Source organism: Streptomyces sp. NPDC001568 (assembly GCF_042893755.1).
In the GTDB taxonomy this organism is placed as follows: Bacteria; Actinomycetota; Actinomycetes; order Streptomycetales; family Streptomycetaceae; genus Streptomyces.
In genome coordinates, this window is record NZ_JBIAVF010000007.1 from 181,163 (window position 1) to 293,320 (window position 112,158).

101 protein-coding genes, 3 tRNA genes and 1 pseudogene (2 of these 105 only partly in view) are annotated in these 112,158 nt (G+C 72.3%); 51 read left to right on the plus strand and 54 right to left on the minus strand.

The window, feature by feature from the left end; translation table 11 throughout:
* Positions 1-65: the 5' end (the start) of an MFS transporter gene (locus tag ACFY0I_RS15100; RefSeq protein WP_388894822.1), read on the minus strand. Its footprint begins 1,252 nt before the window's first position; the window shows 65 of its 1,317 coding nt (coding positions 1-65); the start codon lies at positions 63-65; the stop codon falls past the left edge of the window.
* A gap of 71 nt (positions 66-136) precedes the next feature.
* Here ACFY0I_RS15100 and ACFY0I_RS15105 point away from each other — a divergent pair, with 71 nt between their 5' ends.
* From ACFY0I_RS15105 to era, 3 genes are all read left to right on the plus strand, one after another.
* Complete coding sequence (locus ACFY0I_RS15105; protein WP_388894825.1) at positions 137-1,237, plus strand: GlxA family transcriptional regulator; 1,101 nt, start codon at positions 137-139, stop codon at positions 1,235-1,237.
* Between the two features lie 63 nt (positions 1,238-1,300).
* Positions 1,301-2,647 carry a beta-xylosidase gene (locus ACFY0I_RS15110; RefSeq protein ID WP_388894828.1) on the plus strand — a complete coding sequence of 449 codons (1,347 nt, stop codon included), beginning with the start codon at positions 1,301-1,303 and terminating at the stop codon, positions 2,645-2,647.
* Between the two features lie 941 nt (positions 2,648-3,588).
* Positions 3,589-4,539, plus strand: coding sequence for a GTPase Era (gene era, locus ACFY0I_RS15115; RefSeq protein ID WP_281205950.1), 951 nt, complete (start codon positions 3,589-3,591; stop codon positions 4,537-4,539).
* Between the two features lie 165 nt (positions 4,540-4,704).
* Here era and ACFY0I_RS15120 read toward each other — a convergent pair whose 3' ends face one another.
* Genes ACFY0I_RS15120 through ACFY0I_RS15130 form a run of 3 tightly spaced genes read right to left on the minus strand, consistent with a single transcriptional unit; the run spans position 4,705 to position 6,922 of the window.
* On the minus strand, positions 4,705-5,511 hold the full coding sequence (locus ACFY0I_RS15120; RefSeq protein ID WP_388894840.1) for a GNAT family N-acetyltransferase: 807 nt from the start codon (positions 5,509-5,511) through the stop codon (positions 4,705-4,707).
* Positions 5,512-5,553: 42 nt separating this feature from the next.
* Entirely contained in the window at positions 5,554-5,826 is a 273-nt protein-coding gene (locus ACFY0I_RS15125; protein ID WP_388894843.1) for a protealysin inhibitor emfourin, read from the minus strand.
* A gap of 10 nt (positions 5,827-5,836) precedes the next feature.
* Entirely contained in the window at positions 5,837-6,922 is a 1,086-nt protein-coding gene (locus tag ACFY0I_RS15130; protein ID WP_388894846.1) for a M4 family metallopeptidase, read from the minus strand.
* A 375-nt stretch (positions 6,923-7,297) separates the two neighbouring features.
* On the opposite strand from ACFY0I_RS15130, the gene leuA reads away from it, so the two are divergent.
* From leuA to ACFY0I_RS15160, 6 genes are all read left to right on the plus strand, one after another.
* Entirely contained in the window at positions 7,298-9,076 is a 1,779-nt protein-coding gene (gene leuA / locus ACFY0I_RS15135; protein WP_388894849.1) for a 2-isopropylmalate synthase, read from the plus strand.
* A 256-nt stretch (positions 9,077-9,332) separates the two neighbouring features.
* On the plus strand, positions 9,333-10,028 hold the full coding sequence (locus tag ACFY0I_RS15140) for a TerB family tellurite resistance protein (protein ID WP_388894852.1): 696 nt from the start codon (positions 9,333-9,335) through the stop codon (positions 10,026-10,028).
* 617 nt (positions 10,029-10,645) lie between these two features.
* On the plus strand, positions 10,646-12,196 hold the full coding sequence (locus ACFY0I_RS15145; RefSeq protein WP_388894855.1) for a nucleobase:cation symporter-2 family protein: 1,551 nt from the start codon (positions 10,646-10,648) through the stop codon (positions 12,194-12,196).
* Positions 12,197-12,306: 110 nt separating this feature from the next.
* On the plus strand, positions 12,307-13,053 hold the full coding sequence (gene recO, locus ACFY0I_RS15150; RefSeq protein WP_362878349.1) for a DNA repair protein RecO: 747 nt from the start codon (positions 12,307-12,309) through the stop codon (positions 13,051-13,053).
* Positions 13,054-13,064: 11 nt separating this feature from the next.
* On the plus strand, positions 13,065-13,886 hold the full coding sequence (locus tag ACFY0I_RS15155) for an isoprenyl transferase (protein WP_388894858.1): 822 nt from the start codon (positions 13,065-13,067) through the stop codon (positions 13,884-13,886).
* Between the two features lie 23 nt (positions 13,887-13,909).
* The gene (locus ACFY0I_RS15160; protein ID WP_388894861.1) at positions 13,910-14,440 is read left to right on the plus strand and encodes a YcxB family protein; all 531 of its coding nucleotides are present in this window, start codon (positions 13,910-13,912) and stop codon (positions 14,438-14,440) included.
* A gap of 21 nt (positions 14,441-14,461) precedes the next feature.
* Here the strand turns inward: ACFY0I_RS15160 and ACFY0I_RS15165 are convergent, their stop codons facing one another.
* The 4 genes from ACFY0I_RS15165 to ACFY0I_RS15180 are packed head-to-tail and all read right to left on the minus strand — an operon-like array spanning position 14,462 to position 17,639.
* The gene (locus ACFY0I_RS15165) at positions 14,462-14,890 is read right to left on the minus strand and encodes a Fur family transcriptional regulator (protein WP_150519707.1); all 429 of its coding nucleotides are present in this window, start codon (positions 14,888-14,890) and stop codon (positions 14,462-14,464) included.
* Positions 14,891-14,941: 51 nt separating this feature from the next.
* Positions 14,942-15,808 carry a metal ABC transporter permease gene (locus ACFY0I_RS15170; RefSeq protein WP_388894864.1) on the minus strand — a complete coding sequence of 289 codons (867 nt, stop codon included), beginning with the start codon at positions 15,806-15,808 and terminating at the stop codon, positions 14,942-14,944.
* Positions 15,808-16,599: a metal ABC transporter ATP-binding protein gene (locus ACFY0I_RS15175; protein WP_388894866.1), complete on the minus strand. Its 792-nt coding sequence runs from the start codon at positions 16,597-16,599 to the stop codon at positions 15,808-15,810. Before ACFY0I_RS15175 ends, ACFY0I_RS15170 begins: the two co-directional genes overlap by 1 nt.
* A 29-nt stretch (positions 16,600-16,628) precedes the next feature.
* Positions 16,629-17,639, minus strand: coding sequence for a metal ABC transporter substrate-binding protein (locus tag ACFY0I_RS15180; RefSeq protein ID WP_388894869.1), 1,011 nt, complete (start codon positions 17,637-17,639; stop codon positions 16,629-16,631).
* 155 nt (positions 17,640-17,794) lie between these two features.
* Here ACFY0I_RS15180 and ACFY0I_RS15185 point away from each other — a divergent pair, with 155 nt between their 5' ends.
* Positions 17,795-19,177: a glycine--tRNA ligase gene (locus ACFY0I_RS15185; RefSeq protein WP_388894871.1), complete on the plus strand. Its 1,383-nt coding sequence runs from the start codon at positions 17,795-17,797 to the stop codon at positions 19,175-19,177.
* A 92-nt stretch (positions 19,178-19,269) separates the two neighbouring features.
* Here the strand turns inward: ACFY0I_RS15185 and ACFY0I_RS15190 are convergent, their stop codons facing one another.
* The 4 genes from ACFY0I_RS15190 to ACFY0I_RS15205 form a co-directional block, all read right to left on the minus strand.
* Positions 19,270-20,046, minus strand: a complete 777-nt coding sequence (locus tag ACFY0I_RS15190) for a VC0807 family protein (protein WP_388894874.1) — start codon at positions 20,044-20,046, stop codon at positions 19,270-19,272.
* Between the two features lie 267 nt (positions 20,047-20,313).
* On the minus strand, positions 20,314-20,907 hold the full coding sequence (locus tag ACFY0I_RS15195; protein WP_388894877.1) for a TetR family transcriptional regulator: 594 nt from the start codon (positions 20,905-20,907) through the stop codon (positions 20,314-20,316).
* Between the two features lie 21 nt (positions 20,908-20,928).
* Positions 20,929-21,987 carry an aldo/keto reductase gene (locus tag ACFY0I_RS15200; protein ID WP_388894880.1) on the minus strand — a complete coding sequence of 353 codons (1,059 nt, stop codon included), beginning with the start codon at positions 21,985-21,987 and terminating at the stop codon, positions 20,929-20,931.
* Between the two features lie 96 nt (positions 21,988-22,083).
* On the minus strand, positions 22,084-23,535 hold the full coding sequence (locus tag ACFY0I_RS15205) for an MFS transporter (protein WP_388894882.1): 1,452 nt from the start codon (positions 23,533-23,535) through the stop codon (positions 22,084-22,086).
* Between the two features lie 34 nt (positions 23,536-23,569).
* On the opposite strand from ACFY0I_RS15205, the gene dusB reads away from it, so the two are divergent.
* The 3 genes from dusB to ACFY0I_RS15220 all read left to right on the plus strand — a co-directional run bounded on the left by dusB (position 23,570) and on the right by ACFY0I_RS15220 (position 29,244).
* Positions 23,570-24,730 carry a tRNA dihydrouridine synthase DusB gene (dusB, locus tag ACFY0I_RS15210; protein WP_388894885.1) on the plus strand — a complete coding sequence of 387 codons (1,161 nt, stop codon included), beginning with the start codon at positions 23,570-23,572 and terminating at the stop codon, positions 24,728-24,730.
* A gap of 366 nt (positions 24,731-25,096) precedes the next feature.
* Positions 25,097-27,817: a pyruvate, phosphate dikinase gene (ppdK, locus tag ACFY0I_RS15215; RefSeq protein ID WP_388894888.1), complete on the plus strand. Its 2,721-nt coding sequence runs from the start codon at positions 25,097-25,099 to the stop codon at positions 27,815-27,817.
* Positions 27,818-28,218: 401 nt separating this feature from the next.
* Complete coding sequence (locus ACFY0I_RS15220; RefSeq protein WP_388894891.1) at positions 28,219-29,244, plus strand: ArsR/SmtB family transcription factor; 1,026 nt, start codon at positions 28,219-28,221, stop codon at positions 29,242-29,244.
* Between the two features lie 78 nt (positions 29,245-29,322).
* Here the strand turns inward: ACFY0I_RS15220 and ACFY0I_RS15225 are convergent, their stop codons facing one another.
* Positions 29,323-30,483: an alkaline phosphatase PhoX gene (locus tag ACFY0I_RS15225; protein ID WP_388894894.1), complete on the minus strand. Its 1,161-nt coding sequence runs from the start codon at positions 30,481-30,483 to the stop codon at positions 29,323-29,325.
* Positions 30,484-30,909: 426 nt separating this feature from the next.
* Between ACFY0I_RS15225 and ACFY0I_RS15230 the strand changes: the two genes are divergently transcribed.
* On the plus strand, positions 30,910-31,317 hold the full coding sequence (locus tag ACFY0I_RS15230; RefSeq protein ID WP_388894897.1) for a VOC family protein: 408 nt from the start codon (positions 30,910-30,912) through the stop codon (positions 31,315-31,317).
* Between the two features lie 39 nt (positions 31,318-31,356).
* Here ACFY0I_RS15230 and nirD read toward each other — a convergent pair whose 3' ends face one another.
* The 3 genes from nirD to ACFY0I_RS15245 are packed head-to-tail and all read right to left on the minus strand — an operon-like array spanning position 31,357 to position 35,604.
* Complete coding sequence (gene nirD / locus ACFY0I_RS15235) at positions 31,357-31,689, minus strand: nitrite reductase small subunit NirD (RefSeq protein ID WP_388894899.1); 333 nt, start codon at positions 31,687-31,689, stop codon at positions 31,357-31,359.
* A complete protein-coding gene (gene nirB, locus ACFY0I_RS15240) occupies positions 31,686-34,211 on the minus strand; it encodes a nitrite reductase large subunit NirB (protein WP_388894902.1) in 2,526 nt (841 codons plus the stop codon). Before nirB ends, nirD begins: the two co-directional genes overlap by 4 nt.
* Before the next feature lies 1 nt (position 34,212).
* Positions 34,213-35,604: an NAD(P)/FAD-dependent oxidoreductase gene (locus tag ACFY0I_RS15245; protein ID WP_388894905.1), complete on the minus strand. Its 1,392-nt coding sequence runs from the start codon at positions 35,602-35,604 to the stop codon at positions 34,213-34,215.
* A 168-nt stretch (positions 35,605-35,772) separates the two neighbouring features.
* On the opposite strand from ACFY0I_RS15245, the gene ACFY0I_RS15250 reads away from it, so the two are divergent.
* From ACFY0I_RS15250 to ACFY0I_RS15260, 3 genes are all read left to right on the plus strand, one after another.
* The gene (locus tag ACFY0I_RS15250; protein ID WP_388894908.1) at positions 35,773-37,068 is read left to right on the plus strand and encodes a ferric reductase-like transmembrane domain-containing protein; all 1,296 of its coding nucleotides are present in this window, start codon (positions 35,773-35,775) and stop codon (positions 37,066-37,068) included.
* A 71-nt stretch (positions 37,069-37,139) separates the two neighbouring features.
* Positions 37,140-37,421, plus strand: coding sequence for a hypothetical protein (locus tag ACFY0I_RS15255; RefSeq protein WP_388894911.1), 282 nt, complete (start codon positions 37,140-37,142; stop codon positions 37,419-37,421).
* Positions 37,422-37,457: 36 nt separating this feature from the next.
* A complete protein-coding gene (locus ACFY0I_RS15260) occupies positions 37,458-38,234 on the plus strand; it encodes a sulfite exporter TauE/SafE family protein (RefSeq protein WP_388894914.1) in 777 nt (258 codons plus the stop codon).
* Between the two features lie 13 nt (positions 38,235-38,247).
* Here ACFY0I_RS15260 and ACFY0I_RS15265 read toward each other — a convergent pair whose 3' ends face one another.
* The 4 genes from ACFY0I_RS15265 to ACFY0I_RS15280 all read right to left on the minus strand — a co-directional run bounded on the left by ACFY0I_RS15265 (position 38,248) and on the right by ACFY0I_RS15280 (position 41,744).
* Positions 38,248-38,874 carry a class F sortase gene (locus tag ACFY0I_RS15265; RefSeq protein ID WP_388894916.1) on the minus strand — a complete coding sequence of 209 codons (627 nt, stop codon included), beginning with the start codon at positions 38,872-38,874 and terminating at the stop codon, positions 38,248-38,250.
* 129 nt (positions 38,875-39,003) lie between these two features.
* Positions 39,004-39,546, minus strand: coding sequence for a hypothetical protein (locus tag ACFY0I_RS15270; protein ID WP_388894919.1), 543 nt, complete (start codon positions 39,544-39,546; stop codon positions 39,004-39,006).
* Positions 39,547-39,768: 222 nt separating this feature from the next.
* Positions 39,769-41,049 (minus strand): sensor histidine kinase, encoded by a 1,281-nt coding sequence (locus ACFY0I_RS15275; RefSeq protein WP_388894922.1) that lies wholly within the window; start codon positions 41,047-41,049, stop codon positions 39,769-39,771.
* The gene (locus tag ACFY0I_RS15280; protein WP_388894926.1) at positions 41,046-41,744 is read right to left on the minus strand and encodes a hypothetical protein; all 699 of its coding nucleotides are present in this window, start codon (positions 41,742-41,744) and stop codon (positions 41,046-41,048) included. Before ACFY0I_RS15280 ends, ACFY0I_RS15275 begins: the two co-directional genes overlap by 4 nt.
* Positions 41,745-41,850: 106 nt before the next feature.
* On the opposite strand from ACFY0I_RS15280, the gene ACFY0I_RS15285 reads away from it, so the two are divergent.
* On the plus strand, positions 41,851-42,312 hold the full coding sequence (locus ACFY0I_RS15285) for a gamma-glutamylcyclotransferase family protein (RefSeq protein ID WP_388894929.1): 462 nt from the start codon (positions 41,851-41,853) through the stop codon (positions 42,310-42,312).
* On the opposite strand, the gene dnaG is transcribed toward ACFY0I_RS15285, so the two are convergent.
* From dnaG to ACFY0I_RS15305, 4 genes are all read right to left on the minus strand, one after another.
* Positions 42,309-44,213 carry a DNA primase gene (dnaG, locus tag ACFY0I_RS15290; protein ID WP_388894931.1) on the minus strand — a complete coding sequence of 635 codons (1,905 nt, stop codon included), beginning with the start codon at positions 44,211-44,213 and terminating at the stop codon, positions 42,309-42,311. The genes ACFY0I_RS15285 and dnaG overlap by 4 nt on opposite strands.
* 34 nt (positions 44,214-44,247) lie before the next feature.
* Entirely contained in the window at positions 44,248-45,522 is a 1,275-nt protein-coding gene (locus ACFY0I_RS15295; RefSeq protein ID WP_388894933.1) for an NAD(P)/FAD-dependent oxidoreductase, read from the minus strand.
* A 93-nt stretch (positions 45,523-45,615) separates the two neighbouring features.
* On the minus strand, positions 45,616-46,932 hold the full coding sequence (locus tag ACFY0I_RS15300) for a deoxyguanosinetriphosphate triphosphohydrolase (RefSeq protein ID WP_388894936.1): 1,317 nt from the start codon (positions 46,930-46,932) through the stop codon (positions 45,616-45,618).
* A 56-nt stretch (positions 46,933-46,988) separates the two neighbouring features.
* On the minus strand, positions 46,989-47,705 hold the full coding sequence (locus ACFY0I_RS15305; RefSeq protein WP_388894938.1) for a sirohydrochlorin chelatase: 717 nt from the start codon (positions 47,703-47,705) through the stop codon (positions 46,989-46,991).
* 390 nt (positions 47,706-48,095) lie between these two features.
* On the opposite strand from ACFY0I_RS15305, the gene ACFY0I_RS15310 reads away from it, so the two are divergent.
* The 3 genes from ACFY0I_RS15310 to ACFY0I_RS15320 all read left to right on the plus strand — a co-directional run bounded on the left by ACFY0I_RS15310 (position 48,096) and on the right by ACFY0I_RS15320 (position 52,003).
* The gene (locus tag ACFY0I_RS15310; RefSeq protein WP_388894940.1) at positions 48,096-48,806 is read left to right on the plus strand and encodes a vancomycin high temperature exclusion protein; all 711 of its coding nucleotides are present in this window, start codon (positions 48,096-48,098) and stop codon (positions 48,804-48,806) included.
* A gap of 61 nt (positions 48,807-48,867) precedes the next feature.
* The gene (locus tag ACFY0I_RS15315; protein ID WP_388894943.1) at positions 48,868-49,638 is read left to right on the plus strand and encodes a glucose 1-dehydrogenase; all 771 of its coding nucleotides are present in this window, start codon (positions 48,868-48,870) and stop codon (positions 49,636-49,638) included.
* Positions 49,639-49,753: 115 nt separating this feature from the next.
* Positions 49,754-52,003, plus strand: coding sequence for a molybdopterin oxidoreductase family protein (locus tag ACFY0I_RS15320; protein WP_388894946.1), 2,250 nt, complete (start codon positions 49,754-49,756; stop codon positions 52,001-52,003).
* Here ACFY0I_RS15320 and ACFY0I_RS15325 read toward each other — a convergent pair.
* Positions 51,942-52,286 (minus strand): annotated as a pseudogene (locus tag ACFY0I_RS15325) (nucleotidyl transferase AbiEii/AbiGii toxin family protein); the annotation flags it as partial. The gene ACFY0I_RS15320 and the pseudogene ACFY0I_RS15325 sit on opposite strands and share 62 nt — an antisense overlap.
* 240 nt (positions 52,287-52,526) lie before the next feature.
* Positions 52,527-53,126: a hypothetical protein gene (locus tag ACFY0I_RS15330; RefSeq protein ID WP_388894950.1), complete on the minus strand. Its 600-nt coding sequence runs from the start codon at positions 53,124-53,126 to the stop codon at positions 52,527-52,529.
* Between the two features lie 175 nt (positions 53,127-53,301).
* On the opposite strand from ACFY0I_RS15330, the gene ACFY0I_RS15335 reads away from it, so the two are divergent.
* The gene (locus ACFY0I_RS15335) at positions 53,302-54,441 is read left to right on the plus strand and encodes an RNA polymerase sigma factor (protein WP_388894952.1); all 1,140 of its coding nucleotides are present in this window, start codon (positions 53,302-53,304) and stop codon (positions 54,439-54,441) included.
* A 52-nt stretch (positions 54,442-54,493) separates the two neighbouring features.
* Here ACFY0I_RS15335 and ACFY0I_RS15340 read toward each other — a convergent pair whose 3' ends face one another.
* The 4 genes from ACFY0I_RS15340 to ACFY0I_RS15355 all read right to left on the minus strand — a co-directional run bounded on the left by ACFY0I_RS15340 (position 54,494) and on the right by ACFY0I_RS15355 (position 60,214).
* Positions 54,494-56,416 carry an ABC transporter ATP-binding protein gene (locus ACFY0I_RS15340; protein ID WP_388894955.1) on the minus strand — a complete coding sequence of 641 codons (1,923 nt, stop codon included), beginning with the start codon at positions 56,414-56,416 and terminating at the stop codon, positions 54,494-54,496.
* The gene (locus tag ACFY0I_RS15345; RefSeq protein WP_388894958.1) at positions 56,413-58,146 is read right to left on the minus strand and encodes an ABC transporter ATP-binding protein; all 1,734 of its coding nucleotides are present in this window, start codon (positions 58,144-58,146) and stop codon (positions 56,413-56,415) included. Before ACFY0I_RS15345 ends, ACFY0I_RS15340 begins: the two co-directional genes overlap by 4 nt.
* Before the next feature lie 142 nt (positions 58,147-58,288).
* On the minus strand, positions 58,289-59,734 hold the full coding sequence (locus ACFY0I_RS15350; RefSeq protein WP_388894961.1) for an FGGY family carbohydrate kinase: 1,446 nt from the start codon (positions 59,732-59,734) through the stop codon (positions 58,289-58,291).
* A gap of 171 nt (positions 59,735-59,905) precedes the next feature.
* The gene (locus tag ACFY0I_RS15355; RefSeq protein ID WP_388894963.1) at positions 59,906-60,214 is read right to left on the minus strand and encodes a YtxH domain-containing protein; all 309 of its coding nucleotides are present in this window, start codon (positions 60,212-60,214) and stop codon (positions 59,906-59,908) included.
* A gap of 146 nt (positions 60,215-60,360) precedes the next feature.
* Between ACFY0I_RS15355 and ACFY0I_RS15360 the strand changes: the two genes are divergently transcribed.
* From ACFY0I_RS15360 to ACFY0I_RS15370, 3 genes are all read left to right on the plus strand, one after another.
* A tRNA-Asn gene (locus ACFY0I_RS15360) sits at positions 60,361-60,433 on the plus strand.
* A gap of 5 nt (positions 60,434-60,438) precedes the next feature.
* Positions 60,439-60,511, plus strand: a tRNA-Asn gene (locus ACFY0I_RS15365).
* 180 nt (positions 60,512-60,691) lie between these two features.
* Positions 60,692-60,765 (plus strand) — tRNA-Ile (locus ACFY0I_RS15370).
* A gap of 150 nt (positions 60,766-60,915) precedes the next feature.
* Here the strand turns inward: ACFY0I_RS15370 and ACFY0I_RS15375 are convergent.
* Positions 60,916-62,094 (minus strand): glutamate--cysteine ligase, encoded by a 1,179-nt coding sequence (locus ACFY0I_RS15375; protein WP_388894966.1) that lies wholly within the window; start codon positions 62,092-62,094, stop codon positions 60,916-60,918.
* Positions 62,095-62,249: 155 nt separating this feature from the next.
* Between ACFY0I_RS15375 and ACFY0I_RS15380 the strand changes: the two genes are divergently transcribed.
* Positions 62,250-63,563, plus strand: a complete 1,314-nt coding sequence (locus ACFY0I_RS15380; protein WP_388894969.1) for an MFS transporter — start codon at positions 62,250-62,252, stop codon at positions 63,561-63,563.
* A 17-nt stretch (positions 63,564-63,580) separates the two neighbouring features.
* On the opposite strand, the gene ACFY0I_RS15385 is transcribed toward ACFY0I_RS15380, so the two are convergent.
* The gene (locus tag ACFY0I_RS15385; RefSeq protein ID WP_388894971.1) at positions 63,581-63,943 is read right to left on the minus strand and encodes a cupin domain-containing protein; all 363 of its coding nucleotides are present in this window, start codon (positions 63,941-63,943) and stop codon (positions 63,581-63,583) included.
* A 48-nt stretch (positions 63,944-63,991) separates the two neighbouring features.
* Between ACFY0I_RS15385 and ACFY0I_RS15390 the strand changes: the two genes are divergently transcribed.
* Both ACFY0I_RS15390 and ACFY0I_RS15395 read left to right on the plus strand, forming a co-directional pair.
* Positions 63,992-64,804 (plus strand): helix-turn-helix domain-containing protein, encoded by an 813-nt coding sequence (locus tag ACFY0I_RS15390; protein WP_388894974.1) that lies wholly within the window; start codon positions 63,992-63,994, stop codon positions 64,802-64,804.
* A 139-nt stretch (positions 64,805-64,943) separates the two neighbouring features.
* Complete coding sequence (locus tag ACFY0I_RS15395) at positions 64,944-66,011, plus strand: esterase-like activity of phytase family protein (RefSeq protein ID WP_388894977.1); 1,068 nt, start codon at positions 64,944-64,946, stop codon at positions 66,009-66,011.
* 8 nt (positions 66,012-66,019) lie between these two features.
* On the opposite strand, the gene ACFY0I_RS15400 is transcribed toward ACFY0I_RS15395, so the two are convergent.
* From ACFY0I_RS15400 to ACFY0I_RS15410, 3 genes are all read right to left on the minus strand, one after another.
* Complete coding sequence (locus ACFY0I_RS15400) at positions 66,020-67,357, minus strand: carboxyl transferase domain-containing protein (RefSeq protein WP_388894980.1); 1,338 nt, start codon at positions 67,355-67,357, stop codon at positions 66,020-66,022.
* A 689-nt stretch (positions 67,358-68,046) separates the two neighbouring features.
* Complete coding sequence (locus ACFY0I_RS15405) at positions 68,047-69,609, minus strand: GAF domain-containing protein (RefSeq protein ID WP_388894982.1); 1,563 nt, start codon at positions 69,607-69,609, stop codon at positions 68,047-68,049.
* Positions 69,606-70,643 (minus strand): rod shape-determining protein, encoded by a 1,038-nt coding sequence (locus ACFY0I_RS15410; protein WP_388894985.1) that lies wholly within the window; start codon positions 70,641-70,643, stop codon positions 69,606-69,608. Before ACFY0I_RS15410 ends, ACFY0I_RS15405 begins: the two co-directional genes overlap by 4 nt.
* Positions 70,644-70,862: 219 nt before the next feature.
* Between ACFY0I_RS15410 and ACFY0I_RS15415 the strand changes: the two genes are divergently transcribed.
* Positions 70,863-71,570, plus strand: coding sequence for an esterase/lipase family protein (locus tag ACFY0I_RS15415; protein WP_388894988.1), 708 nt, complete (start codon positions 70,863-70,865; stop codon positions 71,568-71,570).
* Positions 71,571-71,588: 18 nt separating this feature from the next.
* Here ACFY0I_RS15415 and ACFY0I_RS15420 read toward each other — a convergent pair whose 3' ends face one another.
* Positions 71,589-72,191, minus strand: coding sequence for a hypothetical protein (locus ACFY0I_RS15420; protein ID WP_388894991.1), 603 nt, complete (start codon positions 72,189-72,191; stop codon positions 71,589-71,591).
* Between the two features lie 78 nt (positions 72,192-72,269).
* Between ACFY0I_RS15420 and ACFY0I_RS15425 the strand changes: the two genes are divergently transcribed.
* The gene (locus ACFY0I_RS15425) at positions 72,270-73,004 is read left to right on the plus strand and encodes a hypothetical protein (protein ID WP_388894994.1); all 735 of its coding nucleotides are present in this window, start codon (positions 72,270-72,272) and stop codon (positions 73,002-73,004) included.
* Positions 73,005-73,016: 12 nt separating this feature from the next.
* Here the strand turns inward: ACFY0I_RS15425 and ACFY0I_RS15430 are convergent, their stop codons facing one another.
* Entirely contained in the window at positions 73,017-73,439 is a 423-nt protein-coding gene (locus ACFY0I_RS15430) for a MarR family winged helix-turn-helix transcriptional regulator (protein ID WP_385572288.1), read from the minus strand.
* Positions 73,440-73,556: 117 nt separating this feature from the next.
* On the opposite strand from ACFY0I_RS15430, the gene ACFY0I_RS15435 reads away from it, so the two are divergent.
* The 3 genes from ACFY0I_RS15435 to ACFY0I_RS15445 all read left to right on the plus strand — a co-directional run bounded on the left by ACFY0I_RS15435 (position 73,557) and on the right by ACFY0I_RS15445 (position 75,981).
* Entirely contained in the window at positions 73,557-74,579 is a 1,023-nt protein-coding gene (locus ACFY0I_RS15435; RefSeq protein ID WP_388894997.1) for an NADP-dependent oxidoreductase, read from the plus strand.
* Positions 74,580-74,644: 65 nt separating this feature from the next.
* Positions 74,645-75,067, plus strand: a complete 423-nt coding sequence (locus ACFY0I_RS15440; protein WP_383999646.1) for an organic hydroperoxide resistance protein — start codon at positions 74,645-74,647, stop codon at positions 75,065-75,067.
* Between the two features lie 68 nt (positions 75,068-75,135).
* Positions 75,136-75,981, plus strand: coding sequence for an EI24 domain-containing protein (locus ACFY0I_RS15445; protein ID WP_388894999.1), 846 nt, complete (start codon positions 75,136-75,138; stop codon positions 75,979-75,981).
* Positions 75,982-76,038: 57 nt separating this feature from the next.
* On the opposite strand, the gene ACFY0I_RS15450 is transcribed toward ACFY0I_RS15445, so the two are convergent.
* Positions 76,039-76,938, minus strand: a complete 900-nt coding sequence (locus ACFY0I_RS15450; protein ID WP_388895001.1) for an NAD(P)-dependent oxidoreductase — start codon at positions 76,936-76,938, stop codon at positions 76,039-76,041.
* 97 nt (positions 76,939-77,035) lie between these two features.
* On the opposite strand from ACFY0I_RS15450, the gene ACFY0I_RS15455 reads away from it, so the two are divergent.
* Positions 77,036-77,419, plus strand: a complete 384-nt coding sequence (locus ACFY0I_RS15455) for a winged helix-turn-helix transcriptional regulator (RefSeq protein WP_388895003.1) — start codon at positions 77,036-77,038, stop codon at positions 77,417-77,419.
* A 55-nt stretch (positions 77,420-77,474) separates the two neighbouring features.
* Here ACFY0I_RS15455 and ACFY0I_RS15460 read toward each other — a convergent pair whose 3' ends face one another.
* The 3 genes from ACFY0I_RS15460 to ACFY0I_RS15470 all read right to left on the minus strand — a co-directional run bounded on the left by ACFY0I_RS15460 (position 77,475) and on the right by ACFY0I_RS15470 (position 79,787).
* Positions 77,475-78,212, minus strand: coding sequence for a carbon-nitrogen hydrolase family protein (locus ACFY0I_RS15460; RefSeq protein WP_388895004.1), 738 nt, complete (start codon positions 78,210-78,212; stop codon positions 77,475-77,477).
* On the minus strand, positions 78,209-79,144 hold the full coding sequence (locus ACFY0I_RS15465) for an endonuclease/exonuclease/phosphatase family protein (protein ID WP_388895006.1): 936 nt from the start codon (positions 79,142-79,144) through the stop codon (positions 78,209-78,211). The genes ACFY0I_RS15460 and ACFY0I_RS15465 overlap by 4 nt, the downstream gene beginning before the upstream one ends.
* A 61-nt stretch (positions 79,145-79,205) precedes the next feature.
* Positions 79,206-79,787: a TetR/AcrR family transcriptional regulator gene (locus ACFY0I_RS15470; RefSeq protein ID WP_388895008.1), complete on the minus strand. Its 582-nt coding sequence runs from the start codon at positions 79,785-79,787 to the stop codon at positions 79,206-79,208.
* Between the two features lie 102 nt (positions 79,788-79,889).
* Between ACFY0I_RS15470 and ACFY0I_RS15475 the strand changes: the two genes are divergently transcribed.
* Positions 79,890-82,451, plus strand: coding sequence for a beta-glucosidase (locus tag ACFY0I_RS15475; protein ID WP_388895010.1), 2,562 nt, complete (start codon positions 79,890-79,892; stop codon positions 82,449-82,451).
* 225 nt (positions 82,452-82,676) lie between these two features.
* Here ACFY0I_RS15475 and ACFY0I_RS15480 read toward each other — a convergent pair whose 3' ends face one another.
* A complete protein-coding gene (locus tag ACFY0I_RS15480; RefSeq protein WP_388895012.1) occupies positions 82,677-83,573 on the minus strand; it encodes an SGNH/GDSL hydrolase family protein in 897 nt (298 codons plus the stop codon).
* A gap of 248 nt (positions 83,574-83,821) precedes the next feature.
* On the opposite strand from ACFY0I_RS15480, the gene ACFY0I_RS15485 reads away from it, so the two are divergent.
* Entirely contained in the window at positions 83,822-84,316 is a 495-nt protein-coding gene (locus ACFY0I_RS15485) for a DUF3145 domain-containing protein (RefSeq protein ID WP_388895014.1), read from the plus strand.
* 83 nt (positions 84,317-84,399) lie between these two features.
* On the opposite strand, the gene fabF is transcribed toward ACFY0I_RS15485, so the two are convergent.
* The 5 genes from fabF to ACFY0I_RS15510 form a co-directional block, all read right to left on the minus strand.
* On the minus strand, positions 84,400-85,665 hold the full coding sequence (gene fabF / locus ACFY0I_RS15490) for a beta-ketoacyl-ACP synthase II (protein WP_281206280.1): 1,266 nt from the start codon (positions 85,663-85,665) through the stop codon (positions 84,400-84,402).
* Positions 85,666-85,745: 80 nt separating this feature from the next.
* The gene (locus ACFY0I_RS15495; protein ID WP_281206279.1) at positions 85,746-85,994 is read right to left on the minus strand and encodes an acyl carrier protein; all 249 of its coding nucleotides are present in this window, start codon (positions 85,992-85,994) and stop codon (positions 85,746-85,748) included.
* Positions 85,995-86,049: 55 nt separating this feature from the next.
* Entirely contained in the window at positions 86,050-87,054 is a 1,005-nt protein-coding gene (locus ACFY0I_RS15500; protein WP_388895017.1) for a ketoacyl-ACP synthase III, read from the minus strand.
* 19 nt (positions 87,055-87,073) lie between these two features.
* Positions 87,074-87,991: an ACP S-malonyltransferase gene (locus ACFY0I_RS15505; protein ID WP_383999671.1), complete on the minus strand. Its 918-nt coding sequence runs from the start codon at positions 87,989-87,991 to the stop codon at positions 87,074-87,076.
* Between the two features lie 89 nt (positions 87,992-88,080).
* On the minus strand, positions 88,081-89,292 hold the full coding sequence (locus ACFY0I_RS15510; protein ID WP_362878239.1) for a helix-turn-helix domain-containing protein: 1,212 nt from the start codon (positions 89,290-89,292) through the stop codon (positions 88,081-88,083).
* Positions 89,293-89,373: 81 nt separating this feature from the next.
* Here ACFY0I_RS15510 and ACFY0I_RS15515 point away from each other — a divergent pair, with 81 nt between their 5' ends.
* On the plus strand, positions 89,374-90,033 hold the full coding sequence (locus tag ACFY0I_RS15515) for a pirin family protein (protein WP_388895020.1): 660 nt from the start codon (positions 89,374-89,376) through the stop codon (positions 90,031-90,033).
* A gap of 30 nt (positions 90,034-90,063) precedes the next feature.
* On the opposite strand, the gene ACFY0I_RS15520 is transcribed toward ACFY0I_RS15515, so the two are convergent.
* The gene (locus ACFY0I_RS15520; RefSeq protein WP_388895022.1) at positions 90,064-90,879 is read right to left on the minus strand and encodes a serine hydrolase domain-containing protein; all 816 of its coding nucleotides are present in this window, start codon (positions 90,877-90,879) and stop codon (positions 90,064-90,066) included.
* Between the two features lie 105 nt (positions 90,880-90,984).
* On the opposite strand from ACFY0I_RS15520, the gene ACFY0I_RS15525 reads away from it, so the two are divergent.
* Both ACFY0I_RS15525 and ACFY0I_RS15530 read left to right on the plus strand, forming a co-directional pair.
* The gene (locus ACFY0I_RS15525; protein ID WP_388895024.1) at positions 90,985-91,377 is read left to right on the plus strand and encodes a MerR family transcriptional regulator; all 393 of its coding nucleotides are present in this window, start codon (positions 90,985-90,987) and stop codon (positions 91,375-91,377) included.
* A complete protein-coding gene (locus ACFY0I_RS15530) occupies positions 91,374-92,420 on the plus strand; it encodes an aldo/keto reductase (RefSeq protein ID WP_388895025.1) in 1,047 nt (348 codons plus the stop codon). The genes ACFY0I_RS15525 and ACFY0I_RS15530 overlap by 4 nt, the downstream gene beginning before the upstream one ends.
* A gap of 25 nt (positions 92,421-92,445) precedes the next feature.
* Here the strand turns inward: ACFY0I_RS15530 and ACFY0I_RS15535 are convergent, their stop codons facing one another.
* The 3 genes from ACFY0I_RS15535 to ACFY0I_RS15545 form a co-directional block, all read right to left on the minus strand.
* Positions 92,446-93,291: a DUF4429 domain-containing protein gene (locus ACFY0I_RS15535; RefSeq protein ID WP_388895027.1), complete on the minus strand. Its 846-nt coding sequence runs from the start codon at positions 93,289-93,291 to the stop codon at positions 92,446-92,448.
* Positions 93,292-93,388: 97 nt separating this feature from the next.
* Complete coding sequence (locus ACFY0I_RS15540) at positions 93,389-94,528, minus strand: alpha/beta hydrolase (protein WP_388895338.1); 1,140 nt, start codon at positions 94,526-94,528, stop codon at positions 93,389-93,391.
* Between the two features lie 295 nt (positions 94,529-94,823).
* Positions 94,824-95,501, minus strand: coding sequence for a TetR/AcrR family transcriptional regulator (locus tag ACFY0I_RS15545; protein WP_388895030.1), 678 nt, complete (start codon positions 95,499-95,501; stop codon positions 94,824-94,826).
* Positions 95,502-95,619: 118 nt separating this feature from the next.
* On the opposite strand from ACFY0I_RS15545, the gene ACFY0I_RS15550 reads away from it, so the two are divergent.
* Both ACFY0I_RS15550 and ACFY0I_RS15555 read left to right on the plus strand, forming a co-directional pair.
* Positions 95,620-97,227, plus strand: coding sequence for an MFS transporter (locus ACFY0I_RS15550; RefSeq protein ID WP_388895033.1), 1,608 nt, complete (start codon positions 95,620-95,622; stop codon positions 97,225-97,227).
* 200 nt (positions 97,228-97,427) lie between these two features.
* Positions 97,428-97,820, plus strand: coding sequence for a peptidase inhibitor family I36 protein (locus tag ACFY0I_RS15555; RefSeq protein ID WP_388895035.1), 393 nt, complete (start codon positions 97,428-97,430; stop codon positions 97,818-97,820).
* Positions 97,821-97,838: 18 nt separating this feature from the next.
* Here the strand turns inward: ACFY0I_RS15555 and ACFY0I_RS15560 are convergent, their stop codons facing one another.
* Together ACFY0I_RS15560 and aceE are read right to left on the minus strand one after the other, a co-directional pair.
* On the minus strand, positions 97,839-98,681 hold the full coding sequence (locus ACFY0I_RS15560; RefSeq protein ID WP_388895038.1) for a potassium channel family protein: 843 nt from the start codon (positions 98,679-98,681) through the stop codon (positions 97,839-97,841).
* A gap of 86 nt (positions 98,682-98,767) precedes the next feature.
* Positions 98,768-101,515 (minus strand): pyruvate dehydrogenase (acetyl-transferring), homodimeric type, encoded by a 2,748-nt coding sequence (aceE, locus tag ACFY0I_RS15565; protein ID WP_388895041.1) that lies wholly within the window; start codon positions 101,513-101,515, stop codon positions 98,768-98,770.
* 426 nt (positions 101,516-101,941) lie between these two features.
* On the opposite strand from aceE, the gene ACFY0I_RS15570 reads away from it, so the two are divergent.
* From ACFY0I_RS15570 to ACFY0I_RS15595, 6 genes are all read left to right on the plus strand, one after another.
* Positions 101,942-102,367: a DUF3052 domain-containing protein gene (locus tag ACFY0I_RS15570; RefSeq protein ID WP_281206266.1), complete on the plus strand. Its 426-nt coding sequence runs from the start codon at positions 101,942-101,944 to the stop codon at positions 102,365-102,367.
* Positions 102,368-102,573: 206 nt separating this feature from the next.
* On the plus strand, positions 102,574-103,032 hold the full coding sequence (locus ACFY0I_RS15575) for a peroxiredoxin (protein WP_281206265.1): 459 nt from the start codon (positions 102,574-102,576) through the stop codon (positions 103,030-103,032).
* Between the two features lie 126 nt (positions 103,033-103,158).
* Positions 103,159-103,734, plus strand: coding sequence for a TerD family protein (locus tag ACFY0I_RS15580; protein ID WP_281206264.1), 576 nt, complete (start codon positions 103,159-103,161; stop codon positions 103,732-103,734).
* A gap of 95 nt (positions 103,735-103,829) precedes the next feature.
* Positions 103,830-104,405 carry a TerD family protein gene (locus tag ACFY0I_RS15585; RefSeq protein WP_362878215.1) on the plus strand — a complete coding sequence of 192 codons (576 nt, stop codon included), beginning with the start codon at positions 103,830-103,832 and terminating at the stop codon, positions 104,403-104,405.
* A 25-nt stretch (positions 104,406-104,430) separates the two neighbouring features.
* Complete coding sequence (locus ACFY0I_RS15590) at positions 104,431-105,549, plus strand: DUF475 domain-containing protein (RefSeq protein ID WP_388895045.1); 1,119 nt, start codon at positions 104,431-104,433, stop codon at positions 105,547-105,549.
* 125 nt (positions 105,550-105,674) lie between these two features.
* Positions 105,675-106,415 carry a Tellurium resistance gene (locus ACFY0I_RS15595; RefSeq protein ID WP_388895048.1) on the plus strand — a complete coding sequence of 247 codons (741 nt, stop codon included), beginning with the start codon at positions 105,675-105,677 and terminating at the stop codon, positions 106,413-106,415.
* 105 nt (positions 106,416-106,520) lie between these two features.
* Here the strand turns inward: ACFY0I_RS15595 and ACFY0I_RS15600 are convergent, their stop codons facing one another.
* Positions 106,521-107,303 carry a TerD family protein gene (locus tag ACFY0I_RS15600; protein WP_388895050.1) on the minus strand — a complete coding sequence of 261 codons (783 nt, stop codon included), beginning with the start codon at positions 107,301-107,303 and terminating at the stop codon, positions 106,521-106,523.
* A gap of 194 nt (positions 107,304-107,497) precedes the next feature.
* On the opposite strand from ACFY0I_RS15600, the gene ACFY0I_RS15605 reads away from it, so the two are divergent.
* The 4 genes from ACFY0I_RS15605 to ACFY0I_RS15620 form a co-directional block, all read left to right on the plus strand.
* Complete coding sequence (locus tag ACFY0I_RS15605; RefSeq protein WP_388895053.1) at positions 107,498-108,673, plus strand: HpcH/HpaI aldolase/citrate lyase family protein; 1,176 nt, start codon at positions 107,498-107,500, stop codon at positions 108,671-108,673.
* 104 nt (positions 108,674-108,777) lie between these two features.
* Complete coding sequence (locus ACFY0I_RS15610) at positions 108,778-111,303, plus strand: phosphoribosyltransferase (protein ID WP_388895341.1); 2,526 nt, start codon at positions 108,778-108,780, stop codon at positions 111,301-111,303.
* A complete protein-coding gene (locus tag ACFY0I_RS15615; RefSeq protein ID WP_388895055.1) occupies positions 111,300-112,121 on the plus strand; it encodes an HAD family hydrolase in 822 nt (273 codons plus the stop codon). Before ACFY0I_RS15610 ends, ACFY0I_RS15615 begins: the two co-directional genes overlap by 4 nt.
* Positions 112,118-112,158 carry the 5' portion of an O-methyltransferase gene (locus tag ACFY0I_RS15620; protein WP_388895058.1) on the plus strand. The gene runs 619 nt beyond the window's last position, so the window shows 41 of its 660 coding nt (coding positions 1-41); the start codon lies at positions 112,118-112,120; its stop codon lies off the right edge, out of view. The genes ACFY0I_RS15615 and ACFY0I_RS15620 overlap by 4 nt, the downstream gene beginning before the upstream one ends.

Consider the following 112,158-nt stretch of genomic DNA (forward strand, 5'->3'; position numbering starts at 1 on the left):
GCCCGGCGCGGGGCCCGCGGATCGCCCGCGGGGGAGGAGGTGGAGGTGGGTGCTGTCTGCGTCACCCCGACAGCTTCCGGCCGGGCCCGCGTCCGCCGACAGTGGCCTGACTGTCACCCTTCGCTACGATCGGGCCATGGAGCCGAATCCGCGGGCCCACCGCGTCGTCGTCCTCGCCCTCGCCGGGCTGTTGCCCTTCGAGCTCGGGATCCCGCACCGGATCTTCGGCCGGGCCAAGGATCCGGCCGGGCGGCCGCTGTACGAGATCCTCACCTGCGGTCTGGCCCCCGGCCCGGTGTCCACCGACGCCGACTTCGCCGTGCACGTCGAGCACGGCCCGGAACTGCTGGCCACGGCCGACACCGTGGTGGTGCCCGCCTCGTACGAGCTGGGTTCGGTGCACGAGGTCGGGGTGCTGACCGATGAGCTCAAGGCCGCCCTCGCGCACATCCGACCCGGCACCCGGCTCGTCTCGATCTGCACGGGCGGCTACGTCCTGGCCGCCGCCGGGTACCTGGACGGCCGGCCCGCCACCACCCACTGGGCCTCCGCCGAGCACTTCCAGCGGCTCTTCCCCGCCGTCCGCGTCGACCCGGGCGTGCTCTACACCGACGACGGGGACGTGCTCACTTCCGCCGGCGTGGCCGCCGGCATCGACCTGTGCCTGCACATCGTGCGCCGCGACCACGGCGTGGCCGTCGCCAACGACGTGGCCCGGCGGACCGTCGTACCGCCCCACCGGGAGGGCGGTCAGGCGCAGTTCGTCGACCGGCCGCTGCCCGAGCCGCGGCAGGCGTCCACCACCGCGGCCCGCGCCCGGCTGCTGGACCGGCTGCACGAGCCGCTGCGCCTGAGCGACCTGGCCCGCCAGGAGGCCGTGTCCGTACGGACCTTCACGCGCCGGTTCCGGGAGGAATCCGGGGTGAGCCCGGGGGAGTGGATCACCGGCCGGCGGGTCGAGCGGGCCCGGCGACTGCTGGAGCGGACGGAGCTGTCGATGGAGCAGATCGCCCGGGAGGCGGGCTTCGGCACGGCCCAGTCACTGCGCAAGCACGTCCAGGCGGCCCTGGGGGTGAGCCCGACGGCCTACCGGCGCACCTTTCGCCCGGTCGAGGGCGTCGCGGAGGCCGCCGACGCCACCATTGCCATCGGCGCCGGCCGCGCCGAGCACGCCGCGCGTCCCGTCATCCTGCCGGCTTCTGATGGCCCATCAGACACTGCCGGACCCGTGCATTGACTTCTCCCGCCGCCCGCTCGTGAATGGCCCCCTGTCGGGGCGACGGAACGCAGGGGGCGGGCAGTGCGAACAGGCGCGCGCAGCAGGAGACGGACCGCGGCCGTCGGCTTGGCGGTACTCGCGGCGGTGACCGGGGGAGCGCTGGGCGCACCGGCCGCCGCGGTGGGGGAAACGCCCCCCGGGCAGGTGGAGTTCCCCACGCACTGCCTGCCCCCGCAGGAAGCCGGGCTGCCACCGGCGGACGGACCCACCACGGCCCGGATCACCGTCGACGACCCGGCGCCGCGCGTCGGTGACACGGTCACGGTGACCTACCGGGTGGCCGCCGCCCCGGCCGTGAACCCGCTTCCCTCCGCACTGCCCGCAGACGTGCTCACCCCCACCGGACGGGTCCTGCTGGGCGGTGCGCAGAGCGGCGAGGTCACCGTCACCGGCGCCCGGCGCAACGAACCGGTGCCTCCCGGCGGAGCCCTCCCCGCCGTGACCATGACCGGCACCTTCACCGTCACCGCGCCCGGCGCGATCACCCTCACCCCTGGCCCCTACACCCTGCGCACCGGCCACCTGTTGGACCTGGCCACGGTCTGCACCGCCGGACCGGGCACCCCGGTGTCCGAGCGCCTCACCGCGACCCCGCTGCCCACCGCCAACCTGCGCCGCCTCAGCCTCGAGGCCGCCTACGGAACCCCGGGCGCCCGCGTCGAGGTCACCGGCGCGGGCTTCGCCCCCGGCGCCGCCGTGACCGTGGCCGGCCGGGCGGGCGCCGCCGAGACGGCCGACCGGGTCGCCGCCACCGCCGACGAGCGGGGTGAGGTCGTCGCGGAGCTGCCCCTGACGGACCGGGCGACCACGGGGGTGGTCGCGTACGAGGGCACGGCCTGGTCGGCGCTGCGGGGCACCGCCCCGGCCGCCTACACCGTGGTCGAGCCCGCCGCGCCGCCGGCGCCGGCGCCCGCACCGCTGACCCGACAGGTGACGGCGACCGTCGAGCCGGGCACCCTCGCCATGAGCCAGGCGGGCGAGTCGGTGACCCTGGGCGCGGTCCCGTACGGGGACGGCGGCGCGGCCCCCGGCCGGATCGGCACCGTCACCGTCAAGGACGCCCGGGGCGGGCCCGCCGGTTGGTCGCTGGTCGGGAAGGTCACCGACTTCGCCGGCTCCGGCGGCGTCCGCATCCCCGGCGCCTCGCTGTCCTGGACCCCGTCCTGCACGGCCGCCGAGGGCAGCCCCGGAGCGTGCGTCGCGGGCAGCGCGGGCGTGGTCGGCCCGGAGGGGGCGGTGCTGGCCTCCACGGCCGACGCCCCGGAGGCCGGCGGCACCTTCACGGTGGACGCCGGCGTCACCCTCCAGGTGCCGCCCTACACCCCGCCGGGCGCGTACACGGCGGTCCTGACGCTGACCCTGTCGTGATCCCGGACCGCCGGGCGGGACGGGCGGCCCGGGCCGTACGGGCGGTGTCGGCCGGCGCCGCCCTCGTCCTGCTCGGGTGCGTCGCCGTCGCCGGACCGGCCGGCGCCGCGGACAACGGGCGGTGGTCCGTCCTGCCGGCCACCACGACCGTCGGACAACGCCCCCACTTCTACCTGTCCGCCGCACCCGGAGCGGAAGTGCGGGACACCGTCACCGTCGCGAACCGCACCGACCGGCCCCGCACCTTCCTGCTGTACGCCGCCGACGCCCACCACACCGCCCGCGACGGCGGCTTCGCCCTGCGCGGCCCCGACGAGCCGCGGCTGGGCGCCGCCGCCTGGACCCGGCTCGCGCGGGAACGGATCACCGTACCCGCGGGGGGCACCGCGGACGTGCCCTTCACCGTCGCCGTCCCCGAACGGGCCGAACCGGGGGACCACCCCGGCGCCGTCGTCGCCGTCGAGGACGGGCCCGCCGCCCCCACCGGCGGGGGGATCGGCGTACGGCAGGCCGTCGCCGCCCGCCTCTACCTGAGGGTGACGGGACCCACCGCCCCCGCCCTCGCCGTCCAGGACGTCCGGGTCACGGGCGGCGGCTCCGGAGCGGTGGTCACGTACACCCTGCACAACCTCGGCAACGTGACGTTGCGCCCCCGAGCCACCCTCACCGCCTCCGGTTTCCTCGGCCGGAACCTGTTCCGGCGCGAGCTCACCGCCCTGCCCGCCGAACTGCTCCCCGGGACGCGGGTCACCCTCACCGCGCGCTGGGACGACCCGCCCGACCTGGAGTGGAGCCGGCTGACGGTGCGCGCCGAGGGCGGGGGAGCGAGCGCCCGGGGCGTCGCCGACCACGCCGCGCACCCCCGGCTGACGCTCGCTCTGGCCCTCGCTTCGGCCCTCGCGGCGGTGGCCTGGTCGGCGCTGGGAGCCGCATCGGGGAGAATGGCCCGTATGAGCGATCGTTCCCCCGAGCCCACCGCCCCGCACCGCGCGGGCTTCGCATGCTTCGTCGGCCGCCCCAACGCGGGCAAGTCGACCCTGACCAACGCGCTCGTGGGCACCAAGGTCGCGATCACCTCCAACCGGCCGCAGACCACGCGCCACACCGTCCGCGGCATCGTGCACCGCCCCGACGCGCAGCTCGTCCTGGTCGACACGCCCGGCCTGCACAAGCCGCGCACCCTGCTCGGCGAGCGCCTCAACGACGTCGTACGGGCCACCTGGTCCGAGGTCGACGTCATCGGCTTCTGCCTGCCCGCCGACCAGAAGCTCGGCCCCGGCGACAAGTTCATCGCCAAGGAGCTCGCGGGGATCAAGAAGACCCCCAAGATCGCCATCATCACCAAGACCGACCTGGTCGAGTCCAAGGCGCTGGCCGAACAGCTCCTCGCCGTGCACCAGCTCGGCGCCGAGCTCGGTTTCGAGTGGGCCGAGATCGTGCCCGTCTCGGCCGTCGGCGACAGCCAGGTCCAGCTGCTGGCCGACCTGATCGCACCGCTGCTGCCGGAGAGCCCGCCGCTGTACCCGGAGGGCGACCTCACCGACGAGCCCGAGATGGTGATGGTCGCCGAGCTCATCCGCGAGGCCGCGCTGGAAGGCGTGCGCGACGAGCTGCCGCACTCCATCGCCGTGGTGGTCGAGGAGATGATCCCCCGGGAGAACCGCCCGGCCGACCGTCCGCTGCTCGACATCCACGCCAACGTCTACATCGAGCGTCCGAGCCAGAAGGGCATCATCATCGGCCCGAAGGGCTCGCGCCTGAAGGAGGTCGGCATGAAGTCGCGCAAGCACATCGAGGCGCTGCTCGGCACGCCGGTCTTCCTGGACCTGCACGTGAAGGTCGCCAAGGACTGGCAGCGCGACCCCAAGCAGCTGCGCAAGCTCGGCTTCTGACCCCGGAGCCTCGCGGCACGCCCCACCGTCCGCGGCGACGCGTCCTCCTCCGTCCGGGTCCGGACCGGCCTGCGGGCCGGGTCCGGGCCCGTTCGCGTACCGGCCCGCATCCCGCCCTTCGTACGTCGGGCCCGTCACGCGCCCGGCCGCGTGCCCGGCGTCGCGCTACGCCGGAGGTTCCGCGATCATGGCCGTGCCCACCCGGCGGAACCCGGCGCGGCCGTAGATCCGGGCCACGTCCTCGTCACCGGCCGACAGGAACACCGTCCCCGCGCCGCGCTCGCGGGCCTGCGCCACCAGGGCTGCCGTCACCCCGAGGGCCAGGCCCTGCCGGCGGGCGGCGGGCAGCGTGCCCACCCCCACGATCTCGGCGACCTCGCCGACCGGGTTGAACTGGCCCGAGCACAGCACCACGTCGTCCCGGACGGCCGCCGCCATTCCGGTACGGCCGCTCGCGAGCATCTGCGCGACGAAGGCGCGGCGCCGTTCCACGCCCGGATCCGCCAGCGCGCCGGCCAGTTCGGCGGGGCCCGCTTCGCCGAGCGCCGTGCCCGGCGCGGAGAAGGCCAGTGCGGGCACCGTCACCGCCGCCGCGAGCAGCGGGTCGTCCGCGCCGAGTGCCCGTACGTCCGGATGCGGCGCGGGAGGCGTCGCGTCGGCTTCCAGGACCATGAGCGGGTGCGCGTGGACGCGCAGGCCCGCCGCCTCCACCGCGGCCCGTAGAGCGGGGTTGTTCTCGGCCACCCATTCGAAGGCCTCGGGCACCTTCAGTTCCCGCTGTCGCGCCCTCACCCGCTGTACGTCCGCCGCGCCGGCGTCCGGGGCGCCGGGCGTGGGGCGCGCGTAGTACTGCCAGCCCTCACCCTCCTGCACGAAGAGGGTCAGCGGTCCGAAGTCCTCGCCGCGGGCCCCGCCCCGGCGGGGGACGCCGTCGTAGTACCGCTCCAGCGCTGACAAGATCATGTCGGTCATCCGGACATCCAAGCGCACGGGGCCGGGCCGGGCACCCGGGTTTCAGGCGCCCTCCTTCAGCACCCGCGAGATCAGGTTCCGTTGGGCCTCCGACAGGTGGGGGTCCTGGCAGGACACCGTCCGCCCGTCCACCGTGATCCGGTACGAGAACCCGTCCCGGACGCCGCTCGCGTCCTGTCGCCCCGCCGGGTCCGGCCGCAGGGCGAGCAGGGCCAGCGCCCGCCACTCGTCCTCGTCGGACCGGCCCGAGGTGTCCACCTCGGCCCGGCGCTCGATGCCCGCGAAACCGCCCGTCCTGACCACCTGGATGCGCATGGGGAGCGTCCTACCCCGCCGCCGGGACGCCTACCGTCGCCCAGGCCTTCTGCAGCGCCCGGTGTTCGGCGCCGCCGTCCCCGAAGCGGGTGACCGCCGCCGCCACCGACAGCCGGGCGAAGTCGGCGAAGGAGGCCCGCTCCGTCAGCTCCCCGCCGGTCAGGGTGTCGTACCAGATCTGTCCGGCCCGCTCCCAGGCGCGGCCGCCCAGTTCCGTCGCCGCGATGCAGAAGGCGTGGTTGGGGATGCCGGAGTTGATGTGGACGCCCCCGTTGTCGCGCGAGGTGACCACGTAGTCGTCCATCGTCGCCGGCTGCGGGTCCTTGCCGAGTTCGTCGTCGTCGTACGCCGTCCCCGGTGCCCGCATCGAGCGCAGGGCGACGCCGGTGACGTTGGGGCCCAGGAGGCCGGCGCCGATCAGCCAGTCGGCCTCGTCGGCGTTCTGGCCGAGGGAGTACTGCTTGATCAGGGAGCCGAAGACGTCCGACATGGACTCGTTCAGCGCGCCCGACTGGCCGTGGTAGTCGAGGTTGGCCGTGTACTGGGTGACGCCGTGGGCGAGCTCGTGCCCGATGACGTCCACTGCGACGGTGAAGTCGAGGAACAGGTCGCCGTCCCCGTCGCCGAAGACCATCTGGCGGCCGTCCCAGAACGCGTTGTTGTAGTCCTCGCCGTAGTGCACGGTCGCGTCGAGCGGGAGCCCGGAGTCGTCGATGGAACGGCGGCCGAAGCCCTGGAGGAACAGGTCGAACGTGGCCCCGAGGCCCGCGTAGGCCCGGTTCACGGTGGCGTCACGACCGGGCTCGTCGCCCTCCCCGCGCACCTTGGTCCCGGGCAGGCGGGTGCGGTGACGGGCGTCGTACACGGTCCGCTGCGGGGTGTCGGAGCCGGGGACGGCGGCCGCGGGGACGATGCCCCGGACGGTGCTGATGCGGCGCCGGGTGCGCAGGAAGGCGTCCTGCTCCAGGGTGCGCTGGGCGGCGTCGGCCCTGCCGGCGTCGGCCGAGCGGGCGGCCTTGTCGAGCAGGTGCGGGGGCACGACGGTGCAGAAGACGGGGTGGTGGTGGGCGTGGCCTGGGGAAAGGGGGGCGTCCATGACCGCAATGTGGCAGTGCGTGATGCCCCTGTCACTAGCTGCAACCATGATTCATTCTCTTGTCTGAAAGAGGCCGCGCCGCGTTGACGGATCGCCCGGACATCGAGCCCCGAAGGCCTCCGGATAAGAGAAATACCTCACGAAGGGTACAAATCGGACCCATGGGTCTTGCATACTGAACAGGTCCTCGCGATACGGCGCGGCTCGGATAGGCTCGGTCCATCATGCGTTTCGGGCTGCTTCTCCTTAGCTGCCGCGGCGAGGGTCTGTAGTCGTAGGCCGGCCCCCTCCCCGCGGAGTTTGGTGTTGCGGTTTTTACGACCGCCGTCGGCCGTCCCAGCGAACTACACGCGGACACGCGAGGAGCCCAACGCCATGAGCCAGCAGCCTTTTGTCGGTCGCCCCACGCCCATCACGAACGCGACCCACACCCAGAAGCCCTCCGGCATGCCGATCCACAAGTACGGCTTCTACGAGCAGGTCGAGATCCCGGACCGCACGTGGCCGAACGCCCGCGTCACCAAGGCTCCGCGCTGGCTGTCCACCGACCTGCGCGACGGCAACCAGTCGCTGATCGACCCGATGACCCCCGCCCGCAAGCGCGAGATGTTCGACCTGCTGGTGCGCATGGGCTACAAGGAGATCGAGGTCGGGTTCCCCTCCTCGGGCGACACCGACTTCGCCTTCGTGCGCTCGATCATCGAAGAGGGCGCGATCCCGGACGACGTCACCATCTCCGTACTGACCCAGGCCCGCGAGGACCTGATCGAGCGGACCGTGGAGTCCCTGGTCGGCGCCCACCGGGCCACCGTCCACCTGTACAACGCGACCGCCCCGACCTTCCGGCGGGTCGTCTTCCGCGGCTCCAAGGAGCAGATCAAGCAGATCGCCGTCGACGGCACCCGCCTGGTCATGGAGTACGCCGAGAAACTGCTGGGTCCCGAGACGACCTTCGGTTACCAGTACAGCCCGGAGATCTTCACCGACACCGAGCTGGACTTCGCCCTGGACGTCTGCGAGGCCGTCTGTGACGTCTGGCAGCCGGCCGAGGGCCGCGAGATCATCCTGAACCTGCCCGCCACCGTGGAGCGTTCGACGCCCTCCACGCACGCGGACCGCTTCGAGTGGATGGCCCGCAACCTGACCCGCCGCGAGCACGTCTGCATCTCCGTGCACCCGCACAACGACCGCGGCACCGCCGTCGCCGCCGCCGAGCTGGCCCTGATGGCCGGCGCCGACCGCGTCGAGGGCTGCCTGTTCGGGCAGGGCGAGCGCACCGGCAACGTCGACCTGATCACGCTGGGCATGAACCTGTTCTCGCAGGGCATCGACCCGCAGATCGACTTCTCGCAGATCGACGAGATCCGTCGCACGAGCGAGTACTGCAACCAGATGGAAGTGCACCCGCGCCACCCCTACGCGGGCGATCTGGTCTACACGGCCTTCTCCGGCTCCCACCAGGACGCCATCAAGAAGGGCTTCGACGCGATGGAGGCCGACGCGGCCGCCGCCGGACCCGGCGTCACCGTCGACGACCTGGAGTGGGCGGTCCCGTACCTGCCCATCGACCCCAAGGACGTCGGCCGCTCCTACGAGGCCGTCATCCGGGTCAACTCGCAGTCCGGCAAGGGCGGCATCGCGTACGTCCTGAAGAACGACCACAAGCTGGACCTGCCGCGCCGCATGCAGATCGAGTTCTCCCGGATCATCCAGGCCAAGACCGACGCCGAGGGCGGCGAGGTCACCCCGAAGGCCATCTGGGACGTCTTCTCGGACGAGTACCTGCCCAACCCCGAAGACGCCGCGTCACGATGGGGTCGCATCCAGCTGCGCTCCGGTTCGACCGCCACCGACAAGGACGGCACGGACACGCTGACCGTCGAGGCCGTCGTCGACGGCGTCGACGCCGTGCTGAACGGCACCGGCAACGGTCCGATCTCGGCCTTCTTCGACGCGCTGGCCGGCATCGGGATCGACGCCCGACTGCTGGACTACACCGAGCACACGATGAGCGAGGGCGCCTCCGCCGTGGCCGCCTCGTACATCGAGTGCGCGATCGACGGCCGCGTCCTGTGGGGCATCGGCATCGACGCCAACACCACCCGCGCCTCCCTGAAGGCGGTCATCTCCGCCGTCAACCGCGCGGGTCGCTGACCCACCCGCCGGAGCCCCGTCCCCGCGCCCGTCCGGGCAGGGGCGGGGCTCCGGCGTTTCCGCGGTCCTCGCGGGCCGGCCGGCCGCCGTTCACCGGCAGGACGCCGCCCGCCGCGCCCGCGCGGGGAGGGGCGCAGACCGGCCAAGTACGCCCCCCTGCGCGAGGTTGTCCGGTCACACGGCTGACGCATGCTCACCGATGTGGCTAACATCACGCCAACCCGGCGATGTTGCCGGAAGGTTACGGAGGTGCGACGTGCTGCCAGTTCGGGGTGGGGACGGCCGGAAGCTGACGGCCTGGGGCATCCGTACCACCTGGAGCACCGTGGGCGACGGGGAGTTCTTCTGCCCCGGCTGCGGCGGTGACCGCAATTACCGTCGGCGCACGGGCCGGCGCCGGTTCACCGTGCTCGGCGTCCCGCTGCTGCCGCGGGGCCAGGCCGGGCCCGTCGTCGAATGCCACGGCTGCCGGGAGCGCTACGACACCGAGGTCCTCGACCACCTCACCACCACCCGCTTCTCGGCCCTGCTCCGCGACGCCGTGCACACCGTCACGCTGGCCGTCCTCGCCGCGGGCGGCGCCACCTCCCGCAGCGCCCTGGAGGCCGCCGTGTCGGCCGTACGGGCCGCCGGGTTCCAGGACTGCACCGAGGAGCAGTTGGAGTCCCTGGTGGAGGCGCTGGCCACCGACGAGGGCCGGCTGGGGCTGTACGACGGCCCCGAGTGCTGCGGGGCCGCGCTGTCGATAGAGCTCCACGAGGCGCTGGAGCCCCTCGCCCCGCACCTGGCCGGCCCGGGCCGGGAGTCGATCCTGCTCCAGGGCGCGCGGATCGCCCTCGCGGACGGCCCGTACATCCCCGCCGAGCGCGAGGTGCTGGCCACCGTGGGCGCGGCCCTGCGCATGGACGCGGACGAGGTGGCGCGGCTGCTGTCGGCGGTCCGCGCCCCGTAGCGCCGGCCCGAGCGGGACGCGCCGCGTACGGGGCTCCGGGCCCGGCGGGTCACCCGCCGGGCCCGGCCGCGTGTGCGGGCGGCCCCGCAGGGTGACGCGAACGTCCGAAACGAGCCCGCCGGGGGTAACGATCCGGCCTCGCGGGGGGTGAACCGGCCTCCCCGGCCGTCCGTGCGGAGGGGTGGAGGCTCCACCTCCGCCCGGGACCGTCCACCCCTTGGACGGCCGGAACCCGGCGTTCGGACGGGCCCGCCCCGGCGCCCGGGAAACCGTGTCCGCGCAGGTCCGGGCATGTGGTCGGCGTCGAAGCGCGCGATCGCGACGGGCGATTCGCCGACCGTCGGGCATACGCCCGCGCAGAGGTCCGCGCCACTGGCGGAACCTACAGATCGCGCGCGGTGGGACTTCCACAGTTTGTAGAAGTCGACGATATCTGTGAGCCCTCCCACAGGCGTTCAATTCCGGTCACACGACGAGACGCCGCCGGAAACACAGCGGGGCTTCGATTCACGTGTTCTCACCGACGGCCCCCGGCGGATCAACGGGTTAGCGACCCACTCCGACCAGGGACAACCAGACTCCTCTCGTTACCTACCTCATTGAAGGGCAAGGCAGAGATGGCACGTGTCGCCGCCCGGCTTTCCGCCAACGGAGAGCAGAGCACGCACCCGGTCGACGAGGTGCTCCCCCTCCCCAAGCTCGCGCTGTACGGCTTCCAGCACGTACTCGCCTTCTACGCCGGCGCGGTGATCGTCCCGATCATCGTCGGCAACGCGCTGAAGCTGAGCCCTGAACAGCTCGTCTACCTGATCAACGCCGACCTGTTCACCTGCGGCATCGCCTCGATCATCCAGGCCTGGGGCATCGGCCGGGTCGGCGCGCGCCTCCCGCTGATCCAGGGCGTCACCTTCACGGCCGTCTCCCCGATGATCGCCATCGGCCTCGGCGCCGGCGGGGGGACCGCCGCGCTGCTGGTCATCTACGGCGCGGTGATCACCGCCGGCATAGCGACCTTCGCCTTCGCCTGGCTGCCCGCCAAGGCCTTCCGCACGGTCATGAGGCTGTTCCCGCCGGTCGTCACCGGCACCGTCATCACCGTGCTCGGCATCGTCCTGATCCCGGTCGGCCTCAACGACGCGGCCGGCGGCCTCGGCAGCCCCGACTTCGGCGACCCGAAGAACTTCGCCTACGCCGGCGGCACGATGCTCTTCATCCTGATCCTGATGAAGATCGGCAAGCCGTTCCTCTCCAGCATCTCCATCCTCCTCGGCCTGGTCGGCGGCACCGCGGTCGCCTTCCTGCTCGGCGACGCGAAGTTCGGCGACGTCGGCAACTCCGGCTGGATCGGCGTCACCACCCCCTTCCACTTCGGCGCCCCGAAGTTCGAGTGGTTCCCGATCGTCCTGATGCTCATCGTCATGCTGATCACCATGGTCGAGACGACCGGCGACACCTACGCCGTCGGCGAGATCGTCGACAAGGACATCGACAGCGAGACCGTGGCCCGCGCCCTGCGCGCCGACGGCGCCGCGACCGCGCTGGGCGGCGTCCTCAACTCCTTCCCGTACGTGGCCTTCGCCGAGAACGTCGGCCTCGTGCGGATGACGAAGGTCAAGAGTCGGTTCGTGGTCGTCGCCGCCGGCGTCTTCATGATCATCCTGGGTCTGCTGCCGAAGGCCGCGGCCATCGTCGCCGCCGTCCCGCACGGAGTCCTCGGCGGCGCCGCGACCGTGATGTTCGGCATGGTCGCCCTCGCCGGCATCCAGACCCTCGGCAAGGTCGACCTCAAGGAGGAGAAGAACGCCCTGATCGTCGGCGTCTCCCTCGCCTTCGCGCTGCTCCCCGCCACCGTCCCGGTCTTCTTCACCAAGCACATGGACCCGGACCTGTCCTCGCTCCTCAACAGCGGCGTCACCCTCGGTGCCACGGCCGCCATCGTCCTCAACCTGCTCTTCAACGGCCTGGCCAAGGACAAGGCGCCGACCCCGCTCGCCCCGGTCGGACTGCCCGTCCAGGCGGCGGCGGCCCCGGCGGGCGCCGAGAAGGCCTCGGTGTCCACGGCCCCGGTGTCCACGGCCCCGGTGTCCACCGAGAAGGCCCCGACCGACGGCGAGAAGGCCCCGGTGAGCGGCGAGCGGGCCGACGAGGCGGGGACCCCCGCCGGCTGATCCTCCCAAGGGGTGCCGACCCCTCGCCCGGACCCCAGGTCCGGACGGGGGGTCCGCGCCGTCCGCGCAGGCGTTCCCGTACGGGTTCCCGCGCAGGGGACAATGGGCGCATGAGCCTGTTCCGCGACGACGGCATCGTGCTGCGCACCCAGAAGCTGGGTGAGGCGGACCGCATCATCACGCTGCTCACCCGCGGCCACGGCCGCGTCCGGGCCGTCGCCCGCGGAGTGCGGCGCACCAAATCCAAGTTCGGCGCCCGGCTGGAACCTTTCTCCCACGCCGACGTCCAGTTCTTCGCCCGCGGCGCCGACCTCATCGGCCGCAGCCTGCCGCTGTGCACCCAGACCGAGATCATCGCCCCGTACGGCAACGGCATCGTCACCGACTACGCCCGCTACACCGCCGGCACCGCGATGCTGGAGACCGCCGAGCGCTTCGCCGAGAACGAGGGCGAGCCCGCCGTGCAGCAGTACCTGCTGCTCGTCGGAGCCCTGCGCACCCTCTCCCGCGGCGAACACGAACCCCACCTGATCCTCGACGCCTTCCTGCTGCGCTCCCTCGCCGTCAACGGCTACGCGCCCAGCTTCGACGACTGCGCGAAGTGCGGCATCCACGGCCCCAACCGGCACTTCTCCGTCGCCGCGGGCGGGGTGATATGCGGGGACTGCCGCGTCCCCGGCTCCGTCGTACCCTCGTCGGAGGCCATCGCTCTGCTCAGCGCCCTGCTGACGGGCGACTGGCGTCACGCGGACGCCTGCGAGGCGCGTCACGTGCGGGAGGGCAGCGGGCTGGTCTCGGCCTATTTGCACTGGCATCTGGAGCGCGGGCTACGCTCCCTGCGATACGTCGAGAAATAGGAGCTGGGCACATGGCACGACGCGGGATTCTGGGACGCTCTCGCCGCGAGTACAAGGTTCCCGAGCCGCACCCGTCCGGTGCGCGCCCCCCGAAGATCCCCGGCGAGCTGGTCCCGAACCACGTGGCCATCGTCATGGACGGCAACGGCCGCTGGGCCAAGGACCGCGGGCTCCCGCGCACCGAGGGCCACAAGGTCGGCGAGGGCGTCGTCCTCGACGTGCTCAAGGGCTGCCTGGAGATGGGCGTCAAGAACCTGTCCCTGTACGCCTTCTCGACGGAGAACTGGAAGCGCTCGCCCGACGAGGTCCGCTTCCTGATGAACTTCAACCGCGACGTGATCCGCCGCCGCCGCGACGAGATGAACGAACTCGGCATCCGCATCCGCTGGGTCGGCCGCATGCCGAAGATGTGGAAGTCGGTCGTCCAGGAGCTCCAGGTCGCCCAGGAGCAGACCGTCGACAACGACGCGATGACCCTGTACTTCTGCGTCAACTACGGAGGCCGCGCCGAGATCGCCGACGCCGCGCAGGCCATCGCCCGCGACGTCGCGTCCGGCCGGCTCGACCCGTCGAAGGTCAACGAGAAGACCTTCGCGAAGTACATGTACTACCCGGACATGCCGGACGTGGACCTCTTCCTGCGTCCGAGCGGCGAGCAGCGCACCTCGAACTACCTGCTCTGGCAGAGCGCGTACGCCGAGATGGTCTTCCAGGACGTGCTGTGGCCGGACTTCGACCGCCGCAACCTGTGGGCGGCGTGCCTGGAGTACGCCCAGCGCGACCGTCGCTTCGGCGGCGCCGTCCCGAACCAGGCCGAGGGTTCGACCGGCTGACCCCACCGGTACGCTCTGCCGGCATGGACACGACTGACCAAGCCGTCGGGCTGTACTACGGCACGGCGCGCTCCGACGTGCGCCAGGTCCAACGCTGGTGCCTGCGCAGGCGCCCCCAGGACCGGCGGGGACTGCCGTCGCGGCTGCTCTCGGTGCCGGTGCTCGTGGTGGCGGCGGTCTGGGTCACCAACGGGGGCCGGGTGCCGCAGCCGGCCGTCGCCGTCGCCGTGGGGCTGCTCATGGGCCTGCTGTGGTGCCTGACCGACCTCGCGGCGCACTGCCGCCGCTGGTACGCCTGGGCCGCGGAGTACCCGGAGTACCACTGCGTGGTCTCGGAGTCGGGGATGTCCAACCACCGCCCGGACGGGACGGTGGTCGATTACCGGTGGGCGCAGTACAGCGGCTGGGGCGAGACCCGGCACCTGTTCGTCGTGGTCTTCACGACGGGCGACGTCGGCTGGCTGCCCAAGAGGGCCGCGACGAGCCCGCGGGACATCGACCGGATCCGATCGATCTTCGACCGGAACCTGACCCGGATCGGCCGTACCGGCTAGGTCGCTTCCTCGCCGGACGGCTCAGCCGGCGGCCGCGCAGTCCGCGCAGGTGCCGAAGATCTCGACGGTGTGGGCCACGTTCACGTAGCCGTGTTCGGCGGCGATGGACTCGGCCCACTTCTCCACGGCCGGCCCCTCCACCTCGACGGCCTTGCCGCACTTGCGGCAGACCAGGTGGTGGTGGTGGTCGCCGGTGGAGCAGCGCCGGTACACGGACTCGCCGTCGCTGGTCCGCAGGACGTCGACCTCGCCGGCGTCGGCGAGGGACTGGAGCGTGCGGTAGACGGTGGTCAGGCCCACGGAGTCACCGCGGTGCTTGAGCATGTCGTGCAGCTCCTGGGCGCTGCGGAACTCGTCCACCTCGTCCAGCGCCGCCGCGACGGCGGCCCGCTGCCGGGTGGACCGTCCTCGTACTGGCGCGGTATTCGTCTCGCCAGGCGCAGTCGCCACCGGTTCCTCCTCGTTTCGGCCTGCCGCCATTGTGCCAGGCGACCGCCCGCCCTAGACCTTGACGTCGTCGCGGGTGCAGACCTCTTCCCCGGCGGCCCGGGCCGCTTTCGCCCGACGCCTGGCCAGCGGCGCGGAAACCGCCGTCATGACGACGAAGACGGCGATGGCGAGCAGCACGATCGCCGCGCCGGACGGGGCGTCGAGGTAGTACGTCGTGGTCACGCCGGTCAGCGACACCAGCACGCCGATCGCCATGGCCAGCGACAGGGTCGCGGTGAACCCGCGGGTGACCCGCTGGGCGGCCGCGACCGGGATCACCATCATGGCGCTGACCAGCAGTAGACCCACGATCCGCATCGCGACGGTGACGGTGAGCGCGGCGGTGACGGCCATCAGGAGGTTCAGCGCGCGCACCGGCAGTCCGGTGACCCGCGCGAACTCCTCGTCCTGGCTGATCGCGAACAGCTGGCGGCGCAGTCCGACGGTGACGGCGAGGACGAACACGGCGAGGATCGCCGCGGCCGTGACGTCCTCCGGCGCGACCGAGGTGATGCCGCCGAAGAGGTAGCTGCTCAGGCTGGCGGTGGACCCGCCGGCCACGTTGATGATCATGACGCCGCCGGCCAGGCCGCCGTAGAAGAGCATCGCGAGCGCGATGTCGCCGCTGGTCCTGCCTCGGGAGCGGATCAGCTCCATGCCGACCGCGCCGACGACGGCGACGATGCTGGCCATCCACACCGGGTTGGTGTTGAGCAGGAAGCCGAGCGCGACGCCGGTCATCGCCACGTGCCCGATGCCGTCGCCCATGACGGCCTGCCGGCGCTGGACGAGGTACGTGCCGATCGCGGGCGCCGTCAGGCCCACCAGTACGGCCGCGAGCAGCGCCCGCTGCATGAAGGCGTAGTTCAGGAGGTCCATCAGCTCAGCAGTCCCGTCCGCAGGGGCTCGGCGTCGTGCGCCGCGTGGGGGTGTACGTGGTCGTGGCCGGGCAGGGCGTGCTGTCCGACGGCCTCCGGCGGCGGGCCGTCGTGGACGACGCAGCCGTCGCGCAGCACGACGGCCCGGTCGATCAGCGGCTCCAGCGGGCCCAGCTCGTGCAGGACCAGCAGGACGGTGGAACCCGCGGAGACCTGCTCGCGGAGGGCGTTCGCGAGGACCTCCTGGTTGGCGAGGTCGACGCCCGCCATGGGCTCGTCCATGATCAGCAGCTCGGGCTCGACGGCGAGGGCCCGGGCGATGAGCACGCGCTGGTGCTGGCCGCCGGAGAGGGCGTTCACCGAGGCGTCGCCGTACGACTCCATGTCGACGAGGGCCAAGGCGCGGGTCACGGCGTCCTTGTCGGCCCGGCGCAGCATCCCGAAGCGGGAGCGGGCCAGCCGGCCGGAGGAGACGACCTCGCGGACGGTGGCCGGGACGCCGCTGGCGGCGGTGGTGCGCTGAGGGACGTACCCGATCCGCGACCACTGCCGGAAGCGCTGGAACTCGGTGCCGAAGAGGGACAGCGTGCCGTCGGTCAGCGGGACCTGGCCGACCACGGCGCGCACGGCCGTGGACTTGCCGGAGCCGTTGGCGCCGAGGAGCGCGACGACCTCGCCGCGGTGGACGGTGAGGTCGACGCCGCGCAGTACGGGGCGCGAGCCGAGCGAGGCCGTGGCCCCGCGCAGGGATATGACGGGCTGGTCCTCTGCCGTGCGGGGCGTGGACTGCATGGCTCGCACCTCCGTGACTGCTGGTGTCATTACTTGGCTCCGAGTGCCTTCTGGAGGTTCTTCAGGTTGGACCGCATGACGTCGAAGTAGTCAGCGCCCTGGGACTTGTCGGTGATTCCCTCGAGCGGGTCGAGGACGTCGGTGGTCAGGCCCGTGTCCTTGGCGAGGGTCTTGGCCGTCTTGTCGCTGGCCAGCGCCTCGAAGAACACCGTGGTGACGTTGTCCTTCTTGGCCAGCGCCTGGAGGTCCTTCATGCGGGCCGGGCTGGGCTCGGCCTCGGGGTCGACGCCGGAGATGCCCTCCTGGTCGAGCCCGTAGCGCTCGGCGAGGTAGCCGAAGGCGGAGTGGGTGGTGATGAACGTCCTGGTGGCCGTGTTCTTCAGGCCGTCCTCGAACTCGGTGTCCAGGGCCTGCAGTTTGCCGACGAGCTCGGAGGTGTTCTTGCGGTAGTCCGCGGCGTGGGCGGGGTCCGCCTTCTCCATGGCCGCGCCGAACCCGGTCGCGATCTCCGCGTACTTGGTGGGGTCGAGCCAGACGTGCGGGTCCTCGCCGGCCTCGCCGTGGTCGTGGCCGTCGCCCTCGGAGTGGCCGCCGGCGTGTTCGTCGCCGTCGGTGTGCTCGTGGCCCTCCTCGCCGTGGCCCGGCTTGCCGTGCGCCTCCAGCTTGGTGAGGGCGGTGGCGTCGACGGCGTGCTCCAGGCCGGAGTGGGCGACGGCCTGGCCGACGGCCTTGTCGACGGCGGGCTGGAGGGTCCGCAGGTAGAGGACCACGTCGGCCTCGGCGAGCTGCGCGGTCTGCTTCGGCGTGATCTCCAGGTCGTGCGGTTCGACGCCCGGCTTGGTCAGGGTGTCGACCTTCACGTGGTCCCGGCCGATCTGCTCGGCTATGAACTGCATCGGGTAGAACGACGCCAGCACGCTGACCTTGCCGTCCTTGTTCCCGGCCGCGTCGGCGGCTCCGGAGCACGCGGTGAGGGCCGTGGCCGCGAGGGCGACGGCACCGGCGAGGGCGGCGCTGGGTATGAGGCGTCGTACGTTCATGACATCCATTTTCATCAAAGATGGAAACGATTGTCAAAAACCCAGGTGGGGGGCCCGGGCGGTATGCGTAGAAGGGGATCCCGATTTGAAGAGGGGGGTGTGGGCGCCGGTAACCTGAAGCCTTCGCCGTTCGTCCTCGTAATGAAGAGAGCACCGTGGCCGCCGACAAGATCGAAACCATCGTCAGCCTGAGCAAGCGCCGTGGCTTCGTTTTCCCGTGCAGTGAGATCTACGGCGGTTCCAGGGCTGCCTGGGATTACGGCCCGCTCGGTGTCGAGCTCAAGGAGAACATCAAGCGTCAGTGGTGGAAGGCCATGGTCACCGGACGTGAGGACATCGTCGGTCTCGACTCCTCCGTGATCCTGGCCCCCGAGGTCTGGGTGGCCTCCGGTCACGTCGGCACCTTCTCGGACCCGCTGACCGAGTGCACCTCCTGTCACAAGCGTCACCGCGCGGACCACCTTGAGGAGGCGTACGAGGCCAAGCACGGCCGCGTGCCCGCCAATGGACTTGCCGACATCAACTGCCCCAACTGCGGCGTGAAGGGCCAGTTCACCGAGCCGAAGCAGTTCTCCGGCATGCTGGAGACCCACCTCGGCCCGACCCAGGACACCGGCTCCAAGGCGTACCTGCGGCCCGAGACGGCCCAGGGCATCTTCACCAACTACGCCCACGTGCAGACCACTTCGCGCAAGAAGCCCCCCTTCGGCATCGCGCAGATGGGCAAGTCCTTCCGCAACGAGATCACGCCCGGCAACTTCATCTTCCGCACGCGCGAGTTCGAGCAGATGGAGATGGAGTTCTTCGTCAAGCCGGGCGAGGACGAGCAGTGGCAGGAGTACTGGATGCAGGAGCGGTGGAACTGGTACCGCGACCTCGGCATCCGCGAGGAGAACATCCGCTGGTACGACCACCCGAAGGAGAAGCTCTCCCACTACTCGAAGCGCACCGCCGACATCGAGTACCGCTTCAACTTCGGTGGCAACGAGTTCTCCGAGCTCGAAGGCGTGGCCAACCGCACCGACTTCGACCTCAAGGCCCACTCGGCGGCCTCGGGTCAGGAGCTCGTCTACTTCGACCAGGAGACGAAGGAGCGTTACACCCCGTACGTCATCGAGCCCGCGGCCGGTGTGAACCGCGCGATGCTCGCCTTCATGCTCGACGCGTTCAACGAGGACGAGGCCCCGAACGCCAAGGGCGTCATGGAGAAGCGCACCGTCATGCGCTTCGACCCGCGCCTGGCCCCGGTCAAGGTCGCCGTCCTGCCGCTGTCCCGCAACGCGCAGCTGACGCCGAAGGCCAAGGGCCTCGCCGCGGACCTGCGCAAGTTCTGGAACATCGAGTTCGACGACGCGGGCGCCATCGGCCGCCGCTACCGCCGCCAGGACGAGATCGGTACGCCGTTCTGCGTCACCGTCGACTTCGACACCCTGGACGACAACGCGGTGACCGTGCGCGAGCGCGACACCATGAAGCAGGAGCGCGTCTCCCTGGACCAGATCCAGAGCTACCTCGGCAGCCGTCTGCTCGGCTGCTAGTGGCACCCCGGGCCCTCCTCGAAGAGGCCTGAAACGACCGGTGGCCCGGTGCGCGATCCGCGCACCGGGCCACCGTCGTCCGCCCTCGCGTCCTACGCGGGTGCGCCGCCGCGACCGGCCTCGGCCGGCTCGCCCCGGTCCTCGCGCGCGGCCCCGGGCGCGGCCTGTGCCGTGGCCTGTGCCTTGGCCTTTGCCTCGGCCTCGCGGCGCTCGCCCTCGGCCTGGGAGCGCTTGCCGTAGAGGGCCGTCCAGACGCCGAGGGCGGCCAGCACGGCGTAGACCATGATCGGGCTGATGACCACCATGGTCTTGGTGTTCACGCTGTACGAGAGGACGACGCGCACCAGCGCCTCGATCACGTAGGCCACGCCCCAGACCAGGGTCATGCGGCGCATCGTGGTGCGGAAGCCCTCGTACTGCCACAGGCCGTTCCACCAGGCGGTGCTCCGGGCGGTGCCGTCGGTGGCGAACTTGCGGCCGAAGTAGAACATCAGGGGGCGCTTGGCGAGCAGGGTGGCCAGGCACAGCACACCGAACAGCCCCGTCACGACGGAGTCCTTGACCAGCAGGGTCCTGGCCGAGTGGTCACCGACGAGGCCCACCACGGCGGTGATGACCAGGAACACCATGGTGACCACGGCGAACTCGTCGACCTTGCGGCGCCAGATCACGTGGATCACGGTGTCGAGGACGGGCCAGGCACCGCTCAGCAGGAGGGCCGGGAACTCCTCCCAGCCCCGGCTGTCGGTCAGGAAGTTGTAGGTGACGATCGGCGCGACCACGTTGAGCCCGATGGTCAGGAGCCAGCCGAGTGCGGTGGCGACGCCCGATCGGGCGGGTGCGGCGGGACGAGCGACCTGGGTGGACATGCTTCCCCTTGGTGTGCCGTGTGCGTGCGGTACTGGGGACCGTAGGCAGCAAGATGGCATGGACAAGCCATCGGCTGCCCAAAATGATCGTCAAGACACCCGGACCATCGAATTCCGGACATCGCGGCGAACGGTCCCGCGGCGAGCGCGTCACAGGGGGCGGGGGAGCGTACAGGGGGCCCGGGAGGGGCGCATCGCGGTCCGTGAAGTCGGCCAGGACGCGGGCGGCGGCCCGGGCGGTGACCCGGCCCGTGACCCGGTCGGGACTCAGACGCGCAGGCCCCGGATCACGAGCGCGGTGACCGCCTCGAACTCCGTGAGGATCGACGGCGAGAGCCAGTCCGCCGCGTACTGGGGGTCGTGGAACCGCCCGGTGGCGTGGAAGACCGCGCGGGCGGCTCCCCGGACGTCGGGTGCGGACAGGGTGCCGGCCTCGACGCCCTCGGCGATGATCCCGGCCAATTGGTCGATCAGCTCGGTGAGGTGGGCGTCGACCGTGCCGCTGTTTTCGGCGAGCAGCACCGTGTACGTGGCGAACAGTTCGGGGTCGTCACCGGCCTTGTGGCGCTTGGCCTCGAAGAGGGCCTCCAGCCAGGCCTCCAGCTTGGACGGGGCGGGCTCCGCCGGAGCCGAGGCGATCTTCTCCAGCATGACCACGCTCTTGGCCAGCCACCGGTCCGTGACCGCCTCGCGCAGCGCCGCCTTCGAGGGGAAGTGCCGGTACACGCTGCCGTGGCTAACGCCCAGGGCGCGCGCCACGTCCACCACGGTCGCCTTGGTCGGGCCGAAGCGGCGCAGTACCTCCTCGGTGGTTTCGAGGATGCGCTCGGGGGTCAGGGGCGCGGCAGCAGCGGGGGGCATGAGTACGACCGTACAGCCGCGTCAGTGCTCGCTGTCGAGGTGGGCCATCTGCGCCGCCGGGTAGCGCTCGCCGGCCGCGGCTCCGGCCGGTACGGCTTCCTCGACGGCCGCCAGGTCCGCCGCGGTCAGCTCCACCCGCATGGCACCGAGTGCCTCGGTGAGCCGATCGCGGCGCCGGGCACCCACCAGCGGCACGATGTCCTCGCCCCGCGCGAGCACCCAGGCGATGGCTATCCGGGCGACGCTCACGCCCTTCTCCTCGGCGACCTTGCGCAGGGCCTCGACCAGGTCGAGGTTGCGGTCGAGGTTGCTGCCCTGGAAGCGGGGGCTCATGCCCCGGAAGTCGCCCGGTGCCAGCTCCCGTTCCCGCGAGAAGTGCCCGCTGATCAGGCCTCGGGACAGCACGCCGTACGCCGTGACGCCGATGCCGAGCTCGCGGGCGGTCGGCAGGATCTCCGCCTCGATGTTCCGGGAGATCAGGGAGTACTCGATCTGGAGGTCCGATATGGGGGCGACGGCCGCGGCCCGGCGCAAGGTGTCCGCGCCGACCTCGGACAGGCCGATGTGTCGGACGTGTCCGGCCTGGACGGCCTCGGCGATGGCCCCGACCGTCTCCTCGATCGGCACGTCCGGGTCCACGCGGGCGATCCGGTAGACGTCGATGTGGTCCCGGCCGAGCCGCTGGAGCGAGTAGGCGAGGAAGTTGCGGACGGCGTCCGGCCGGCCGTCATACCCGGCGAAGCCGCCTTCGACCGTCCGCAGGGCGCCGAACTTCACGCTCGTCAGGGCCCGCTCGCGGGCCGCCGCCGGAGCGGTGCGCAGGGCCTCGGCGATCAGCAGTTCGTTGTGGCCCATCCCGTAGAAGTCGCCGGTGTCGAGGAGGGCGTTCGTGCCCTCCGGGACGGCTTCGAGGAAGGCGTGGAGGGTGGCGATGGACTCGCCCCGGTCGGCCTCGCCGTACAGGGCGGACATGCCCATGCAGCCCAGGCCCAGCGGGAAGACGGAGGGGCCGGTCGCACCGAGCGTGCGGTGGGCCTTCGGTGCGTCCTGCGCCGTACGGGTGTTCTGGTTCGTGGTCATGGAACGAGAATGACATGACGAGTGACAGATTTCAATATCTGTCACTCGTCAGTGGTGTGGGGTCCCGTCGCGGCGGGGGAGGGGTGGGCGGGACCGCTACCGCTCCGCCCCGACCGGGGCGGGGCCCTGCCCGGGCGGACCGGGCTCCAGCGCCGCGGCGGTGCGCACGGCCGTCTCGCGGGCCCAGCGGCCGTTCGTGGCCGCGCCGACCAGCAGCACGAGCAGTCCGCAGACGGTGATGATCCAGTAGGCGGGCTTCGCGGCCGCCGTGAACTCACCGCCGCCGGCCGTCCCGGCGGCCAGCACGGCCCCGATCACCGCGACCCCCAGCGTCCCGCCGGTCTGCCGGCTGGTCGCGGCCACGGCGGCCGCCACCCCGGCCTGGGAACGCGGCATCCCGGAGACGGCCGTATTGGTGATCGGGGCGTTGACCATGCCGAAGCCCAGGCCGAAGAGCATGAACCCGGCGAACATCAGGGGCGTGGAGGTCTCCGCCGAGAAGGCCGCGAACAGCAGCCCGCTCGACCCCATCGCCCCGCCCGCGATCAGCAGCGGCAGCCGAGGCCCGCGACTGCCGGTCAGCCGCCCCGACAGGGGCGCGAACAGCAGGGTCAGCCCCGCCATCGGCACCATGTACAGCCCGGCGTGCAGCGCGCTGAGCCCCCGTACGTCCTGGAGGTACAGGGTGTTCAGGAAGAGGAACCCGGACAGCGCGGCGAAGGCGCTGACGGCGCACACGGTCGCCCCGCTGAACGGGGCGCTGCGGAAGAACCGCAGGTCGATCAGGGGTTCCTTGCGCCGGGGCTCGTAGAGCAGCAGCCCCACGAGCGAGGCGACGGCGATCACGGCGCAGCCCAGGATCAGCGGGGAGCCCAGGCCGGCGGCCGGGGCCTCGATGATCCCGTACGTCAAGGAGCCCAGCAGCCCCATGATCAGCAGCTGTCCCACCGGGTCGGGCCGGCGCGCGTGCGCGGCCCGGGAGTCGGGGACGTGCCGCAGGGTCAGCCACAGGGCCACCAGCCCGATCGGCAGGTTCACCCAGAAGATGGACCGCCATCCCACCGAGTCCACCAGCACGCCGCCGATCACCGGACCCGCCGCCATCGAGAGACCGGCGACGGCCCCCCAGATGCCGATGGCCCGGGCCCGTTCGGCGGGATCGGTGAAGGTGTTGGTGATGATCGAGATGGCGACCGGGTTCAGCATCGCCGCGCCGACGGCCTGGACCATCCGGAAGGTGATGAGCCAGCCCAGTCCGGGGGCGAGGGAGCAGAGCAGGGAGCCCAGGGTGAAGAGGATCAGACCGGTGACGAACACCTTGCGGCGGCCGATCCGGTCGGCCGTGGAACCCGCGAGCATCAACAGCGAGGCCATGACCAGGGTGTAGGCGTCGATGGTCCACTGCATGCCCGCGACCGAGGCGCCCAGGTCCTCGCGCATCGAGGGCAGCGCCACGTTGAGGACGGTGTTGTCGAGGCTGACGATGAGCAGGCTGATGCAGCAGATCGCCAGGATGAGCGTGCGTTGCCGGTGACTCGGCTCGATCATGGGGCCGATCGTACGTCCGCACCCGCGACCCGGCATGCGGGACAATGGGCGGATGACCACGCTTCCCCCGCCCCTCGCGATCGGCCCGCACACCGTGCAGCCCCCGGTGGTGCTCGCGCCGATGGCCGGGATCACCAATGCCCCCTTCCGCACGCTCTGCCGCGAGTTCTCGGGCGGCAAGGGGCTGTTCGTGAGCGAAATGATCACGACCCGCGCCCTGGTCGAGCGCAACGACAAGACCATGCAGCTGATCCACTTCGACGAGACCGAGAAGCCCCGGTCGATCCAGCTGTACGGGGTGGACCCGGCGACCGTCGGCAAGGCGGTCCGGATGATCGTCGACGAGGACCGCGCGGACCACATCGACCTGAACTTCGGCTGCCCCGTCCCCAAGGTCACCCGCAAGGGCGGCGGCTCGGCCCTCCCGTACAAGCGCAACCTGCTGCGCGCGATCCTGCGCGAGGCCGTCGCGGGTGCCGGGGACCTGCCGGTCACCATGAAGATGCGCAAGGGCATCAACGACGAGCACCTCACCTACCTCGACGCGGGCCGGATCGCCGTCGAGGAGGGCGTCACCGCCATAGCCCTGCACGGCCGCACCACAGCCCAGCACTACGGCGGCACCGCCGACTGGGAGGCCATCGCGCGCCTCAAGGAGCACGTGCCGGAGATCCCCGTCCTCGGAAACGGCGACATCTGGTGCGCCGAGGACGCGCTGCGCATGGTCCGCGAGACCGGCTGCGACGGCGTCGTGGTCGGGCGCGGCTGCCTGGGCCGGCCGTGGCTGTTCAACGACCTGGTCGCGGCCTTCGAGGGCCGGCCCGAGGACTTCCACAAGCCGAACCTGCGCGAGGTCGCGGCCACCATGCACCGGCACGCCGAGCTGTTGGGGCAGTGGATCGGTGACGAGGCGCGCGGGGTGATCGACTTCCGTAAGCACGTGGCCTGGTACCTGAAGGGCTTCGCCGTCGGATCCGAGATGCGCCAGAAGCTTGCGGTCACCTCCTCCCTGGCCGAGCTGGACGCTCATCTGAGCGAGCTTGATTTGGATCAGTCGTGGCCCGAGAGTGCGGACGGCCCGCGGGGCCGGACGTCCGGAAACAACCGAGTTGTCCTGCCTGAGGGCTGGCTGAAGGATCCGTACGACTGCGCAGGTGTGAGCGAGGACGCGGAGCTGGACACGTCCGGAGGCTGACAAATCGCCCTCCGTGTCGCGTGATATACGCCACGCATGGGAGAGGTTTCGCTCAGATGAGCAGAAAGGTCACGGGTAAGACTTTCAAAGGGTGGCACTGGGTGCCACCCTTTGTGCGTTCAAGACTTGAACGCAAATGTATCGATGATCGCTCATCCGAGCGTGATCAGGCCTCTGTGGGCCCCTCTCCCTTCGGGAGGTGAACGCTCTTCGTACCTTCCGATTACCCGTGAGTTACTTTCGATCTGCTGGCGCACGGGTGGTTACAGCCGTATGACGACCAAGTGGACGTACCCATAAGCCTTCGATCTGGGTATGTTCCTGGCCGTCAGGGCAGCCACCCGAGTCCTCGAGGAGTCGAGACCCGTGTCGGAAAACAAAGATCAGAAGTTCGTCTACGACTTCACCGAGGGAAACCGGGACCTCAAGGACCTTCTCGGCGGCAAGGGAGCCAACCTCGCCGAGATGACCAACCTGGGTCTCCCCGTCCCTCCCGGCTTCACCATCACCACCGAGGCCTGCAAGGTCTACCTCGAAAGCGGCGAGGCTCCGGCCGAGCTGCGCGACGAGGTCAGCGCACACCTTGCCGCCCTCGAGGCGCAGATGGGCAAGAAGCTCGGCCAGTCGGACGACCCGCTGCTGGTCTCCGTGCGTTCCGGCGCCAAGTTCTCGATGCCCGGCATGATGGACACGGTCCTCAACATCGGCCTCTCCGACGAGTCCGTCGTCGGCCTCGCCGCGCAGTCCGGTGACGAGCGCTTCGCGTGGGACTCCTACCGCCGCCTCATCCAGATGTTCGGCAAGACCGTCCTCGGCGTCGAGGGCGAGCTCTTCGAGGACGCCCTCGACGAGGCCAAGGCCGCCAAGAAGGTCACCGTCGACACCGACCTCGACGCCGCCGACCTCAAGAAGCTGGTCAAGCACTTCAAGAAGATCGTCGCGAAGGAGGCCGGCCGCGACTTCCCGCAGGACGCCCGCGCGCAGATGGACCTCGCCGTCGAGGCCGTCTTCAACTCCTGGAACACCGACCGCGCCAAGCTCTACCGCCGCCAGGAGCGCATCCCCGGCGACCTGGGCACCGCCGTCAACATCTGCTCCATGGTCTTCGGCAACCTCGGCCCCGACTCCGGCACCGGCGTCGCCTTCACCCGCGACCCCGCCAGCGGCCACCAGGGCGTCTACGGCGACTACCTCCAGAACGCCCAGGGCGAGGACGTCGTCGCGGGCATCCGCAACACCGTGCCGCTCGCGGACCTGGAGGGCATCGACAAGACCTCCTACGACCAGCTCATGACGATCATGACGACGCTGGAGACCCACTACAAGGACCTCTGCGACATCGAGTTCACCATCGAGCGCGGACAGCTGTGGATGCTCCAGACCCGGGTCGGCAAGCGCACCGCCGGCGCCGCCTTCCGCATCGCCACGCAGCTCGTCGACCAGGGCCTGATCGACGAGGCCGAGGCCCTCCAGCGCGTCAACGGCCACCAGCTCGCGCAGCTGATGTTCCCGCGCTTCGACGACACCGCCCAGGGCAGTGAGGGGCCGACCCTGCTGGGCCGCGGCATCGCCGCCTCCCCGGGCGCGGCGGTCGGCAAGGCCGTCTTCGACTCGTACACGGCCGTCAAGTGGTCGCGCTCCGGCGAGAAGGTCATCCTGATCCGCCGCGAGACCAACCCCGACGACCTGGACGGCATGATCGCCTCCGAGGGCATCCTGACCTCGCGCGGCGGCAAGACCTCGCACGCGGCCGTCGTCGCCCGCGGCATGGGCAAGACCTGCGTCTGCGGCGCCGAGGAACTCGACGTCGACACCAAGCGCCGCCGCATGACGGTCGGCGAGACCGTCATCGAAGAGGGCGACGTCGTCTCCATCGACGGTTCCACCGGCAAGGTCTACCTCGGTGAGGTACCCGTCGTACCCTCCCCGGTCGTCGAGTACTTCGAGGGCCGCATGCACGCCGGAGCCGACGACGCCGACGAGCTCGTCGCCGCCGTGCACCGGATCATGGCGTACGCGGACCGCGTCCGGCGGCTGCGGGTGCGCGCCAACGCCGACAACGCCGAGGACGCGCTGCGCGCCCGCCGCTTCGGCGCCCAGGGCATCGGCCTGTGCCGCACGGAGCACATGTTCCTCGGCGAGCGCCGCGAACTGGTGGAGCGACTGATCCTCGCGGACACCGACAGCGAGCGCGAAGAGGCGCTCAACGCCCTGCTGCCGCTCCAGAAGAAGGACTTCGTCGAGCTGTTCGAGGCGATGGACGGCCTGCCCGTCACCGTGCGCCTGCTGGACCCGCCGCTGCACGAGTTCCTGCCCGACATCACCGAGCTGTCGGTCCGCGTCGCCCTCGCCGAGTCCCGCAAGGACGCCAACGAGAACGACCTGCGCCTGCTCCAGGCCGTGCACAAGCTGCACGAGCAGAACCCGATGCTGGGTCTGCGCGGCGTCCGTCTGGGCCTGGTCATCCCCGGTCTGTTCAAGATGCAGGTCCGGGCGATCGCCGAGGCCGCGGCCGAGCGCAAGAACGCCAAGGGCGACCCGCGCGCCGAGATCATGGTCCCGCTCGTCGGCACCGTCCAGGAACTGGAGATCGTCCGCGACGAGGCCGACCAGGTCATCGCCGAGGTCGAGGCCGCCACCGGCACCAGCCTCAAGCTGAGCATCGGCACGATGATCGAGCTGCCGCGCGCCGCGCTGACCGCCGGGCAGATCGCCGAGGCCGCGCAGTTCTTCTCCTTCGGTACGAACGACCTGACCCAGACGGTGTGGGGCTTCTCCCGCGACGACGTCGAGGCCAGCTTCTTCACCGCGTACCTGGAGAAGGGCATCTTCGGGGTCTCGCCCTTCGAGACCATCGACAAGGACGGCGTGGGCGCCCTCGTGCGCAGCGCCGTCCAGGCCGGCCGGGCCACCCGCCCGGACCTCAAGCTCGGCATCTGCGGCGAGCACGGCGGCGACCCCGAGTCGGTGCACTTCTTCCACGAGGTCGGCCTCGACTACGTCTCCTGCTCGCCCTTCCGGATCCCGGTGGCGCGCCTGGAGGCCGGCCGCGCCGCCGCCGAGTCGAAGGGCTCCGACAGCCGCTGACCGTAGAGCGTCACCGGCTCCCTGACCGCGCCCGCCCCGGGTTCCCTGACTGCCCCGGGCGGGCGTCGACGTCTTTTCGTAGGTCGCGTTCCGCAAAGTATTCAACAAAGTTTTACGGCGTCAGGCGGTGGACGGATCCCCACCCGTCCACCGCCTGACGCCTATCCGCCAGGCACGTCGGCGCTTCCCTGTGCGACCGACCGCCAGGCCCCGCAAAGCCCCCCACGGCCTTCACGGAGCGTTTCGGTCGCACCGGAGTGTGCCTGGCGGACTACAGGATTTCGCTTGTCACGTCCCTGCCGAAAGGGGTTTCAACTGTGGCCGAAAGGGCGTGGTGACCACGTGTGACGGCATGCATACTCATGGGGCGGGGGGATTGCGGTTGCACAGCTGGGGGTTCGGTGCTTCGTATCCATTTCACTGGAGTGGACCTGGCACGCGTAAGGATGGCAGGGCGTCCCGATGCGTTGTGGGAAACGATTCTTAGTTTTCACCGCTTAAGAGACCGGCGCGATGCCCGGCTGTTCGGTGAATGGCGTACGGAAACCCGGAGCCGGTTGAATAGTGAAACAAGACTGCTCGGTGCCTTGATACCGGCGCGCGGCTATTTCCCGGATTTCCTGACCCCCACCGAGGGGCAGTACGGCTGGGACGTGGCCCTCGACGCGCTGCGCGGGCTCCGCCCCGAACGGCTGCGGCGCGAGCTGTCCCTCGTCGGCGCGGGCGCCGGCGCGGGCTTCGGCGCGGCCTTCGGAACTCCGACGCCGAACCGGCTGCGCGAGTTCATGGACGGCGGCACCAAACACCTGCCCCGACTGCTGGGCGAACTGCGCGGGTACCACCGGGCGGCGGTGGAGCCGTACTGGACCCACATACAGGCGCAGATAGAGGCCGAGCGGGCCGCGCGCGGCCGGGCCCTGCTCGACGGCGGCGCGGACGAACTGCTGGCCTCGCTGCCGCCGATGCTGCGCTGGCGGGCGCCCGTCCTGGAATGCGAGTACCCCGTGGACCGGGACGTACGGCTGCGGGGGCGCGGGCTGCTGCTCCAGCCGTCCTTCTTCTGCCGGCGCACCGCGGTGACCCTGCACGATCCGGAGCTGCCGCCGGTGCTGGTCTACCCGGCCGCGGCGCAGTTGGCCTCCGCGTCGGCCGGGGGCGAGTCCGGCCGGCCGGAGGAACTGCGCCAACGCACGCTGGGCAAGCTGGTCGGGCACACCCGCTCGGTGGTCCTGCGCGCCATCGGGGACGGGGCCACCACCAGCGAGCTCGCCCGCCGGGCCGGGGTCTCCCTGGCCTCGGCGAGCCAGCACGCCTGCGTCATGCGCGAAGCGGGCCTGGTCACCACCCTGCGCCACGGCAACGCCGTCCTGCACACGGTGACCCCGCTGGGCGCGGCCCTGCTCAAGGGCGGCGCCGTCGTCTCGTGAGGGGGCCCGTACGGGTGCTCCCGTACGCGGTCCCGCGCGGCCCGGGGTCGCCGTGGCCGCGCGGGGGCGTCAGGGGCGTCAGGTGCGGAACGGGCCGGTCACCTCGTAGGTGATGCCGCCGGAGGAGCTGCCCGTGGTGCCGCGCTGGCTGCTGAAGTACAGGCGGTTGCCCGCGGGGGAGAACGCCGGGCCGGTGATCTCCGAGGAGGACTGGCCGGTGACCCGCAGGAACGGGGCCACCACGTCGTCCGGGGTGATCACGCAGATCTCCAGGTTGCCGCCGTCCTCGGCGACGTACAGGTCCCCGTACGAGGACCCGGTCACGTTGTCGACGCCGGTCAGCGGGGCCGCGCCGCCGGGGACCAGGGAGTCGTCGTAGGCCAGCTCGTAGGTGCTGGTGGCGAGGTTGAGCTGCCAGACGCGGTTGTCGCCCTTGGTGGTGAACCAGACGGTGTCGTTGGCGTAGTGGCAGCCCTCGCCACCGTTGAACTTCTTCGACCCCGAGACCTGGCTGCGGGTGACCGTCGGCGAGCCGTCCGGGTCGGGCACGTTGGCCCAGGTGAAGGAGCCCGAGGTGGCCGTGCCCGCCTTGAGGACCTGGAGGGTGCCGGAGGACAGGTTGCCCCAGGTCGTGGGGATGAAGCGGTAGAAGCAGCCGCTCGTCTCGTCCTCGGTCAGGTAGATCACCTTGCGCACCGGGTCCGCCGCCGCGGCCTCGTGCTTGAAGCGGCCCATCGCGGGGCGCTGCACCGACGCGTTGATGCCGTACGGGTCGGCCTCGTAGACGAAGCCGCGGTCGACCTCCTCGCACGACAGCCAGGTGTTCCACGGCGTCTTGCCGCCCGCACAGTTCTGGCGGGTGTTGGAGAGGATCCGGTAGGCGCCGGTGACGGTGCCGGACGAGTTGAACCTGACGGCGCTCGCGCCGCCGGAGGGGTTGATCTCCGAGTTGGAGACGTAGATCCAACCGGAGCCGTCCGTGTAGCAGGCGCCGCCGTCGGGGGCGCTGTGCCAGGTGTACGAGGTGCCGGGCACGCTCTGGCCGGAGCGGGCGATGACCCGGCTGGTGAACCCGGCGGGCAGCATGATGCCGTTCGCGTCGGCCGCGCCGAGCGCCCCGTAGGGGCCGGCGCCGGGCTGGGCGGGTGCCGCGTAGGCGGCTCCCCGCATCAACGTGCCCCCGAAGGCGGCGGCGGACGAGCCGATGACAGCACCGCGCAGGAAGGTACGACGTTCCACGGTCACTCCTGTGGGAGGAAGGCCCCGCGTCCGGTCGGGCGCGAGGTCGCATGCGTCGAGGAACCTAGAGGCGTCGAATTGACGTGACGTCAATTCCTCATGACGCACGAGCGACCGGCTCGGGGTCAATCCTTCGGCGGTGACTTCCGTACACCCGGACGTTCCCCGCGGGACGCTTCGGCGGCTGTCGGGCCCCGGGGGGCCGGGCGCGGGACGTCGGGACGGCGGGGCGCGGCGCGTCGGGGCGGCCGTCGGCCCGGGATCCGAACAGGAGCCGGCTCACGCCGCCGACCTGCGTCTTCTTCGCGGTGCGCGGATTCTCGAAAAAACTTGGCCGGACAGCGATGAGTTTCGTCGGCGGCCCCCGTCTACCCCTCGAACAGCACGGAACGGCGCAGCGCCGCACACGAGAGAAGAGGGACCGAGATGTCCGCCACCATGATCTTCGTCAACCTGCCGGTCAAGGACCTGGACGCCGCCAAGGGCTTCTGGAGCAAGCTCGGTTACTCCTTCAACGCCCAGTTCTCCGACGAGAACTGCACCTCCGTGGTGATCAGCGACACGATCGTCGCCATGCTGCTGACCGAGGCCCGCTACAAGGACTTCACCCACAAGGAGATCGCCGACGCCACCCGCACCTCCGAGGTGCTCCTGTGTCTGAGCGCCGAGAGCCGCACCGCGGTCGACGAGCTCGTCGACGCGGCCGTGGCGGCCGGCGGCACCGAGCCCCGGCCGGCCCAGGACCACGGCTTCATGTACGGGCGGGCCTTCGACGACCTGGACGGCCACACCTGGGAGATCATGTGGATGGACCCGGCCGCCCTCCAGGGCTGATCCCGCGGCGGGCCGGCGCCGCCCGGTCCGCCGCGCGGCTCACGAGGTCGCGGCGGTCCGCACCGGGTAGGTCCGGACCGTCACCCCCTCGTCGTCCAGGCATTGCCCCGACTCCAGGTCGAAGCGCTGCTTGAGCAGCGGCGAGGCCACGAAGGGCCGCCCCGCCGCGCGGCCCACCAGCCCGCGCGACAGCACGTGCGCGCCGGTGAAGGGGTCCTGGTTGCCGATGGCGTACGGACGCCCCGAGCGGTCCAGGAACACCGCGGCCTGGCTCCCGTCGGGGAGCAGCGCGGCGACCCCCCGGCCGGGCACGAGCGAGGACAGCTCGCACACCGTGAGCCAGCCTTCGGCGACCCGCAGTTCGATGGTCATCGGACAGCTCCTCCTATGGTCAGCACGGCCAGGTCGGGCTTGACCTGGTCGCGTTCGGCGACGAACCTCACGGTCGGGTCCGGGGCTCCGGGCGCGTTGACGAAGGACACGAACCGGCGCAGCCGCTCCGGGTCCTGGAGGGTTTCGGCCCATTCGTCCCGGTAGTGCGCCACGTGCTCGGCCATCAGCGACTCCAGTTCGGCGCACAGGCCGAGCGAGTCGTGCACGATCACGTCCCGCAGGTGGGACAGCCCGCCCTCCAGCCGGTCCAGCCAGGTGGAGGTGCGCTCCAACCGGTCGGCGGTGCGGATGTAGAACATCAGGAAGCGGTCGATCAACCGGACCAGTTCGGCGTCCGACAGGTCCTGGGCGAGGAGGTCGGCGTGGCGCGGGGTGGCCCCGCCGTTGCCGCCGACGTAGAGGTTCCAGCCGGTCGCCGTCGCGATGACCCCGAAGTCCTTGCTCTGCGCCTCCGCGCACTCGCGGGCGCAGCCCGACACCGCCGACTTCAGCTTGTGCGGGGCGCGCAGGCCGCGGTAGCGCAGCTCCAGGTCGATGGCCATCCGTACGCTGTCCTGGACCCCGTAGCGGCACCAGGTCTGCCCCACGCAGGACTTCACCGTCCGCAGGGCCTTCCCGTACGCGTGCCCGGACTCGAATCCGGCGTCGACGAGACGGGCCCAGATCCGCGGCAGCTGGTCGACGCTCGCGCCGAACAGGTCGATGCGCTGCCCGCCGGTGATCTTCGTGTAGAGGCCGAAGTCGCGGGCCACCTCGCCGATCACGATGAGTTTGTCGGGGGTGATCTCGCCGCCGGGGATGCGGGGGACGACCGAGTACGAGCCGTTGCGCTGGAGGTTCGCGAGGAAGTGGTCGTTGGTGTCCTGGAGGGCGGCCTGCTCGCCGTCCAGGACGTAGCCGCTGGCGCCGAGTACGGGGGCGAGCGAGGCGATGATCGAACCGACGGTGGGCTTGCAGACCTCGCAGCCGTCGCCGCCGCGGGCCTCCGGCCGGCCGTGGCCGTCGAGGATCTCCTCGTACGAGGCCAGCCGGCGGGTCCGGACGATCTCGTACAGCTCGGCCCGGGTGTACGGGAAACAGCCGCACAGCCCCTGGTCGGCGGCGGCCGGCAGCAGCTGCCCGATCACCTTGACGCAACTGCCGCAGCCGGTACCCGCCTTGGTGCACCTCTTGACCTCGGGCAGGGTGGCGCAGGCGACGATGGCCTTCTTGGTGACGTTGTGGCAGGAGCAGATCACCGCGCTGTCGGGGAGCGCCGACGGGCCGAGCTGAGCGGCGGGACCGAGCCCCGCCGGCAGCACCAACTGCTCGGGCGATACGGGCGGGACGCTGCCGGTGAGCGGGCGCAGCAGTCCGTACGCGTCGGCGTCGCCGACGAGGACCCCGCCGAGCAGGACCCCGTCGGGGGAGACGACCAGCTTCTTGTAGACGCCGGAGCGGGAGTCGGACCAGACGACGTCGAGGCTGCCGGGGGCGGCGCCGTGGGCGTCGCCGAAGGAGGCCACGTCCACGCCGAGCAGCTTGAGCTTCGTGGAGAGGTCGGCGCCCGTGAACTCCTTGTCGCGGCCCAACAGGTCCTCGGCGGCCGTCTCCGCCATTTCGTACCCGGGGGCGACCAGGCCGTAGACGCGACCGTCGCTCGCCAACGCGCACTCGCCGATGGCGTAGACGCGCGGGTCGGAGGTGCGGCAGCGGGAGTCGACGGCGATGCCGCCGCGTTCGCCGACGTCGAGGAGGGCCTCGCGGGCGAGCTGGTCGCGCGGGCGGACGCCGGCGGAGAAGACGACCAGGTCGGTGTCGACGGTCGAGCCGTCGGAGAGCCGCATCCCGCTGACGGCGCCGTCCTCGCCGGTGAGCACCTCCTGGGTGCCGACCCCGGTGTGCACGGTCAGGCCCATCGACTCGATGGTGCGCAGCAGCGCGGCGCCGCCGCCCTCGTCGACCTGCACGGGCATCAGGCGGGGCGCGAACTCCACGACGCGGGTGAGGAGCCCCAGCCCCTTCAGGGCGCCGGCCGCCTCCAGGCCGAGCAGGCCGCCGCCCACGACCGCGCCGCTGGTGCGGGTCTTCGCGTACTCCTCGATCGCGAGGAGGTCCTCGATGGTGCGGTAGACGAAGCAGCCGGGGGCGTCCTTGCCGGGGACGGGCGGTACGAACGGATAGCTGCCGGTCGCCAGGACGAGCACGTCGTACGGGAACACCCGCCCGGATCGGGAGGTCACCGTGCGGGCGTCGCGGTCGATGCTCTCGGCGGGGTCGTCGAGATGCAGGTCGATGCCGTTGTCCCGGAGGAAGCCGGCCGGGGTCAGCGAGAGGTCCTCGGGGGTGGAACCGGAGAAGTACGAGGTCAGGTGCACGCGGTCGTACGCGGGCCGGGGCTCCTCGCACAGCACGGTGACGCGGTGCGTGGCGGTGGCGCCGCGCTCGGCGAGCGCCTCCAGGTAGCGCTGGCCGACCATGCCGTGCCCGATGAGCACGATTGCGGGCAAGGGCTCGGTCATGTCAGTGGCCTCCGTCGTCGGTGAGCAGGTGGAACAGGTCATGCAGCGACTCGTCGTCCTCCCAGGTGCGGGCCAGGGCCCCCACCGTGGAGAGCTCGCCGAGCAGGACCCCGCCGACGAGCCGGTCGCCGCGGACGACGACCTTGCGGTAGGTGCGGCGGGTGGCGTCGGCGAGGCGGACCACGTCGTCGCCGGGCAGCGGGGTCGGCTCGCCGAAGGCGGCCAGGTCGAAGTGGCCGTCGCCGCTGCCCGTGCGGCCGAGGGTGAGTCGGGTGAGGGCGCGGGTCCCGGCGTACGACGGGGCGGCAGCGGGGGCCGTCGCCGCGCCGCCCGTCAGCAGCGCGGCGAGGGTCTCGGCCTGCTCCAGCGCGGGGCCGGCCAGGCCGTACACCCGGCCCGCGTGCTCGGCGCAGTCGCCGATGGCGTGGATGCGGGGATCGCTCGTGCGGAGCCGGTCGTCGACCACGACGCCCTTGCGGACGTCGAGCCCGGCCGCCCGGGCCAGCCCGGTACGGGGGCGCACGCCACAGGCCAGTACGACGAGATCGGCGTCGAGCCGATACCCGTCGGCGAGCTCGACCCCGGTGACCCGCCGCCGCTCAGGGCGGGCGGGGGCGCGTGCGGTGACCGTGGCCACGGCGGGGGCCCCGCCGGGGCCGGGCCCCTGGGCGCCGGTCGTGGCGGAACCCGAGGCGCCGGTCGTGGCGGAACCCGCGCCGCCGCCCGCGCCGGCCACCGGGCCGCCGGTCGTGGTGAGGCCGCGGACCCGGCAGTGCGTGTGGATCTCCACGCCGAGCGCCGTCAGGTGCCCGTGCAGCAGCGCCGACGCGTCCGCGTCCAGTTGACGCTCCATCAGGCGCTCCGCCTGCTGAGCGAGCACCACCTGGGCGCCCCGCGCGGCCAGCGCGCGTGCCGCGGACACCCCCAGCAGACCGCCGCCGATCACCACCGCCCGCACGCCGGGCCGTACCGCCGCGTCCAGCGCCAGGCAGTCGTCCATGGTGCGGAACGCGTGCACCCCGTCGGGGAGTTCCCGACCGTCGGGCGGGAACAGCCCGCGCAGTGGCGGCAGCACCGGGTTCGAGCCGGTGGCCAGGACCAGTGCGTCGTACTCCGGCGCCGTGCCGTCGTCGCAGTGCACGCGCCGCTGTGCCCGGTCGATCCGGACCGCCCGCACGCCCCGGCGCAGCACCGGGCCGGGCGCGGGCAGCGCCGTCACCCCGGGCGGGTACCGGCCGGCGAGGACCTCGGCGAGCAGGACCCGGTTGTACGGCGCGTGCGTCTCCTCCCCGAGGACGGTCACCGTCGGACCCCGCTCCGCGCCGAGCCGCTGCGCGAGCCGCAGGCCCGCCAGCCCTCCGCCGATCACCACCACACGCTGCTCCGAGGTCATGGCACGAGCGTGCGCGGCCGCTGTTTCCCCTCGGCATCGGCCCTGTTACCCGGACGGAACGCCGACCTCAGCGCCGGGATTAAGGGCCGGTGAGGCGTCCCTCAAGGCCGCCTTAAGGATCACTCCGGGAGTCCGGAGGGGCCCCGGAGGCCGCCTAGCGTGAGCGGCATGCGAGATGCGGCGGTACGGGTCAAGGGCGGGATGCTGGGCGGAGCGGGGCTGGTGACCCTGCTCTGGGCGGCTCAGGTGCGCCCCTCCGCCCGGCTCGACGCCCTCTTCGCGACCGCCGCGCACCTGACCGGCCTCCTCGCCGGGTACGGGGTGCTCGTCATGCTGTTCCTCATGGCCCGGGTGCCCGCCGTCGAGCACGGCGTCGGCGCCGACCGGCTCGCCCGCTGGCACGCCCTCGGGGGCCGCCACGTGCTCCTCCTGTGCTTCGGCCACGGCCTGTTCGCCCTGCTCGGCTACGCCGTGCACGAGGGCGTCGACGTGCTCTCCGCCGCCCGGGAGCTGCTCGGCTACCCCGCGCTCGCCGCCGCCGCGGCCGGGACCGTCCTGCTGGCCGCGGTCGGCGTGACCTCGGCCCGCGCCGTACGCCGCCGCATCCCCCACGAAACCTGGCGCGGGGTCCACCTGCTCGTCCACCTCGCCGTCGCCCTGGGCTTCGTCCACCAGCTCGCCGGACCCGACCTCGCCGCCGTCGCCTGGTTCTGGGCGCTCGCCCACGCCGTCGTCGCCGTCCTGCTGGTCTGGTACCGGGTCGTGGTCCCCGTACGCCAGGCCCTGCGGCACGCGCTGCGGGTCGCCGAGGTGCGGGTCGAGGGGCCCGGGGTGGTGTCCGTCGTCATGTACGGGCAGCACCTCGCCGAACTGCGCGCCGAACCGGGGCAGTTCCTGCGCTGGCGGTTCCTCCAGCGGCGGCTCTGGTACACCGCCCTGCCGTTCTCCCTCTCCGCGCCCGTCGACGGGGGGCGGTTGCGGATCACCGTCAAGGCGCTCGGTGGCCACTCCCGCCGGATCCGCCGGCTGCGCCCGGGCACGCGCGTCCTGGCCACCGGGCCGTTCGGGGCGCTCACGGCCGCCCGGCGGACCCGGACCAAGGTGCTGCTGATCGCCGGCGGGGTCGGGATCACCCCGATGCGGGCCCTGTTCGAGACCCTGCCCGGCGGGCCGGGGGAGATCACCCTGCTCTACCGGGCCGGCGCCGAGGAGCACCTCGTGCTGAGGGCCGAGCTGGAGGCCATAGCCGCCGAACGGCAGGCGGGGCTCCACTACCTGCTCGGGCCGTCGGGGGCCGCGTACGACCCGCTCGCCCCGCAGGCGCTGACCGCGCTGGTGCCGGACCTCGCGGAGCACGACGTGTACCTGTGCGGCCCGCCCGGGATGACGGAGGCGACCCTGGCCGCCCTGCTGCGGGCCGGGGTCCCGGCGGAGCGCGTGCACAGCGAGTGCTTCAGCTTCTGAAACCCGGCGCCCGCAGCCCCCGTTCGCCCGATCCCCGCACCCGAACGTCCCGCCGAGAGGTCATCGCGCCCATGCGCCACCCCCTGCACGTCACCCTGCCGTTGTCCGCGACCGCCCCCGCCGTCCCGGTGGGTGGCCGGCACCGCAAGCCGCGCCGGGAGTCCCTCGTACGGGCCGGGCTGGGCGCGGCGGCCCGCGTACCGGCGCCGCGCCGGCTGGCGGCGGGGCTCGGGCTGGCCGGGGCGCTGATCGCGACCGCGCTGACGGCCGTGGTGGAACCGGCCGCTCCGGTGGCCCCGGACCGGGTGCCGGCCAGGCAAAGCTCAACCTTTGCGCAAGTTTCCGGCGATTGATGGTCGCTGCACCGATCCGCTCCATAGGGTCGTCGGGTGCCTGACATATCGACGACGATGATCATCGTGCTGTGCGTGGCCGCCGCGGCGGCCGGCTGGATCGACGCCGTGGTGGGCGGCGGCGGACTGCTCCTGCTGCCCGCCCTGCTGCTCGGCCTGCCCAACGCCCACCCGGCGACCGTGCTCGGGACCAACAAGGCGGTGGCGATCGTCGGCACGGCCGGCGCGGCCGTCACCTACGCCCGCAAGGCCCCGGTGGACGTGAGGATCGCCGTCCGGATCGGTCTGGCCGCGCTCGCCGGGTCGATGGGCGGGGCCACGCTCGCGGGCGGCATCAGCAAGGACGCGCTGCGTCCGCTGATCATGGTCGTCCTGGTGGTGGTCGCCGCGGTGGTGATCTTCAAGCCGGGGTTCGGCGCGGCGCCCTCCACCTCGCCGGTCTCGCGCGGTCGGATCCTGTTGACCATCGCCCTGGCGGGCCTCGGCATCGGCTTCTACGACGGCCTCATCGGGCCGGGCACCGGCACCTTCCTCGTGCTGGCCCTCACCGCCCTGCTCCACCTCGACCTGGTCACCGCCTCCGCCACCGCGAAGATCGTCAACACCTGCACGAACGCCGGCGCACTCGCGATGTTCGCCTACCAGGGCATGGTCCTCTGGCAGCTGGCCGCCCTGATGGCGGTCTTCAACCTCGCCGGCGGCATGATCGGCGCCCGCATGGCGCTCAAGAAGGGCAGCGGCTTCGTCCGCGGCGTGCTGCTGACGGTCGTGGGTGCGCTCGTCGTCAAGCTCGGCTTCGAACAGTGGGGCTAGCGGACCCGGCGGGTCAGTACGTTCCCGTGAGGTGGGCGAAGACGACGACGTTGCCCTGGTAGCCGGTCCGCGGCGAGAAACCGCCGCCGCAGGTGATCACGCGCAGCTCCGCGCGCGGGGACGGCCCGTACACCCGCTTGTCGGGGAACGCGTCGGCGTCGTGCACCTCGACGGCGTGGACGGTGAACACGGCCGTACGCCCGTCCTCGCGGGCGACCTCGATCGCCGCTCCCCGGCGCACCGCGCCCAGGTGGTAGAAGACGGCCGGGCCCCGGGCATGGTCCACGTGACCCGCGACGACGGCGGTCCCCGTGGCCCCCGGGGTGGTTCCCTCGCGGTACCAGCCCGCGAGGTTGACGCGGGTCGGCGGCGGCACTTCGAGGCTGCCGGCGCGGTCCAGGCCCAGGCCGGTCAGCGGCGCGTCCACCCGGATCGAGGGGATCCGGATCCGGCTGGGCGGGGAGCCGGGCAGCGGGTCGATGCTCCCGGGGTACGCGGCCTGCGCGCTCAGCGCCTCACCGGGGGAGGGCAGCGGGGGCCCGACGGTCTCGCCGGAACCGCTGCTCACGAGCCATACGCCGACGCAGGCGGCGAGGGCGACGAGCCCTCCGCGCCCGGAGGTCCGCCCGGAGGTCCCCATGGCTGCCCCCTCGTCTCGCCGTTCCTGTGACTGGCCGTCGCCCGACCCCGCGAACGGGGGGGACCTCGCGGGGTCGGGCGACGGGGACGGTACCGGTCGGACCGCGGCCGGAGCCGCGGTGGGCGTCCGTCAGCTCCGCGTGCCGCTCGCCCGGCGACGCAGGAGCCAGGTACCGCCGACGGCGGCGACGGCCAGTGCGGCCACCCCCGCCGCGATCTTGGCGGGGTCGGAGGTGGTGGTCGTCCCACCACCCACCCCGGTGCGCACGTGGCCCTGCGGGCCGCGTTCGGTGATGGCGAGGTCGCCGGTCGCGAATTTGCCGTTCGCGCAGGTCACCCCGATGCCGTAGGTGCCGGACCGGGTGCCGTGGGCGATCTGGAACTGACCCACGACGACCTCCTTGTGCGTGCCCGGGGCGAGCTTGAAGCGCCCGCCGCCGACGGTGCTCGCATCGCCCTCGGCGTGGCCGCCCTTGCCGCACGCCGTGGTGTTCACGGTGACGGTGGCGCCCGCCGGGGCCGACTTCGGCCAGACCTCCAGCACCGCGAAGTCCCCGGGGGCGAAGGCGGTCATGCCGAGGTCCGCGGCGGCGACCGCTCCGGCGACCGGACCGACGAAGGCGACGGCGGTCAGCGCGGTGGCGGTGAGCACGTGGGCGGTGCTGCGGCGCATGGAAACTCCTGAGGACACGGGGTCGTGTCTCGAGGTAAACCGGCGTGCCCGCCCCGCGCCTGCTGAGCCCCCGTCAGATCGCCGGGGCGCCGCCCGCCGCGGCGGCATCCGCGCACGTCAGAGCCCGTGCGACGGCATCCGTGTCCCCCCACCCCGTCCGGGTGAACCCACCCCCGCGAAACCGGCGGGGGCCGCCGCCCGGCGGGCCCCGCGCCCGCCCGCTCACGCCGCGGGCAGCGTCACCGTCGCCGCCGCCCCCGCCGGGGCCGGGTTGGTCAGGGTCACCCCGGCGCCGATCACCTGGGCCTGCCCGAAGGCGATGGTCAGCCCGAGCCCGGTGCCCTGGCCGCGCTCGGCCGTGCCCGTCATGAACCGCCGCGGCCCCTCCCGCAGCAGCGTCGCGGGGAAGCCCGGGCCCCGGTCCCGGACGGTGACCGAGGTCCCCGACACCGACACCGTCACCGGACCGGCCCCGTGCCGGCGGGCGTTCACCAGCAGGTTCGTCAGGATCCGTTCCAGCCGCCGCACGTCGGTCCGCACCCACGCCCCGCCCTCGCCGTCCAGCCCCTCCACCACGGCCGCCACCCCCGACCGCCGGGTGATCGAGGCGACCAGCGGACCCAGCCGGTGCGCCTCCAGCCGCGGCTCCTCCCGGTCCGCGTCCAGCCGGGCCACCTCCAACAGGTCCTCCGTCAGCGTCCGCAGCACCGCCACCCGGTCGCGCACCAGTTCCGTCGGCCGCCCGGCGGGCAGCAGCTCGGCCGCCGTGTGCAGCCCGGTCAGCGGGGTCCGCAGCTCGTGCGCCACGTCCGCCGTGAACCGCTGCTCCGCCTCCAGCCGCCGTTGCAGGCTCGCGGCCATCGTGTCGACCGCCGAGGCCAGTTCGGTCACCTCGTTGCGCGTCCCGGGCACCTCGGACGGCCCGATCCGGGCGTCCAGGTCACCCGCGCTGATCCGGCGCGCCGTCTCCGCCGCCGTCCGCAGGTCCTTGCTCAGCCGGCTCGCCAGTAGCGCCCCGCCGCCCGCCGCCAGGGCCACCACGCCCGTTCCGGAGGCGAGCAGCACCCCGTCCAGCTCCGCCAGCTCGGCCTGTTCCGCGGCCAGCGGGAGCCGGACCGTCAGGACGTGGGAGCCACCGATGGGGCGCGCCGCCCACACGGCAGGCTCCGGCCCGGTCAGGTCCAGGTAGGTGGTGCGCAGGCCGTCCCGGGCCGCCGCCCGCAGCGCCGGGGGCGTGGTGGGGCAGTCGATCCGGGCGTCCGCCCCGCCGACCTTGTCGAAGTCGAGCCTGCCGGTGAGCTCGTACACCTGCCGTACGCGGACCAACTGCTCGACCGCGCTCCGCCGGGCGGCGTCGGCCACCTGGCACGCCCGCGCCTCGTGGATCAGCACGCCGATGGTGACCGCGACCAGCGCGCAGCCCACCGCCAACAGGATGGAGATCTTCCAACGCAGCCCCAGGGACCGGACGGCCCGCCGGGCGCGCCGCAGCGGTGCTCTCACCGGGGGTCCCGCCCGGTCCCGGCGGAAGGCTTGGGTCCGATGGTCGGCGGGGACCTGTCGAAGCGTCGCTCGTCGCTGACCACCGTCATCCGCTCGCCGTCCCAGCGGTAGCGCACGGCCTGCTCGGAGTCGTCGTCGGCGGCGGTGCGGACCAGCAGGTCCGGTCCGAGGGACTCGGCCGTCATCCGCCGCCCGACGGTGAACAGGATGGGCACGATCCGGTTGTCCCGCGCGGTGTACACGCTCAGCGCCGTGCGGCCGCTCTCGGTGTCGGCGGCGATGACGAGTTCGTCCTCGCCGTCCCCGGTCAGGTCCGCGTGGACGACGGGCCGCAGGCCGGCGCGCCCCGGCTCCCGGATGCTCCCCTTGCCCAGGAACGGGCGCATCCGCCTGTCGGCCCGTACGACGTCCCTCGCGTTCACCGCCGCGAGGCCCCCGGGGCCCACCTCCGGCCCGCCCGGCAGCGGCGTCGGCGCCGGCATCGGGGCGGCGGAGCCGGCCCCCGGCGTCCGGGACGAGGTCCCGGCCCAGGCCGGCCACAGGGGCTGTGGTCGAGGCTGGGCCGACACGGCGGGCGCGGGTTCGCCCTCGCCGAGCCCGCCGGGTGCGGCGCAGCCACCGGCGGCCGACGCGGCGGCCAGCAGGACGGTGCAGATCAGCGGGGAGGCGCAGGAGCGGCGGGGTGATCGCGTCATGGGAAGAAGAAGCCGTCGGGTTCGGGGGGTTCGGGGGTCCGCGGGGGTCGCGCGGGCGGGGTGCGTACGGTGTGGGTCGAGTCAGTCTGCGTCGAGGGAGGACCCCGTGGCATCGGTCGATCGGCCGGAATCCGGCACGCTGCCGTTCTTCGTGTACGGGACGCTGCGACCGGGCGAGGTCAACCACGACCTGTTCCTGCGGGGCCGCACCGCCGCAGAGGAACCGGCCGTGCTGCCCGACGCGGCCCTGTACGAGGGCCCCGGCTACCCGTACGCCGTGGACCGCCCCGGCTCCGCGACAACCGGCGAGCTGATCACCGCGCTGCCGGAGGCGTACGGGGAACTGCTGGCCGCGCTGGACCTGCTGGAGGAGTACGCGGGCCCGGGCCATCCGGGGAACCTCTACGACCGGGTCGCCCGCGAGGCGGTCCGATCCGACGGCGTCCGCGTCCGCGCCTGGGTCTACCTGGCGGCCGGACCGCTGGCCCGCCGCCTGACCGGCTCGGGCACGCGGATCCCGGGCGGCGACTGGCACGGCCGCCGACGGACCGGGGGCCAGGCCCTCTAGAGCCCTTCCGCGCCCCGGTTGCGCAGCCGGCGGCCGTACTGCTGGAGCACCCACAGCTCTTCCTGGACCGCCGCGTGCTGCTCGGGCGGGGCCTGCGGGCCGAGCCGCGACATGGTGCCCTGGACCTCGTGGACCCGGCGGTCCACGGCGCGCAGCCGGACCTGCACCAGCTGGACCCCGGCGTACACCTCGTCCACCGTCTTGGCATGGATGGCCTCGACGGCCAGCTCCGTCACCAGGGCGCGGACGGTGTCGTTGGGCGCCGCCGCGCGGACCCGGATCAGGTAGTCGTCGGTGTCCTGCGCGGCGCCGCCGGCGTCCTGGATGGCCTGACGGACCGCCGCGTAGGGCGGGGCGGTGAACTCGTCGATGCCGTACGCGTCGAAGGCGGGGGAGACGAGGGCCGGCCGCTGGAGCGCCAGCTTGAGCAGCTCGCGCTCGGTGCGGTGGGCGGGGCTGCGCAGGTTCAGCGCGGGCCCGCCGGGCGTCACGGCCGCAGTCGCGGGCGCCGACTCGGGGGACCGGCCGCCGCCCCGGCCCTGCTGCTGCGGCTGGTTGCCGCGCTCGCGGGCCCAGCGGGCGAGCTGCGCCACCCGCTTGACGACGAACTGCTCGTCACGGATGCCGAGCATGCCGGCCAGCTGGACGGCCGACTCGTGCTGGATCGCGATGTTCTTGATGTTGGCGACGACCGGAGCGGCCTCGTCCAGCGCCGCCGCCCGGCCCGCCGGGTTCTCCAGGTTGTGCCGGGACACGATGTGCCGCAGCGCGAACTCGAACAGCGGGGTGCGCGACTCGACCAGCCCCGACACGGCCGCGTCGCCCTGCGCGAGACGCAGGTCGCAGGGGTCCATTCCGTTCGGGGCGATGGTGATGGAGGTCTCGGCCGCGAACTTCTGGTCGTCCTCGAAGGCCCGCAGCGCGGCCTTCTGGCCCGCGGCGTCCCCGTCGAACGTGAAGATCACCTCGGCGGTCGCGTTGTCCATCAGCAGCCGGCGCAGGATCTTGATGTGGTCCCCGCCGAAGGCCGTGCCACAGGTGGCGATGGCGGTGGTGACCCCGGCCACGTGGCAGGCCATCACATCGGTGTAGCCCTCGACGACCACGGCCCGGGAGGTCTTCGCGATCTCCTTCTTCGCCAGGTCGATGCCGTACAGGACCTGGGACTTCTTGTAGATCGCGGTTTCGGGGGTGTTCAGGTACTTCGGGCCGTTGTCGTCGTCGCGGAGCTTGCGCGCGCCGAAGCCGACCACCTCGCCGCTGATGTCCCGGATCGGCCACATCAGCCGGCCGCGGAAGCGGTCGATGGGCTTGCCGCTGCGGCTGTCCTGGGCGAGCCCGGAGGTGACCAGTTCCTTGTCGGTGAAGCCCTTGCCGCGCAGGAACCGCGTCAGGTGGTCCCAACCGGCCGGGCTGTAACCCACCCCGAAGTGCTCGGCCGCCGCCTGGTCGAAGCCGCGTTCCGCCAGGAAGCGGCGCCCGATCTCGGCCTCGGCGCCGCCCAGCTGCTCCGCGTAGAAGAGGGCGGCGGCCTTGTGCGCCTCGACCAGCCGGATCCGCTCGCCGCGGCCGCTGGTGCCGGCGGTGTAGCCGCCCTCCTCGTACCGCAGGGTGATGCCGGCCTGGCCGGCCAGGCGCTCGACCGCCTCCGAGAAGGAGAGGTGGTCGATCTTCATGATGAAGTCGAGGGTGTCCCCGCCCGCCTGGCAGCCGAAGCAGTGGTAGAAGCCCTTGCTGGGACTGACCTGGAAGGACGGGGACTTCTCGTCGTGGAAGGGGCACAGGCCCTTGAGGTTGCCGCCGCCGGCGTTGCGGAGCTGGAGGTACTCGGAGACGACGGCGTCGATCGGGACCGCGTCCCGTACCGCCTTCACGTCGTCGTCGTTGATCCGTCCTGCCACGCGTGAAGTCTACGGCCGGGCGGCGACAATCCCGTCAGGCACCCTCCCGGGTGATCAACGACGCGAGCGGAACGGACGGGTCCGCCAGCTTTTCGCGGTCCACCGGTGTCTTCGACCTGATCAGGGCCTGGATGTGGTCGGTGACGTCCCACACGTTCACGTTCATTCCGGCGAGCACGCGGCCCTCCGACAGCCAGAACGCGATGAACTCCCGCCTGCCCACGTCCCCGCGGATCAGCACCTGGTCGTAGCCGCCCGCCGGGGCGTACCCCGAGTACTCCAGGCCCACGTCGTACTGGTCGGAGAAGAAGTACGGCACCCGGTCGTAGCCGACCTCCTGCCCGAGCATCGCCCGCGCCGCCGCCGGCCCGCCGTTGAGGGCGTTCGCCCAGTGCTCGACCCGCAGCCGGGTCCCCAGCACCGGGTGGTGGGCGGCTGCGACGTCGCCGACGGCGAACACGTCCGGGTCCGAGGTGCGCAGGGAGGCGTCCACGGCGATGCCGCCGCCGTGCTCGCGGTCCACCAGGGCCAGCCCGGAGGTCTCGGCCAGCGCCGTCCGGGGCGCGGCCCCGATCGCGGCGAGCACCGCGTGCGCCGGGTGCTCCTCGCCGTCGTCCGTACGGGCCGCCAGCACCATTCCGTCGTGGCCGACGATCTCGGTCAGCCGCGCCCCGAAATGGAACCGGACCCCGTGCGCGGCGTGCAGGTCGGCGAACAGCCGGCCGACCTCCGGCCCGAGCACCGTGTACAGCGGGGTCGCCTCCGCCTCGACCACGGTGACCTCGGCGCCGTAGCCGCGCGCCGCCGCCGCGACCTCCAGGCCGATCCACCCCGCGCCCGCGATCAGCAGGTGGCCGTTGTCCCGCCCGAGGGAGGCCAGGACGCCCCGCAGTCGCTCGGCGTGCGCGAGCCGCCGCAGGTGGTGCACCCCGACCAGGCCGGTGCCCGGGACGTCCAGGCGCCGCGGCTCGGCCCCGGTGGCCAGCAGCAGCTTGTCGTAGTGCAGCAGCGCGCCGTCACCGAGGCGCACCGTCTTGTTCTCCCGGTCCAGGTGGACGGCCGGCTGCCCCAGGTGCAGCTCGATGTCGGCGGCCGCGTACCAGGACGGTTCGTGGACGAAGACGCTCTCGCGCTCCTCCTTGCCGGTCAGGTACCCCTTGGACAGCGGAGGCCGTTCGTACGGATGGTCGCGCTCGTCGCCGATCAGGATGACCCGGCCCGTGAACCCCTCCGACCTCAGCGTTTCGGCTGCCTTCGCCCCGGCGAGCCCTGCCCCGACGATCACGAACGTCCGGTGTGCGTCGACCACCTGATGCCTCCTCATAACCTCTCCGCCACATGCGACCACATGCGAGCGTCCCGCACCGAGCCTGCCGCGTGAAGGGGGAATGGCCCGATCGGCTCACCCTTCGGCGCGTTGCGGGCGTCTGGTGAGGCGGGCGTGAAGGGAGCGGGCCGCCGCGTCGGTGAGGCACGCGATCTGGTCGATGACCGCGCGTTTGCGCGCCCGGTCGTCGGGCGCCGTGTCGAAGATCGCCCGGAACTGCGGGTCCAGGCCCTCCGGAGCCCGGGCGCTGAGCGCCTCCGCGAGTTCGGCCAGGACGATGCGTTGGTCGGCGCGCAGCCGCTCCTGCTCGTCGCGCTGCATGACGTACAGGTCGGCGACGGCCTTGAGGACGGCGCACTCGTTGCGCGCCTCGCGGGGGACGACCAGTCCCGCCGCGTACCGGGTGAGCCGGCCGGGCCCGTACGCCTCGCGGGTCGCGCCCTCCGCCGCCTGGCAGAACCGGCCGATCAGCTGGCTGGTGGCGTCCTTCAACCGGGCCTGGGCGACGGCCGATCCGTCATAGCCGTGCGGCCACCACTCCTGGTCCATCAGCCGGTCCAAGGCCTCGCGGAGTTCCTCCGGGGCGGTGTCGGCGGGCACGTACCGGCCGATGGCGACCTGCCAGATCGCGGCGCGCTCGGGCTCCGCGAAGAGCAGGTTCGGATCGAGGTGACCGGCGTGCAGACCGTCCTCGAAGTCGTGCACCGAGTACGCGACGTCGTCGGACCAGTCCATGACCTGTGCCTCGAAGCACTTGCGGTCGGCGGGCGCGCCGCGCCGCAGCCACTCGAACACCGGCAGGTCGTCCTCGTAGGCGCCGAACTTCACCGAACCCGGGTCGGTCGGGTGGTCGCCGCGCGCCCACGGGTACTTGGTGGCGGCGTCCAGGCAGGCGCGGGTCAGGTTGAGGCCGACGCTCACCGGCTCGCCGGTCACCGGATCGGGCACGAACCGCTTGGGCTCCAACCGGGTCAGCAGGCGCAGCGACTGGGCGTTGCCCTCGAAGCCACCGCTGTCCTTCGCGAACTCGTTCAGCGCCTCCTCGCCGTTGTGCCCGAACGGTGGGTGACCCATGTCGTGGGACAGGCAGGCCGCCTCCACCAGGTCGGGATCGCAGCCGAGGGCCGCGCCGAGCTCGCGCCCGACCTGCGCGCACTCCAGGGAGTGCGTCAGCCGGGTACGGGGGCTCGCGTCCCAGTCGTAGGAACGGGTGCCCGGGGTGACGACCTGGGTCTTGCCGGCGAGCCGGCGCAGCGCGGCGGAGTGCAGGACGCGCGCGCGGTCGCGCTGGAAGGCGGTGCGGCCGGGTTGTTTGTCGGGCTCGGGGACCCATCGTTCGGTGGCGGCGGCGTCGTAGGACGCGTAGGCGGGGGAGTGTGCGGTGCCTTCCATGCTCCGACGTTAACCGCAACGGCCGACAAACCGAGAGATCCGTAAGGGGGCCACCCTCAGGCCGTGGCCAGTTCGACGGGCCGCGCCCGCCGGGCGAGGGCCTGCTCGTAGCGGAGCACGACGAGCCGGGCCAGCGCCGGATGGTCGCCGAGCGGAGCGGCCGCCGGACCCGGCGCGGCGGCCGCGCAGGCGGCGGCGAACCGGCCCGGGGCGGCGAAGTACGAGGCGACCGCGACCCGGTGTCGGCCCCGGGAGGCCAGCGCCCGGACGGCGTCGGGTACGCGGGGCGCGGCGGCCGAGGCGTAGGCGGGGACCACGGGGACCCCGTCGAGCCGTTCCGACAGCAGGGCGGCGCTGCGCCCGGTGTCGGCGGCGGAGTCCGGGTCGCGGGATCCGGCGGCGGCCAGCACCACCGCGGTTCCCGGGGTCCAGCCGGCCTCCAGGAGCCGCTCGTACAGGGCCTCCACGAGCAGCGGGTGCGGGCCGAGCGGGGCGGCGACGCGGACGCGCAGGTGCCCGGCGCGGGCGGCGGCGGGGAGGTCCCGTTTGACGTGGGTGCCGCGGCCCAGCAGCAGCGGCACCAGGACCGCCTCGCCGCCACCGGGCAGGGCGCCCAGGGTGTCGCCGAGGAGCGGCTGGTTCAGCTCGACGTGCCCGAGCCGGACGTCGAGGCGGGGACGCAGCTCGCGGACCCGTTCGAGGAGGGCGTGGACGGCGAGCGGGGCACGCGGGTCACGGCTGCCGTGGGCCACGGCGACGAGGGTGGGCTGCATGCGGGGGCTCCGTAGGCGCGTGGCGGGCGCAGGCCGCTGAGCTGCGTGCCGAGTTGGGCGGTGATCCGGGTCAGCAGCTCGGCCGCGCTGCCGAAGGGGAGGGCGAAGGGTTCGGGAGGGTGCACCGGCTCCGTCATGGACCGATCCTGCGGGGTGCAGGTTGCGCGGGCGTTGCGTCGGGGTGACGGGTGTTTACGGCCCGCTCACCGGCGGGTGTACGCCGCCGTGCGTCCGGCCCGCCGGCCGGGCGCCGGGGGAGCGTCGGCCCGGCCCGGGGCGGCGGGGGCCCGGGTGTGACGCGGTCGGTGAAACCGTCCGTCCTCCACGTACGTCCTGACCTGCGGGTGCGGCGCCCGCCGCACACCGGCCGGTACCACCAGGGGGAACCTCATGCGCACACCGCGCCCGCACCGGATCGCGCGCGCCGCGCGGGGGCTGGTCCCGCGCACCGTCAGGGCCCGGCGCCGGCTCGTGCGGCTCGTGATGGCGGGCTGCGTCCTCGCGCTGCTGCCCTCGGCATGGACCCACGCGGTCGCCGCCGACCGGCTGCACACCACGGCCGACGCGCCGCGGGCCGAGGTGGCCGTCGTGTTCGGGGCGGGCCTGCTCTACGACGGCCGGCCCACCCCCTACCTCGCGGACCGGCTCGACGCGGCCGTGGAGCTGTACCGCACCGGGAAGGTGAAGGTGGTCCTGGTGACCGGCGACAACAGCCGTACCGAGTACGACGAGCCGGACTCGATGCGCGCCTACCTCACCGCCCACGGGGTGCCGGACGACCGGATCGTCAGCGACTACGCCGGCTTCGACACCTGGGACTCCTGCGTGCGCGCCCGGGAGATCTTCGGCGTGCACCGGGCGGTGCTGATCAGCCAGGGCTTCCACATCCGTCGCGCGGTCGCGCTGTGCGGGGCCGCGGGCGTGGACGCGTACGGGGTCGGCGTGCAGGACGTGCACGACGCCACCTGGTACTACGGCGGGACCCGCGAGGTCTTCGCGGCGGGCAAGGCGGCGCTGGACGCCGTGTTCAAGCCGGAGCCGCGGTTCCTGGGGCCGAAGGAGGAGGGGGTGTCGCGGGTCCTGGCGGCTCTGGCAGACTGACGCCGCGATCGGCGTATGCCGATTAGTCATATACCAGTCTGTACGTCAGGGGTGTGGAACCGTGGCTGTTGTGGATCTGGGCGGCAAGGCCGTCGTCATCACCGGTGGGGCCCGCGGTCTGGGCGCGGCGGCCGCGCGGGCCGTCGTCGACGGCGGCGGCCGGGTGCTGATCACCGACGTGCTGGAGACCGAGGGCGCCGAGACCGCCGCCGAGCTGGGGGACGCGGCGCGCTTCCTGCGGCACGACGTGACGAGCGAGGCCGACTGGACGGCGGTGCTCGCCCACGCGGTCTCCGAGTTCGGCCGGATCGACGGCCTCGTGAACAACGCCGGCATCTCCACCGGCCAGTTCCTGGAGCACGAGAGCGTCGAGGACTTCCGCCGGGTGATCGAGATCAACCTGGTCGGCGTGTTCATCGGCATCAGGACCGCGATCCCGCTGATGCGCGCGAACGGCGGCGGCTCCATCGTCAACATCTCCTCCGCCGCCGGCCTGACCGGACTCGCCCTCACCGCCGGCTACGGGGCCTCCAAGTGGGGCGTGCGCGGCCTGTCGAAGATCGGCGCCGTCGAGCTCGCCGAGGACCGGATCCGCGTCAACTCCGTCCACCCGGGCATGACGCTCACCCCGATGACCGCCCCGATCGGCATCGCGGCGGGCGAGGGCAACTACCCCGGCGCCCCCCTCGGCCGCGTCGGTCTGCCCGAGGAAATAGCCGCCGCGGTCGCCTTCCTGCTCTCGGACGCCGCCGGCTACATGACCGGCGCCGAACTGGCCGTGGACGGCGGCTGGACGGCGGGCCTGACGGTGAAGTACCTGACCGGCCGGTGACCCGACCCGGTGCCCGCGCCCTCACCGCCGCCCCCGGCCCGCGCTGAGGTGCCCGTACGGGAGGCGTAACCGGGAGCGGCGGCCGGTGTAACACCGCGGACGCACGCTGGAGCGCATGCATCCCCCGGAAGCCGCCCCCGCCGCCGTCGCCACGCACTGTCCGTACTGCGCGCTGCAGTGCGGGATGAACCTGCGCCCCACTCCCGGCGGCGACGGCGTGAGCGTGGAGGAGCGGGCCGACTTCCCCGTGAACCGGGGCGCGCTGTGCGGCAAGGGCCGCACCGCGCCCGCCGTACTGTCCTCCCGGGTGCGCCTCACCGAGCCGCTCGTCCGGGGCGACGCGGGCCGGCTGGAGCCGGCCGGCTGGGAGGAGGCCCTCGACAAGATCGCCGAGGGCCTGGCCCGCACCCGCCGCACCCACGGCGACGACGCCGTCGGGGTCTTCGGCGGGGGCGGGCTCACCAACGAGAAGGCCTACGCGCTCGGCAAGTTCGCCCGGGTCGCCCTGCGGACCTCGCAGATCGACTACAACGGCCGCTTCTGCATGTCCTCGGCCGCCGCCGCGCACCAGCGCGCCTTCGGCCTCGACCGCGGGCTGCCCTTCCCGCTGGAGGACGTACCGCGCACCGGCTGCGTGATCCTCGTGGGCTCCAACCCGGCCGAGACCATGCCCCCCGCCCTGCGCTTCCTGACCGAACTGAAGGCGAACGGCGGCACCCTGATCGTCGTCGACCCGCGCCGCACCCGCACCGCCGAGCAGGCCGACCTGCACCTGGCCCCCCGACCCGGCACCGACCTGGCCCTGGCCCTGGGCCTGCTCCACCTGATCGTCGCCGAGGGCCGTACCGACGAGGAGTTCATCGCCGCCCGTACCACCGGCTGGGAGGAGGCCCGGGCCGGCGCGATGGCCCACTGGCCCGAACTCGTGGAACGCATCACCGGGGTCCCCGTGCCCCGGCTCCGCGAGGCCGCGGACCTGTTCTGCGCCCCCGCCACCGCCATGGTCCTGACCGCCCGCGGTCCGGAACAGCAGTCCAAGGGGACCGACACCGTCGGCGCGTGGATCAACCTGTGCCTGGCCACCGGCCGCGCCGGCCGACCCTTCTCCGGCTACGGCTGCCTCACCGGCCAGGGCAACGGCCAGGGCGGCCGCGAACACGGCCAGAAGGCCGACCAGCTCCCCGGCTACCGCAAGCTCACCGACCCCGCCGCCCGCGCCCACGTCGCCGGGGTCTGGGGCGTCGACCCCGACAGCCTGCCCGGCCCCGGCCGCAGCGCCTACGAACTCCTCGACGCCCTCGGCGGCGACGTACGGGCCCTGCTCCTGATGGGCTCCAACCCGGTCGTCTCCGCGCCCCGCGCCGCCCACATCGAGGACCGCATCCGCTCCCTGGACTTCCTCGCCGTCGCCGACGTCGTCCTGTCCGAGACCGCCGCCCTCGCCGACGTGGTCCTCCCCGTCACCCAGTGGGCGGAGGAGAGCGGCACCACCACCAACCTCGAAGGCCGGGTCCTGCTGCGCCGGCGCGCCCTCACCCCGCCACCCGGGGTCCGCGGCGACCTCGACGTCCTGCACGGCCTCGCGGCCCGCCTCGGCGTGGAGAAGGGCTTCCCCACCGACCCCGAGGAGGTCTTCGAGGAACTGCGGCTCGCCTCCGCGGGCGGCCCGGCCGACTACTCGGGCATCACCTGGGCCCGCATCGAAGCAGAACAGGGCGTCTTTTGGCCCTGCCCGACCGGCTCACCCGGTGCGCCCCGCCTCTTCCTGGACCGGTTCGCCACCGACGACGGCCGGGCCCGCTTCGCCCCCGTCACCCACCGGGACGCCGCCGAGACTCCCGACGCGGACTACCCGCTGCTGCTCACCACCGGTCGGGTCGTGGCCCAGTACCAGTCCGGCGCCCAGACCCGCCGCGTGCCCGAACTCAACGAGGCCGCCCCCGGCCCCTTCGTGGAGCTGCACCCGCGCCTCGCGGCCCGCCTCGGCGTCGACGACGGCGCCCCGGTGGTCGTCGTCTCCCGCCGCGGCCGGGCCGTGGCCCCGGCCCGCGTCACCGACACGATCCGCGCCGACACGGTGTTCATGCCGTTCCACTGGCCGGGCGAGGGCCGCGCCAACAACCTCACCAACCCGGCCCTGGACCCGGTCTCCCGGATGCCGGAGTTCAAGGTCTGCGCGGTCCGGGTGGAGCCGCTACCGGCTCCGAAGGGCACGCCCTGGCCGCCGTCACCGGAGAGCGTCGGCCGCAGGGCCGCCGCCAGGCCTCCCGGAACACCTCCTGCAACAGTGCGTTCGGCAGCCGGTGGTGCTCCGCCGGCAGCACCGCGTCGTACAGGTCCTTGCCCTGCGGATGCCGGTCGCTGATCAGCCACAGCACCTTCCAGGCCGACGACAGCGCGGGCGTCGCCGCCAGGACCGTGGCCCCGCAGGCCAGTTCGACCGGCTCCGGCGGCTCGGCGAGCCCCTCGTTGAAGACGAAGTCCAGCTGGACCTGCCCGGCCGGCAGCCCCGGCACGGACCACGGCAGCACCATCCGCCGCCCCGGCACCCGGTCGTACGTCCAGAGGTCCTCGCAGAGCGCGCCCGAGGCCCGGATCCCGGCCCGGCCGTCGGCCGCCGCCGCGATCCCCTCCAGCACCGCGTCCATCGCCACCCGCCGCGCCGCCGCCCGGGCGAGCGTCCGCGCCGGGTCGTCGAACACAGGGTCCCCCGGCCCGGTGGGCCCGGAAGTGGTGGCGCAGAGACGGATCGAAGACCGCCCGCTGCCGTACGTCGTCCCCGGCCGCCGGCCGCAACGTGCGCGGCAGGTCCCCCGCCACCCGCGCCGCCCCGTCCAGCGGCTCCCGCGGCAGGTGCGTGTTCCGCGTCCCGAAATGCCGCCACGAACTCATCGCCGTGCCTCCCCGCAGTCGATCCAGCCCTCGTCCACCGACAGGTCGCTGTCGTACAGCACGAACTCCCGCTCCTCCGACAGGATTTCGTAGCCGGCCTCCACCAGGACGGAGATCAAGGTGTCGCAGGCCGCCGTCGCCTTGGACGCGGTGCCCCGACAGCGTTGTGTGACGAAGCGTTCGTGCGTGCCGTCCGGGCCGGGCAGGGTGCGGCGGGCGTTCCACGACAGGTGCGCCCGGTGCTCCGTGACCAGGGCCTCCAGGGCCGGGCGGTCGTAGTCCGCCGGCAGCGTCAGCTTCAGGTGGTGCTCGAAGTAACCGCCGCCCGGCCCCGGGCTGTCCGTGGTCCACGGGACCGTCTCGACCTTGACCCGGACCGGGTCGAAGCCCGCCGCCCGCAGTTGCGGCACCAGCCGCTCGTGGCTCGTGCCGTCCGGCAGCGTCAACATCGGCTGCGAAAGCATCCGACCCCGGGCCAACAGGATGTGCGTGACCTTCAACTCCCGCGCGGCGGCCCAGGATTCGAGCCGCTCCAGCTCCACCGCGTCCGGGCAGCGGACCGTCACGTGGGTTTCGTAGGTTCCGTGCGAAGACATGACATCGATCATCTCGGACATGCGTCCGATCCGCATCGGGGTTCCCGCCGGGGGGTAACCATCCGGTCACGCACCGGACTCAGAAAGTGCTCGCACGCCCCTCGTGGCGGTGATGTGCCGTACCCCACACTGAGGGTGCGGTGCCACCGTCCTCGGAGCCCTGGAGGTCGCCCCCGTGCAGACCCGGACCCTGACCGCGAACGTGAGCCACCCCGCCCACCACGCAGACCACGCCGCCCACGCCGGCCCGGCCGACGACCCCGAAGCCGTCGCCGCCGCGGAGCCCGACCCCGAGGCCGAAGCCGTGGACGACGAACCCGAGGCCGAAGAACCCGAGGCCCTGGAGCCGGTGGACCGGGAGCCCGCGCCACGTACGCGCAGCAGGGACAACGCGGCCGGAGCGGGGCCGTCCGCGGACCTCTTCCGGCAGTACCTGCGTGAGATAGGCAGGATCCCGCTGCTCACCGCCGCCGAGGAGGTGGACCTCGCACGGCGGGTGGAGGCGGGCCTCTTCGCGGAGGAGAAACTGGGCAACACCCCGGACCTCGACTCCCGGCTCGCCCACGACCTCGACAAACTCGTCGTCATGGGCCGGATGGCCAAGCGCCGCCTCATCGAATCGAACCTGCGGCTCGTCGTCTCCGTCGCGAAGCGCTACGTCGGCCGCGGCCTCACCATGCTCGACCTGGTCCAGGAGGGGAACCTCGGCCTGATCCGTGCCGTCGAGAAGTTCGACTACGCCCGCGGCTACAAGTTCTCCACCTATGCCACCTGGTGGATCCGCCAGGCGATGTCCCGGGCCCTCGCCGACCAGGCCCGGACCATCCGCGTCCCCGTCCACGTCGTCGAGCTCATCAACCGGGTCATCCGCGTCCAGCGCCGCATGCTCCAGGAACGCGGCTACGAACCCACCGCCGAAGAGGTCGCCGTCCACCTGGAACTGACCCCCGAGCGGGTCATGGAGGTGCTCCGGCTCGCCCAGGAACCGGTCTCCCTGCACGCCCCCGTCGGCGAGGAGGACGACGTCGCCCTCGGCGACCTCATCGAGGACGGCGACGCCACCTCCCCCGTGGAGTCCGCCGCGTTCTTCCTGCTCCGCGAACACCTCGAAGCCGTCCTGTCGACCCTCGGCGAACGCGAACGCAAGGTCGTCCAGCTCCGTTACGGACTCGCCGACGGCCGGCCCCGCACCCTGGAGGAGATCGGCCGGATCTTCGGCGTGACGCGCGAACGGATCCGCCAGATCGAGTCCAAGACCCTCGGCAAGCTGCGCGACCACGCCTTCGCCGACCAACTGCGCGGCTACCTCGACTGAAACGGGCAGGGGGCGCCCCGAAGGACGCCCCCACCCCGCTCGATCCCGCCGGTCAGTCGACCTCGGCCACCGCCTGCGCGAACTGCGCCGCGTACAGCCGCGCGTACGCGCCACCGGCCGCCAACAGCTCCTCGTGCGTGCCCTGTTCCACGATCGAGCCGCTCTCCATGACGAGGATCACATCGGCGTCCCTGATCGTGGACAGCCGGTGCGCGATCACGAAGGACGTACGGCCGTGCGCCAGACGCGCCATCGCCTTCTGGATCAACACCTCGGTACGGGTGTCCACCGAGCTCGTGGCCTCGTCGAGGACCAGGATCACCGGATCCGACAGGAACGCCCGGGCGATCGTGATCAGCTGCTTCTCGCCCGCGCTGACCCCCGCGCCCTCGTCGTCCAGCACCGTGTCGTAGCCGTCCGGCAGGGTGCGGATGAACCGGTCCGCGTGCGCCGCGCGCGCCGCCTCCTGGACCTCCTCGCGGCTGACCTCGCGGGAAGCGCCGTAGGCGATGTTCTCCGCGATGGTCCCGCCGAACAGCCAGGTGTCCTGGAGGACCATGCCGATGCCGCCGCGCAGTTCCTCGCGGCTCATCTTCGCGATGTCCACGCCGTCCAGGGCGATCTCGCCGCCCGTGACCTCGTAGAAGCGCATCAGCAGGTTGACGAGCGTGGTCTTGCCGGCGCCCGTCGGCCCGACGATCGCGACCGTGTGGCCCGGCTCCACCGTCAGCGAGAGGTTCTCGATGAGCGGCTTGCCCGGCTCGTACCGGAAGGCCACCTTGTCGAGGGTGACCTGGCCGCGCAGGGTCTCCGGACGCTCCGGAACCGCCACGTCCGGCTCTTCCTCCTCCGCGTCCAGCAGCTCGTACACCCGCTCAGCCGAGGCGACGCCCGACTGCACCAGGTTCGCCATCGACGCCACCTGCGTCAGCGGCATCGAGAACTGGCGCGAGTACTGGATGAAGGCCTGCACGTCACCGATCGACAGGGTGCCCGAAGCCACCCGAAGACCACCGACGACCGCGATCAGCACGTAGTTGATGTTCGACAGGAAGAACATCACCGGCTGCATGATGCCGCTGACCAACTGCGCCTTGAACGAAGCCCGGTAGAGCTCCTCGTTCTGCTCGGCGAAGACGGCCGCCGACTCCTCCTGCCGCCCGAACACCTTCACCAGCGTGTGGCCGGAGTACATCTCCTCGATGTGGGCGTTCAGCGTGCCCGTGGTCTTCCACTGCGCCACGAACTGCGGCTGCGACTTCTTGCCGATCTTCGCGGCGACGACCACCGACAGCGGCACGGTCACCAGCGCGACCAGCGCCAGCAGCGGCGAGATCCAGAACATCATCACCAGCACGCCGACGATCGTCAGCAACGAGTTCAGCAGCTGCCCCATCGTCTGCTGGAGCGTCTGCCCGATGTTGTCTATGTCGTTCGTCGCCCGGCTCAGCACCTCGCCGCGCTTCTGCCGGTCGAAGTACGACAACGGCAGCCGCGACAGCTTCCCCTGCAGCTCCTCGCGCATCCGGTAGACGGCGCCGTTCATCACGTGGTTCGACAAACGCGTCGCGACCAGCATCAGCAGACCGGCCAGCGTGAACACCAGCAGCGCCCACAGCGACACCACCCCGACCGCGCCGAAGTCGATGCCCTTGCCCGGTGTGAACGCGGTGCCCGACAGCATGTCGGCCATCCCGCCGTCGCCGTTCGCGCGCATCCGCTCCAGCGCCTGCTCCTTGGTGACCCCGGCCGGGAACTCCCGACCGACGATCCCCGCGAAGACCAGGTCCGTCGCGTTGCCGAGGATCTTCGGGCCGACGACCGCGCAGCCCACGCTGCCGACCACCGCCGCGACCATGCCCCACAACTTCGTCCGGTCCTGCGCCAACTGCCCCAGCAGCCGCTTGCCCGACCCCTTGAAGTCCATGGACCGCTCGGCCGGGCCCATCATCATCCGTCCTCCGGGCCCGCTCATGCGGCCTCCGCCTCCGTCAGCTGGGAGAGCACGATCTCCCGGTAGGTCTCGTTGTCGGCCATCAGCTCGTGGTGCCGGCCCTCACCCACGACCGCGCCCTCGTCCAGGACGATGATCCGGTCGGCGTCGCGGATCGTGGAGACCCGCTGCGCGACGATGACCACCGTCGCGTTCCCGGTCTCCCGGGACAGCGCCGCCCGCAGCGCCGCGTCCGTCGCGTAGTCCAGCGCCGAGAAGGAGTCGTCGAAGAGGTAGATCTCCGGCCGCTGCACCAGCGTCCGGGCGATCGCCAGCCGCTGGCGCTGCCCGCCGGATACGTTCGTGCCGCCCTGGGAGATGGGCGCGTCGAGCCCACCCTCCAGATCGGAGACGAACTCCTTGGCCTGGGCGACCTCCAGGGCCTGCCACAGCTCCTCGTCGCTCGCCCCCGGGCGCCCGTAGCGCAGGTTGGAGGCGACCGTTCCGGAGAACAGGTACGGCTTCTGCGGGACCATGCCCACCGTCCTGGCCAGCAGCGCCGGATCGATGCGGCGCACGTCCTCCCCGTCGACGAGGACCTCGCCGCCGGTCGCGTCGAACAACCGCGGGACCAGACCCAGCAGCGTCGACTTCCCACTGCCCGTCGAGCCGATCACCGCGGTGGTCTCGCCGGGGCGGGCCACCAGGTCCACCCCGCGCAGCACCGACGCCTCGGCCCCCGGATAGCGGAAATCGGCGCCGCGCAGCTCCAGCCGCCCGCGCAGTGCCAGCTCGCGCACCGGATCGGTGGGCGCGACCACGCTCGATTCGGTGTCCAGGACCTCCTGGATGCGCTCGGCGCAGATCTCCGCGCGCGGCACCATCATGAACATGAAGGTGGCCATCATCACGGACATGACGATCTGCATCAGGTAGGCGAGGAAGGCCGTCAGCTGGCCGATCTCCATGCCACCGCTGTCGACGCGCATCGCGCCGAACCAGATCACGGCCACGCTGGACACGTTCACGACGAGGATCACGACCGGGAACATCAGCGCGAGCAGCTTGCCCGCAGCCAACGACACCCCGGTCAGATCGGCGTTCGCCTCGCGGAAGCGCTCCTTCTCGTACGGGTCGCGGACGAAGGCGCGGATCACCCGGTTGCCGGTGATCTGCTCGCGCAGCACCCGGTTCACGGTGTCGAGCCGGTCCTGCATCTGCCGGAACAGCGGCCGCGTCCGGAAGACGATCGCACCGACCGACAGACCCAGGACCGGCACCACCGCGAGCAGCACGCCGGACAGTTTCACGTCCAGGGAGAGCGCCATCGCGATGCCGCCGACGCACATGATCGGCGCCGAGACCATCAGCGTGAACGTCATCAGGGCCAGCATCTGGACCTGCTGGACGTCGTTCGTCGTACGGGTGATCAGCGACGGGGCGCCGAACTGGCCCAGCTCCCGGGCGGAGAAGCTCTGCACCCGGTCGAAGACCGCGGCCCGGATGTCGCGGCCGAGGGCGGCCGCGGTGCGGGCGCCGTAGTAGACGGCCCCGACGTTGCAGACGAGCTGGACGAGCGAGACGCCCAGCATCAGGGCGCCGAAGCGCAGGATGTAGCCGGTGTCACCGTTGACGACACCGTTGTCGATGATGTCGGCGTTGAGCGTCGGCAGGTAGAGGCTCGCACTGGTCTGCAGCAGTTGCAGCAGCACCAGGGCGGCGATCGGTTTCCGGTACGGACCCAGATGGGTCCGCAGAAGTCGTATGAGCACGCGCAGGCTCCGGTCGGCAAGATCGAGGGGGTTCGCTCCATCTTGTGCCAACCGGCGCCTTGATCCCCACCGGATTTCGTAAAGCCCGGTCAAAAGGAGGAGGCCGCCCGCGCCCCCGGACCTACTGCCGTGACCCGCGGCGCTAGTACTGGAACGCGCCCGGGTGCAACTGTTCCCGGGTGGCGATGTACTGCTGGCGCACCGCCTGCCACGCGGGGTAGTCCTCACCCGGCTCGAAGACCTGCGCGGCCGCGGCCGGCCAGATCGGCGGGGTGTGCGGGGCCAGCGTGCCCCGGTGCACCCCGAGCGCCCACGCCGCCTGCCGGGCCGCGCCCAGCGCCGCGTAGTCGGCCGGAGCCGGCACCACCACCTGCGTCCCGAACAGCCCGGGCGCCGCGATCTGCACGGCGGGCAGATCGGCCGCCGCGCCCAGCAGGAACACCCGCCGGATCCCGACGCCCCGGTGCCGCAGCACGTCGAGGGCGTCCACCAGCCCGCACAGCATCCCCTCGAAGGCCGCCCGCGCCAGGTGCTCGGGCTTCATCGAATCCCGGCGCAGCCCGCTCAGGGTGCCCGCGGTGTGCGGCAGGTTCGGCGTCCGCTCACCCTCCAGGTACGGCAGGAGCACGAGCCCGTGTGCACCGGGGGTCGACTTCAGCGCGAGGGCGCTGAGCCCCTCCAGGTCGGTGCCGAGCATGTCGGCGGTGCCCCGCAGGGCCCGTACCGCGTTGGAGGTGTTCACCACGGGCAGGTGCATGCCGCCCGCGTCGGCGAGGGAGGTGATCAGACCGCCCGGCTCCGCGAGGGCCTCGTGATGGACGGCCATCACCGAGCCGGAGGCGCCCAGCGACACCACCGCGTCACCCGGGCCCAGCCCCAGCCCGAGGGCGGCGGCCATCGTCTCGCCGGTCCCCGCGGAGATCAACAGCCCCTCGGGCGTCATCCCGGCGGCCTCGGCCGGGCCGAGCACCTCGGGCAACAGCGCCTGTCGGCCGAGCGCCAGCTCGACCAGGTCCGGACGGTACGAGCCGGTCGCCGCCGACCAGTAGCCGGTACCGGAGGCGCCGGCCCGGTCGGTGGTGCGGCGGGCGGGCCGGCCGAGCAACTGCCAGACGAGCCAGTCGTGCGGGGACATCAGGACCGCCACCCGGCGGGCCGCCTCCGGCTCCGTACGGGCCAACCAGGCCAGCTTCGCTATCGGCTGCGCGGCGTGCGGCACCGAACCCACGGCCTGGACCCACGCCTGCCGCCCACCGAGCGCCTCGATCAGATCCGCCGCGGCGACCTGCCCACGCCTGTCGTTGCCGACGAGAGCGGGTCGCACGAGTCCGCCCTGCGAGTCCAACGGCAGGACGCCCTGTTGCTGCGCCGAGACGCCGATCGCCTCGACGCCCTCCAGCAGCCCGCCGCCCGCGGCCTCGCCGAGGGACAGCAGCCACGCCTGTGGATCGGTTTCGTGGGGGACCGTCTCACCCGCGGACTGCGGATGGGGCGCGTAGCCCTGGCGCAGCACGGCGCCCGTGTCCGCGTCGCAGACGACGATGCGAGTGAAGGTGGAACTGCTGTCCAGTCCGGCGACTATCCCCATGCGGAGAATTCTGCCGCACGCCGCGCCGGACTCCCGCGCGGACTCCGCCCCACCGGCGCCGGGGCACCGGGCGCCGCTCGCGCCCGGCCCGGACGGGGGCTCGGGACGTCGCCGGCACCCCGGTCGGCCCGGGGCGCCGGGGATGCCGGCGCCCCCGTCCGTACCCGGCTGTCAGGTGTTGCTGGTTCCCCACTCGTCCTCGCCGGCCGCGCCACCGCCGACCCGGCCCCGCAGGGTCCGTACCCGCTCGGTCAGCGAGTCCGGGACGGCGTCGCCGACCTTGTCGCTCACCACGGCGAAGGCCTTGCCCGCGAACTGGCGCCCGCTCTGACCGGCCGTTTCGGCGGCGTTGCGGACCGCCGGGTTCTGCGCGACCTGGCGCGCGGACTTCTTCAGCTGCTCGTAGCGCTCGCGTCCCGCCCGTGTGCCGAGGACGTATCCGAGGGCCAGTCCGACCACGAACGTGACCTTGTACCGCATGCCTGCCACCCTTCGTCGTGTGGTGCCCGGCCCGCTGGCGATACCGATTGGCGGAGCACCCCCCTGCTTGCGCTAATCTATGACTCGCAACGAGCGCTCGCCCCCCGGCAAGGCCGGAGGTGGGCCGTTCGATGCACCCGCAGCAATCCCCTGTAGCTCAATTGGCAGAGCAGCCGACTGTTAATCGGCAGGTTACTGGTTCGAGTCCAGTCGGGGGAGCGCGGTCCCCTGTAGCTCAATTGGCAGAGCAGCCGACTGTTAATCGGCAGGTTACTGGTTCGAGTCCAGTCGGGGGAGCAAAGAAGAAGGGGACCCGGTCGGGTCCTCTTTTTTTGTCCGGATCCTGGAACCGGGCAGCACTCGATACGGTCTCTCTGGACAGCGAAGCCGATCATGCGAGGCATCCGAGGCAGGAGATCGTATGAGCGGCTATGCTGCGGCAGACGGCGCGCACACATGTACGCGCCACGCCGTAAAGGGGCGGTAGCTCAGCCGGTTAGAGCAGCGGACTCATAATCCGTCGGCCGTGGGTTCGAGTCCCACCCGCCCCACCGCAGAGCAGGTGTGCAGAAACGATAAGGCGGTCCTTCGGGGCCGCCTTTCGCGCGTTTCGGGCCCGGGTGCGGTGCCCGGCCCCGAGCGGCCGCAGGCGCTCGGGGCGGCTGCGGCCGCGCGGTGGCGGGGGTGCGGGGCGGGGAGGGCTAGAAGTTCTCGCTCTCCTCCACCAGGTGGCGCAGTACGTCGTCGAGGTCGTGGCGGCGGGCGAAGGCGGCGCGCTGGCGGGCGGCGCCCGAGCCGTCGCGCAGCAGTCCGCCCAGGGTCTTGGCCGCGTGGTCGAGGTCACCGGCGGCGGCCAGCGCCGGGGCGACCAGGTCGAGCAGGGCCTCCGCCAGGTCGGCGGCCGGGAGTTCGACCCCCGTGTACGGGTCCAGGCCGAAGCCCTCCAGCCCGTCGTGCGCGGCCCGCCAACGCGCGAGCCGTAGGACGTCGTCCCGCAGGGCGGGCTCCGGCACCCGCTCCGCGATGTCGCGCAGGGCCGTTGCCACCAGGGCGCGGCCCAGTTCCGCCTGGAGGACGGCCGTGTCGAGGTCCGGGGACATGTCGGGCGCCCGGATCTCGAGCGTCGGCCAGTTCCCGGACGGGCGGAGGTCCCAATAGACCATCTTGGTGTCCAGGGCGGCCCCGGAGCCGAGCAGGGTCTGGACGGAGCGCCGGAAGTGCGCCGTGGACGTGAAGTGCGGGGGCGGCCCGGCGGAGGGCCAGCCCGACCAGGCCATGGCCCGCCAGCTGGAGTGGCCGGTGTCGCGGCCGCCCCAGTAGGGGGAGTTGGCCGCCAGCGCGATCAGCGTGGGCAGCCAAGGTCTGACCCGGTTCGAGACCGCCACGGCCGTGTCCACGTCGAGGGTGCCGATGTGGACGTGGCGGCCACAGCTGACCAGGGTGTCGGTCAGGGCGCCGAAGCGGCGGTGCTGCTCGCGCTGGCGCGGCTCGTCGTCGGTCAGGTGCAGCGGCCCCTCCAGGGCCACGACCGGCGAGGGAGCGGCGAGCAGCCGGCAGCCGTGCGCGCGGGCGGCCCGGGCGAGGGTGCGCCGCAGGGCGGCGAGCTCCTCGCGCAGGGTGACCGCGGAGTCGGCGACCGGGGTGGCGATCTCCACCTGGTACCGGGTCCCCTCGGCGTGCAGTTCGTGGGGGAGTCCGGCGGCGGTGGCGAGGACGTGCTGAGCGGCCGGGACCACCCGCAGGGTGCGGGCGTCGACGAGGAGGAACTCCTCCTCGACCCCGACGGTGAGGGGGGAGGTGCGGCCGGTCGCGGTGCGCGGGCGGTGGCCCGTGGGGCTGGTGTCACTGGTGCTCGTGGTGCTGTTGCCAGGTTCGATCACTACGCCTCCCTGGACATACGAGTCTTTTCATCATGAGCCGAGCGGGAGGCGGGGAGGGTACGAGGATTCGGTCAAATGTCCGGTGATAGTGGCGGGTTAGCGGCAGGACCCGGCCAGGCCTGGGACGTCGGATCCGGGTGGGGAAGGCGTTGCGGATGTGTGAACAACGGCCATCGGCCCCGGGGTCGCCCGCGGGCCGGTGGTTATCATCCGCTGTGACCGGTACCGCCTCTCCTCCGCAGCCCCGCCGACGGATATTCGCCGACCTGACCCCCTTGCGCACCTCCGCCGACTACCGGCGGCTGTGGGTCGGGAGCACCATCTCCTGGCTGGGACAGGCGATGACCGCACTCGCCATCTCCCTCCAGGTCTACGAGATCACCGGATCCAGCTTCTCGGTCGGGCTGGTCGGACTCTTCTCCCTGGTTCCGCTCGTCGCCTTCGGCCTCTACGGCGGCGCCATCGCCGACACCGTCGACCGGCGCAAACTCGGCCTCTACAGCTCCCTCGGGCTCACCGGACTGTCCCTCGCCCTGGCCGGAGCGGCGCTGCTCGACTACCACCGGGTGTGGTTGCTCTACGCGGTCGTCGCCCTCCAGGCCGTCTGCGGGGCGCTGAACGGGCCGGCCCGGTCGGCCATGATCCCGAGGTTGCTGCCGAAGGAGCAACTGCCCGCCGCCAACGCGCTGAACTCCGTCACCATGACCACCGGGATGATGGCCGGGCCCGTCCTGGGCGGAGTCATCGTCGGCTGGTGGGGCTACCAGGCGGCGTACGTGATCGACGCCGTGACCTTCGGGGCGGCCCTCTACGCCATGTGGCGGCTGCCGTCGATGCTGCCCGAGGGCAAGCAGGGGCGGGCCTCGGTCGTGGACGGGCTGCGCTTCCTCGGCACCCGGCCCAACATCCGGATGACCTTCTTCTCCGACCTGGCCGCGATGGTGCTGGCCCAGCCGCGAGCGCTGTTCCCGGCCATCGCCGTGCTCTGGTACGGCGGTGACGCCACGACGGTGGGCCTGCTGGTGGCCGCCCCGGCGGTGGGGGCGTTGCTCGGCGGGTTGTTCTCCGGCTGGCAGGGGCGGATCCGCAGCCACGGGCTGGCGATCCTGATCTCCGTCGCGGCGTGGGGGCTGGCCGTGGCCGTCTTCGGGCTGACCCGGAACCTGTGGGCCGGCCTGTTCTTCCTGGCCGTGGCCGGCTGCGCCGACACCGTCTCCATGGTGTTCCGCACCACGATGCTCCAGGCCGCCACCCCGGACGGCATGCGCGGCCGGCTCCAGGGCGTCTTCATCGTGGTCGTCGCGGGCGGGCCCCGACTCGGGGACTTCCTCGCCGGGACCGCCGCCGAACTCACCTCACCCGCCGTCGCCGTCACCGGGGGCGGCCTCGCCTGCGTCCTCGTGGTGGGCCTGCTCGCCGCCCGGTGGCGCGATTTCGCCCGCTACGACGCCCGCTCGCCGCAGGCCTGAACCCCGGGCCCCGCGACCTACGCGTCCACCGGCTCGCGGGTGCGTTCCCCGCCCCGGTCGCCGGTGTTCCGGGTGCCGGTGGGCTCGAAGAGCAGGATCGCCACCTCTTCCCGCGCCACCGGGAGGTGCTCGACCCCGCGCGGGACCACGTACAGCTCGCCCGGGTGCAGGACGACCTCGTCGTCCCGGAGTCGGATCGTGAGGGTGCCGCTCACCACGAGGAACATCTCGTCGGTGTCCTCGTGGCTGTGCCAGACGAACTCGCCCTGGAGGCGGGCCGCCTTGACCTCGTAGTCGTTGACGCGGGCGATCCGGCGCGGAGCCCACTGCTCGGTGAAACCGGCCAGCTTTTCGGCGATGTTGACCTTCTGTGTCGTCATGTGGACAGGCTGCCCCGGCGGGCGGGGCCCGTCTTGTACGTTCCTGACATGGCCGCCGCACCACCGCGCAGTTCCGTCTCCGCCTGGCGGCCGCCCGTCGCCGGCATCGCCGAGGTCTTCCACGCCCGGTTCACCGCGCATGCCTACCCGGCGCACGTCCACGACACCTGGACCCTGATGCTCCTCGATCGCGGCCGCGTGGACTTCGCCCTCGACCGCGAGCGGCACGGCGCCGGGGTCCGTGACCCGGTGATCCTGCTGCCGCCCGGTGTGGCCCACGACGGCCGGACCGTCACCGAGACCGGCTTCCGCAAACGGGTGCTCTACCTCGACACCTCCGTCCTGCCGGAACGGCTGACCGGGGCCGCCGTGGACAGCCCGTTGTTGCGCGATGCGGCGTTGGGGGAACGCCTGGACGGTCTGCACCGGGCCCTGGCCGCGCCCGATCCGTTGGAGGCCGAGACCCGGTTGGCCTTCGTGGGGGAGCGTCTGCGGTGGTGGCTGGCGGGGCGACGGTCCGCGCCGTACGAGGCCCCGGGCGAGGGGGTCGCCGTACGGCTGCGGGAGCTGCTGGACGCCCGGGTGGTCGAGGGCGTCACGCTCGCGCAGGCGGCGACCGCGCTGGGCGGCGTACATCCCACCCACCTCGTACGGGCCTTCCGGCGGGCCTACGGGCTGCCGCCGCACGCCTATCTGATCGGGCGACGGGTGGCCCGGGCGCGGGAACTGCTCCTGGCGGGCACGCCCGCCGCCGAGGCGGCGACGGCGGCCGGGTTCCACGACCAGGCGCACCTGACCCGGCACTTCGGGCGGCACGTCGGGATCGGGCCGGCCGGATTCGCCCGTTCCGGCCGAATGTGAAGGGAAGTTGGCGGGTTCGTTGCGATGCCGTTGCCACCCCTTCCGTTTTATTTCTGTTCGACATATGACAGTTCGGCAGTCCTCGCCCGCGCCGACGCGGGCGATCCAGCCGACCCAGTCGACCAGGAGGAAGGCCTTCATGCGCCTTCGCACGTTCGTCACCACCGCGGTGGCCACCGCCGCACTCGCCGGAGCGCTCGCCCCGCAGGCCGTCGCGGCCCCCCAGAACCGGGCCTGCTCGCCCCATTTGTCGGTCAGGGGATTCTCCGACTCGCTCGACAAGGACCTCCTCGACGGACGGCTGGTCGGCGGCATCTCCGGCCTCTCCCTCGACCGCGACGGCTCGGTCGCCGCGATCTCCGACAAGTCGGCGCTCTACCGCCTCAAGGTCGCCCGCGGCGACACCCCGACGGCCACGGCCACCACCCGGCTGCCCCTCACCGACGGCGCCGGCAAGGCACTCGACTCGGAGGGCGTGGTCGTCGACCGCGACGGGACCTACCTCATCACCGACGAGAACGCCCCGGCCATCCGCCGCCACAGCCGCACCGGCCAGGTCCTCGCCACCCTGCCCGTCCCGCCCGCGTTCCGGCTCGCGCCCGAGGGCCGGGCCACCGTGAACCAGACCTTCGAATCGCTCACCCTGCTGCCGGGCGGCCGGACCCTGGTCGCCGGGGTCGAGGGCCCGCTCGCCGGCGACGGCAAGGACGCGCAGGGCCGCACCCTGCAACGCATCCAGACCTGGGAACGCCGCTGGGACGGGCAGTTCGTCCTCGGCCGCCAGTACGCCTACCCCGTCGACGCCGGCCACGGCCTGGTCGAACTCGCGCCGACCCGCGACGGGCGGCTGATCGTGCTGGAACGCGGCTTCACCCAGCAGTTCGCCATCACCGTACGGCTCTACGTCGCCGACCCGCTCGGCGCGAGCGACACCACGAAGGTCGACACCCTCACCGCCGGCCCCGGCCTGCGGGTCGCCCGCAAGACGCCGATCGGCGACCTGAACGACTGCCCGACGCTCGGCGCCCCGTCGAAGCTGCCGCAGAACCACCCGCTGGTCGACAACGTCGAGGGCATGGTCGTCCTCGACGACGACACCCGCGGTCGCACCCGACTGCTGCTGGCCAGTGACGACAACGAGTTCCCGCAGCAGATCACCCGGCTCTACACGCTGGACGTCCGCCTGCCGGCGCGGGGCCACCGGTAGGCAGCGCCCTACGGTCCGACCACGCCCCGGGCCACGCCGAGCGCCACCAGGTCCTGGGGACGGATGCGCAGTTGCTCCGCCGTCTCCGGGGCGCGGTCGGCGGGGCGCTTGAGGATGGCCGCCGCCAGCTCCGGGGCGATCACCGAGAAGTAGCTGTCCGGCGTCACCCAGGTGTTCCCGGGCGCGGCCAGCGCGAGCGCGCCCCCCGAGCCGCCCTCGCCGATCAGCAGGGTCGTCACCGGGACCGTGGCCGCGGCGAGCGCCGCGAAGGTGTCGGCGATGGCCGCGCCGGCCCCCGCGTGCTCGGCCGCGGCGTCGTTGGCCGCGCCCGGGGTGTCCACCAGGGTCAGCACCGGGATCCCGAGCCGGTCCGCGAGGCGCACCACGCGGGCGGCCGTACGGTAGCCCGCCGGGCGGGTGGCGGTGCCGCACTGGGCGGCGTACGCCACGGCCCGCCCGTCCCGCAGCCCGAACCCGCACAGCATGCCCGGGTCGACGCCGCCGGCCCGGTCCCCGGAGAGCGGCAGCCGCAGGTCGAAGTGCGCCTCCAGGTAGGCCTCGGCGCGGGGCCGGGCCGGGTGCCGGGCCTGGAGGACGGCGTCCCAGCCGGTGGCGGGCGGCGCCACGTCGGCCAGCGCGGCCGGGGGCGCCACGGCGTCGGCCGTCCGGGGCGCGGCCAGCACGCGCAGCCAGTCCGCCAGTACGGCGGGCAGCTCCGCGGGAGGCACCACGGCGTCGACGTGCCCGGCGGCGTACTGGCCCTCGGCGGTGTAGGCCGCCGGATCGGCGTCGGCGGGCCGCACCCGGGACCCGGCGAACCCGACCTGCGCGCCGGGGAGCGCGAGCACCACGTCGGCGCCGGCCCCGAGGGTGGCCCAGCCGCCGCCGGTCGTCGGATCGCGCAGCACCGCGATCTGCGGCAGGCCGGCCGCCCGGGTCCGTACGCATTGCGCGGCCACCCGCTGGAGCTGGGCCAGCGCGAGCATCCCCTCCTGCATCCGGGATCCGCCGGTGGCGATGAGCGACACCAGCGGCAGGCCGTGTTCCCGAGCGTGCCCGTACGCGGCTTCGAGCCGGTCTCCGGTGCGGCGGCCGAGGGACCCGCCGAGGAATCCGAACTCGAAGGAGATCAGGGCGGCTTCGTGGCCCCCGATGCGGGCCGTGCCGGTCACGACGGACTCCTGCTCACCGGTGCGGGCCGTGGCCCGGGCCCGGGAGGCGTCGTAGCCCGCCCAGCCGAGGGGGCCGTCGGTCGGTGACTCCCCTGGCGGGGCGGGGAGTTCGGCGAAGCTGTCGGGATCCACGAGGGCGGCGATGGCGGCACGGGCCGAGAGGCGGGTCGTCACCCCCACACCCTAGGCCGCCGCCCAACCCGCCGGCGGGCCGGCCGGGTCGGCCCGCGCCTCAATCGCCGGCGGGACCATGCACGGTCCCGGGCTTCCGCGAAGCCTCCCGGGGCTCCGCCCCGGACCCCGCGCCTCAAACGCCGGCGAGGCTGGATCGGCGGACCTGCGCGTCTCAATCGTCGGCGGGGTTGGATCGGTCGGACCCGGCGTCTCAATCGTCGGCGGGGTTGGATCGGCGGACCTGCGCGTCTCAATCGTCGGCGGGGTTGGATCGGCGGACCTGCGCGTCTCAATCGTCGGCGGGGTTGGATCGGTCGGACCCGGCGTCTCAATCGTCGGCGGGGTCGGATCGGTCGGACCCGGCGTCTCGATCGTCGGCGGGGCTGGACGGGACGGGACGGGGGGCCGCAGGTCGGGGTCGGGGACGGGGTGGGGTGTTGGCCGGGACTAAAACGTGATTTGTTGGCGCGCGGTGCCGCCCGCCAACCGGGCCCGGAACAGGCGCCATAAATCATGCCCGTCCCGGACGACACCCCACCCCGGCACCGGCCCCGACCCACCCGCAGCAGAACCGAACCCCGCCCCCGCCCAGGACCCCCGCCGGCCGGCAGCCCCGCCCCCGACCCTGATCCCGACCCCGACCCCGCCTCCGGACCCGGCCCCCTCCCGACCCCGACCTGCGGCGCCGCCTACAGCGCCGATTCCCAGCGCAGCGTCGTGCCCTGGGTGCCGGTGGGGGTGCGGCCGTCGTCGGAGACGGTCAGGTGGACGTGGGTCGGGGTCGCGTCGATGGCGACCTCGATCGAGGTGACCCCGCTCCGCCGGTGCGCCGCGGCCAGCGCCCCGCGCAGGGCGGCGAGCAGGTCCCCCGCCACCGACTCCGGCAGCAACGCGTCCACCGCGCCCGCGAAGTGCACCGACGGCTGGAAGCCGAGCAACACCGCCGCCCCGCCGGTCTCCCGCAGCACCCGCCCCCGAAACGTCGTCGGCGCGTCGGTCGGCGGCTGCTGAAGGGCGAAGATGGCCGTCCGGACCTCCTGGATCGTGGAGTCCAGCTCGTCGACGGCCCGGCTCAGCTCCTCACCGACCGTGTCCCCGGCCGGCGCGTTCGAGGAGCGCCGCCGGGTGCTCTCCAGCATCATCTCCGTCGCGAACAGCCGTTGGACCACCAGGTCGTGCAGGTCCCGCGCGATCCGGTCGCGGTCCTCGTACACGGCGAGTTGCTCGCGGTCGTGCTGCGCGTCCGCGAGGACGAGCGCCAGCGCGGCCTGCGAGGCGAACTGCGAGGCCAGCAGCCGGTCCACGGCGTCGTACGGCGGCCCGCCCCGTCCCCTGGGCAGGGCCAGCGTGCCGATCAGCTGCCCGCCGCTCTGCAGCGGCAGCATCATGCTCGGGCCGAAGCGCTCCCGCACGTGGGTGGTCATCCGCGGATCCGTCGCCGAGTCCTCGATGAACACCGGTTCCCCGCCCAGCAGTTGCTCCAGCACCGCCGATCCCGGCGCGATCGCCGTGCCGACCAGGTCCCCGGGGTCCCCGTGCGTGGAGGCGGCGACGATCTCCATGCCGCCCTCGGGGGTCGGCTGGAGCACGACCCCGGCCGCCGCGTCCGCCAGCAGCCGGGCCCGCTCGGCCACGCACATCAGGGCGTCGGCGGCCGGCCGGCCCGCCAGCAGGGTGGTGGTCACCGCGGCGGCGCCCTCGATCCAGCGCTCCCGCCGGCGCACGGTCTCGTACAGCCGCGCGTTGCCGATCGCTATCCCCGCCTGCGAGGCCAGGACGCGCAGCAGCGCGAGGTCCTCCTCGGTGAAGGGGCCGCCGTCGCGCTTCTCCGTGAGGTAGAGGTTCCCGAACACCTCGGTGTGCACCCGGATCGGTACGCCGAGGAAGCCCCGCATCGGGGGGTGACCCGGTGGGAAGCCCGCCGACCGGGGGTCCTGCGTCAGGTCGTTCAGGAGCAGCGGTCGCGGGTCGGTGATCAGCGCTCCGAGCAGGCCGGAGCGGCCGTCGGGCAGCCGGGGGATCGCGGCCCGTTCGGACTCCGTCAGGCCGACGGTGAACAGCCTGGTCAGCCGGGCGCGCTCGGGGTCGACGACCCCGAGCGCGCCGTACCGCGCCGTGCACAGTTCGGCGGCGGATTCCACGATGTGCTGGAGGGTGGCGTGCAGTTCCAGTTCCGAGCCGACGCTGAGGACCGCTTCCAGCAGGACCGGGAGGCCGGCCGTCGCGGCGGCGGGGGCCGTTTCCTCCGTCATCCGGCCAACGGGTTGAGAACCATGGGTGCGATCTTTCCTTCCAGCATCGCGCCGAGACCGAGTACGGCGCACACGTCGGGCCGTTCCGCGATGGCCACGGGCATTCCGGTCTGGTCCCGCAGCATCTGGTCCAGGCCGGGCAGCAGGGCGCTGCCGCCCACCATCATGATCCCCCGGTCCGTCAGGTCGGCGACCAGGTCGGGCGGGCAGTCGCGGAGCACCTTGCCGATGCCGTCGAGCACGGCGGTCAGCGGGGTGTGGATGGCGTCGCGGACGGCCGCGGTGTCCACGTGGACGGAGCGGGCGAGTCCGGTGGCCACGTCGCGGCCGTGGATGAGGGTGGAGGTCGGGCCGCCGGCGGTCAGGCCGTTGCCGTGCAGGGCCAGCTGGAGCGGGCGTACGGCCTGGCTCGGGAGCATCAGCTCGTGGGCGTGCCGCAGGTGCTGGACCACGGCGTGGTCGATGGCCTCGCCGCCGACGGGGATCCGCTGGGCGGTGACGATCGAGCCGAGGGACAGGACCGCCACCTGGGTGGCCGCCGCCCCGCACACCATGATCATCGTCGCGGTCGGCTGCTCCACGGGCAGGCCGCAGCCGACGGCCGCCGCGATCAGGGTGTCGACGAGTTCGACGCGCCGGGCGCCGAGTCCGACGAGGGTCTCGACGGTGGCCCGCTGGGCCAGCGGGTCGGCGTCGTGCGGGGTGCAGGCGGCGGCGCGCAGCCGGGGCTTGCGGCGCAGTGCGCGGCGCAGCTTCTCGCCGAGCAGGTGACGCAGCATCCGCTGCGCCATTTCGATGTCGACGACGGTGCCGCCGGAGACCGGACGCACGACCCGGATGTAGTCGGGCGTGCGGCCCGTCATCCGTTCGGCGAAGGTGCCGACGGCGATGAGCGCGCCGGTTCGCGTGTTGACGGCGGCGACGCTGGGCTCGTCGACGACCAGTCCGGCGCCCTTGACGTACACGCGGGTCCTGGCGGCTCCCAGGTCGACGGCGACGTGGCAGCGGCGCAACTGCTCAAGACTGACGGTCACGGCAGATCCTCCCGAGAGCACTGACGCAAGGGACCGGCGGGTGCCGGTCGCATTTCATATCTTCTCGGGTAAATGGGGTATGGCGCCCGTTGGGATGCTCCGGGCGGGGTGTGTCACATGGGTCCGGAGGTGCTGCACGGGGGTGGATTTCTGTACCGACAGGCCGCACGATGCGCGCACGTCCGCGCTACTGGCGCGTAACAAGGTAAAGGGGACCCGATGCTGACGCCCCGCCAGACGATCCTCGCGCTCCTGGCGCTCTGCGCCGCGCTGCTCGCGCCCCTGCCGGCCCACGCGGCGACCGGCGGCCCCCCGGTCGGCGCCCCCGCCGCCGCCCGCAACCCGGTGGTCCTCGTCCACGGTTACAACGCCGACCCGGGTGTCTGGGGCTCCCTGCGGGAGGACCTGAAGGCCGACGGGTACACCGACTCGGAGCTCTTCTCGTGGGGTTACGACACCCACCAGTCCGTCAACGAGGTCCTCTCCGGGCGCCTCGCCGCGTACGTCGACCAGGTCCGCCGTCAGACCGGCGCCGCCAGGGTCGACATCGTCGGCCACTCCTTCGGATCCCTCGTCAGTCGCTGGTACGTCAAGCACGGCGGCGGCGGCGCCACCGTCGGCCGCTGGATCTCGCTGGCCGGCCCCAACCACGGCACCTCCACCGCCTGGGCCTGCGCGCTGTGGGACCAGGCCTGCCGGGACATGACCCCCGGCTCCTACGTCGTGAAGAACCTGGCCGCCGGGGACGAGACCCCGGGGCAGGTGCGGTACGCGACCTTCTGGTCGGAGTGCGACGAGATCGTCAACCCCGACAGCAGCGTCCCGCTCGCCGGCGCGACCAACACGCCGGTCGGCTGCCTGGACCACAACGACCTGCTCGGCGACGAGGCCACGTCGGCCGGGGTCCGCGCCTTCCTGGCCTCCTGAACCCGCCCCGCCCCGCCCTCAGCCCGTCCCCGGCACCCCGTCGCCGCCGTCGACGACCCGCTGGAGCAGTCCGTACGTGAACTCCGCCACGCGGGGCCGGCCCGAGGCCGTGAACGCGAGGCGCCGGCGGGTCGGGGCGGTGCCCTCCATGGGCAGCGCCGGGGGGAAGGCCCGCGCGACCTCGTCCACCGTCGCCGACCAGGGCCGCAGATCGGCGGCCGTCTCCAGAACGGGACCCGGCAGGCCCGGGGCCCGGACCAGCCACTCGTTCCACACCGCCGCGTCCGGCGCGGCCAGCACCTCGAACCGCAGTTCCGGCCAGAGCGGGAGCGCCCACAGCAGCGCCTCGCACTCCAGGTCGCCGATGGTCCGCCGCTCCACGGACTCCGGCGGCCCGAGCACGGACCGGTAGCGGGCCAGGGCCCCGCGGGAGCGGGGCGAGCGGACCATGGCCTGCCAGCGCTTGTTCGCCTCGCGCTGCTCGGCGAGGCCGGCGCCCATCCGCAGCCGGGCCTCCTCGGCGAGGTCCGGCTGGAAGTCCGCCATCCTGCGCAGCAGGACGAGCTGGAATGCGGTCGGGCCGAAGGTCGTACGGGCGCCGGGACGCGGGTTCGCAGTCATGGAGGCAAAGATTCCACACAGGATCCTTACGAACCCGCGATGCGGAAGTCGTGGTCGACCGCGTAGCCTGCGGGCGCCATGGACTACTGCCACGCCTGTCGGAGGCACCTCAACGGCGCACTCGCGTGCGCCGGCTGCGGAACTCCGGCCGCCCACCTGATACCCGCCGCGCCGACCGCGGGGGCGGCGCCCCCTGCCGTGCCGCCCGGCTCCGACCCACCGGCCGCGTTGTCGGAGGTGTTCGCCGACTCGCTCGTGGTGCTGTCCGGCCCGGACGAGGGCCGGGCCGGAGCCCGTCGGCGGGCCGGCGGCCGGCGCCGGACCCGGCGGACCGTGCTGTCCGTGGGCCTCGGGCTGGCGCTCGCGGCCGGCAGTTCGATCGCGGTGGCCCGGATCGTGACCGACGACGAGGGCGCCGACCGGGCCGCCAAGGTCGTCATGAAGGACGAGACGGAGCCGCAGCAGGCGGTTCCGGCCCCGGCCCTGACCACCGGTGCGGCGCCGTCGACCAAGGTCGGCGGGGGCGCCGGGTCGGCGAAGGGCGCCGCGGGCGCCACGAAGTCGGCCGGGCCCACGGCGTCGCCGAGCGCGTCCGTGTCCGCATCGGCGGCGCAGGCCTCCGCCTCGGCGAAACCGGAGCCCTCGCAGAGCAGTACCGGGACCTCCGTACGCCCGTCGAAGCCCGCGCAGCCCGCTCCGAGCACCTCCGCGACGTCGAAGCCGCCGCAGCCCACGCCCACGAAGACGAAGCCGGCGAAGCCGACGCCCAAGCCGACGCCCACCGAGGACGACTGCTGGCTGTTCTGCTGGTGAGCCGCCGGGCGGTCAGCCCAGCATCCTCCTGAGCAGGTCCCGCAGCGCCGTGCGCTCGTCCGCCGACAGCCCGGAGAGGGGCTCGCGGGCGAAGTCCAGGGACTCGCGCAGTCGCTCCGCCGTGTGCAGGCCCTCTTCGGTGGGCGCGGCCAGTTTCACCCGGCGGTCGGCCGGGTCCGGACGGCGTTCGACCAGTCCGCGGGTCTCCAGCCGGTCGATGATGCCGGTCACGTTGGACGGCTCGCAGCGCAGCTTCTGCGCGATGCGGCGCATGGGCAGCGGCTCCATGGACAGCAGCGCCAGTACCCGGGCCTGGGCTCCGGTGAGCTGGTGGCGTGCGGCCGCGTCCTCGTACTCCATGTGGTAGCGGGCCACGACGTCGCCGATGAGCTCGACGACCTCAAGGGTCACTGGGTCTGTGCGACGACTGGGCATGACACCAGCGTACCCATTTACTTGACAACATGAAATATCCAGCTGCATGGTTGTTTCATGTGGTGAAGCACTTTCGGGTGCGACGCCGTCCTTCCCCCAGGTCATCAGGAGTGCCCCATGTCCGAGATCCCTGCCGTCAGCCGCGAATGGCACCTCGTCCGCCGCCCGCAGGGCTGGCCCGTCGCCGAGGACTTCGCCCTGCGCGAGGTTCCGGTGTCCGCCGAGCCCGCCCCCGGCCGGATCCTGGTCCGCAACCTCCACATGTCCGTCGACCCCTACATGCGCGGCCGGATGAACGAGACCAAGTCCTACATCCCGCCCTTCCAGCTCGACGAGCCGATGCAGGGCGGCGCGGTCGGCGAGGTCGTCGCCTCCGCCGCCGAGGGCTTCGCGGTCGGTGACCACGTCCTGCACCACCTCGGCTGGCGCGAGTACGCGGAGCTCGACGCGGCGTACGCCACCAAGGTCGACGCGAAGATCGCCCCGCTCTCCGCCTACCTCGGCGTCCTCGGCATGCCGGGCCTGACCGCCTACGCGGGCCTCTTCGAGGTGGCCTCCTTCAAGGAGGGCGACGCCGTCTTCGTCTCCGGCGCGGCCGGCGCCGTCGGCGGTCTCGTCGGCCAGTTCGCGAAGATCAAGGGCGCCTCCCGGGTGATCGGCTCCGCCGGCTCGGACGAGAAGGTGACGCTCCTCACCGAGAAGTACGGCTTCGACGCCGCCTTCAACTACAAGAACGGCCCCGTCGCCGAGCAGCTGCGCGCCGCCGCCCCCGAAGGCATCGACGTCTACTTCGACAACGTCGGCGGGGACCACCTGGAAGCCGCGATCTCCTCGCTCAACGTCCACGGCCGCGCCACCCTCTGCGGCGCCATCGCCGGCTACAACGACACCGAGCCCGCACCGGGCCCGCGCAACCTGATGATGGTCATCGGCAAGCGGCTGCGGCTCCAGGGCATCCTCGTCGGGGACCACGCCGACCTGCAGCAGCAGTTCGTCCAGGACGTGGCCGGCTGGCTGAACTCCGGCGAGCTCCGCTACGACGAGACGGTCGTCGAGGGCGTCGAGAACGCGACCTCGGCCTTCCTCGGAATGCTCCGCGGCGAGAACACCGGAAAGATGATCGTTTCCTTCACCGGTTAGGCTCACTGCACACCGTCGTGATCGTGGGCGCGCATCACGGCGATTCATCCGGAGGATTTGCTTTCATGTCCATCACCCAGTCCGACGTCAAGTACACCGCCGTGGCCACCGCCGAGAACGGCCGTGACGGTCGCGTCGCCACCAGCGACGGCAAGCTCGACGTCGTCGTGAACCCGCCGAAGGAGCTCGGTGGCAACGGCGAGGGCACCAACCCCGAGCAGCTGTTCGCCGCCGGCTACAGCGCCTGCTTCCAGGGTGCCCTCGGTGTCGTCGCGAAGAACGAGAACGCCGACATCTCCGGCTCCACCGTCACCGCCGAGGTCGGCATCGGCAAGAACGACGACGGCTTCGGCCTGATCGTCAAGATCTCCGCCGTGATCCCCAACGTGGACGCCGCCACCGCCAAGGACCTCATCGAGAAGGCCCACCAGGTCTGCCCGTACTCCAAGGCGACCCGCGGCAACATCACGGTCGAGCTGGCCGTCTGACAACCGCCGTACGCAGCGAAGGCCGCACCCCTCCCGGAGGGGTGCGGCCTTCGCCGTAAACTGGCCCCATGCGTGATCTTGCGGGGGGCTTCCGGTACTTGCTGGCCGGACAGCGATGGGTGTTCGGACACGGCCGCTGGCTGGGCTTCGGCCTGCTGCCGGGCGTCGTCGCGCTGGTGCTGTACGTCGGGGCGCTGATCGGGCTGTTCCACGGCGCCGACGACTTCACCGCCTGGGCGACGCCCTTCGCCTCGGACTGGTCCTCACCGTGGCTCGACATCTTCCGCGGCACCCTGACCGCGCTGGTCTTCGCCCTCGGCCTGTTCCTCACCGTGATCACCTTCACCGCGGTGACCCTGCTGGTCGGCCAGCCCTTCTACGAGTCCCTCTCCGAGCAGGTCGACCGGACCGAGGGCGGCGAGGTCCCCGAGTCGGGCCGTTCCCTGTGGGCGGACCTGTGGATCTCCGCCCGGGACAGCCTGCGGCTGCTGCTGCGCGTGGCCCTCTTCGGCATCCTGCTGTTCGCCCTCGGGTTCGTCCCGGTGCTCGGGCAGACCGTCGTCCCGGTCATCGGGTTCTGCGTCTCCGGCTTCTTCCTGACCCAGGAGCTCACCTCCGTCGCCCTCCAGCGGCGCCGCGTGGACCTCGACGAGCAGCTGACCCTGCTGCGCGGGCGCCGCGCGCTGGCCCTCGGCTTCGGGGTGCCGCTGGTGCTGTCGTTCCTCGTCCCGTTCGTCGCCGTGTTCCTGATGCCGGGCGCGGTGGCCGGGGCGACGCTGATGGCCCGCGAACTGGTCGGCGCCGACGAGGAGCACCCGCCGGGCGAGGCGCCGGACGCCAAGGGCGGACCCGACGGGCTCGGCCGGACGCCCCCGGTCCCCGGCTTCGGGCCGCCGCCCTCCTCGTACGCGTAGGGGCGCTCCCCGCTCCCCGCTCCGCCGCCCTCCGCGTACGCCCGAGCGCGCGTCCCGCTACGCCGCCGCGCGCCGCAGCAGGGTGATCGCCCCGGCGGTGTCCTCGCCCGCGTGGGCGGCCGGGTCGGCGGCCAGCCGCTCCCGCATCAGGTCCAGGTACGGGGTGATCAGCTCGGCGCTGACGCCCTGCTCGGCAGCGGTCGTCAGCAGCGTCCCACCGGCCGCGACCTGCATGGCCAGGTTGGACTCGACCCCGGAGGTGAAGTCCCGGGAAGTCAACCGCTCGGCGGCGTTCCCGACGAAGAACCCCATCGCACCCAGCCACTCGGACAGCAGCGGGGACAGGCTCGCGGGGGCGATGTCCTCGCCCTCGATCAGGGCGTAGGCGTGCGAGATCCCCGCGAACAGGCCGTACATCGCGCTGAGCAGCGCCACGTCGTGCAGGGCCGCGTGGCCCGGGTCCTCGCCGACGAAGCGGGCCCCGGCCGGGACCTCCAGGGCGGCCCGGTGGGTGTCGAACAGGGCGCGCGAGCCGCTGTAGAAGACGTACCCGCCGGTCTCCGGGGCGCCCATCATCGACGGCGTGCCCATGATCCCGGCGTCCACGAAGCGGGCCCCGCGGGCCTGCGCCCAGGCGGCCCGCGCCCGACCCTCCGCGGGCGTACCGGTGGTGAGGTTGACCAGGTCCTTGCCGCTCAGGTCGACGCCTTCGAGGGTGGCGTCGATGGACTTGTCGTCCAGCAGGCAGAGCACGACCAGGTCGTTCGCGGCGACCGCCGCGGCGGGGTCGGCGGCGACGAGGGCGCCTTCGGGGGCCAGGGCCCCGGCCTTGGCGGCGGTGCGGTTCCAGACGGTGAGCGGGTGCCCGGCGGCGAGCCAGGTGCGGGCGAGGACGGTCCCCATGGCGCCGAGGCCGAGGAGGGTGAGCGGGCTCTGCGTGGTGTGCGTGTCGGTCATGGCGTTTAGCCTGGTGGCAGGCGGTGAACCGCTCAAGTACGCACTTCGGAGTGGGTGGTTACCCCGAAGTGAGCGAGCAGGTGGGGAGGGGTGCGCGATGGCGCTGACACGCAGGCCCGGAGCGGATCACTGCGGGATCGCCGCGGCGATGTCGGTGATCGACGGCAAGTGGAAGGTCTCGCTCCTTTGGGAGCTGGACCAACATCCGGGACGGCGCTTCGGTGAGCTGCGCCGACTGGTTCCCGGCGTCTCGGAGAAGGTCCTCGCCGCGCAACTGCGCGAGCTGGAGGCCGACGGGATCGTCCACCGCGAGGTGTACGACGAGGTCCCGCCCCGGGTGGAGTACTCGCTGACCCCGCTCGGCCAGGAACTGAACACGGCCCTGGAGGCGCTGGGCGCCTGGGGCAGCCGGCACCTCCTGCCGGCCCCGGCCCCGGCGTCGGCCCGCACGCCGACGCCGACGGCGGCGGTCGCCGGCTGACCGCCGCCCGACGGATCGGGCGGCGGCGCCGGTGGCCCCCTCGGGAGGGCTCCCGTCAGGCGGTGGACCGGGCGGGACCCTCCGCGGGCACCTCCGCAGTCACCACGCCCTCCTCCGCCGGGCCCGCCTCCGCGAGCAGCGCCCCGCCCGGGGCCCACACGGCCGAACGGCCGCAGCCCGTCCACCGACCGGCCGGGCCGACGTGGTTGGCGAGGACCACGTACAGGCCGTGGTCCCGGGCGATGCCCGGGTAGATCCGGGCGCGCTCGCCGATCCCGTCGCCCGAGCCGTACAGGGTGCTCGCCAGGTGGACCCGGCAGCCGTCGGCCGCCGCCCGACCGGTCAGCTCCGGGAAGTGGTTGTCGTAGCAGACGCCCAACGAGAAGCGGATGCCGCCCAGTTCGAAGCGCCCGTCGTCGGAGCCGGCCCGGAAGGCGTCGTGCTCCTGCTGGTAGAGGTGCTGCTTCGCGTACGTGGTCAGCAGCGCGCCGTCCGCGCCGTACACCAGCGTCGCGATGAAGGGGCGGCCCCCGTCGGCGGCGGGCAGCGCGACGTTGACCGCGCCGGCGATCCCCGCGGAGCGCAGCGGGTCCAGGCGGGGGTCGTCGGCGGCGGTCCACAGCCCCGGATCGGCGGCGAGCGCCTCCAACTCGTAGCCGGTGAGCGTGAACTCGGGGAACACCACCAACTCGGCGCCCCGTTCGCGGGCCGAGGCGGCGAGCTCCGCCGCCCGGGCGGCGTTGGCCCCGACGTCGCCGGGAACGCAGCTCAGTTGCGCGGCGGCGATCCTCACGCGCCGGCCCCGGCCGTCTTGATCGGCGCCGGGACGAACCGCGCTTCCAGGGACTCGACCACGACGTGGTGGTCGGAGAACGGCGAGTCGGTCACCGTGCACCCGCGCCGGACCTCACTGCCGAACAGGTAGTCGATCTTCGCGCCGGAGCCGTGCGTGGCCCGCCCGGTGCGCGCGGTGCCGCTCTGGTCGCACTCCCGGTAGCCGCCGTCGAGTTCGGGGCGGGCGGTGTAGAGGCCGGCGGGCCACACCCAGGCGTCCTTGGGGTTCGTGGAGTCGGGGGAGAGGGCGTTGAAGTCCCCGCCGAAGACCGTGCCCGGGAAGGTGTTCACGACCGCCTTGATCTCCTTGAGCTGGTCGTCCCGGTAGTCCCACGTCGGGTGGTCCGGGTTGCTGCCCAGCGGCGAGAGGTGGACGTTGCACAGCCGGATCCGCAGCTCCGCCGACGTGGCGCACTGGAAGGGCCGCTGCTGTCCGACGTACGGCTGCGTCGTCGGGTACTCCCGGGCGTCCGTCAGCTGCCCCTTGAGCACGATCGCGGTACCGATGCGGTCGGCCCGTCCGTTGTCCTCGCCGCAGCGGCTGTTCCACTTGCCGGAGGCGCCCTGGGACCACTGGTACGGGGCGAAGCTCTTGCTCCAGTCCGGGCCCAACTGGGTCATCAGGGCCGCGAGATCGTCCTCGCAGACCTCCTGGAGCAGTACGGCCCGCACGTCCTGGCTCCGGACCTGGTCCTTCACCACGTCGATCTTCTGCTGCGGCGCACCGGTGCCCTCGCAGTGCCAGGTGGCGCGCTGCGAGCCGCACATGTTCCAGGACATGACCTGGTACGGCGTCGTGGCGGCGGCGGCCGACGGCGTACCCAGGCCGGTGGCGAGCAGTAGGGCGGTCAGGACCCCCGCGCTCCTCATCGGTACTCCGGACGTGCTCATGAAAACTCCCCGTTCTCGGACGACTTGGTCGCCGATCAAGGTATCCGCACGTCCGGCCCTGTCAGTTGGCGGGCCCGGGGCCGCGGAGCAGCGTCAGGAAGGAGCGGAACGCGGCGGGCATGTCCACCGATTCGGGGGCGAGGAGCCACTGGTACTGGAGGCCGTCCATCACCGCCGTCAGCAGGGGGGCGGCCTGCTCCGGGGTCAGGCCCGAGGGCAACCGCTCCCCGAACTCGGCGCGCAGCACCGCCGCCATCTCGCCGCGCACCTGGGCGTAGCGCTCGGTGAAGAACGCGCGGGCCGGGTGGCCGTCGGTCACGCTCTCGCCCAGCAGCGCCGAGAAGGTCTGCACGATGCCGGGCCGCATGGCGTTGTACTCGACCAGCGAATCCAGCAGGTCCAGCCGCCAGGCGCCGCCGGCGACGCGCGAGCCGCCCCCGGTGTCCCAGCGGTCGCGTTCCTCCAGCACCGCCACGAGCAGGGACTCCTTGGTCGGGAAATAGTGCAGCAGGCCCTGCTGGGTCAGGCCCACGCGCTCGGCGACCGCGCCCAGGGCGGCGCCCCGGTACCCCCGCTCCGCGATCACCTCGACCGCCGCGCGGACGATCTCGCCGCGCCGCTCCTCGCTCCTCGCCCTGGCCATGGCCGGCACCCCTTCCGTTCTCGCCCGCAAGCAGGACCGTACGGCATCCCAATGTCACGAACCCATCACGAACCCTACCGTTCACCAGGGAACGGGTCCACCATGGGGCCACCGCACCCACCGCACCGCACTCAACGAGGAGGCACGGCCGTGACCGATGCTGCCCAGAACGGCGACCAGACCCGGGACGAGACCCGCGACGTGAGCGGCGCCGGGACCCGCGACGCGAGCGGGGACCGGATCCGCGAGGACGCCGTGGAGGCGGCCCTCGGGAAACTGGACCTGGACACCAAGACCCGCCTGCTGGCCGGTCAGGACATGTGGTCCCTGCCCGCCCTCCCCGAGATCGGCCTGAGCTCCCTGGTCATGTCCGACGGCCCGATCGGCGTGCGCGGCGTGCGCTGGACCGCCGACGACCCGTCGATCGCCCTGCCCTCGCCGACGGCCCTGGCCGCGTCCTGGGACCCGGCCCTCGCCCGCCGGGCGGGCCGGCTGCTGGCCCAGGAGGCCCGCCGCAAGGGCGTCCACGTCCTCCTGGCGCCCACCGTCAACCTGCACCGCTCGCCGCTCGGCGGCCGGCACTTCGAGTGCTACTCCGAGGACCCCTACCTCACCGGGGAGATCGGCAGCGGCTACGTCAACGGCGTGCAGGACGGCGGGGTCGGCACCACCGTCAAGCACTTCGTCGGCAACGACGCGGAGACCGAACGCTTCACCGTCGACTGCGTCATCGCCCCGCGCCCGCTGCGCGAGCTGTACCTGGCACCGTTCGAGGCCATCGTGGCCAACGCCCACCCGTGGGGGATCATGACCTCCTACAACCGCCTCAACGGCACCTCGATGACCGAGAACACGCACCTGGTGAACGAGGTCCTGCGCGCCGAGTGGGGCTTCGACGGGTACAACGTCTCCGATTGGATGGCGGCCCGCTCCACCACCGGTGACATCCTCGGCGGCCTCGACGTGGCCATGCCCGGCCCCGACACCGTCTACGGCCCCGCCCTCGCCGAGGCCGTCCGGGCCGGGGAGGTACCCGAGTCCGCGGTGGACGCCGCCGTCCGCAACGTACTGCGGCTCGCCGCCCGCGTCGGCGCCCTGGAGGGCGCCCCGCCCGCGGTCACCGAGGTGCCGGACGCCGTGGACGGGCAGGCCCTGGCCCGGGAGATCGCGGCCCGCGGCTTCGTCCTCGTGCGCAACGAGGGCGGCGTGCTGCCGCTCGCCGGGGGCGGGGGCCGCACCGTCGCCCTGCTCGGCGCCGCCGCCCGCGACGCGCGCATCCTCGGCGGCGGCAGCGCCACCGTGTTCCCCGAGCGGCTGATCACGCCGCTGGACGGCCTCACCGAGGCCCTTCCCGAGGGCGCCCTGACCTTCGCCGTCGGCGCCGACCCGAGCGAGGAACTCACCCCGGCCGACAAGGGCTTCACCTTGCGCGCCGTCTGCCGCGACGCCGCCGGCGCCGTCCTCGGCGAAGGCAGCCTGCCGAGCGGTCAGGTCCAGTGGATCGGCGACGACCTGCCCGCGGGCGTCTCGTACGGGACCCTGGCGAGCATCGAGGTCACCGGTACCTTCCTGCCGCGCGAGAGCGGCGACCACGCCTTCGGCACCCGGGGGTTGGGCGCCTTCGCCCTCACCGTCGACGGAACGCTCCTGTGGGAGGGCGTCCAGGAGCTGGGCAACGAGGCCGACCCCTTCGAGGCCTTCTTCGGCGCCCCCAGCGAGCGCGCCGGGATCCCGCTCACCGAGGGGCGGCCCGTGGAGGTGTCGCTGACCTATCGGGTCCCCGACATGGGGGCGGTGTCGCTCAAGGCGATCATGTTCTCGCTGCTCCACCTCGGACCGCGGCGCGATGCCGACGACCTGATCGCCGAGGCCGTGGAGGCCGCCCGGAACGCCGACACCGCCATCGTGGTCGTCGCCACCACCGAGCGGGTCGAGTCCGAGGGCTTCGACCGGGAGGACCTCACCCTGCCGGGCCGCCAGGACGACCTGGTGCGGGCCGTCGCCGCGGTGAACCCGAACACCGTCGTCGTGGTCAACGCGGGGTCCCCGGTGGAGCTGCCCTGGCGCGAGGAGGTCGCCGCGGTCCTGCTGACCTGGTTCCCCGGGCAGGAGGGCGGGGCCGCGCTGGCCGACGTACTCCTCGGGGACGCCGAGCCCGGCGGACGCCTGCCCACCACCTGGCCCGTCGCCTTCGCCGACGCGCCCGTCACCGAGGTGATCCCGACCGAGGGGCGCCTGGAGTACGCGGAGGGGCTCCTCATCGGCTACCGGGCCTACGAGGCGGGCTCCGTCGTGCCCGCTTACCCCTTCGGGCACGGACTGGGATACACGGACTGGGCGTACGAGTCCCTGGAGGCCGGCCCCGAGGGCGTGCGGGTCCGGCTCACCAACATCGGCACCCGGCCGGGCCGCGAGGTCGTCCAGGTCTACCTGGCGCCCGTCGCCGACAGCGTGGAACGGCCCGCCAGCTGGCTGGCGGGCTTCGCGGGCGTCGAGGCCGGTCCCGGGGAGAGCGTCGAGGTGGAGATCGCCCTGCCCGCCCGCACCTTCGAGATCTGGGACGAGGAAGCCCGCGGCTGGCGTCGCATCGGCGGCGGCTACGAGGTCCGCGCGAGCCGCTCGCACACCGACACGCGGCTGACGGTCACGCTCGACCTGGCGTGACCCGACCTGGCCCGACCCGACCCGACCCGACCCGACCTGGCCCGACCCGACGGTGCGTGACGCGCCGTCATGCGAACCGCCGTCATATGACCTGACGGCCCGGCGCGGAGCACCGCGCCCACCGCCGCCCGACACGCCGGAAGGCCGAATGGCCTGAAGTCGACGCTCGCGCGGCCCCGGAACGGACCGGAGGCGGGACCTGACACCCGCCTCCGGTCCTCCGCGTCAACGCGGCGGCTCGGCCGCCGTCACCTGCCGGTGCGCAAGTTCGGCCAGCCGCGCCTGCCCGTCCTTGCCCGGGTGGAACCAGTCCCAGTGGCTCAACTGATCCGCCGCGAACGGGTACTGGAACACCGCGCCGCCGTCGTAGCGGCACAGCGCGTCCTTGCCGCAGACCTCGCGCAGGACCTCGTTGTACTCGACCACCCGCGCCCGCACCTGCTCCCGACGGGCCGTGGCCCCCGCGGTCGCCGACAGCGGTTCGGCCAGCATGGACTGACAGATCCCCAGCTTCCAGATCTGCCGCACCATCGGACTGTCCTTGCCCTGCTCCCACAGCCGCTGGAGGTCGGGCACGGAGGACACGTACACCTGGGAGGCGGGGGACGCCGCCCGCAGTTCCTTGAGCGCCTTGTCGAACCCCTCGCGGAACTCCGCCACCGGGGTCATCGACGAAGCCGTCGGCCGGCAGGCGTCGTTCGAGCCCACCATCACCGTGACCAGGTCGGGCTTGTGTCCGGCCGCCGCGGTCAGCTGCGCCGACAGGTCCGCCATCCGGGAGCCGGTCACCGCGTAGTTCCAGCTGCGCGCCTGCGCCTGCGTCTCGCCCAGCAGTCGTGCGGCGAGGGAGCGGACCAGGGGGTCGTTCCCGGTGGACCAGGACGCCTCCGGACAGTCCGCCAGCACCGAACACGCGTCGAAGCCGCGGGTGATGGAATCGCCGACGGCGGCGATCGAGGTGGGCGCCGTGTTCCAGCGCGGCGCGGACTGCGCCCCCCGCTCACCCTCGCCCGCCGGACCGCTCTCGTCACAGGCCGTGAGGGAAGCGGCCAGGACGGCCACCGCCACGCCCGCGCCCGCGAGGGCCCGGCGCGCGCGGCGGCGCGGAGCGGTGGTGCGCATGGGGTGGTCCTCCCTCGTCGCCCCTGGTCCTTCGGGGGCGTCCTGCTGAGTGAATGCTCGGTGTTCGGCGGCCTCGGAGCGACCGTACGTCACACCATGACTCTCGGCGCACGGTAGCTTTTTCCCGTGGCGTTTCGGCCGCCACTGCCGATGCGCAATGTCAAATAATTTCCGTTACATTACATCACGTCACATACTGTCCGTTTTCTGGAGTTTATTCCCGACCTCGTCCCACACTGGAGGTCCCGGTGACGACACGTGGAGTTCTGTACGTGCATTCCGCACCGCGCGCGCTCTGCCCGCACGTGGAATGGGCTGTAGCGGGCGTGCTCGGGGTGCGGGTGAACCTCGACTGGATCCGTCAGCCCGCCTCCCCCGGCACCTGGAGAGCCGAGTTCTCCTGGCAGGCCGAGGTGGGCACCGCCTCTAAACTCGCCTCCGCGCTGCGCGGCTGGCACCTGCTCCGCTTCGAAGTGACCGCCGAACCCTGTCCGACCGCCGAGGGCGAGCGCTACAGCTCCACGCCGGAACTCGGCATCTTCCACGCCGTCACCGGCATGCACGGCGACATCCTGATCCCCGAGGACCGGCTGCGCGCCGCCCTCGCCCGCTCCGTGCGCGGCGAGACCAACCTGGAAGCCGAGATCGCCAAACTCCTCGGGAAGCCCTGGGACGACGAACTGGAACCCTTCCGGTACGCCGGCGAGGGCGCCCCGGTCCGCTGGCTCCACCAGGTCGTCTGACGGCCCCGCCCGAGGGCCGGTACGTGAAGGGCCCCGCCCGGCAGAAGCCGGGCGGGGCCCTTCACGTCGTACGGGACCGCGGATCAGACGCTGCGGAACGCGAGCGTCACGTTGTGACCGCCGAAGCCGAAGGAGTTGTTGATCGCCGAGATCGGACCGTCGACGGGCAGCTTGCGCGGCTCGCCGCGCACGATGTCCGCGTCGATGTCGTCGTCCAGCTCGGTGACGTTGATCGTCGGCGGGGCGATCCGGTGGTACAGCGCGAGGACGGTGGCGACCGTCTCGATGCCGCCCGCGCCGCCCAGCAGGTGACCGGTCATCGACTTGGTCGCGGAGATCGCGATGTGGTCGAGGTCGTCGCCCAGGACCTTGCGCAGGGCCTTCAGCTCGGCCGTGTCGCCCTGCGGGGTCGAGGTGGCGTGCGCGTTCAGGTGCACCAGCTCGGACGGGTCCAGGTTGGTGTTGTCGAGCAGGTTCTGCACCGCCGCCGCCACGCCGCGGCCCGTCGGCTCCGGCTGCGCGATGTGGTGGCTGTCCGCGGACAGACCCTGGCCCAGCACCTCGCAGTAGACGCGGGCGCCACGCTTCGCGGCGTGCTCGGCGGACTCCAGCACCACGACGCCCGCGCCCTCACCGAGGACGAAGCCGTCACGGCCCTTGTCGTAGGGACGGGAGGCGCCGGTCGGGTCCTCGTTGTTCTTCGACATCGCCATCATGTTGGCGAACGCGGCGATCGGCAGCGGGTGGATCGCCGCCTCCGTGCCACCCGCGACGACCACGTCGGCACGGCCCGTACGGATCATCTCGACGGCGTAGCCGATGGCCTCGGCGCCCGACGCGCACGCGCTGACCGGGGTGTGCACACCGGCGCGGGCGTTGACCTCCAGGCCGACGTTGGCCGACGGGCCGTTCGGCATGAGCATGGGGACGGTGTGCGGGGAGACCCGACGCACACCCTTTTCCTTCAGTACGTCGTACTGGTCGAGCAGCGTGGTGACGCCGCCGATACCGGAGGCGATCACGGTGCCCAGTCGCTCGGGAACGATCGACTCGTCCTCGCCCGCCGGCGCCGTGTACCCGGCGTCGGCCCAGGCCTCACGGGCGGCGATGACGGCGAACTGCGCCGAGCGGTCGAGCTTGCGGGCCAGGGGGCGGGGCAGTACCTCGCTCGGATCCACGGCTGCCTGCGCGGCGATGCGGACCGGGAGTTCGGCGAAGCGCTCGCCCTCCAGGGGCGTGACACCGGACCGGCCGGCGAGCAGGCCTTCCCAGGTCGAAGCGCTGTCGCCACCCAGCGGAGTGGTTGCGCCGATACCGGTGACGACCACGGTGCGATTGGTCGGGCTCACAGGAATTCTTTCTCCACGTCTCAGGGGGTGCTGAATTGTCACGGCGCCACCGCCAGGTGGCGACAAACGCTCGGCAGGCTTTAGGCCTGGTTCTTCAGGATGTAGTCCGCGGCGTCGCCGACCGTCTTGAGGTTCTTGACGTCCTCGTCCGGGATCTTGACGTCGAAGCGCTCTTCGGCGGCGACGACGACCTCGACCATGGACAGGGAGTCGACGTCAAGGTCGTCGGTGAAGGACTTGTCGAGCTGGACGTCCTCCTGCGGGATGCCGGCGATCTCGTTGACGATCTCGGCGAGACCTTCGACGATCTCTTCCTGGGTGGCGGCCATGTGGCGCTCCTTCTATAGCTGAATGGGTTGATCAGGGGCGGAACGGATTCCGACCCTAGGGGAGGGTAACGACCGTGGCGGCGTAGACGAGTCCCGCCCCGAAGCCGATGACGAGCGCGGTGTCGCCGCTCTTCGCCGCTCCGGTCGCCAGGAGCCGCTCCATAGCGAGCGGAATCGAGGCGGCCGACGTGTTGCCGGTGGTTTCCACGTCACGGGCGACCGTGACGTGCTCCGGCAGCTTCAGAGTCTTCACCATCGAGTCGATGATCCGCATGTTCGCCTGGTGCGGAATGAAGACGTCCAGGTCTTCGGCGGTGATCCCGGCGGCGTCGAGAGCCTGCTGGGCCACCTTGGCCATCTCGAAGACGGCCCAACGGAAGACCGCCTGACCCTCCTGCGTGATGGCCGGGAACTTCTCCCCGCCGCCCTTGCCGAGGTACTCGTCCCACGGCACGGTCTGCTTGATGGTGTCGGACTTGTCGCCCTCCGAACCCCACACCGTGGGGCCGATGGCCGGTTCGTCCGACGGACCCACGACCACGGCGCCCGCACCGTCACCGAACAGGAAGGCCGTCGCGCGGTCCTCCAGGTCGGTCAGGTCCGAGAGCCGCTCGACGCCGATGACGAGGACGTACTGCGCCGAACCCTCGACCACCATGCCCTTGGCGAGGGTCAGACCGTAGCCGAAACCGGCACAGCCCGCGGAGATGTCGAACGCGGCGGGCTTCACCGCGCCCACGCGGTGGGCGATCTCCGTCGCCACGGCCGGGGTCTGCTTGAAGTGCGAGACCGTCGAGACGATCACGGCGCCGATCTGCTCCGGGGAGATCCCGGCATCGGCCAGCGCCTTCCCGGACGCCTCCACCGACATCTGGGCGACCGTCTCGTGCGGCCCGGCCCAGTGCCGCGTGGCGATGCCCGACCGGGAACGGATCCACTCGTCGGACGAGTCGATCGTCTCCAGGATGACCTCGTTGGGCACCACACGGGTCGGACGGTAGCCACCGACACCCAGGATGCGGGCGTACGGGGAGCCCTTGGCCGGCTTGATCTTGGACATGCTGTGTGGGCTCCTTCTCTCAGGCCGCGTGCTCGGCGAGGAGCGCCGCGGCCTTTTCGAGATCGTCCGGCGTCTTCAGGGCCACGCTCGGCACACCCTTGAGGGCGCGCTTGGCCAGACCCGTCAGCGTGCCACCGGGGCACAGTTCGACGATCCCGGAAACGCCCAGCGAAGCGAACGTCTCCATGCACAGGTCCCAGCGGACCGGGTTCGCGACCTGGCCGACCAGGCGGGCGACGACGTCGGCGCCCGAATCGATGACGAGGCCGTCCCTGTTCGACACGTACTTCAGGACCGGGTCGGCCGGGGTGAGGGCCTGGGCGGCCTTCTCCAGCTCGGCGACCGCGGGGGCCATGTGGTGCGTGTGGAAAGCGCCCGCGACCTTGAGGGCGACGACCTTCATGGAGCCTTCGGGCTTCTCGTCCACCAGGGCGGCGATCTGCTCGACGGTACCGGCGGCCACGATCTGGCCCGCTCCGTTGATGTTGGCCGGGGTGAGCCCCAGCTTCTCCAGATGTGCGACCACCACGTCCTGGTCGCCGCCGAGGACGGCGGCCATGCCGGTCTCGGTGACGGCGGCCGCGTCGGCCATGCCCAGACCGCGGGTCCGGACGAACGACAGCGCGTCCGCGTCGGACAGTACGCCCGCGACCGCTGCGGCGGTGATCTCACCGACGCTGTGGCCCGCCACGGCGCCGAAGGCCGAGGACGCGCCGAGCGCCGAAGCGGACAGGAGACCCGCTGCGACCAGCAGCGGCTGTGCCACGGCCGTGTCGCGGATCTCGTCCGCGTCGGCCTTCGTGCCGTAGTGGGCAAGGTCGAGCCCGATGGCGTCCGACCAGCCGGCGACGCGGTCTGCGGCACCGGGGAGTTCGAGCCAGGGAGTCAGGAAGCCGGGCGTCTGAGCGCCTTGGCCTGGAGCGACGAGTACGAGCACCCTCACACTCTCTCTTGTGGATGGTCCCCGCCGCCCGTGGGGACAGGGACGAAGAACCGTCGGGGTAATTGTTGATGTCCGACAAAAGTCTAGGACTGCGGATCCCCGTCGGCCAGACGCCCCAGGATCAGGGCGATTCGCAGCGTGAACGCCGAACGCACATCGGACGGTGACCATCCGGTGACGTCGGTCACACGTCGCAGCCGGTAGCGCACCGTGTTGGGGTGCACGAACAGCATCCGCGCGGCCCCCTCCAGGCTGCTCGCCTGCTCCAGATAGACACTCAGCGTCTCCAGGAGCGCGGAGCCCGCCTCCTCCAGTGGTCTGTAGATCTCCTCCACCAGCTGCTCCCTGGCCGAGGGATCGGACGCGATCGCGCGCTCCGGCAGGAGATCGTCCGCCAGCACCGGTCGGGGCGCGTCCTGCCAGGCCGTACAGGCCTTCAGGCCGGCCGCCGCCGCCTGGGCGGACTTGGTCGCGTTCAACAGGTCCGGGACCACCGGTCCGGCCACCACCGCACCGGCCGCGAACGGCCCGATCAGCGACTTCGCCACCTGCATCGGATTGTCACTGCCGCCCGCGATCACCACGAGGCGGTCGCCGAGCACCCCGGTCAGCACCTGGAGCTTGTGGTGGCGGGCCGCGCGCCGGATCGCCTCGACCGTCAGCTCGCTGTCCCCGTCCGGCGCCGTGCCCAGCACGACGCACACGTGCTCCGGCGAGTTCCAGCCGAGCGCGGCGGCCCGCGACAGGGCGCCCTCGTCGGCCTCGCCCGACAGCACCGCGTTCACGACGAGCGACTCCAGGCGGGCGTCCCACGCCCCGCGCGCCTCGGCGGCCTGCGCGTACACCTGGGCGGTCGCGAAGGCGATCTCCCGGGCGTACACCAGCAGGGCCTCGCGCAGGATCGACTCGTCGCCGGGGGCCGCGACCTCGTCGATCGCGGTCTCCATGACCTCGATCGTCGTCCGCACCATCTCGACGGTCTGACGCAGGGTGATCGCCCGGGTCAGCTCCCGCGGAGCCGTCCCGAACACGTCGGTGGAGATCGCCTGCGGCGTCTCGGGGTGCCGGAACCACTCCGTGAACGCGGCGATCCCGGCCTGGGCGACCAGACCGATCCACGAGCGGTTCTCCGGCGGCATCGCCCGGTACCACGGAAGGGTCTCGTCCATGCGCGCGATGGCGTTGGCGGCGAGTCGACCGGAGGACTTCTCCAGTCGGCGCAGCGTCGCGGCGTGCGGGTGGGCCGGATGCGCGGGACGGGTCTCGGGTGACTGCTCACGTTCGGGTTGGGGCACGGGACAAGACTGCCTTATCGGCGCCCCGGCGCGGACTCCGGTCCCGCGCCCCGTCCCGCCCCTCGGGCTACGGTGGCCCCCATGATTGATGTACGCCGAGCCGTCGACCGGTACGCCGGAGGGGATCCGGGCGCCGGGATCACCACCGGGCACGCCTTCTCCTTCGGGTCCTTCTACGACCCGGACAACATCCGCTTCGGCCCGGTGCTCGCCTGCAACGAGGAGCGCCTCGCGCCCGGCGCGGGCTTCGACGAGCACCCCCACAGCAACACGGAGATCGTCACCTGGGTGGTCGAGGGGGAGCTCACGCACCGGGACGGCGTCACCGGCGGCACGGGCCTGGTGCGGCCCGGCGACGTACAGCGGCTCGGCGCCGGATCCGGGGCCCGGCACGTGGAGCGCAACGACGGGGAGGTGCCGCTGCGGTTCGTGCAGCTGTGGCTGGCGCCGCTCGCCGCCGGCGGCGAGCCCTCGTACGACCTGGTCCGCGGCCTCGTGGACGGCACCCCGTACGAGGTACCGGCGGCCGGGGCGGTGCTGCACGTCCGGCGGCCGGCCGCGGGCCAGCGGGTCCCCGTACCGGACGCGGAGCGCGTCTACCTGCACGTCGTCCGCGGGGACCTGCGGCTCGACGGGGAGGAGCTGGGCCCCGGGGACTCGGCGCGGATCACCGCCGAGAAGGGCCTGGAGGTCACCGCCGGTTCCCCGGGGGAACTGCTGATGCTGGAGCTGCCGCTGTAAGGCCGTCCAGGCCGACCCGGCCGACCCGGCCTAGCCGCGCAGCTCGGCGAGGACCGCGTCGGTGAACGGGGTCCAGGCCTGTGCGGCCCACGGGCCGAACGCGCGGTCCGTCAGCGCGACGCACGCGGCGCGGGCGTCCGGGTCCACCCACAGGAAGGTGCCGGACTGGCCGAAGTGCCCGAAGGCGCGCGGCGAGGAGTTCAGGCCCGTCCAGTGCGGGGACTTGCCGTCGCGGATCTCCAGGCCGAGGCCCCAGTCGTTGGGCGACTGGTGCCCGTAGCCGGGCAGCACGCCCTTGAGGCCCGGGTGGACGACGGAGGTCGCCCCGGCGACCGTACGCACGTCCAGCAGGCGGGGCGCCTGGAGTTCGGCGGCGAAGCGCACCAGGTCGGCGACGGTGGACACGCCGTCCTTCGCGGGCGACCCCTCCAGGGCGGACGAGGTCATGCCCAGCGGCTCGAACACGGCCTGGTGCAGGTACTCGGCGAAGGGGATCCCGGTCGCCTTCGCGATGTGGTCGCCGAGCACCTCGAAACCGGCGTTGGAGTACAGCCGGCGCTGCCCGGGCGGGGCCATCACGCGGTGCTCGTCGAACGCCAGTCCGCTGGTGTGCGCGAGCAGGTGACGGACCGTCGACCCCTCGGGTCCGGCCGGCTCGTCCAGCTCGATGGCGCCTTCCTCGTACGCGACGAGGGCGGCGTACGCGGCGAGCGGCTTGGTGACCGAGGCCAGCGGGAAGCGCTGCTCGACGGGGCCGTGCGCGCCGACCAGGGTGCCGTCGGCGCGCACCACGGCGGCCGCGGCGGTCGGTACCGGCCAGGTGTCGATGATCCGCAGACTGTCCATGCCGTTGCCCGTCCCCGTGCTCTTCGTGCCCGCCGCGCCGTGCGCGCTGTTCGTGCGGCCGAGCCTACTTGCTTGGAGTGCACTCCAAGGTTTTAGCGTGGAGCCATGAGCCTGACGCAGACGCGGTACACGATCAGCGAGGTCGAGGCCCGGACCGGCCTGACCCAGCACACGCTGCGCTGGTACGAGCGGATCGGCCTGATGCCGCACGTGGACCGCTCCCACTCGGGGCAGCGCCGGTTCAGCGACCGGGACCTCGACTGGTTGTCCTTCGTGGGCAAGCTGCGCGCCACCGGCATGTCGGTGGCGGACATGGTCCGGTACGCCGAACTGGTCCGCGAGGGCGAGCACACCGTCGACCAGCGCCGTGAGCTGCTGGAACGCACCCGTACCGAGGTGCGGTCCCGGATCACGGAGCTGACGGACGCCCTCGGCGTACTGGATTTCAAGATCGGGATGTACGAGATGCGCACGGTCGCGGGGAAGGCACGGTCATGACGGAACAGCACGAGCAGCGCCGGCAGCACGGGAACACCGGCATCGAGCGGACGGAACTGGGCAAGGGGGGCCCGGTCGTCGGCGTCCAGGGCCTCGGCTGCATGGGGATGAGCGAGTTCTACGGGGACACCGACGAGGCGGCGGCCCGGGCGACCCTCGACGCGGCGCTCGACGCCGGGGTCACGCTCTTCGACACGGCGGACGTCTACGGACGCGGCGCCAACGAGGAGTTCCTCGCACCCTTCGTGGCCGCCCACCGGGACGGGATCACCCTCGCCACGAAGTTCGGCATCGAGCGCACCGACGACCTCCACCACCGGGGCGTCCGCAACGACCGGGCGTACGTCCGGCGGGCCGTCGAGGACAGCCTGCGGCGACTCGGCACGGACGTCATCGACCTCTACTACATGCACCGCCGGGACCCGCGGGTGCCGCTCGCGGAGTCGGTGGGCGCGATGGCCGAGCTGGTGCGCGAGGGGAAGGTGCGCCACCTGGGGCTCAGCGAGGTGACGGGGGCCGAACTGCGCGAGGCGTACGAGGTGCACCCCATCGCGGCGCTCCAGTCGGAGTGGTCCCTGTTCAGCCGGGACGTCGAGCGCAGCGCGGTGGGCGCGGCGGCGGAGCTGGGGGTGGCCTTCGTCCCGTACTCACCGTTGGGGCGCGGCTTCCTGACCGGGGCCTTCGCGGACGCCTCGGTGGACCTGTCGGCGGGCGACTACCGCCAGTACCAGCCGCGGTTCACCGGCGACAACGCCCGGGCGAACGCGCAGCTGTTGGCTCCGGTCCGGCGGATCGCGACCGCGCACGGGGTCACGCCCGCGCAGGTCGCGCTGGCGTGGGTGCAGCAGCGGGCGGCGGTCCACGGCCTGACGGTGGTCCCGATCCCCGGCACGCGGCGGCCGGGGCGGGTCGTGGAGAACGCGGCGGCGACCCGGATCACCCTGACGGGCCCGGAACTGGCCCTGCTGGAGCCGATCGCGGCGGGCGTCGCGGGCGACCGCTACCCGGACATGAGCTCCACCTCGGCGGCCCGCGAGGCCTGATGCCGCGTCCCCGTCCCGCCCGCGGTCAGGAGGGTGTGAAGCGCGCCCGGAGCGCCGAGTACTCGGCGTCCGTGAGCAGGCCCGCGCCGTGGAGTTCCGTCAGGTGGCGCAGGCGGTCGTCCTCGGACGGGCCGCTCGACGGGACGGAGGCGACGGGGGTGCGGGCGCGCAGGGCCGCGAGGACGGCCGCGGCGAAGGGCAGCGACTCGTGGACGGCCCCGTAGCCGACGCCGAAGACCGCTGCGGCGAGGTCGTGGTCGGGGTGGGCGTCGGTGGTGCTGTCGCGGGGCAGGAGGCGCAGGTGGCCGCCGCCCGGGCGGTCGGGCGAGGCCCACTCGACGCCGGTCAGGGAGGTCAGCGGGTACCGCTGGTCGCCGGCCTTCCACTTGGCGCTGGTGGCGCCGGTACGGGACCACTGGAAGGTCACGACGGCGCCGTCGAAGCCGACACGGGCGTCGTAGGCCTTGAGCTGGAGCGGCGGCGCGGGCACGTCGACGAGGAACCGGTCGGTGGGCTCGTCGGCGTCCGGGGCGAGGCGTTCGCGCAGGGCGTGCGCGAAGGCGTCGGCGGCGGTCGCGCGGTCGCGGGGCAGGACGAGCCGGTAGGGGTCGCAGGCGTCCTTGAGCTGCCCGGCGGCCGCCTCCATCAGGGGGTCGGCGCCCGGCCGTGGTTCGGCGCGCAGGACCACCGTGTCCCTTCGGCCCGCGCTCACGTTCGCCCCGGACAACGCTTCGAGGGGGATCCTGCGCGGGCCCAGCGCGTGCCAGAGCCGTGGCGTTCGCATCCCCCGTGCGAAGCGGATGAGCACCGAGTCCGAGTCGAACTCCCAGACGGCATGATTTCCGGCCAGTACGTCACCCATGCGGCACATCGTAAAGGGACGTGACCCCGCACGTCTTCATCGTCGGGGGACCAGGTTTTCCGGGGTTCTGCCGGTGAGGGGCTGGGAGGGTCCTCGTCAGTCCCCGTCAGTCACCCTCCGTACCGGAAATTCCGCGGCGGCAGTCGTCACCGTCGCCCGCACAGGCGATGGAACCGAACGCGCCGGTTCCGATCCGGGCGAAGTTGTCGAGCGAGGCGGTACCTGGCTCGAAATAGCCGGTGTGGCTCTTCGCACCCGCCGAGGACAGCACGCGCGCGCCGAACTCCGGGGACACCGGATCCGCTCCGTGGCCCAGCCCGCCGAGCTCCAGGTGCGGTACGTCCTCGATCCAGTCGCCGTCGTCGCGCATGGCCCACACCCGGGCGCTCGTGCCCAGCTCCGAGACGTTGCCGGCGCGCATGCCGGGGCTGCCGGCGACGACCACGTCCGTGACCCGGCGGGGCAGCCCGTGGGCGGCGACCCCGCAGACCACCGACCCGTAGCTGTGGCAGAACAGGACCACGCCGGCGTCGCCGGGCAACGCGGCCGCCAGGGACCGCAGCCGGGCGGCGCCCTGGACGGCGAGCCGGCCCGTGGCGGCGTCCATGCCGACGCCGGTGGGCGCGGTGTAGCCGGCCCAGGCGATGACGGCGGTGGCGCTGCCGGGCGAGGCCGCGCGCTCGGCCTCGTACAGGGACCGCCCCATGCCGGCGGGGGCGGTGAGGCGGCGCTGGGTGCGCTCGAAGGTGACGGCGTCGGTGTCCACGCCGGGCACGACCACCGAGACCCGGCGGGCCCGGTCGAGGTCGCCGAAGACCTCGGCGACGAGGCCGCCGCCGGTGGGGTCGAAGGTGAGGATCTGGCGGCCCGGGTCGGCCAGCGAGGCGAAGCGGTGGGCGCGCCGGATGGCCGTGGCCCGGTCGGCCGGGGTGAGGGCGACGTCGCCGGCGCGCTCGCGCTCGACGCGCTCGGCCCGGTCCAGGGAGGTGCGGTTGGCCTCGTAGCGCAGGTGGGCGGGGACCCCGTCGAGGTTGCCGACGACGAGGGGGTAGCCGGTGACGAGCCGGGTCCGCTGGGCGCCGTCGAGGCCGGCGAAGAAGCGGGCCACCGTCCGTACGGGTGCGTCGACGGGCGGCACGCTCCGGCCGTCGATCCGGGCCACGGCCCACGCGGCGAGCGCGGCGGCCCGCGCCGGGGTGCCGGCCTCGGGGCGGTGCACGGCGGTCCAGCCGGTGGTCGCCAGCATGACGAGGACGACCCCGAGCACGAGCAGTGTGCGCAGGGCGGCGACGGGGCGCGCGGGTACCGCGGCGGCGAGGGAGGGGGCGGGGCCGGACAGTTTCACTGGAGTCAGACTAAAAGACCGCCGGAGCCCCTGGCGCGCCGGGTGATGGGGCTCACGGCCGGTGGTGGGACGGTGCCCGCCATCCGGCGGAGCGGCCCGCGACGGAGAGTCGCGGTCCGTCGTTCGCGCGCCCGCGCGGGCGTGACGGTCCGACCGCGGTCGGCGCTGTGATCCCCGGGGCGGCGACCGTCGGTCGTCAGCCGAGGTCGGCGGGGGTGCGGCGCCAGTGGGGGGCGAGGGCCGGTTCGATCTGGTCGAGGTAGGCCTCGGTCATCCGCCGGATGGCGTCCACGCTGGCGTCCTCGCCCTGCCCCCAGAGCCGCCCGGTGACGCGCATCACGCCGCAGAAGGCGGCGACGGCCACCCGGGGCCGGGGATCGACGTCCACGTCCAGGCCCTCGCGGGCGGCGATCAGCCGGGCGATCTCCTCCTCCAGCTCGGTGGATCGCCGCAGGTGGACGGCGAGCAGCGCGGGCGTGGACTCGATCAGTTGGTAGCCCCGCATGTACAGGTCGACGGGGACCACCTCGGAGATGGCCTCCTCGACGGTGTCCCAGGCGGCGAGGACCGCGCGGCGCATGGCGGTGAGGGGCCCCTCGGCGCCGGGGCGGGCCCGCAGTTCGGCGACGAAGTGCGATTCGACCAGGTCCTGGACGGCGAAGGCGACCTCCTCCTTGTTCGCGAAGTAGCGGAAGAAGGTGCGCTGGGAGACGTCCACGGCGGCGGTGATCTCGTCGACCGTGGTCCGTTCGTAGCCCTGGGAGATGAACAGGAGGAGGGCCGCGCGCAGGAGGGCGTCCCGGGTGCGCCGCTTCTTGCGCTCGCGCAGTCCGGCCGCCGCGGGGGCGGTCGGTGCGGGTCGCGGATCGGTCATCACCGTAGGGGTCCTTTCTGACGCAGAGTGAGCGGTCAGGGTACCTGTGACCCACGCGACAAAAGCCGGGGCGTTGAGCCGTTTGTGAACTGTCAGTCGCTGTCATTAGCCTGTTCGCATGACTAGTCAGATCACCGTCCACGACCAGGTACCGGGCAAGGAACCCGGCCCGGCGCAGGACCGGCCCGGCCTTCGCGGCCACCCGTGGCTCACGCTGTTCGCCGTGGCGATCGGCGTCATGATGGTCACCCTGGACGGCACGATCGTCGCCGTCGCCAACCCCGAGATCCAGAAGGACCTGGGCGCCAGCCTCGCCGAGGTCCAGTGGATCACCAACGGCTACCTGCTGGCCCTCGCGGTCTCCCTGATCACCGCCGGGAAGCTCGGCGACCGCTTCGGGCACCGCCAGACCTTCCTCATCGGCATCGCCGGCTTCGCCCTCTCCTCGGCGGCGATCGGCCTGTCCACCGGCGTCGGCCTCGTCATCGGCTTCCGCGTCGCGCAGGGACTCTTCGGCGCCCTGCTGATGCCCGCGGCCCTCGGCCTGCTCCGCGCCACCTTCCCCGCCGAGAAGCTGAACATGGCCATCGGCATCTGGGGCATGGTGATCGGCGCCTCGACCGCCGCCGGGCCCATCGTCGGCGGCCTGCTCGTGGAGCACGTGAGCTGGCAGTCCGTCTTCTTCATCAACGTGCCCGTCGGCATCGTCGCGCTGGTCTTCGGCCTGTTCATCCTGCTCGACCACCGGGCCGAGAAGGCGCCGCGCTCCTTCGACCTTCCCGGCATCGCGCTGCTGTCGGTCGCGATGTTCTCCCTGATCTGGGCGCTGATCAAGGCGGCCGAGTGGGGTTGGGGCGACATCAAGACCCTGCTGTTCCTCGCCCTGTCCGTGATCTGCTTCGTGCTCTTCACCGTGTGGGAGTCGAAGGTCTCCGAGCCGCTGATCCCGCTGGGCATGTTCCGCTCGCTGCCGCTGTCCGCGGGCACGGTGCTGATGATCCTGATGGCCTTCGCCTTCATGGGCGGCCTGTTCTTCGTCACCTTCTACCTCCAGAACGTGCACGGCATGAGCCCGGTCGACAGCGGCCTGCACCTGCTGCCGCTGACCGGCATGATGATCATCGGCTCGCCGTTGGCGGGCGTCGCCATCACCAAGGTCGGTCCGCGCCTGCCGCTCGTCGCCGGGATGGTCGCCACCGCCGCCGCCTGCTTCGGAATGGCGCGGCTCACGCCCGACACGGGCACCCTCACCATGTCCCTGTGGTTCGCCCTCCTCGGCCTCGGCCTCGCCCCGGTGATGGTCGGCGCCACCGAGGTCATCGTCGGCAACGCCCCGCTGGAGCTCTCCGGCGTGGCCGGCGGGCTCCAGCAGGCGGCCATGCAGGTCGGCGGCAGCCTCGGCACCGCCGTCCTCGGAGCGGTCATGGCGGCCGAGGTCGGTAACACGTTCGGGGACAAGTGGGCGCGGGCGCAGCTGCCGCCGCTCGCCCCCGGGGACCTCGAACTCGCCGAGAAGGGCGTCCAGGTCGGCCTCGCGCCCGTCCCGGAGGGCGCTCCCGAGCCGGTCGCCGAGGCCATCCGTACCGTCGCGCACGACACCTTCGTGTCCGGCATGAGCACGGCGTTCACCGTCGCCGGCGTGGTCGCGGTGCTCGCCGCGGTCGTCGCCTGCTTCACCAAGCGCGGCGCCAACGCCGAGGCGGGGGCGGGCGCGGCTCACATCTGACGGACCCCACGGGCCGTTACGGCCGGGTCAACCCCACGCGTACGACAGCCCCGCCGGACGGTTCCGGCGGGGCTGTCGCCTATCAGGGTGGACCCGCCCGCAGCCTCTTCCGCACCGGCGTCTTCGCAGGTCAGCGTGGTGGCGACGAACACCTCGGAAACGGTCCGGGGCCTGCGCGTCCACCAAGGAGCTGATCTGTCATGCGTACGTGGAGCACCGCACGCGTCACCGCACTCGCCGCCACCGTCCTGGCCGCCACCGCCTTCGTCCCCGGGACGGCCGCCCGCGCACACGCCGCCGGCCCGCCGCCGTACGCGGCCTGCGCCACGGGGCAGCTGTGCCTGTGGGCCAAACCGGACTTCAAGGGAACCAGGCAGAGCCACGAACTCAGCACCCTGGACATCAACAGCTGCACCGCCATGCCCGCCGGAACCACCGCCCAGTCCCTGGTCAACCGGACCGGCCGCCCCGTGACCACCTACCAGTCCGCCGAGTGCGCCGAGACCGGCGAGTTCCAGACCTACCCGGGCGACGGCGTCCTGCTGCCCCAGTCGCCCTACCAGGTGAGGGCGTTCAAGGTCTGGGAACGCTAGGAGCGTGCCCTCACGGCGTCACGGCGTCACCGCGGCGCCCTCCGGCGTCCGGGCCGGCGGTACGTCGCCCCCGGCAGCAGGGACGGCAGGGACGGCAGGGGCGGCAGGGGCCGCCGCCGCGCCGGGGGCGGCCTGCGCGAGCGGGCCCAGCCGGGCGACCTCGGCGCGCAGCGCCCTCACCTCGTCCCGCAGTTCGCGCACGGCCGCCAGCTGGAGCCGCTCCACCTGGTCGTCGCGCTCGAAGCGGGCGATGAACCAGGCGGCGATGTTGGCGGTCACCACACCGAGCAGGGCGATGCCCGACAGCATCAACCCCACCGCCAGCACCCGGCCGAGCCCGGTGGTGGGGGAGTGGTCGCCGTAGCCCACCGTCGTCATGGTGGTGAACGACCACCACACCGCGTCGCCCAGGTTCTTGATGTTGCCCTCGGGGGCGTCCCGCTCCACGCTCAGCACCGCCAGCGAACCGAACATCAGCAGGCCCACCACCGCGCCCGCGACGTACGTCGTCAGCTGGACCTGCGGCGCCATCCGCGCCCGCCGGCCCACCAGCATCAGCGTCGACACCAGCCGCAGCAGCCGCAGCGGCTGGATCAGCGGCAGCAGCACCGCCGCCAGGTCGAGCCAGTGCGTCCGGACGAACGCCTTCCGGGCCGGTGACAGGCCCAGGCGCACCAGGTAGTCGGCGGCGAAGGCCGCCCACACCACCCACTCGGTGACCGTGCACAGCCGCTGCACGCGGGCCTCGGCGTCCGGGACCACGATCGGAACGGCGTACGCGACGGCGAACGCCACGGCCAGGACGAGCAGCGGGGTCTGGCTCCGCCGCTCCCACAGCAGCAGGCGGGAGGTTTCCTTCATGACGGGCATCGTAGGGACCGCGGCACGCGACGGCGGCCCCCGGGGGACTCCCCGGGGGCCGCCGCCCTCACCTCACCGACCGGCCGTCAGGCGTCGCCGCCCGCCGGACCCGGGTCGGCGGCCGCCACGTCCAGGAGCTGGTAGCGGTCGATGGCCTGCTTCAGCACCGAACGGTCGATCTTGTTCTCCTTGGCCAGCTCGGTCAGCACCGAGAGGACCACCGACTCCGCGTCGATGTGGAAGAACCGCCGCGCCGCACCCCGGGTGTCCGCGAAGCCGAAGCCGTCCGCGCCCAACGAGGTGTAAGGACCCGGCACCCACCGGGAGATCTGGTCCGGGACCGCGCGCATCCAGTCCGAGACCGCCACGAACGGCCCCTCGGCACCCGACAGCTTCCGCGTCACGTACGGGACGCGCTGCTCCTCCTCCGGGTGGAGCAGGTTGTGCTCCTCCACCGCGACGGCCTCGCGGCGCAGCTCGTTCCAGGAGGTCGCCGACCAGACGTCCGCCCTCACGCCCCAGTCCGCGCCCAGGATCCGCTGCGCCTCCAGGGCCCACGGCACGGCCACGCCCGAGGCCATGATCTGCGCCCCGACCGTGCCGGAGCTGCCCTGCGACACCCGGTGGATGCCCTTGAGGATCCCGTCGACGTCCACGTCCGCCGGCTCGGCCGGGTGCTGGATCGGCTCGTTGTAGACCGTCAGGTAGTAGAAGACGTCCTCGCCGGGCTCGTTCGTCTCCGTCGGCCCGTACATGCGCCGCAGACCGTCCTTGACGATGTGCGCGATCTCGTACCCGTACGCCGGGTCGTACGCCACGCAGCCCGGGTTCGTCGACGCCAGCAGCTGGGAGTGACCGTCGGCGTGCTGGAGGCCCTCACCCGTGAGGGTGGTCCGGCCGGCGGTCGCGCCGAGCACGAAACCGCGCGCCAGCTGGTCGGCCATCTGCCAGAACTGGTCACCGGTGCGCTGGAAACCGAACATCGAGTAGAAGACGTAGACCGGGATCAGTGGCTCGCCGTGCGTCGCGTACGCGGAACCCGCGGCGATCAGCGACGCCGTGCAGCCGGCCTCCGAGATGCCGTCGTGCAGCATCTGGCCGGTCGGGGACTCCTTGTACGCCAGCAACAGCTCGCGGTCGACCGCCTCGTACTGCTGCCCCAGCGGGTTGTAGATCTTGGCGCTCGGGAAGAAGGCGTCCATGCCGAAGGTGCGGTACTCGTCCGGCGCGATCAGCACGAAGCGCTTGCCGATCTCCTTGTCCCGCATGAGGTCCTTCAGGATGCGGACGAAGGCCATCGTCGTGGCGATCGACTGCTGCCCGGAGCCCTTCTTGGCCGCCGCGTAGGTCTTCTCGTCCGGCAGCTGGAGCGGCTTCGCGCGCACCACGCGCGTCGGCACGTAGCCGCCGTGCGCGCTGCGCTGGTCGTGCATGTACTGGATCTCCGGCGAGTTGCGGCCCGGGTGGTAGTACGGCGGGGCGCCGCCCTCCAGCTGCTTGTCGGTGACCGGGATGTGCAGCCGGTCGCGGAAGCGCTTGAGGTCGTCGACCGTCAGCTTCTTCATCTGGTGGGTGGCGTTGCGGCCCTCGAAGTTCGGGCCGAGCGTCCAGCCCTTGACCGTCTGCGCCAGGATCACCGTCGGCTGGCCCTTGTGGGCCTTGGCCGCCGCGTAGGCCGCGTAGACCTTCTTGTGGTCGTGACCACCGCGGCCCAGGTGCTGGATCTGCTGGTCGCTCATGTTCTCGACCATCGCGCGCAGCCGCTGGTCACCGCCGAAGAAGTGCTCCCGGATGTACGCGCCGGACTCCGTCGCGTACGTCTGGAACTGCCCGTCCGGCGTCGAGTTCATCTTGTTGACCAGGATGCCGTCGCGGTCCTGGGCGAGCAGCGGGTCCCAGGAGCGGTCCCAGATCAGCTTGATGACGTTCCAGCCGGCGCCGCGGAAGATCGACTCCAGCTCCTGGATGATCTTCCCGTTGCCGCGCACCGGACCGTCGAGGCGCTGGAGGTTGCAGTTGACGACGAACGTCAGGTTGTCCAGGCCCTCGCGGGCGGCGATGGACAGCTGGCCCAACGACTCCGGCTCGTCCATCTCGCCGTCGCCCAGGTAAGCCCACACGTGGGACTTGGAGGTGTCCGCGATCCCGCGCGCCTGCATGTACCGGTTCATCCGCGCCTGGTAGATCGCGCCGAGCGGACCGAGGCCCATCGAGACGGTCGGGAACTCCCAGAAGTCCGGCATCAGCCGCGGGTGCGGGTAGCTGGAAAGCCCGTACGGGGCCTTCGACTTCTCCTGCCGGAACGCGTCGAGCTGCTGCTCGGAGAGCCGGTCCAGGAGGTAGGCGCGGGCGTAGATGCCCGGGGAGGCGTGACCCTGGAAGAAGATCTGGTCGCCGCCGTCCCCCTCGTCCTTGCCCCGGAAGAAGTGGTTGAAGCCCACGTCGTAGAGGGAGGCCGAGGAGGCGAAGGTGGCGATGTGCCCGCCGACGCCGATACCGGGACGCTGCGCACGGGAGACCATGACGGCCGCGTTCCACCGGGTGGCGTTGAGGACCTTGCGCTCGATCTCCTCGTTGCCGGGGAAGAACGGCTCGTCCTTGGTGGCGATGGTGTTGACGTAGTCCGAGCTGCGCATCTCCGGCACGGCCACGCGCTTCTCGCGCGCCCGCTCGATCAGCCGCAGCATCAGGTAACGGGCGCGTTCACGGCCCCGCTCGTCGACTGCGGCGTCCAGGGAGTCGAGCCACTCCTGCGTCTCCTCCGGATCGAAGTCCGGGACCTGACTCGGCAGGCCGCCAATGATGATCGGATTGCGATCGGATGCGGAAGCCACGCTGTTCCTTCGCTGTCGGGGGAGTCGTGCCTTGGGTCGCCGCCTCCCATGGTCTTACGCTCGACCGAAATCTTCACCTCTACCCCTGGGTAACACCTGGAGCGGCGAAGGAGCGGACAAGCGGGCAGGTCCACCTCGCAACCTTACGCCCAGGTCGATCATCGGGTTCGTAAGGTCGTTCGTCCCTCAAACAGGTAGGAAAGTCCTCCTGTGGTGCCGAATGAGCTGGAATGGTGTGGGATGAATCACCAGGGGCGTATGAGGGAAGCCTGAAAGTTGCGGCGAGACGGCCGCAATCGTCACCGTTTCGACGGTCTCGGCGGCCGGGTACTTGCGCGATCCGCCGCGCCCGTGTGGACTACGCCCAATGCTGCGCGTACGCGCGCCGCCGAAAGACATTCACCGAACATGAGCAGGAGGCACACCGTGAGCGCGACCGCGGACCACGCGGAGAGCCCGGTCACTCGACTTGGCTTCCAGTCCGAACAGGTGGTCCAGGAGATCGGCTACGACGACGACGTCGATCAGGATTTCCGTGACGCCGTTGAGAAGCACGTCAGCGAACTCGTCGATGAGGATTACGACGACGAGGTCGACGCCGTGATCCTCTGGTTCCGGGAAGAGGACGGTGACCTGACGGATGCGCTGGTCGATGCCATCGAACTGGTCGATGAGAACTCCGTCGTCCTGCTGCTGACCCCCAAGACGGGCCGTGACGGCTTCGTGCAGGCCAGCGACATCAGCGAGGCCGTCGAGACCGCCGGCCTGTCCCAGGCGAAGCCCGTGAAGGTGGGCGACGACTGGACCGCCGTCAAGCTGACGACCCCGAAGGCCGCCGCCAAGAAGCGCTGAGCCGAACCCCCGCAGACGAGCGGACCCGCCCCGCCGACCCGGATCACCCCGAGGTCGGCGGGGCGCGGTCGTTTTCGGGGTCGCACGCGCCCGCCCGGACGGGCCGGTCACCCCATAGGCTGGCCCCCTGGGCCGACGGGCTCACCCGAACGGTCCAAAGCGCACGTGCGGGAATGCAGGAATGCAGAAACGAAGGGATGCGAGAGATGGCCATCGAGGTCGGCGACAAGGCTCCGGACTTCGAGCTCAAGGACAACCACGGCGCCACCGTGCGGCTCTCCGATTTCCGGGGGGAGAAGGCCGTGGTGCTGCTCTTCTACCCGTTCGCCTTCACCGGTGTCTGCACCGGCGAACTGTGCGAGCTGCGTGACCGGCTGCCCCGCTTCCAGAACGACGAGGTCCAGCTCCTCGCCGTCTCCAACGACTCGGTCCCGACCCTGCGGGTCTTCGGCGAGCAGGAGAACCTCGACTACCCCCTGCTGTCCGACTTCTGGCCGCACGGGGAGACATCCCGCGCCTACGGGGTCTTCGACGAGGACAAGGGCTGTGCCGTCCGAGGCACCTTCATCATCGACAAGGACGGCGTCGTGCGCTGGACCGTCGTCAACGGACTGCCCGACGCCCGTGACCTGAACGAGTACATCGAGGCCCTCGACAGCCTCTGAGGGCTTCGGGCAGATTCCGTACCAAAACCGTGTACGAACGGGAACCCGTCACTAGGATCAGAACGTTGATCCGGTAGCAACCGCACGACGGGGCCCCGCCCCAGACACATACCCAATGGAGGACCCGTGGGAGTCAGCCTCAGCAAGGGCGGCAACGTCTCGCTGACCAAGGCCGCGCCTAACCTGACGGCGGTCATCGTCGGTCTGGGCTGGGACGCTCGCACCACCACCGGTGTCGACTTCGACCTCGACGCCAGCGCGATCCTGACCAACGACCAGGGCAAGGTCGCCAGCGACTCGAACTTCGTGTTCTTCAACAACCTGAAGAGCCCGGACGGCTCGGTCGAGCACACCGGTGACAACACCACCGGTGAGGGCGAGGGCGACGACGAGGCCATCAAGGTCAACCTCGCCGGCGTCCCCGCCGATGTCGCCAAGATCGTCTTCCCCGTCTCGATCTACGAGGCCGAGGGTCGCCAGCAGAGCTTCGGCCAGGTCCGCAACGCGTACATCCGCGTCGTGAACCAGGCCGACAACACCGAGCTCGCCCGCTACGACCTCTCCGAGGACGCCTCGACCGAGACCGCCATGGTCTTCGGCGAGCTGTACCGCAACGGCGCGGAGTGGAAGTTCCGTGCCATCGGCCAGGGTTACGCCTCGGGCCTGCGCGGCATCGCGCAGGACTTCGGCGTCAACGTCTGAGCCAACAGCAGTCAGTCAGTCCGGCGCCGTGCACTGTGTGTACGGCGCCGGACCGGCTTTGCCACCACATCACGTCGTCCGGGGAGGACCACATCATGGGCGTCACACTCGCCAAGGGGGGCAACGTATCCCTGTCCAAGGCCGCACCGAACCTGACCCGGGTTCTGGTGGGACTGGGATGGGACGCGCGCTCGACCACGGGGGCCGACTTCGACCTCGATGCCAGCGCGCTGCTGTGCAACAGCGGCCGGGTGCTCGGAGACGCGTACTTCATCTTCTACAACAACCTCAAGAGCCCCGAGGGCTCCGTCGAGCACACCGGTGACAACCTCACGGGCGAGGGCGAGGGCGACGACGAGTCGATCATCATCGACCTCACCAAGGTCCCGGCCAACGTGGACAAGATCGTCTTCCCGGTGTCGATCCACGACGCGGACGCCCGCCGGCAGAGCTTCGGCCAGATCAGCAACGCGTTCATCCGCGTCGTCAACATGGCGGACGACCAGGAGTTGGCCCGCTACGACCTGACCGAGGACGCCTCCTCCGAGACCGCGATGATCTTCGGCGAGGTCTACCGGTACGGCGGCGAATGGAAGTTCAGGGCCGTAGGGCAGGGGTACGCGTCGGGCCTGCGGGGCATCGCTCTAGACTTCGGGGTCAACGTTTCGTAAAGCCGTACAAGACGATGGGGTGCCAGTGGTTCTCAAAACCTTCGGCTGGTCGTTCGCAATCACTGCGCTCGGCCTGGTCGCAGCGGTGTTCTACGGGGGGTGGCAGGCCTTCGGAATCGTGGCGATCCTGTCGATCATGGAGATCTCGCTGTCCTTCGACAACGCGGTGGTCAACGCCGGAATCCTGAAGAAGATGAATGCCTTCTGGCAGAAGATCTTCCTCACGATCGGCATCCTGATCGCCGTGTTCGGCATGCGCCTGGTCTTCCCCGTCGTCATCGTCGCGATCAGTGCCAAGATCGGGCCGATCGAGGCGGTCGACCTCGCACTGTCCGACAAGGACCAGTATCAGCAGCTCGTCACGGACGCACACCCGTCCATCGCCGCCTTCGGCGGCATGTTCCTCCTGATGATCTTCCTCGACTTCATCTTCGAGGACCGGGACATCAAGTGGCTCGCCTGGCTGGAGCGTCCGCTCGCCAAGCTCGGCAAGATCGACATGCTGTCCGCGTGCATCGCGCTGATCATCCTCGCGGTCACCGCGATGACCTTCGCCACCAACGCCCACCAGCACGGTGGCGCGCACGTCGACAAGGCGCAGACCGTCCTGATCTCCGGAGTCCTCGGTCTGATCACCTACATGATCGTGGGCGGTCTCTCGGGCTACTTCGAGAACAAGTTGGAGGAGGAGGAGGAAGCCGAGCACGAGGCCGAGGAAGAGGCCAAGCGGACCGGCAAGCCCGTCTCGGCCGTGGCCATGGCCGGCAAGGCCGCCTTCTTCATGTTCCTCTACCTCGAAGTCCTCGACGCGTCCTTCTCCTTCGACGGGGTCATCGGCGCCTTCGCCATCACCAACGACATCGTGCTGATGGCCCTCGGCCTCGGCGTCGGTGCCATGTACGTCCGTTCGCTGACGGTCTACCTGGTCCGCCAGGGAACCCTCGACGACTACGTCTACCTGGAGCACGGCGCCCACTACGCCATCGGCGCGCTGGCCGTGATCCTGCTCATCACCATCCAGTACGAGATCAACGAGTTCATCACCGGCCTCGTCGGCGTCGTGCTCATCGGATGGTCGTTCTGGTCCTCCGTGCGCCGCAACAAGCGCCTGGAACTCCAGGAGGGTGCCGCCGCCGAGGCATGACCCCGGTGACAATGCGGAACGCTCCAGTTGCGGGGCGGCCGGTCGGGTCCACGGACCCGGCGGGCCGCCCCGCTTCCGTACGTACGAGGGGTTCGTACGCGTGACGAAGCAGGGGGGCAGGGACCATGGGGTTCTTCGACGGGATCAGGGGCGCGCGTGCCATGGGGTTCGACTCGGGGCACGCCTCGTCGAACGCCATCGAACTGACGAAACGACATCCGACGGTGTCGCTCACCAAGCAGCAGGCGGTCCACGGGAACCTGCGCGTCAACCTCTCCTGGCGGATGCGGACCTCCGACTTCGGCGGCCGCACCGGACAGAGCGGGCAGCTGCTGCGGCACCCGTTCAAGCTGTTCAAGCCCGACATGGTGCAGGCCCACACCCAGGGCATGGTCAACGTCGACCTCGACATGGGCTGCCTGTACGAGCTGACCGACGGCACGCGCGGCGCCGTGCAGCCGCTGGGGAACCTCCTCGGCGACCTCAACGACCCGCCGTACGTGAAGCTCAGCGGCGACGACCGGTTCGGCTCGGCCTCGGGGGAGACGCTCTACATCAACCTCGACCATGCCGAGGACATCAAGCGGCTGCTGGTCTTCGTCTACATCTACGACCAGACCCCGGCCTTCGACCGGACGCACGCCCTGGTCACCCTGTATCCGGTCACCGGGCCGAGGATCGAGATACCGCTGGAGGAACGGCAGCCGCAGGCCCGCTCCTGCGCCGTCCTGTCCCTGGAGAACGTCAAGGGCGAGCTGATCGTGCGCCGCGAGGTGAAGTTCGTCTACGGGTTCCAGGCCGAGCTGGACCGCCTGTACGGGTGGGGGCTCCAGTGGGGGCGGGGCTACAAGAGCGCCAAGAGCTGACGGCCCGCCCCGGGCGGGACGCCGCCCCGCGCCCCGCCCGCCGAACCCGCCCGCCGCGTGAGCGGGGTCGGGGTCGGGGTCGGGCGGGTCGGGCGGGCGCGGGCGTCAGCGGCGGATGAACTGGGGCCCCTGCACCGGCAGCCGGAACGAGGGGTCGCCGCCCGGGGACGGCACCGGGACCGGGGACACCGGCTGCGGGTACCCGTACGCGGGCTGCACCGCGGGCGGGGCCTGCGTGGGCGGCGCCGGGACCGGCGGGCGCATGGCGGCCGTCTGTTCCGCCGTGGGCCCGGTACCCGGCCCGGAGGCCGCGGCGGACTCCTCGGAGCCCCCCTCGGCGGCGTTCTCGTCCACGGAGATCCCGTGGTCGGTCGCCAGCCCCACCAGCCCGTCGGAGTAGCCCTCACCGAGCGCGCGGAACTTCCAGCCGTCGCCCCTGCGGTACAGCTCGCCACAGATCAGCGCGGTCTCGGCGCCCGTCTCCGGCCGCACGTCGAAGTGCGCGAGCGGTTCGGGGCGACCGCCGGGGGTGGCGTCGTAGAGCAGGATCCGCAGGTCGTGGACCTTCTCGAAGGGGACGTCCTCGGCCGAGGCGACCACCAGGATCCGGCCCACCGAGGGGGGTACGGCGCGCAGGTCCGCCTGTACGGCGTCCGTGACCCCGTCACCGAGCTGCTTCTTCCCCAGTCGCCACACGGCCCCCGAGGGGTGCCTGGGCTGGTTGTAGAACACGAAGTCCTCGTCCGAGCGCACGCGCCCGTCCGCGCCCACGAGCAGCGCCGAGGCGTCCACGTCCGGCACCTCGGGCCCCGTGGACCAGCGCAGCACCGCCCGGACCGCCACGGCGGCCACCGGGATGTTCGAGCCCTTCTGCATCGCGTGCGTCATGCCCGTCATCCTGCCCTCCCGGGCCCGACCGGGACAATGCGGCCCCCCGCTGGGCCTTGTACCGAACGTGCGAGCTGGGCATGGTGCAAGAGGGTTACCTGAACTTCATGTGCTTGAGGAACTCTTGACTCATATTCGTACGTACTATTACCGGCCACGCCAGTTGGGCCGCCGAGGCAGTACGGGGGAAGCACATGCGTCACTTCGGGCACATTTCGCCCAGCGTCCGAAAGGAGCTCTTCCACCAGGAGCCCACGGAATTCACCCTCGCGTCCCCCGCCCGTACGCTTGCCGCCGCGCTCGGAGCCACCCTCTACAGCCCCGCCACCCGCCCGAACCTGGCTGCCGACATTCGCAAGCAGGCCGGACTCGGAGTCGTCTCGATGGTCCTCTGCCTGGAGGATTCCATCAGTGACGCCGACGTCGTCGACGGCGAGGAGAACCTCGTCCGACAGTTCGCGGCCCTCGACGCGGAGGGCCCGGACGCGGCGGAACTGCCGCTGTTGTTCATTCGCATCCGTACGCCCGAACAGATCTCCGACCTCGTGCGTCGGCTCGGCGGATCGGTGCGGAACCTGGCCGGATTCGTGCTTCCCAAATTCACCGAGAGCCGTGGTATTGCCTTCCTCGACGCCGTCATCGAGGCACAGGCCTTCGCCGGACTGCCCCGGCTGTATGCCATGCCGGTGCTGGAATCCCCGGAGCTCCTCCACCTCGAAACCCGGGTCGAGGCCCTCGCGGGCATCTCGCGCACCGTCAACCGCTACCGCGAGCACGTCCTGGCCCTGCGCCTCGGCGTGACCGACTTCTGCTCCGCGTACGGCCTGCGCCGCACCCCGGACATGACCGCCTACGACGTCCAGATCGTGGCCGGCGTGATCGCCGACGTGGTCAACGTCCTCAGCCGCGCCGACGGGACCGGGTTCACCGTCACCGGACCGGTCTGGGAGTACTTCCGCAGCCAGCAGCGCCTCTTCAAACCGCAGCTGCGCCGCAGCCCCTTCCTGGAGGAGGGAGTGGAGGAGCTGCGCACCGCGCTGATCGAGCACGACCTGGACGGACTCCTGCGCGAGATCGAACTCGACCGGGCCAACGGGCTGACGGGCAAGACCTGCATCCACCCGGCGCACGTCACCCCCGTGCACGCCCTGTCGGTGGTCTCGCACGAGGAGTTCAGCGACGCCCAGGACATCCTGCGCCCCGAGCGCGGCGGCGGCGGAGTGCTGAGATCGTCCTATACGAACAAGATGAACGAAGTGAAGCCCCACCGGGCCTGGGCCGAGCGCACCATGCAGCGCGCCGAGGCCTTCGGTGTGGCGAGGGAGGAGGTCGGCTTCGTCGACCTCCTCACGGCCGGTCTCCAGGTGTGAGCGGACCGGTGACGACGGAGCTTTCCACGACAGAGCCTCCTGGGACGGAGCTTCCTGGGACGGAGCCTCCCACTGCGGAGCTTCCTACGGAGAAGGGCAAGACGATCGACGAGGTGTGGACGGGATCCTGGGTCGCGGACCGGCTGGGCGTTGCCCTGGAAGCCGGCGGAGACCCGGCGCAGCCACCGTTGGACGAGCTGCTCGGGCTCGCCCTGCGGCGCAACCCCAAGCGCGCCCACCTACTGGTGTCGCAGGTGCTCGGCAAGCACGTCCCGCAGTCCCCGGCGGTCGTCCACGCCGCCGGGTACGGCCTCGGCGAACGGGTGCGCGAGCTGCTCGGCGCCGAGGCGGCCGCCGCGGCGGTGGTCCTCGGGTACGCCGAGACCGCGACCGGCCTCGGCCACTGCGTCGCCGACGGCCTGGGCACCGCCCCCTACCTGCACTCCACCCGGCGACCCGTACCGGGCGTCGAACCCGCCGGCGGCTTCGAGGAGGCGCACTCGCACGCCACCTCCCACCTGCTGCTCCCCGAGGACCCGCTGCTGCTCGCCGGCAACGGGCCGCTCGTCCTCGTCGACGACGAGTTCTCCACCGGCAACACGGTCCTGAACACCATCCGCGACCTGCACGCCCGCCACCCCCGACCGCACTACGTGGTCGTCGCCCTCGTGGACATGCGCTCGGCCGCGGACCGCGACCGGCTGACCGACTTCGCCGCCGAGATCGGCGCCCGCGTCGACCTGATCTCCCTGGCCGCCGGCACGGTCTCCCTCCCGGAGGGAGTCCTGGGCAAGGGGCAGGCGCTGGTCGAGCGGTACGAGAGTGCGGGGGAGGACGGGGCGGGCGCCACCGGTGCCGCCGCGGGCTCCGGTGCGTCGGCCGGTGCGTCGGCCGGTGCCGCCGCCGGCTCCGGTGCCTTCGTCGCTCCCGTCGAGCGGGTCGCGCTCGACTGGCCCGCCGGCGTCCCCGACGGGGGTCGGCACGGCTTCACCCCCGCGCACCGCGCCGCCCTGGAGGCGGCCCTGCCCGGGCTCGCCCGCCGGCTCGCCGACGCGCTGGGCGCGGAACCCGGGCGGGTCCTCGTACTCGGCAACGAGGAGCTGATGTACGCGCCGCTGCGGCTCGCGCTGGCCCTGGAACGCTCCGGGGCGGCGGCCGAGGTGCGGTTCTCCACCACGACCCGCTCGCCCGTGCTGGCCGTCGACGACCCCGGCTACGCCATCCGCACCCGGCTGGTCTTCCCCGCCCACGACGCCCCGGCCGACGGGCCCGGCGACCGCTACGCCTACAACGTCGCCCGCACGGACGGGACCGGCTTCGACGCCGTCGTCGCCGTCGTCGACTCGGCCGGGGACACCCCCGAGCTGCGCACGGGACTGCTCGCCGCCCTCGCCCCGCACACGGGCCGGGTCCTGCTGGCCGTCGTACCGTCGTACGTACCGTCGTCCCACGCATCCGACCGGCGGGAGCCGAGCATGACCGAGCCGACCCTGCCCGAACCGCTGCGCGGCCCCGCCTTCTCCTCGTACGCCGCGCAGGACGTCGGCTGGCTGCTCCAGGACCTCTCCGGCGTCGAGCTGGAGGCCCCGACCGAGGAGCGGGAGGAGGCCATCCAGGCGGGCGGCGCGCACTACGCAGAGTCCCTGCCGGTCGAGTACCAGCCCACCGACGCCTACCAGGAGCTCTACCGCAGCGCCCTGGCCGGCTCCGCGACCCGGATAGCCCGGGCGGTCGGGACCGTCACCGAGACCGTGCTCGCCGAACGCTCGCCCTCCCCGGTACTCGTCTCCCTGGCCCGCGCGGGCACCCCCGTCGGCGTGCTGATGCGCCGCTGGGCGCAGGCCCGGCACGGCCTGGACCTGCCGCACTACGCCGTCTCCATCGTGCGCGGACGCGGCATCGACACCAACGCGCTGCGCTGGCTGGCCGCGCACCACGACCCCGCCGACATCGTCTTCGTGGACGGCTGGACCGGCAAGGGAGCCATCACCCGCGAGCTGAAGGACGCCCTCGCCGCGTTCCCGGGCTTCGACCCGGAGATCGTCGTCCTCGCCGACCCCGGCTCGTGCGTCCGTACGTACGGCACCCGCGAGGACTTCCTGATCCCCTCGGCCTGCCTGAACTCCACCGTCTCCGGACTGGTCTCGCGTACGGTGCTGAGGTCCGACCTGGTCGGGCCCGCCGACTTCCACGGCGCGAAGTTCTACCGCGAACTCGCCGGAGCCGATGTCTCCGTCGGCTTCGTCGACGCCGTCGCGGCCCGCTTCGACGCCGTCGCCGACGCCGTCGACGACGAGGTCAAGGAGCTGCTCGCGGCCGACCGCACCCCCACCTGGGTGGGCTGGGCGGCAGTCGAGCGGATCAGCGAGGAGTACGGCATCCACGACGTGAACCTGGTCAAGCCCGGCGTCGGCGAGACCACGCGGGTGCTGCTGCGCCGCGTCCCGTGGAAGATCCTCGCCCAGCGCGGAGCCGGAGCCGACCTGGACCACGTACGTCTGCTCGCCGAGCAGCGCGGGGTTCCGGTCGAGGAAGTCGACGGACTGCCCTACACGTGTGTAGGACTCATCCACCCCCGATTCACGCGCGGCGCCACGGGCGCCGACGGAAAGGCCGTGTCCGCCAAGTGACTGTCCTCGTAGCCAGTGACCTCGACCGCACGCTCATCTACTCGGCGGCCGCCCTCGGCCTGACCATGCCCGACCCGGTGGCCCCCCGGCTGCTGTGCGTCGAGGTGCACGAGAGCAAGCCGCTGTCGTTCATGACGGAGACGGCCGCCGCCCTGCTGGCGGAGCTGACCGAGAACCCCGCCGCGGTCTTCGTCCCCACGACGACCCGGACCCGCAAGCAGTACCAGCGCATCCGCTTCCCCGGCCGCCCGGCCCCGTACGCGATCTGCGCCAACGGCGGGCAGCTGCTCGTGGACGGCGTTCCCGACCGGGACTGGCGGCGGGCGGTGGCCGGACGCCTCGCGCAGGAGTGCGCCCCCCTGGAGGAGGTCCACCAGCACCTCCTCGCGGTGTCGGACCCGGCCTGGCTGCGCAAGGCGCGGATCGCCGAGGACCTGTTCGCGTACCTGGTCGTCGAGCGGGCGCTGGTCCCCGAGGAATGGCTGAAGTCCCTCGCCGCATGGGCGGAGGCGCGCGGCTGGGGGGTCTCCCTCCAGGGCCGCAAGATCTACGCCGTTCCGCGGCCCCTCACCAAGAGCGCCGCGATGGCCGAGGTGGCCCGCCGCACGGGTGCGACCACGACGCTCGCCGCGGGCGACTCCCTCCTGGACGCCGACCTGCTGCTCGCGGCGGACCGCGGCTGGCGGCCGGGACACGGCGAGTTGGCCGACGCGCAGTGGACGGCGCCGTCGGTGACCGCACTGACGACGGCCGGTGTGCTGGCAGGTGAGGAAATCATCCGCGCGTTCGGCGGGACGGTTGCGACACTGACCGCATGACCAAGGGCAACAGCACCAAGATCACTGACGAGCTCTA

What these genes read in the sequence shown, in the direction of transcription:
- ACFY0I_RS15105 (WP_388894825.1), top strand. Translation starts at nt 137, where the DNA reads ATGGAGCCGAATCCGCGGGCCCACCGCGTCGTCGTCCTCGCCCTCGCC.
- era (WP_281205950.1), top strand. Translation starts at nt 3,589, where the DNA reads ATGGCCCGTATGAGCGATCGTTCCCCCGAGCCCACCGCCCCGCACCGC.
- ACFY0I_RS15120 (WP_388894840.1), bottom strand. Translation starts at nt 5,511, where the DNA reads ATGACCGACATGATCTTGTCAGCGCTGGAGCGGTACTACGACGGCGTC.
- ACFY0I_RS15125 (WP_388894843.1), bottom strand. Translation starts at nt 5,826, where the DNA reads ATGCGCATCCAGGTGGTCAGGACGGGCGGTTTCGCGGGCATCGAGCGC.
- ACFY0I_RS15130 (WP_388894846.1), bottom strand. Translation starts at nt 6,922, where the DNA reads ATGGACGCCCCCCTTTCCCCAGGCCACGCCCACCACCACCCCGTCTTC.
- leuA (WP_388894849.1), top strand. Translation starts at nt 7,298, where the DNA reads ATGAGCCAGCAGCCTTTTGTCGGTCGCCCCACGCCCATCACGAACGCG.
- ACFY0I_RS15145 (WP_388894855.1), top strand. Translation starts at nt 10,646, where the DNA reads ATGGCACGTGTCGCCGCCCGGCTTTCCGCCAACGGAGAGCAGAGCACG.
- recO (WP_362878349.1), top strand. Translation starts at nt 12,307, where the DNA reads ATGAGCCTGTTCCGCGACGACGGCATCGTGCTGCGCACCCAGAAGCTG.
- ACFY0I_RS15155 (WP_388894858.1), top strand. Translation starts at nt 13,065, where the DNA reads ATGGCACGACGCGGGATTCTGGGACGCTCTCGCCGCGAGTACAAGGTT.
- ACFY0I_RS15160 (WP_388894861.1), top strand. Translation starts at nt 13,910, where the DNA reads ATGGACACGACTGACCAAGCCGTCGGGCTGTACTACGGCACGGCGCGC.
- ACFY0I_RS15170 (WP_388894864.1), bottom strand. Translation starts at nt 15,808, where the DNA reads ATGGACCTCCTGAACTACGCCTTCATGCAGCGGGCGCTGCTCGCGGCC.
- ACFY0I_RS15175 (WP_388894866.1), bottom strand. Translation starts at nt 16,599, where the DNA reads ATGCAGTCCACGCCCCGCACGGCAGAGGACCAGCCCGTCATATCCCTG.
- ACFY0I_RS15180 (WP_388894869.1), bottom strand. Translation starts at nt 17,639, where the DNA reads ATGAACGTACGACGCCTCATACCCAGCGCCGCCCTCGCCGGTGCCGTC.
- ACFY0I_RS15190 (WP_388894874.1), bottom strand. Translation starts at nt 20,046, where the DNA reads ATGTCCACCCAGGTCGCTCGTCCCGCCGCACCCGCCCGATCGGGCGTC.
- ACFY0I_RS15195 (WP_388894877.1), bottom strand. Translation starts at nt 20,907, where the DNA reads ATGCCCCCCGCTGCTGCCGCGCCCCTGACCCCCGAGCGCATCCTCGAA.
- ACFY0I_RS15200 (WP_388894880.1), bottom strand. Translation starts at nt 21,987, where the DNA reads ATGACCACGAACCAGAACACCCGTACGGCGCAGGACGCACCGAAGGCC.
- ACFY0I_RS15205 (WP_388894882.1), bottom strand. Translation starts at nt 23,535, where the DNA reads ATGATCGAGCCGAGTCACCGGCAACGCACGCTCATCCTGGCGATCTGC.
- dusB (WP_388894885.1), top strand. Translation starts at nt 23,570, where the DNA reads ATGCGGGACAATGGGCGGATGACCACGCTTCCCCCGCCCCTCGCGATC.
- ACFY0I_RS15230 (WP_388894897.1), top strand. Translation starts at nt 30,910, where the DNA reads ATGTCCGCCACCATGATCTTCGTCAACCTGCCGGTCAAGGACCTGGAC.
- nirD (WP_388894899.1), bottom strand. Translation starts at nt 31,689, where the DNA reads ATGACCATCGAACTGCGGGTCGCCGAAGGCTGGCTCACGGTGTGCGAG.
- nirB (WP_388894902.1), bottom strand. Translation starts at nt 34,211, where the DNA reads ATGACCGAGCCCTTGCCCGCAATCGTGCTCATCGGGCACGGCATGGTC.
- ACFY0I_RS15245 (WP_388894905.1), bottom strand. Translation starts at nt 35,604, where the DNA reads ATGACCTCGGAGCAGCGTGTGGTGGTGATCGGCGGAGGGCTGGCGGGC.
- ACFY0I_RS15250 (WP_388894908.1), top strand. Translation starts at nt 35,773, where the DNA reads ATGCGAGATGCGGCGGTACGGGTCAAGGGCGGGATGCTGGGCGGAGCG.
- ACFY0I_RS15255 (WP_388894911.1), top strand. Translation starts at nt 37,140, where the DNA reads ATGCGCCACCCCCTGCACGTCACCCTGCCGTTGTCCGCGACCGCCCCC.
- ACFY0I_RS15265 (WP_388894916.1), bottom strand. Translation starts at nt 38,874, where the DNA reads ATGGGGACCTCCGGGCGGACCTCCGGGCGCGGAGGGCTCGTCGCCCTC.
- ACFY0I_RS15270 (WP_388894919.1), bottom strand. Translation starts at nt 39,546, where the DNA reads ATGCGCCGCAGCACCGCCCACGTGCTCACCGCCACCGCGCTGACCGCC.
- ACFY0I_RS15280 (WP_388894926.1), bottom strand. Translation starts at nt 41,744, where the DNA reads ATGACGCGATCACCCCGCCGCTCCTGCGCCTCCCCGCTGATCTGCACC.
- ACFY0I_RS15300 (WP_388894936.1), bottom strand. Translation starts at nt 46,932, where the DNA reads ATGGAAGGCACCGCACACTCCCCCGCCTACGCGTCCTACGACGCCGCC.
- ACFY0I_RS15305 (WP_388894938.1), bottom strand. Translation starts at nt 47,705, where the DNA reads ATGCAGCCCACCCTCGTCGCCGTGGCCCACGGCAGCCGTGACCCGCGT.
- ACFY0I_RS15310 (WP_388894940.1), top strand. Translation starts at nt 48,096, where the DNA reads ATGCGCACACCGCGCCCGCACCGGATCGCGCGCGCCGCGCGGGGGCTG.
- ACFY0I_RS15320 (WP_388894946.1), top strand. Translation starts at nt 49,754, where the DNA reads ATGCATCCCCCGGAAGCCGCCCCCGCCGCCGTCGCCACGCACTGTCCG.
- ACFY0I_RS15330 (WP_388894950.1), bottom strand. Translation starts at nt 53,126, where the DNA reads ATGTCTTCGCACGGAACCTACGAAACCCACGTGACGGTCCGCTGCCCG.
- ACFY0I_RS15340 (WP_388894955.1), bottom strand. Translation starts at nt 56,416, where the DNA reads ATGAGCGGGCCCGGAGGACGGATGATGATGGGCCCGGCCGAGCGGTCC.
- ACFY0I_RS15350 (WP_388894961.1), bottom strand. Translation starts at nt 59,734, where the DNA reads ATGGGGATAGTCGCCGGACTGGACAGCAGTTCCACCTTCACTCGCATC.
- ACFY0I_RS15355 (WP_388894963.1), bottom strand. Translation starts at nt 60,214, where the DNA reads ATGCGGTACAAGGTCACGTTCGTGGTCGGACTGGCCCTCGGATACGTC.
- ACFY0I_RS15380 (WP_388894969.1), top strand. Translation starts at nt 62,250, where the DNA reads ATGTGTGAACAACGGCCATCGGCCCCGGGGTCGCCCGCGGGCCGGTGG.
- ACFY0I_RS15385 (WP_388894971.1), bottom strand. Translation starts at nt 63,943, where the DNA reads ATGACGACACAGAAGGTCAACATCGCCGAAAAGCTGGCCGGTTTCACC.
- ACFY0I_RS15390 (WP_388894974.1), top strand. Translation starts at nt 63,992, where the DNA reads ATGGCCGCCGCACCACCGCGCAGTTCCGTCTCCGCCTGGCGGCCGCCC.
- ACFY0I_RS15395 (WP_388894977.1), top strand. Translation starts at nt 64,944, where the DNA reads ATGCGCCTTCGCACGTTCGTCACCACCGCGGTGGCCACCGCCGCACTC.
- ACFY0I_RS15405 (WP_388894982.1), bottom strand. Translation starts at nt 69,609, where the DNA reads ATGACGGAGGAAACGGCCCCCGCCGCCGCGACGGCCGGCCTCCCGGTC.
- ACFY0I_RS15415 (WP_388894988.1), top strand. Translation starts at nt 70,863, where the DNA reads ATGCTGACGCCCCGCCAGACGATCCTCGCGCTCCTGGCGCTCTGCGCC.
- ACFY0I_RS15420 (WP_388894991.1), bottom strand. Translation starts at nt 72,191, where the DNA reads ATGACTGCGAACCCGCGTCCCGGCGCCCGTACGACCTTCGGCCCGACC.
- ACFY0I_RS15425 (WP_388894994.1), top strand. Translation starts at nt 72,270, where the DNA reads ATGGACTACTGCCACGCCTGTCGGAGGCACCTCAACGGCGCACTCGCG.
- ACFY0I_RS15430 (WP_385572288.1), bottom strand. Translation starts at nt 73,439, where the DNA reads ATGCCCAGTCGTCGCACAGACCCAGTGACCCTTGAGGTCGTCGAGCTC.
- ACFY0I_RS15435 (WP_388894997.1), top strand. Translation starts at nt 73,557, where the DNA reads ATGTCCGAGATCCCTGCCGTCAGCCGCGAATGGCACCTCGTCCGCCGC.
- ACFY0I_RS15440 (WP_383999646.1), top strand. Translation starts at nt 74,645, where the DNA reads ATGTCCATCACCCAGTCCGACGTCAAGTACACCGCCGTGGCCACCGCC.
- ACFY0I_RS15445 (WP_388894999.1), top strand. Translation starts at nt 75,136, where the DNA reads ATGCGTGATCTTGCGGGGGGCTTCCGGTACTTGCTGGCCGGACAGCGA.
- ACFY0I_RS15450 (WP_388895001.1), bottom strand. Translation starts at nt 76,938, where the DNA reads ATGACCGACACGCACACCACGCAGAGCCCGCTCACCCTCCTCGGCCTC.
- ACFY0I_RS15455 (WP_388895003.1), top strand. Translation starts at nt 77,036, where the DNA reads ATGGCGCTGACACGCAGGCCCGGAGCGGATCACTGCGGGATCGCCGCG.
- ACFY0I_RS15465 (WP_388895006.1), bottom strand. Translation starts at nt 79,144, where the DNA reads ATGAGCACGTCCGGAGTACCGATGAGGAGCGCGGGGGTCCTGACCGCC.
- ACFY0I_RS15470 (WP_388895008.1), bottom strand. Translation starts at nt 79,787, where the DNA reads ATGGCCAGGGCGAGGAGCGAGGAGCGGCGCGGCGAGATCGTCCGCGCG.
- ACFY0I_RS15475 (WP_388895010.1), top strand. Translation starts at nt 79,890, where the DNA reads ATGGGGCCACCGCACCCACCGCACCGCACTCAACGAGGAGGCACGGCC.
- ACFY0I_RS15480 (WP_388895012.1), bottom strand. Translation starts at nt 83,573, where the DNA reads ATGCGCACCACCGCTCCGCGCCGCCGCGCGCGCCGGGCCCTCGCGGGC.
- ACFY0I_RS15495 (WP_281206279.1), bottom strand. Translation starts at nt 85,994, where the DNA reads ATGGCCGCCACCCAGGAAGAGATCGTCGAAGGTCTCGCCGAGATCGTC.
- ACFY0I_RS15500 (WP_388895017.1), bottom strand. Translation starts at nt 87,054, where the DNA reads ATGTCCAAGATCAAGCCGGCCAAGGGCTCCCCGTACGCCCGCATCCTG.
- ACFY0I_RS15515 (WP_388895020.1), top strand. Translation starts at nt 89,374, where the DNA reads ATGATTGATGTACGCCGAGCCGTCGACCGGTACGCCGGAGGGGATCCG.
- ACFY0I_RS15520 (WP_388895022.1), bottom strand. Translation starts at nt 90,879, where the DNA reads ATGGACAGTCTGCGGATCATCGACACCTGGCCGGTACCGACCGCCGCG.
- ACFY0I_RS15525 (WP_388895024.1), top strand. Translation starts at nt 90,985, where the DNA reads ATGAGCCTGACGCAGACGCGGTACACGATCAGCGAGGTCGAGGCCCGG.
- ACFY0I_RS15530 (WP_388895025.1), top strand. Translation starts at nt 91,374, where the DNA reads ATGACGGAACAGCACGAGCAGCGCCGGCAGCACGGGAACACCGGCATC.
- ACFY0I_RS15535 (WP_388895027.1), bottom strand. Translation starts at nt 93,291, where the DNA reads ATGTGCCGCATGGGTGACGTACTGGCCGGAAATCATGCCGTCTGGGAG.
- ACFY0I_RS15540 (WP_388895338.1), bottom strand. Translation starts at nt 94,528, where the DNA reads ATGCTGGCGACCACCGGCTGGACCGCCGTGCACCGCCCCGAGGCCGGC.
- ACFY0I_RS15545 (WP_388895030.1), bottom strand. Translation starts at nt 95,501, where the DNA reads ATGACCGATCCGCGACCCGCACCGACCGCCCCCGCGGCGGCCGGACTG.
- ACFY0I_RS15550 (WP_388895033.1), top strand. Translation starts at nt 95,620, where the DNA reads ATGACTAGTCAGATCACCGTCCACGACCAGGTACCGGGCAAGGAACCC.
- ACFY0I_RS15555 (WP_388895035.1), top strand. Translation starts at nt 97,428, where the DNA reads ATGCGTACGTGGAGCACCGCACGCGTCACCGCACTCGCCGCCACCGTC.
- ACFY0I_RS15560 (WP_388895038.1), bottom strand. Translation starts at nt 98,681, where the DNA reads ATGAAGGAAACCTCCCGCCTGCTGCTGTGGGAGCGGCGGAGCCAGACC.
- ACFY0I_RS15575 (WP_281206265.1), top strand. Translation starts at nt 102,574, where the DNA reads ATGGCCATCGAGGTCGGCGACAAGGCTCCGGACTTCGAGCTCAAGGAC.
- ACFY0I_RS15585 (WP_362878215.1), top strand. Translation starts at nt 103,830, where the DNA reads ATGGGCGTCACACTCGCCAAGGGGGGCAACGTATCCCTGTCCAAGGCC.
- ACFY0I_RS15595 (WP_388895048.1), top strand. Translation starts at nt 105,675, where the DNA reads ATGGGGTTCTTCGACGGGATCAGGGGCGCGCGTGCCATGGGGTTCGAC.
- ACFY0I_RS15600 (WP_388895050.1), bottom strand. Translation starts at nt 107,303, where the DNA reads ATGACGCACGCGATGCAGAAGGGCTCGAACATCCCGGTGGCCGCCGTG.
- ACFY0I_RS15605 (WP_388895053.1), top strand. Translation starts at nt 107,498, where the DNA reads ATGCGTCACTTCGGGCACATTTCGCCCAGCGTCCGAAAGGAGCTCTTC.